Source organism: Bradyrhizobium sp. USDA 10063, from assembly GCF_054063735.1.
The window spans coordinates 1,689,969-1,796,970 of sequence record NZ_JBSSGP010000002.1; the positions used below are offsets into that span (position 1 = coordinate 1,689,969).

119 protein-coding genes, 3 tRNA genes and 2 pseudogenes (1 of these 124 running past the window's edge) are annotated in these 107,002 nt (G+C 62.8%); 44 read left to right on the forward strand and 80 right to left on the reverse strand.

What is annotated here, in order from left to right:
- Positions 1-1,316, forward strand: the 3' portion of a protein-coding gene (locus ACVJGD_RS10185) for a polysaccharide deacetylase family protein (RefSeq protein WP_456634227.1). The gene continues 16 nt to the left of window position 1, outside the view; 1,316 of the gene's 1,332 nt are visible here — the last part of the coding sequence; its start codon lies beyond the left edge, outside the window; the stop codon is at positions 1,314-1,316.
- Between the two features lie 33 nt (positions 1,317-1,349).
- On the opposite strand, the gene ACVJGD_RS10190 is transcribed toward ACVJGD_RS10185, so the two are convergent.
- From ACVJGD_RS10190 to ACVJGD_RS10200, 3 genes are all read right to left on the reverse strand, one after another.
- Positions 1,350-1,724: a hypothetical protein gene (locus ACVJGD_RS10190; protein WP_456634228.1), complete on the reverse strand. Its 375-nt coding sequence runs from the start codon at positions 1,722-1,724 to the stop codon at positions 1,350-1,352.
- 216 nt (positions 1,725-1,940) lie between these two features.
- Positions 1,941-2,025, reverse strand: a tRNA-Leu gene (locus ACVJGD_RS10195).
- A gap of 99 nt (positions 2,026-2,124) precedes the next feature.
- The gene (locus tag ACVJGD_RS10200; RefSeq protein ID WP_066505938.1) at positions 2,125-2,367 is read right to left on the reverse strand and encodes a FliM/FliN family flagellar motor switch protein; all 243 of its coding nucleotides are present in this window, start codon (positions 2,365-2,367) and stop codon (positions 2,125-2,127) included.
- A gap of 60 nt (positions 2,368-2,427) precedes the next feature.
- Here ACVJGD_RS10200 and lipB point away from each other — a divergent pair, with 60 nt between their 5' ends.
- A complete protein-coding gene (lipB, locus tag ACVJGD_RS10205; RefSeq protein ID WP_456634229.1) occupies positions 2,428-3,156 on the forward strand; it encodes a lipoyl(octanoyl) transferase LipB in 729 nt (242 codons plus the stop codon).
- A 4-nt stretch (positions 3,157-3,160) separates the two neighbouring features.
- On the opposite strand, the gene ACVJGD_RS10210 is transcribed toward lipB, so the two are convergent.
- Positions 3,161-3,589, reverse strand: coding sequence for a tautomerase family protein (locus tag ACVJGD_RS10210; protein WP_456634230.1), 429 nt, complete (start codon positions 3,587-3,589; stop codon positions 3,161-3,163).
- A 119-nt stretch (positions 3,590-3,708) separates the two neighbouring features.
- Here ACVJGD_RS10210 and ACVJGD_RS10215 point away from each other — a divergent pair, with 119 nt between their 5' ends.
- Positions 3,709-4,560, forward strand: coding sequence for a LysR family transcriptional regulator (locus tag ACVJGD_RS10215; RefSeq protein WP_456634231.1), 852 nt, complete (start codon positions 3,709-3,711; stop codon positions 4,558-4,560).
- A 42-nt stretch (positions 4,561-4,602) separates the two neighbouring features.
- Here the strand turns inward: ACVJGD_RS10215 and ACVJGD_RS10220 are convergent, their stop codons facing one another.
- The 4 genes from ACVJGD_RS10220 to ACVJGD_RS10235 all read right to left on the reverse strand — a co-directional run bounded on the left by ACVJGD_RS10220 (position 4,603) and on the right by ACVJGD_RS10235 (position 8,165).
- Complete coding sequence (locus ACVJGD_RS10220) at positions 4,603-4,902, reverse strand: acylphosphatase (protein ID WP_456634232.1); 300 nt, start codon at positions 4,900-4,902, stop codon at positions 4,603-4,605.
- Positions 4,899-5,777, reverse strand: a complete 879-nt coding sequence (locus ACVJGD_RS10225) for an isocitrate lyase/PEP mutase family protein (RefSeq protein ID WP_456634233.1) — start codon at positions 5,775-5,777, stop codon at positions 4,899-4,901. Before ACVJGD_RS10225 ends, ACVJGD_RS10220 begins: the two co-directional genes overlap by 4 nt.
- Before the next feature lie 15 nt (positions 5,778-5,792).
- Positions 5,793-7,808 carry an acetyl-CoA carboxylase biotin carboxylase subunit gene (locus tag ACVJGD_RS10230; RefSeq protein WP_456634234.1) on the reverse strand — a complete coding sequence of 672 codons (2,016 nt, stop codon included), beginning with the start codon at positions 7,806-7,808 and terminating at the stop codon, positions 5,793-5,795.
- Between the two features lie 147 nt (positions 7,809-7,955).
- On the reverse strand, positions 7,956-8,165 hold the full coding sequence (locus ACVJGD_RS10235) for a hypothetical protein (RefSeq protein ID WP_456634235.1): 210 nt from the start codon (positions 8,163-8,165) through the stop codon (positions 7,956-7,958).
- 166 nt (positions 8,166-8,331) lie between these two features.
- On the opposite strand from ACVJGD_RS10235, the gene ACVJGD_RS10240 reads away from it, so the two are divergent.
- The 3 genes from ACVJGD_RS10240 to ACVJGD_RS10250 all read left to right on the forward strand — a co-directional run bounded on the left by ACVJGD_RS10240 (position 8,332) and on the right by ACVJGD_RS10250 (position 12,160).
- Entirely contained in the window at positions 8,332-9,093 is a 762-nt protein-coding gene (locus tag ACVJGD_RS10240) for a thermonuclease family protein (protein ID WP_456634236.1), read from the forward strand.
- A gap of 56 nt (positions 9,094-9,149) precedes the next feature.
- Positions 9,150-11,615 carry a PAS domain S-box protein gene (locus tag ACVJGD_RS10245; RefSeq protein ID WP_456634237.1) on the forward strand — a complete coding sequence of 822 codons (2,466 nt, stop codon included), beginning with the start codon at positions 9,150-9,152 and terminating at the stop codon, positions 11,613-11,615.
- Between the two features lie 74 nt (positions 11,616-11,689).
- Positions 11,690-12,160, forward strand: a complete 471-nt coding sequence (locus tag ACVJGD_RS10250; protein ID WP_456634238.1) for a DUF6496 domain-containing protein — start codon at positions 11,690-11,692, stop codon at positions 12,158-12,160.
- Positions 12,161-12,184: 24 nt separating this feature from the next.
- On the opposite strand, the gene ACVJGD_RS10255 is transcribed toward ACVJGD_RS10250, so the two are convergent.
- Both ACVJGD_RS10255 and ACVJGD_RS10260 read right to left on the reverse strand, forming a co-directional pair.
- Entirely contained in the window at positions 12,185-12,631 is a 447-nt protein-coding gene (locus tag ACVJGD_RS10255; RefSeq protein ID WP_456634239.1) for a PPC domain-containing DNA-binding protein, read from the reverse strand.
- Between the two features lie 41 nt (positions 12,632-12,672).
- A pseudogene (locus ACVJGD_RS10260) lies at positions 12,673-12,840 on the reverse strand (DJ-1/PfpI family protein); the annotation flags it as partial.
- A 219-nt stretch (positions 12,841-13,059) separates the two neighbouring features.
- On the opposite strand from ACVJGD_RS10260, the gene ACVJGD_RS10265 reads away from it, so the two are divergent.
- Both ACVJGD_RS10265 and ACVJGD_RS10270 read left to right on the forward strand, forming a co-directional pair.
- Positions 13,060-13,965, forward strand: coding sequence for a DUF6328 family protein (locus ACVJGD_RS10265; RefSeq protein WP_456634240.1), 906 nt, complete (start codon positions 13,060-13,062; stop codon positions 13,963-13,965).
- A gap of 53 nt (positions 13,966-14,018) precedes the next feature.
- Positions 14,019-14,585, forward strand: a complete 567-nt coding sequence (locus ACVJGD_RS10270) for a phosphatase PAP2 family protein (protein ID WP_456634241.1) — start codon at positions 14,019-14,021, stop codon at positions 14,583-14,585.
- 10 nt (positions 14,586-14,595) lie between these two features.
- Here the strand turns inward: ACVJGD_RS10270 and ACVJGD_RS10275 are convergent, their stop codons facing one another.
- Positions 14,596-16,068, reverse strand: coding sequence for a putative bifunctional diguanylate cyclase/phosphodiesterase (locus ACVJGD_RS10275; protein ID WP_456634242.1), 1,473 nt, complete (start codon positions 16,066-16,068; stop codon positions 14,596-14,598).
- Positions 16,022-17,314 carry a PAS-domain containing protein gene (locus ACVJGD_RS10280; RefSeq protein ID WP_456634243.1) on the reverse strand — a complete coding sequence of 431 codons (1,293 nt, stop codon included), beginning with the start codon at positions 17,312-17,314 and terminating at the stop codon, positions 16,022-16,024. The genes ACVJGD_RS10275 and ACVJGD_RS10280 overlap by 47 nt, the downstream gene beginning before the upstream one ends.
- 282 nt (positions 17,315-17,596) lie before the next feature.
- On the opposite strand from ACVJGD_RS10280, the gene ACVJGD_RS10285 reads away from it, so the two are divergent.
- The gene (locus ACVJGD_RS10285; RefSeq protein WP_456634244.1) at positions 17,597-18,295 is read left to right on the forward strand and encodes an ABC transporter permease; all 699 of its coding nucleotides are present in this window, start codon (positions 17,597-17,599) and stop codon (positions 18,293-18,295) included.
- On the opposite strand, the gene ACVJGD_RS10290 is transcribed toward ACVJGD_RS10285, so the two are convergent.
- Positions 18,269-19,075 (reverse strand): substrate-binding domain-containing protein, encoded by an 807-nt coding sequence (locus ACVJGD_RS10290; RefSeq protein ID WP_456634245.1) that lies wholly within the window; start codon positions 19,073-19,075, stop codon positions 18,269-18,271. The two genes, ACVJGD_RS10285 and ACVJGD_RS10290, sit on opposite strands and share 27 nt — an antisense overlap.
- Positions 19,076-19,256: 181 nt before the next feature.
- Between ACVJGD_RS10290 and ACVJGD_RS10295 the strand changes: the two genes are divergently transcribed.
- From ACVJGD_RS10295 to ACVJGD_RS10315, 5 genes are all read left to right on the forward strand, one after another.
- Positions 19,257-19,484, forward strand: coding sequence for a hypothetical protein (locus tag ACVJGD_RS10295; RefSeq protein ID WP_456634246.1), 228 nt, complete (start codon positions 19,257-19,259; stop codon positions 19,482-19,484).
- Between the two features lie 69 nt (positions 19,485-19,553).
- Positions 19,554-19,919 (forward strand): hypothetical protein, encoded by a 366-nt coding sequence (locus ACVJGD_RS10300; protein WP_456634247.1) that lies wholly within the window; start codon positions 19,554-19,556, stop codon positions 19,917-19,919.
- A gap of 113 nt (positions 19,920-20,032) precedes the next feature.
- Positions 20,033-21,250 (forward strand): efflux RND transporter periplasmic adaptor subunit, encoded by a 1,218-nt coding sequence (locus tag ACVJGD_RS10305; RefSeq protein ID WP_456634248.1) that lies wholly within the window; start codon positions 20,033-20,035, stop codon positions 21,248-21,250.
- The gene (locus ACVJGD_RS10310) at positions 21,243-24,476 is read left to right on the forward strand and encodes an efflux RND transporter permease subunit (protein WP_456634249.1); all 3,234 of its coding nucleotides are present in this window, start codon (positions 21,243-21,245) and stop codon (positions 24,474-24,476) included. The genes ACVJGD_RS10305 and ACVJGD_RS10310 overlap by 8 nt, the downstream gene beginning before the upstream one ends.
- Before the next feature lie 52 nt (positions 24,477-24,528).
- Positions 24,529-26,367: an alkaline phosphatase family protein gene (locus ACVJGD_RS10315; protein WP_456634250.1), complete on the forward strand. Its 1,839-nt coding sequence runs from the start codon at positions 24,529-24,531 to the stop codon at positions 26,365-26,367.
- Positions 26,368-26,404: 37 nt separating this feature from the next.
- Here ACVJGD_RS10315 and ACVJGD_RS10320 read toward each other — a convergent pair whose 3' ends face one another.
- A complete protein-coding gene (locus ACVJGD_RS10320) occupies positions 26,405-26,977 on the reverse strand; it encodes a hypothetical protein (protein ID WP_456634251.1) in 573 nt (190 codons plus the stop codon).
- Between the two features lie 391 nt (positions 26,978-27,368).
- Here ACVJGD_RS10320 and ACVJGD_RS10325 point away from each other — a divergent pair, with 391 nt between their 5' ends.
- Together ACVJGD_RS10325 and ACVJGD_RS10330 are read left to right on the forward strand one after the other, a co-directional pair.
- On the forward strand, positions 27,369-28,028 hold the full coding sequence (locus ACVJGD_RS10325) for a peroxiredoxin (RefSeq protein ID WP_456634252.1): 660 nt from the start codon (positions 27,369-27,371) through the stop codon (positions 28,026-28,028).
- A gap of 240 nt (positions 28,029-28,268) precedes the next feature.
- Positions 28,269-28,538 (forward strand): hypothetical protein, encoded by a 270-nt coding sequence (locus ACVJGD_RS10330; RefSeq protein WP_456634253.1) that lies wholly within the window; start codon positions 28,269-28,271, stop codon positions 28,536-28,538.
- A gap of 871 nt (positions 28,539-29,409) precedes the next feature.
- Here ACVJGD_RS10330 and ACVJGD_RS10335 read toward each other — a convergent pair.
- On the reverse strand, positions 29,410-29,853 hold the full coding sequence (locus tag ACVJGD_RS10335; RefSeq protein WP_456634254.1) for a hypothetical protein: 444 nt from the start codon (positions 29,851-29,853) through the stop codon (positions 29,410-29,412).
- 202 nt (positions 29,854-30,055) lie between these two features.
- Between ACVJGD_RS10335 and ACVJGD_RS10340 the strand changes: the two genes are divergently transcribed.
- Positions 30,056-30,319 carry a hypothetical protein gene (locus tag ACVJGD_RS10340; protein WP_456634255.1) on the forward strand — a complete coding sequence of 88 codons (264 nt, stop codon included), beginning with the start codon at positions 30,056-30,058 and terminating at the stop codon, positions 30,317-30,319.
- Positions 30,320-30,414: 95 nt separating this feature from the next.
- A tRNA-Arg gene (locus ACVJGD_RS10345) sits at positions 30,415-30,491 on the forward strand.
- A 133-nt stretch (positions 30,492-30,624) separates the two neighbouring features.
- On the opposite strand, the gene ACVJGD_RS10350 is transcribed toward ACVJGD_RS10345, so the two are convergent.
- A complete protein-coding gene (locus ACVJGD_RS10350) occupies positions 30,625-30,897 on the reverse strand; it encodes a transcriptional regulator (protein WP_456634256.1) in 273 nt (90 codons plus the stop codon).
- Between the two features lie 148 nt (positions 30,898-31,045).
- Between ACVJGD_RS10350 and ACVJGD_RS10355 the strand changes: the two genes are divergently transcribed.
- From ACVJGD_RS10355 to ACVJGD_RS10370, 4 genes are all read left to right on the forward strand, one after another.
- Entirely contained in the window at positions 31,046-31,198 is a 153-nt protein-coding gene (locus tag ACVJGD_RS10355) for a hypothetical protein (RefSeq protein WP_456634257.1), read from the forward strand.
- A gap of 464 nt (positions 31,199-31,662) precedes the next feature.
- Positions 31,663-31,902, forward strand: coding sequence for a helix-turn-helix transcriptional regulator (locus tag ACVJGD_RS10360; RefSeq protein ID WP_456634258.1), 240 nt, complete (start codon positions 31,663-31,665; stop codon positions 31,900-31,902).
- 9 nt (positions 31,903-31,911) lie between these two features.
- Complete coding sequence (locus tag ACVJGD_RS10365; protein ID WP_456634259.1) at positions 31,912-32,169, forward strand: hypothetical protein; 258 nt, start codon at positions 31,912-31,914, stop codon at positions 32,167-32,169.
- Between the two features lie 67 nt (positions 32,170-32,236).
- Positions 32,237-32,653, forward strand: a complete 417-nt coding sequence (locus ACVJGD_RS10370) for a hypothetical protein (RefSeq protein WP_456634260.1) — start codon at positions 32,237-32,239, stop codon at positions 32,651-32,653.
- 411 nt (positions 32,654-33,064) lie between these two features.
- On the opposite strand, the gene ACVJGD_RS10375 is transcribed toward ACVJGD_RS10370, so the two are convergent.
- The 8 genes from ACVJGD_RS10375 to ACVJGD_RS10410 all read right to left on the reverse strand — a co-directional run bounded on the left by ACVJGD_RS10375 (position 33,065) and on the right by ACVJGD_RS10410 (position 39,246).
- A complete protein-coding gene (locus tag ACVJGD_RS10375) occupies positions 33,065-34,267 on the reverse strand; it encodes a pyocin knob domain-containing protein (RefSeq protein WP_456634261.1) in 1,203 nt (400 codons plus the stop codon).
- Positions 34,268-34,531: a hypothetical protein gene (locus ACVJGD_RS10380; RefSeq protein WP_456634262.1), complete on the reverse strand. Its 264-nt coding sequence runs from the start codon at positions 34,529-34,531 to the stop codon at positions 34,268-34,270. It abuts the gene before it with no gap.
- Between the two features lie 105 nt (positions 34,532-34,636).
- Positions 34,637-34,843: a cold-shock protein gene (locus ACVJGD_RS10385; RefSeq protein ID WP_456634263.1), complete on the reverse strand. Its 207-nt coding sequence runs from the start codon at positions 34,841-34,843 to the stop codon at positions 34,637-34,639.
- Between the two features lie 92 nt (positions 34,844-34,935).
- Positions 34,936-37,203 carry a phage tail length tape measure family protein gene (locus tag ACVJGD_RS10390; protein ID WP_456634264.1) on the reverse strand — a complete coding sequence of 756 codons (2,268 nt, stop codon included), beginning with the start codon at positions 37,201-37,203 and terminating at the stop codon, positions 34,936-34,938.
- A 26-nt stretch (positions 37,204-37,229) separates the two neighbouring features.
- The gene (locus ACVJGD_RS10395; protein WP_456634265.1) at positions 37,230-37,583 is read right to left on the reverse strand and encodes a hypothetical protein; all 354 of its coding nucleotides are present in this window, start codon (positions 37,581-37,583) and stop codon (positions 37,230-37,232) included.
- 67 nt (positions 37,584-37,650) lie between these two features.
- Complete coding sequence (locus ACVJGD_RS10400) at positions 37,651-38,493, reverse strand: hypothetical protein (RefSeq protein ID WP_456634266.1); 843 nt, start codon at positions 38,491-38,493, stop codon at positions 37,651-37,653.
- A 57-nt stretch (positions 38,494-38,550) separates the two neighbouring features.
- Positions 38,551-38,937: a hypothetical protein gene (locus ACVJGD_RS10405; RefSeq protein ID WP_456634267.1), complete on the reverse strand. Its 387-nt coding sequence runs from the start codon at positions 38,935-38,937 to the stop codon at positions 38,551-38,553.
- Between the two features lie 24 nt (positions 38,938-38,961).
- Positions 38,962-39,246 carry a helix-turn-helix transcriptional regulator gene (locus ACVJGD_RS10410; protein ID WP_456634268.1) on the reverse strand — a complete coding sequence of 95 codons (285 nt, stop codon included), beginning with the start codon at positions 39,244-39,246 and terminating at the stop codon, positions 38,962-38,964.
- A 184-nt stretch (positions 39,247-39,430) separates the two neighbouring features.
- Between ACVJGD_RS10410 and ACVJGD_RS10415 the strand changes: the two genes are divergently transcribed.
- The gene (locus ACVJGD_RS10415; protein ID WP_456634269.1) at positions 39,431-39,892 is read left to right on the forward strand and encodes a hypothetical protein; all 462 of its coding nucleotides are present in this window, start codon (positions 39,431-39,433) and stop codon (positions 39,890-39,892) included.
- A 29-nt stretch (positions 39,893-39,921) separates the two neighbouring features.
- On the forward strand, positions 39,922-40,227 hold the full coding sequence (locus ACVJGD_RS10420) for a hypothetical protein (RefSeq protein WP_456634270.1): 306 nt from the start codon (positions 39,922-39,924) through the stop codon (positions 40,225-40,227).
- Between the two features lie 345 nt (positions 40,228-40,572).
- Here ACVJGD_RS10420 and ACVJGD_RS10425 read toward each other — a convergent pair whose 3' ends face one another.
- The 7 genes and pseudogenes from ACVJGD_RS10425 to ACVJGD_RS10455 form a co-directional block, all read right to left on the reverse strand.
- Positions 40,573-41,832, reverse strand: coding sequence for a DNA-packaging protein (locus tag ACVJGD_RS10425; RefSeq protein ID WP_456634271.1), 1,260 nt, complete (start codon positions 41,830-41,832; stop codon positions 40,573-40,575).
- Positions 41,829-42,539: a hypothetical protein gene (locus tag ACVJGD_RS10430; RefSeq protein WP_456634272.1), complete on the reverse strand. Its 711-nt coding sequence runs from the start codon at positions 42,537-42,539 to the stop codon at positions 41,829-41,831. The genes ACVJGD_RS10425 and ACVJGD_RS10430 overlap by 4 nt, the downstream gene beginning before the upstream one ends.
- 144 nt (positions 42,540-42,683) lie before the next feature.
- On the reverse strand, positions 42,684-42,965 hold the full coding sequence (locus ACVJGD_RS10435) for a hypothetical protein (protein ID WP_456634273.1): 282 nt from the start codon (positions 42,963-42,965) through the stop codon (positions 42,684-42,686).
- A gap of 136 nt (positions 42,966-43,101) precedes the next feature.
- On the reverse strand, positions 43,102-44,217 hold the full coding sequence (locus ACVJGD_RS10440; RefSeq protein WP_456634274.1) for an AAA family ATPase: 1,116 nt from the start codon (positions 44,215-44,217) through the stop codon (positions 43,102-43,104).
- On the reverse strand, positions 44,214-44,810 hold the full coding sequence (locus ACVJGD_RS10445; RefSeq protein WP_456634275.1) for a hypothetical protein: 597 nt from the start codon (positions 44,808-44,810) through the stop codon (positions 44,214-44,216). Before ACVJGD_RS10445 ends, ACVJGD_RS10440 begins: the two co-directional genes overlap by 4 nt.
- A gap of 136 nt (positions 44,811-44,946) precedes the next feature.
- Positions 44,947-45,147 carry a DNA-binding protein gene (locus tag ACVJGD_RS10450; protein WP_456634276.1) on the reverse strand — a complete coding sequence of 67 codons (201 nt, stop codon included), beginning with the start codon at positions 45,145-45,147 and terminating at the stop codon, positions 44,947-44,949.
- Positions 45,148-45,357: 210 nt separating this feature from the next.
- Positions 45,358-46,651 (reverse strand): annotated as a pseudogene (locus ACVJGD_RS10455) (tyrosine-type recombinase/integrase).
- Between the two features lie 3 nt (positions 46,652-46,654).
- Here ACVJGD_RS10455 and ACVJGD_RS10460 point away from each other — a divergent pair.
- Positions 46,655-46,800 (forward strand) — tRNA-Ser (locus ACVJGD_RS10460).
- A 331-nt stretch (positions 46,801-47,131) separates the two neighbouring features.
- Here the strand turns inward: ACVJGD_RS10460 and pdxR are convergent.
- Complete coding sequence (gene pdxR, locus ACVJGD_RS10465) at positions 47,132-48,601, reverse strand: MocR-like pyridoxine biosynthesis transcription factor PdxR (protein WP_456634277.1); 1,470 nt, start codon at positions 48,599-48,601, stop codon at positions 47,132-47,134.
- Positions 48,602-48,809: 208 nt separating this feature from the next.
- Here pdxR and ACVJGD_RS10470 point away from each other — a divergent pair, with 208 nt between their 5' ends.
- The 3 genes from ACVJGD_RS10470 (at position 48,810) to ACVJGD_RS10480 (ending at position 50,154) form a co-directional block, all read left to right on the forward strand.
- On the forward strand, positions 48,810-49,367 hold the full coding sequence (locus tag ACVJGD_RS10470) for a pyridoxamine 5'-phosphate oxidase family protein (RefSeq protein ID WP_456634278.1): 558 nt from the start codon (positions 48,810-48,812) through the stop codon (positions 49,365-49,367).
- 125 nt (positions 49,368-49,492) lie between these two features.
- Positions 49,493-49,966 carry an N-acetyltransferase family protein gene (locus tag ACVJGD_RS10475; RefSeq protein WP_456634279.1) on the forward strand — a complete coding sequence of 158 codons (474 nt, stop codon included), beginning with the start codon at positions 49,493-49,495 and terminating at the stop codon, positions 49,964-49,966.
- A gap of 35 nt (positions 49,967-50,001) precedes the next feature.
- Positions 50,002-50,154 (forward strand): hypothetical protein, encoded by a 153-nt coding sequence (locus ACVJGD_RS10480; protein WP_456634280.1) that lies wholly within the window; start codon positions 50,002-50,004, stop codon positions 50,152-50,154.
- A 233-nt stretch (positions 50,155-50,387) separates the two neighbouring features.
- On the opposite strand, the gene ACVJGD_RS10485 is transcribed toward ACVJGD_RS10480, so the two are convergent.
- From ACVJGD_RS10485 to ACVJGD_RS10520, 8 genes are all read right to left on the reverse strand, one after another.
- Positions 50,388-50,789, reverse strand: coding sequence for a type II toxin-antitoxin system RelE/ParE family toxin (locus ACVJGD_RS10485; protein WP_456634281.1), 402 nt, complete (start codon positions 50,787-50,789; stop codon positions 50,388-50,390).
- Positions 50,749-51,036, reverse strand: coding sequence for a type II toxin-antitoxin system ParD family antitoxin (locus tag ACVJGD_RS10490; protein ID WP_456640221.1), 288 nt, complete (start codon positions 51,034-51,036; stop codon positions 50,749-50,751). The genes ACVJGD_RS10485 and ACVJGD_RS10490 overlap by 41 nt, the downstream gene beginning before the upstream one ends.
- A 169-nt stretch (positions 51,037-51,205) precedes the next feature.
- Positions 51,206-51,490 carry a GYD domain-containing protein gene (locus ACVJGD_RS10495; RefSeq protein ID WP_456634282.1) on the reverse strand — a complete coding sequence of 95 codons (285 nt, stop codon included), beginning with the start codon at positions 51,488-51,490 and terminating at the stop codon, positions 51,206-51,208.
- Positions 51,491-51,631: 141 nt separating this feature from the next.
- The gene (locus ACVJGD_RS10500; RefSeq protein ID WP_456634283.1) at positions 51,632-52,102 is read right to left on the reverse strand and encodes a methyltransferase family protein; all 471 of its coding nucleotides are present in this window, start codon (positions 52,100-52,102) and stop codon (positions 51,632-51,634) included.
- Positions 52,103-52,568: 466 nt separating this feature from the next.
- On the reverse strand, positions 52,569-53,075 hold the full coding sequence (locus ACVJGD_RS10505) for a hypothetical protein (protein ID WP_456634284.1): 507 nt from the start codon (positions 53,073-53,075) through the stop codon (positions 52,569-52,571).
- Positions 53,076-53,348: 273 nt separating this feature from the next.
- Positions 53,349-53,819, reverse strand: a complete 471-nt coding sequence (locus ACVJGD_RS10510) for a PaaI family thioesterase (RefSeq protein ID WP_456634285.1) — start codon at positions 53,817-53,819, stop codon at positions 53,349-53,351.
- An 18-nt stretch (positions 53,820-53,837) separates the two neighbouring features.
- Entirely contained in the window at positions 53,838-54,506 is a 669-nt protein-coding gene (locus ACVJGD_RS10515) for a bifunctional transcriptional activator/DNA repair enzyme AdaA (RefSeq protein ID WP_456634286.1), read from the reverse strand.
- Positions 54,507-54,600: 94 nt separating this feature from the next.
- Complete coding sequence (locus tag ACVJGD_RS10520) at positions 54,601-55,593, reverse strand: alpha/beta hydrolase (protein WP_456640222.1); 993 nt, start codon at positions 55,591-55,593, stop codon at positions 54,601-54,603.
- 165 nt (positions 55,594-55,758) lie between these two features.
- Here ACVJGD_RS10520 and ACVJGD_RS10525 point away from each other — a divergent pair, with 165 nt between their 5' ends.
- Entirely contained in the window at positions 55,759-57,015 is a 1,257-nt protein-coding gene (locus tag ACVJGD_RS10525) for an acyltransferase family protein (RefSeq protein WP_456634287.1), read from the forward strand.
- A 33-nt stretch (positions 57,016-57,048) separates the two neighbouring features.
- Positions 57,049-57,735 carry a CPBP family intramembrane glutamic endopeptidase gene (locus ACVJGD_RS10530; protein ID WP_456634288.1) on the forward strand — a complete coding sequence of 229 codons (687 nt, stop codon included), beginning with the start codon at positions 57,049-57,051 and terminating at the stop codon, positions 57,733-57,735.
- Between the two features lie 287 nt (positions 57,736-58,022).
- Here the strand turns inward: ACVJGD_RS10530 and ACVJGD_RS10535 are convergent, their stop codons facing one another.
- The 5 genes from ACVJGD_RS10535 to ACVJGD_RS10555 form a co-directional block, all read right to left on the reverse strand.
- Positions 58,023-58,394: a hypothetical protein gene (locus tag ACVJGD_RS10535; RefSeq protein WP_456634289.1), complete on the reverse strand. Its 372-nt coding sequence runs from the start codon at positions 58,392-58,394 to the stop codon at positions 58,023-58,025.
- 89 nt (positions 58,395-58,483) lie between these two features.
- A complete protein-coding gene (locus tag ACVJGD_RS10540; protein WP_456634290.1) occupies positions 58,484-58,681 on the reverse strand; it encodes a TenA/THI-4 family protein in 198 nt (65 codons plus the stop codon).
- 478 nt (positions 58,682-59,159) lie between these two features.
- Positions 59,160-59,390 carry a hypothetical protein gene (locus ACVJGD_RS10545; RefSeq protein WP_456634291.1) on the reverse strand — a complete coding sequence of 77 codons (231 nt, stop codon included), beginning with the start codon at positions 59,388-59,390 and terminating at the stop codon, positions 59,160-59,162.
- 293 nt (positions 59,391-59,683) lie between these two features.
- Positions 59,684-59,926 carry a transcriptional regulator gene (locus ACVJGD_RS10550; protein WP_456634292.1) on the reverse strand — a complete coding sequence of 81 codons (243 nt, stop codon included), beginning with the start codon at positions 59,924-59,926 and terminating at the stop codon, positions 59,684-59,686.
- 99 nt (positions 59,927-60,025) lie between these two features.
- Positions 60,026-60,235 carry a cold-shock protein gene (locus tag ACVJGD_RS10555; RefSeq protein WP_456634293.1) on the reverse strand — a complete coding sequence of 70 codons (210 nt, stop codon included), beginning with the start codon at positions 60,233-60,235 and terminating at the stop codon, positions 60,026-60,028.
- 1,357 nt (positions 60,236-61,592) lie between these two features.
- Between ACVJGD_RS10555 and ACVJGD_RS10560 the strand changes: the two genes are divergently transcribed.
- From ACVJGD_RS10560 to ACVJGD_RS10585, 6 genes are all read left to right on the forward strand, one after another.
- Positions 61,593-62,108 carry a (2Fe-2S)-binding protein gene (locus ACVJGD_RS10560; RefSeq protein WP_456634294.1) on the forward strand — a complete coding sequence of 172 codons (516 nt, stop codon included), beginning with the start codon at positions 61,593-61,595 and terminating at the stop codon, positions 62,106-62,108.
- Positions 62,105-63,121, forward strand: a complete 1,017-nt coding sequence (locus ACVJGD_RS10565) for an FAD binding domain-containing protein (RefSeq protein WP_456634295.1) — start codon at positions 62,105-62,107, stop codon at positions 63,119-63,121. Before ACVJGD_RS10560 ends, ACVJGD_RS10565 begins: the two co-directional genes overlap by 4 nt.
- Positions 63,122-63,123: 2 nt before the next feature.
- Entirely contained in the window at positions 63,124-65,358 is a 2,235-nt protein-coding gene (locus ACVJGD_RS10570) for a xanthine dehydrogenase family protein molybdopterin-binding subunit (protein WP_456634296.1), read from the forward strand.
- A 79-nt stretch (positions 65,359-65,437) separates the two neighbouring features.
- Positions 65,438-65,674 (forward strand): type II toxin-antitoxin system Phd/YefM family antitoxin, encoded by a 237-nt coding sequence (locus ACVJGD_RS10575; RefSeq protein ID WP_456634297.1) that lies wholly within the window; start codon positions 65,438-65,440, stop codon positions 65,672-65,674.
- Complete coding sequence (locus ACVJGD_RS10580; RefSeq protein WP_456634298.1) at positions 65,674-66,099, forward strand: PIN domain-containing protein; 426 nt, start codon at positions 65,674-65,676, stop codon at positions 66,097-66,099. The genes ACVJGD_RS10575 and ACVJGD_RS10580 overlap by 1 nt, the downstream gene beginning before the upstream one ends.
- A 201-nt stretch (positions 66,100-66,300) precedes the next feature.
- On the forward strand, positions 66,301-66,681 hold the full coding sequence (locus ACVJGD_RS10585; protein WP_456634299.1) for a hypothetical protein: 381 nt from the start codon (positions 66,301-66,303) through the stop codon (positions 66,679-66,681).
- A 16-nt stretch (positions 66,682-66,697) separates the two neighbouring features.
- On the opposite strand, the gene ACVJGD_RS10590 is transcribed toward ACVJGD_RS10585, so the two are convergent.
- Both ACVJGD_RS10590 and ACVJGD_RS10595 read right to left on the reverse strand, forming a co-directional pair.
- Positions 66,698-67,210: a hypothetical protein gene (locus ACVJGD_RS10590; RefSeq protein WP_456634300.1), complete on the reverse strand. Its 513-nt coding sequence runs from the start codon at positions 67,208-67,210 to the stop codon at positions 66,698-66,700.
- A 219-nt stretch (positions 67,211-67,429) separates the two neighbouring features.
- Positions 67,430-68,005, reverse strand: a complete 576-nt coding sequence (locus ACVJGD_RS10595; protein ID WP_456634301.1) for a hypothetical protein — start codon at positions 68,003-68,005, stop codon at positions 67,430-67,432.
- A gap of 301 nt (positions 68,006-68,306) precedes the next feature.
- Between ACVJGD_RS10595 and ACVJGD_RS10600 the strand changes: the two genes are divergently transcribed.
- Complete coding sequence (locus ACVJGD_RS10600) at positions 68,307-68,693, forward strand: VOC family protein (RefSeq protein WP_456634302.1); 387 nt, start codon at positions 68,307-68,309, stop codon at positions 68,691-68,693.
- A gap of 169 nt (positions 68,694-68,862) precedes the next feature.
- On the opposite strand, the gene ACVJGD_RS10605 is transcribed toward ACVJGD_RS10600, so the two are convergent.
- The gene (locus ACVJGD_RS10605) at positions 68,863-69,318 is read right to left on the reverse strand and encodes a hypothetical protein (RefSeq protein ID WP_456634303.1); all 456 of its coding nucleotides are present in this window, start codon (positions 69,316-69,318) and stop codon (positions 68,863-68,865) included.
- A gap of 250 nt (positions 69,319-69,568) precedes the next feature.
- Here ACVJGD_RS10605 and ACVJGD_RS10610 point away from each other — a divergent pair, with 250 nt between their 5' ends.
- The gene (locus tag ACVJGD_RS10610; RefSeq protein WP_456634304.1) at positions 69,569-69,919 is read left to right on the forward strand and encodes a GrlR family regulatory protein; all 351 of its coding nucleotides are present in this window, start codon (positions 69,569-69,571) and stop codon (positions 69,917-69,919) included.
- A 256-nt stretch (positions 69,920-70,175) separates the two neighbouring features.
- On the opposite strand, the gene ACVJGD_RS10615 is transcribed toward ACVJGD_RS10610, so the two are convergent.
- From ACVJGD_RS10615 to ACVJGD_RS10650, 8 genes are all read right to left on the reverse strand, one after another.
- Entirely contained in the window at positions 70,176-72,857 is a 2,682-nt protein-coding gene (locus ACVJGD_RS10615) for a PAS domain S-box protein (protein WP_456634305.1), read from the reverse strand.
- Between the two features lie 95 nt (positions 72,858-72,952).
- The gene (locus tag ACVJGD_RS10620; protein ID WP_456634306.1) at positions 72,953-73,753 is read right to left on the reverse strand and encodes an NUDIX hydrolase; all 801 of its coding nucleotides are present in this window, start codon (positions 73,751-73,753) and stop codon (positions 72,953-72,955) included.
- Positions 73,754-73,884: 131 nt separating this feature from the next.
- Positions 73,885-74,841, reverse strand: a complete 957-nt coding sequence (locus ACVJGD_RS10625; RefSeq protein WP_456634307.1) for a dihydrodipicolinate synthase family protein — start codon at positions 74,839-74,841, stop codon at positions 73,885-73,887.
- Between the two features lie 18 nt (positions 74,842-74,859).
- Positions 74,860-75,738, reverse strand: coding sequence for an SDR family oxidoreductase (locus ACVJGD_RS10630; protein ID WP_456634308.1), 879 nt, complete (start codon positions 75,736-75,738; stop codon positions 74,860-74,862).
- A gap of 32 nt (positions 75,739-75,770) precedes the next feature.
- Positions 75,771-76,631 carry a MaoC/PaaZ C-terminal domain-containing protein gene (locus ACVJGD_RS10635; RefSeq protein WP_456640223.1) on the reverse strand — a complete coding sequence of 287 codons (861 nt, stop codon included), beginning with the start codon at positions 76,629-76,631 and terminating at the stop codon, positions 75,771-75,773.
- 143 nt (positions 76,632-76,774) lie between these two features.
- On the reverse strand, positions 76,775-77,164 hold the full coding sequence (locus ACVJGD_RS10640) for a Zn-ribbon domain-containing OB-fold protein (protein WP_456634309.1): 390 nt from the start codon (positions 77,162-77,164) through the stop codon (positions 76,775-76,777).
- On the reverse strand, positions 77,164-78,312 hold the full coding sequence (locus ACVJGD_RS10645; protein WP_456634310.1) for a thiolase domain-containing protein: 1,149 nt from the start codon (positions 78,310-78,312) through the stop codon (positions 77,164-77,166). The genes ACVJGD_RS10640 and ACVJGD_RS10645 overlap by 1 nt, the downstream gene beginning before the upstream one ends.
- Positions 78,313-78,539: 227 nt before the next feature.
- Positions 78,540-82,031, reverse strand: a complete 3,492-nt coding sequence (locus ACVJGD_RS10650) for an indolepyruvate ferredoxin oxidoreductase family protein (protein WP_456634311.1) — start codon at positions 82,029-82,031, stop codon at positions 78,540-78,542.
- A 379-nt stretch (positions 82,032-82,410) separates the two neighbouring features.
- Between ACVJGD_RS10650 and ACVJGD_RS10655 the strand changes: the two genes are divergently transcribed.
- Positions 82,411-82,818 carry a hypothetical protein gene (locus ACVJGD_RS10655; protein WP_456634312.1) on the forward strand — a complete coding sequence of 136 codons (408 nt, stop codon included), beginning with the start codon at positions 82,411-82,413 and terminating at the stop codon, positions 82,816-82,818.
- 62 nt (positions 82,819-82,880) lie between these two features.
- On the opposite strand, the gene ACVJGD_RS10660 is transcribed toward ACVJGD_RS10655, so the two are convergent.
- Genes ACVJGD_RS10660 through ACVJGD_RS10670 form a run of 3 tightly spaced genes read right to left on the reverse strand, consistent with a single transcriptional unit; the run spans position 82,881 to position 84,410 of the window.
- A complete protein-coding gene (locus ACVJGD_RS10660; RefSeq protein WP_456634313.1) occupies positions 82,881-83,693 on the reverse strand; it encodes an isocitrate lyase/PEP mutase family protein in 813 nt (270 codons plus the stop codon).
- A gap of 26 nt (positions 83,694-83,719) precedes the next feature.
- On the reverse strand, positions 83,720-84,070 hold the full coding sequence (locus tag ACVJGD_RS10665) for an antibiotic biosynthesis monooxygenase family protein (RefSeq protein WP_456634314.1): 351 nt from the start codon (positions 84,068-84,070) through the stop codon (positions 83,720-83,722).
- A gap of 31 nt (positions 84,071-84,101) precedes the next feature.
- Complete coding sequence (locus tag ACVJGD_RS10670) at positions 84,102-84,410, reverse strand: NIPSNAP family protein (RefSeq protein WP_456634315.1); 309 nt, start codon at positions 84,408-84,410, stop codon at positions 84,102-84,104.
- A gap of 148 nt (positions 84,411-84,558) precedes the next feature.
- Here ACVJGD_RS10670 and ACVJGD_RS10675 point away from each other — a divergent pair, with 148 nt between their 5' ends.
- Complete coding sequence (locus ACVJGD_RS10675) at positions 84,559-85,254, forward strand: ArsR/SmtB family transcription factor (protein ID WP_456634316.1); 696 nt, start codon at positions 84,559-84,561, stop codon at positions 85,252-85,254.
- Between the two features lie 244 nt (positions 85,255-85,498).
- On the forward strand, positions 85,499-85,726 hold the full coding sequence (locus ACVJGD_RS10680; protein ID WP_456634317.1) for a GCG_CRPN prefix-to-repeats domain-containing protein: 228 nt from the start codon (positions 85,499-85,501) through the stop codon (positions 85,724-85,726).
- A 183-nt stretch (positions 85,727-85,909) separates the two neighbouring features.
- Here the strand turns inward: ACVJGD_RS10680 and ACVJGD_RS10685 are convergent, their stop codons facing one another.
- Positions 85,910-86,188 carry a twin-arginine translocation signal domain-containing protein gene (locus tag ACVJGD_RS10685; RefSeq protein ID WP_456634318.1) on the reverse strand — a complete coding sequence of 93 codons (279 nt, stop codon included), beginning with the start codon at positions 86,186-86,188 and terminating at the stop codon, positions 85,910-85,912.
- Between the two features lie 202 nt (positions 86,189-86,390).
- On the opposite strand from ACVJGD_RS10685, the gene ACVJGD_RS10690 reads away from it, so the two are divergent.
- Positions 86,391-86,852 carry a VOC family protein gene (locus ACVJGD_RS10690; RefSeq protein ID WP_456634319.1) on the forward strand — a complete coding sequence of 154 codons (462 nt, stop codon included), beginning with the start codon at positions 86,391-86,393 and terminating at the stop codon, positions 86,850-86,852.
- Positions 86,853-86,861: 9 nt separating this feature from the next.
- Here the strand turns inward: ACVJGD_RS10690 and ACVJGD_RS10695 are convergent, their stop codons facing one another.
- From ACVJGD_RS10695 to ACVJGD_RS10710, 4 genes are all read right to left on the reverse strand, one after another.
- Positions 86,862-87,176 carry a hypothetical protein gene (locus tag ACVJGD_RS10695; protein ID WP_456634320.1) on the reverse strand — a complete coding sequence of 105 codons (315 nt, stop codon included), beginning with the start codon at positions 87,174-87,176 and terminating at the stop codon, positions 86,862-86,864.
- A gap of 32 nt (positions 87,177-87,208) precedes the next feature.
- On the reverse strand, positions 87,209-87,877 hold the full coding sequence (locus ACVJGD_RS10700; protein WP_456634321.1) for a Fic family protein: 669 nt from the start codon (positions 87,875-87,877) through the stop codon (positions 87,209-87,211).
- Positions 87,874-88,050: a hypothetical protein gene (locus tag ACVJGD_RS10705; protein ID WP_456634322.1), complete on the reverse strand. Its 177-nt coding sequence runs from the start codon at positions 88,048-88,050 to the stop codon at positions 87,874-87,876. Before ACVJGD_RS10705 ends, ACVJGD_RS10700 begins: the two co-directional genes overlap by 4 nt.
- A 63-nt stretch (positions 88,051-88,113) precedes the next feature.
- Positions 88,114-89,646, reverse strand: coding sequence for an acyl-CoA carboxylase subunit beta (locus ACVJGD_RS10710; protein ID WP_456634323.1), 1,533 nt, complete (start codon positions 89,644-89,646; stop codon positions 88,114-88,116).
- 147 nt (positions 89,647-89,793) lie between these two features.
- Between ACVJGD_RS10710 and ACVJGD_RS10715 the strand changes: the two genes are divergently transcribed.
- Entirely contained in the window at positions 89,794-90,204 is a 411-nt protein-coding gene (locus tag ACVJGD_RS10715; protein WP_456634324.1) for a DUF4260 domain-containing protein, read from the forward strand.
- Between the two features lie 57 nt (positions 90,205-90,261).
- Here the strand turns inward: ACVJGD_RS10715 and ACVJGD_RS10720 are convergent, their stop codons facing one another.
- The 10 genes from ACVJGD_RS10720 to ACVJGD_RS10765 all read right to left on the reverse strand — a co-directional run bounded on the left by ACVJGD_RS10720 (position 90,262) and on the right by ACVJGD_RS10765 (position 99,507).
- Positions 90,262-90,918: a carboxymuconolactone decarboxylase family protein gene (locus tag ACVJGD_RS10720; protein WP_456634325.1), complete on the reverse strand. Its 657-nt coding sequence runs from the start codon at positions 90,916-90,918 to the stop codon at positions 90,262-90,264.
- Positions 90,919-91,005: 87 nt separating this feature from the next.
- Positions 91,006-91,824, reverse strand: coding sequence for a class D beta-lactamase (gene blaOXA, locus ACVJGD_RS10725; protein ID WP_456634326.1), 819 nt, complete (start codon positions 91,822-91,824; stop codon positions 91,006-91,008).
- A gap of 69 nt (positions 91,825-91,893) precedes the next feature.
- Positions 91,894-92,160, reverse strand: coding sequence for an EscU/YscU/HrcU family type III secretion system export apparatus switch protein (locus tag ACVJGD_RS10730; protein ID WP_456634327.1), 267 nt, complete (start codon positions 92,158-92,160; stop codon positions 91,894-91,896).
- Positions 92,157-93,692, reverse strand: coding sequence for a flagellar hook-length control protein FliK (gene fliK / locus ACVJGD_RS10735; RefSeq protein ID WP_456634328.1), 1,536 nt, complete (start codon positions 93,690-93,692; stop codon positions 92,157-92,159). The genes ACVJGD_RS10730 and fliK overlap by 4 nt, the downstream gene beginning before the upstream one ends.
- Before the next feature lie 88 nt (positions 93,693-93,780).
- Entirely contained in the window at positions 93,781-94,554 is a 774-nt protein-coding gene (locus ACVJGD_RS10740; RefSeq protein WP_456634329.1) for an ATP12 family chaperone protein, read from the reverse strand.
- Positions 94,555-94,634: 80 nt separating this feature from the next.
- Positions 94,635-94,958 carry a hypothetical protein gene (locus ACVJGD_RS10745; protein ID WP_456634330.1) on the reverse strand — a complete coding sequence of 108 codons (324 nt, stop codon included), beginning with the start codon at positions 94,956-94,958 and terminating at the stop codon, positions 94,635-94,637.
- A gap of 40 nt (positions 94,959-94,998) precedes the next feature.
- Positions 94,999-96,210, reverse strand: a complete 1,212-nt coding sequence (locus ACVJGD_RS10750) for an RluA family pseudouridine synthase (protein ID WP_456634331.1) — start codon at positions 96,208-96,210, stop codon at positions 94,999-95,001.
- Positions 96,211-96,333: 123 nt separating this feature from the next.
- Positions 96,334-97,671: a replication-associated recombination protein A gene (locus tag ACVJGD_RS10755; protein ID WP_456634332.1), complete on the reverse strand. Its 1,338-nt coding sequence runs from the start codon at positions 97,669-97,671 to the stop codon at positions 96,334-96,336.
- On the reverse strand, positions 97,668-99,059 hold the full coding sequence (locus ACVJGD_RS10760; protein ID WP_456634333.1) for a DegQ family serine endoprotease: 1,392 nt from the start codon (positions 99,057-99,059) through the stop codon (positions 97,668-97,670). The genes ACVJGD_RS10755 and ACVJGD_RS10760 overlap by 4 nt, the downstream gene beginning before the upstream one ends.
- A gap of 70 nt (positions 99,060-99,129) precedes the next feature.
- The gene (locus ACVJGD_RS10765) at positions 99,130-99,507 is read right to left on the reverse strand and encodes a winged helix-turn-helix transcriptional regulator (RefSeq protein WP_130580938.1); all 378 of its coding nucleotides are present in this window, start codon (positions 99,505-99,507) and stop codon (positions 99,130-99,132) included.
- A gap of 114 nt (positions 99,508-99,621) precedes the next feature.
- Between ACVJGD_RS10765 and ACVJGD_RS10770 the strand changes: the two genes are divergently transcribed.
- Complete coding sequence (locus ACVJGD_RS10770; protein WP_456634334.1) at positions 99,622-100,635, forward strand: zinc-binding alcohol dehydrogenase family protein; 1,014 nt, start codon at positions 99,622-99,624, stop codon at positions 100,633-100,635.
- Between the two features lie 423 nt (positions 100,636-101,058).
- Here ACVJGD_RS10770 and ACVJGD_RS10775 read toward each other — a convergent pair whose 3' ends face one another.
- From ACVJGD_RS10775 to rpsK, 6 genes are all read right to left on the reverse strand, one after another.
- Entirely contained in the window at positions 101,059-102,234 is a 1,176-nt protein-coding gene (locus ACVJGD_RS10775; protein ID WP_456632918.1) for an IS110 family RNA-guided transposase, read from the reverse strand.
- Positions 102,235-102,311: 77 nt separating this feature from the next.
- Positions 102,312-103,637: a chloride channel protein gene (locus ACVJGD_RS10780; RefSeq protein ID WP_456634335.1), complete on the reverse strand. Its 1,326-nt coding sequence runs from the start codon at positions 103,635-103,637 to the stop codon at positions 102,312-102,314.
- 90 nt (positions 103,638-103,727) lie between these two features.
- The gene (locus tag ACVJGD_RS10785; RefSeq protein ID WP_456634336.1) at positions 103,728-104,522 is read right to left on the reverse strand and encodes an SDR family NAD(P)-dependent oxidoreductase; all 795 of its coding nucleotides are present in this window, start codon (positions 104,520-104,522) and stop codon (positions 103,728-103,730) included.
- A gap of 284 nt (positions 104,523-104,806) precedes the next feature.
- A complete protein-coding gene (gene rplQ / locus ACVJGD_RS10790) occupies positions 104,807-105,223 on the reverse strand; it encodes a 50S ribosomal protein L17 (RefSeq protein WP_225706359.1) in 417 nt (138 codons plus the stop codon).
- A gap of 139 nt (positions 105,224-105,362) precedes the next feature.
- A complete protein-coding gene (locus ACVJGD_RS10795) occupies positions 105,363-106,406 on the reverse strand; it encodes a DNA-directed RNA polymerase subunit alpha (RefSeq protein WP_456640224.1) in 1,044 nt (347 codons plus the stop codon).
- Positions 106,407-106,505: 99 nt separating this feature from the next.
- Complete coding sequence (gene rpsK, locus ACVJGD_RS10800; protein ID WP_006021048.1) at positions 106,506-106,895, reverse strand: 30S ribosomal protein S11; 390 nt, start codon at positions 106,893-106,895, stop codon at positions 106,506-106,508.
- Positions 106,896-107,002 lie beyond the last annotated feature (107 nt).

A 107,002-nucleotide genomic window follows, 5' to 3' on the forward strand; every position in this document is an offset into this window, starting at 1 on the left:
GTGGGGGATTTTGGAAGCGGTCATGGACGACCCTCTCCCTGGTGGTTCTGATCGGCGCAGGCAGCCAATCCGCGATCGCGGCTGACTGTCCCGGCCATCCCGACGCGCTCGGCACCTCGCGCACGCTGGTGGTCGATCCTCGCGAGCATCCCCGGATCGGCACCATGCAATATGCCGAGACCCTGCCGCTGAACGATCACGAAGTGGTGCTGACGTTCGATGACGGTCCACTGCCGAAATACAGCAACCAGGTGCTGGACATTCTTGCCAGCCAGTGCGTGAAAGCCACCTTCTTCATCATCGGCCGCCAGGCCAACGCCAATCCGGCAGGTGTCCGCAAGCTCATCGCCGCCGGCCACACCGTGGGCACGCACAGCCAGAACCATCCGCTGACCTTCAACAAGATGTCGATCGAGCAGGCCAAGCAGGAGGTCGATGCCGGCATCGCCTCGACGGTGGCCGCGCTTGGCGACGCAAGCAAGCTTGCGCCCTTCTTCCGCATTCCGGGGCTGCTGCGCGCTGCAGCGGTCGAAAACTATCTGGCGTCACAGGGCATCCAAAGCTGGAGCGCTGATTTTCCGGCCGACGACTGGCGGCACATCCCTCCCTCGCGCGTCTACGACCTCGCGATCCAGCGGCTGGAAGCGAAGGGCAAAGGCATCCTGCTGCTGCACGACATCCAGCCGCGCACCGTGGCGGCGCTGCCGAGGATCCTGCAGGAATTGAAGGCGCGTGGCTATCGCATCGTCCATGTCGTGCCGGCGACGCCGGAGCTGCCGGCCACGCCGACCGACCCCGTACAGTGGCTGTTGCATCCGCCGTCCGAGACCGTGGCGGCTGTGCGCTGGCCGAAGATTCCGAATTTCGTGTTCGTCCAGACGGGGGCATTGCCTGCCCCAGGCCTATCGAACCTCGATTGGCGTGATCCAGGCTTGTTCGATCGACTGCGGCGCCCGCGCGCCGCGATCGCCTCGCGAACGGCATGGCCAGAACCATTGCGGGTCGCCGAGAACAGCCGCCCGGCCCTGGCGATTCCGGCCTCCTCCATCTTCCGGATGCCCGAAGGCGTGCGTGTGACGTTGCTGGCGTCGCATTCACTCGCTAAGCAGCCGAAACAGGTCGCAGTATCACCTGAAGCCGCTAACGCGATCGGGCCGATTTCGGCGAGAGCCCGCACGGTCGGCGCGCGCCAGGCAGCGCATCCCGGGGATGCCGCGCATCAGAATCCGCAACGGGGGCATGCGGGCCGTGGCGTGCCGAGGCATGCCGTGCAGGCGAAGCCGAACCGGCGCCCACTTCACGTCGCAAAGCGCTGAAGATCACAGCGCGGAGATTGCCGCGCCACGCGCTCAGTTCGTCACGATCTTGGCGATGCAGAGCAGGATGACGAGCGCCAGGAACAGCAGATCGATATAGGACTTGATCTCGCCGGCGTGACGCAGCTCGGTGACGGCGCCGACGATCTGCTTGCGCGAGGCCGCCGAACTCGGCCCCTCGACCACGGCCATCCCGAGCCGACGCGTCTCCCCTTCCAGGCGTTCGACTCGCTGGAAGAAGTAGAACGAGCGCAAGGCAGACACAGCATGCATCGTGGCATAGACCAGCACCAGGATCGCGACGAGCGCGCGATGCTGGTATTTTTCCATGAAGTTGAGGCTGAAATACACCAGCGCCAGGAACACGAAGTTGGAGGCGAAGCGATAGATGTAGCTGAGCAGGATCATCCTGTTCCCCGGATTTTCCGAATCGGGCGCGCGATCGGTGAGCGACGGCACTCGTCGGCCCGGAATCGCCGGGCCACGAGCTTTCACACCCCTAGCGTACGCGAATGGTGTTACCGGAAAGGCATCGATCGGCTTCGGTGCGGAAAATTTGCCGCTGCGCCGCTCTGGGCTGCGTGGACGTTGTTCGGCTGCCTCAGCTCAACCTGAAGGATGCTTTGGTGCGCTCGGAGGGACTCGAACCCCCACGATTTTACTCACTGCCACCTCAAGGCAGCGCGTCTACCAATTCCGCCACGAGCGCTTGGGACACCGGAGGGACCCCTTGGGACCGCCGCCGGATCGACGGCGCGGGATGTAACAAATCGGAAGGTGGGGTACAAGCCGATAAGTGGCCAATTAACTACCTAACATCCGGGGATTTCGGCAGCATTTGCTTGACCTCGACCGCGATCCGGTTGCGGTCGACCAGCACCACGCCGCTGGCGACCGGCAGATTGTTGGCGAGGATCTTGACCTCGTCGGCCTCGGTCGCATCCAGTTCGATGATGGCGCCGCGGGAAAGCCGCATGACTTGGTGGATGGGCATCGTGGTGGTGCCGAGCACCACCATGAGATCGACACTGACTTTATCGAGGGTAGCCACTTCTGAACCGCCAAACCGAGATTAGATTGTGGTTCCACCTGACCACGCCATGGTTAGCCAATGGTTAATGTCCGCCAAAACCTTGATTTGACGATTTTCGCGCACCCAGCCGGCAGCGAGGCCGTGGAATGGCGGATTTCGGATGCCCCGGTGCCCTACCCTGACGCCGTCGCCGCGATGGAATCGCGCGTCGCCGACATCGCTGCCGGGAAAGCGCCCGAAATGGTCTGGCTGCTGGAGCATCCCCCGCTCTACACGTCCGGCACCAGCGGCAAGGCCGGCGACCTGTTGGAGGCGCGATTCCCGATATTCGAGAGCGGGCGCGGCGGCCAGATCACCTATCACGGCCCCGGCCAGCGGGTGGCCTATGTGATGCTCGACCTGAAGCGGCGCCGGCCGGATGTACGCGCCTACGTCGCGTCGCTGGAGGAATGGATCATCCGCACCCTCGCCGCTTTCAACGTCCGCGGCGAACGCCGCGAGGATCGCGTCGGCGTCTGGGTCAAGCGGCCCGACAGGGGACCGGGATTCGAGGACAAGATCGCGGCGATCGGCGTGCGGCTGAAGCGCTGGGTATCCTTTCACGGCATCGCGATCAATGTCGAGCCGGATCTTTCGCATTTCTCGGCGATCGTGCCCTGCGGCGTGGTCGACCCTCGCTATGGCGTCACCTCCCTGGTCGACCTCGGCCTGCCGGTGACGCTTACGGATGTCGACGTCGCGCTTCGGCAGGCGTTTGTGGAGGTGTTCGGCGCAGCCGAAGCGCGGCTGCCGGAAGCGACGATCTAGGCGGTCATGCCGCTGCCTTCTGCGGCGGCACATCGAGCTTGCCGGCGATGTAGCGCCGCTCCTGGGAAAGACCGCCAAAGCCGTAGGCGTCGCCCTTCACCTCGTCGACATGGGCGTAGCTCTCATCGTGCAAGGGTCCGAGCAGTTCGCCCATGCGCTGGAAAATCGCGGCAAGATAAGCGGCCTTTTCATCCTTGGTGTTGGTACCTTCGCTGACATGGATATCGAGCCAATAGCTCGCGAGCTTCCGGTCGGCGAGCGACTGGCCGCCGACGAACCAATCGGCGGCGTCAACAGATCTCACGATGATCGCGGCGAGCTTGGGATCCTTGTGCAGGATTGTTGCAGTCAGCGCGGACGCTGCAGCCGCAATATCCGATTTCAAACCGGGCCTCTCGCGCGAGGTGGAGTAGGTGACGGTAATGAGCGGCATGATCATTCTCCTTTCGGGCATCTGTGCGCCTCATGTGCGCCGCTTGCAGGTAGACCTGGCGTCACCATTTTTGTACCTTATCTTTACTCATATCTGTGATAACGACCCTTGATGATAGGATGACCACGCTCGACATCCAAACCGTGCAGGCCTTCCTGCTGGTCGCGGAATTGCAGAACTTCACACGCGCCGCTGAGGCCTTGGGAACGACGCAGGCAGCAGTCAGTCTGAAGCTGCAGCGGCTCGAAGCGGTGCTGTCAAGGCGACTGGTGGAACGCTCGCCGCGTGCGGTGCGGCTGACCGGTGAAGGCTCGGCGTTTCTGCAGCATGCACGTGCCCTGGTCGAAGCCCATGACCGCGCGCTGTCGGGCGAGCAGCCGATACCGCAGCGCCTGTCGCTCGGGATCAGCGACCACGCCGCGGGGCCCGAACTGGTGCCGCTGCTCGAGCGACTCCACGCAATGTCTCCGCAACTGGCGCTCTCCGTCGTTATCGGATTCTCGCGGGAGATGCTCGACGCCCATGACGCTGGCAGGCTGGACGCCGTGATCGTGCGGCAGGAAGGCAGCCGCCGCGGTGGGGAAAAGCTCGCCTTGGACGAGTTCGGCTGGTTTGCCGTGAAGCGTTTTGTCTGGCGGAGCGGCGATGCGCTGCCGTTGGCTACCCTCGCCCCGCCCTGCGGTGTGCGCGCGCTTGTCGTCCGCACGCTCGACAAGGCCCGGATCGCTTGGCGCGAAACCTTTGTCGGCGGCGGCGCCACCGCCGTTGCCGCCGCTGCACTCGCGGGTCTTGCGGTCGCCCCCATGGCACGGCGCATCGCCCCGGCTGGGCTGATCGACATCGGACCGATGTATGGATTACCGCGGCTCGGCACGATGAAAGTGATGCTGCATTCGAAGGTCAGCGACCCCGCCAAACTGGCCGCGCTCAGGACACTGGCGGCGACGTTTCGCAGCGTCGCCGGCGCATGAGATCGTCTACAAGCTGGATTTGAAGATTGTGGGAGCGCCGCCCTACACGGTCGGCAGCACGGAAAAGCGTTCGCCCGCCTCGCGCAGGTTGAGCAGGCTTGGGGTGCCTGCATCGTTGTCGACGGCATCGACGCGCGCCGCCGATGGTCCACGCCGGCACGCGGCGATCATTTCCGACACGACGACCTCGGGCCCGGCAAACACCGCCTCGACCCTGCCGTCCCGGCGGTTGCGCACCCAGCCATCGAGCTGGCGCAGGCGCGCCTGGTGTTCGACCCAGGCACGATAGCCGACGCCCTGCACGCGGCCGCGGATCACGACATGCCGGATCGTGTCGCTCACTTCTTCAGTCCGAGGAATTCGGTCAACCTCACCTTCACCTCGGCGTCACGCATCAGCCGGGCGGTGACCTCTGCCGGTGGAAGCCCCTTCAGCTCCCTAGGTTTGGCGCCTTCGCGCAGCGCCTTCAGCGTGTCGTATACCGCCTGCGTGGCGGCCGCGAACGGCGCATGCCCCTGCAGCGCGATCTTGACGCGCTGGCTCGCGAGAAACGCCGCATCGTCGAGCTCACCCTGGGTGTTGCCAAGCACGATTGGAAGCGTCGTCACCGCTGCGATCGCCTCAAGCTCCCGCCGCGTCGTCAATCCTGTGAAGAACAGCGCATCGACGCCGGTCGCGTCGTAAGCCTTGGCCCGCGCGAGACAGTCGTCGAAATCCGCGGCCTGCGAACCACCGCCTCGCGTTCCGGTCCGTCCCATGATCACCAGGGTCGGATCGCTGCGTCCGTCGAGCGCCGCCTTCATCTTGCCGACGCCCTCTTCGAGCGGGATCAGTTGCGGGCCTGCGACGCCGAACGCCTGCGGCAATAGCGTGTCCTCGATGGTGAGACCGGCGGCGCCGGCGACCTCCAGCTCCTGCACCGTGCGGCGGACGTTGAGCGCATTGCCATAGCCGTGGTCGGCATCAACCAGGACCGGCAAGGTCGAAGCGCGCGACATCCGCCGCATCTGCTCGGCAAGCTCGGTGAGCGTGATCAGGGCAATGTCGGGATCGCCGAGAATGGCAAGCGACGCCACCGAACCACCAAACATGCCGAGCTCAAAGCCGAGATCATCGGCAATGCGGACCGAGATCGGATCGTACACTGACCCGGCTCGGACGCAGGTCGATCCGGCAAGGATTGCACGCAAGGCTTGGCGGCGCGTTCCGAAAGCCATCCCGGCCTCCCTTTCTTACGCGAATTCCAGGATCAGCGCGTCGACCGCCAGCGTTGCGCCGGGAGCGGCGTGGATCTTCTTCACCGTGCCGTCGCGCTCGGCGCGCAGCACGTTCTGCATCTTCATGGCTTCGACGACCGCAAGCGTCTCGCCGGCCTTGACCTCCTGCCCTTCGCTGACCGCGATCGACACCACAAGCCCCGGCATCGGGCACAGCAGCTTCTTGCCGGTGTCGGCGGCCGAAACCACCGGCATCAAACGCGCCGACGTCGCTTCGGTTTCGGTGAAGACGTAGATCGGAACTTCAAATCCCTGATGCGCAAGGCGGAAGCCGTTGCTGATCGCGCGCACCTGCATCGCCACGAACTGGCCGTCGATCGTGCCCTGCCAGACCGGCTCGCCCGGCACCCAGCTCGAGACCAGGTTGTGCGGATTGCCCGGCAGCCCGTCGGTGCCGATGAAGCGCACCGCGATGCCGTCGGCCTCGCGCGCGACGTCGAGCGCGATCTCCTCACGGTCGAGCCACACCGCGCGGCGCCGCTCACGCTGCACCAGGCGGCCGGTTAGCTGGCCCGAGATCTGCCGCTTGCGCTCGCCGAGCACGTGGTCGACCGCCGCGGCCACCGCCGCCAGCCGCCGCGCGATCTCGCCCTCCGGCGGCCGCGCCGAAAATCCCTTTGGATATTCCTCGGCGATGAAGCCGGTGGAAAGCTTTCCTTCGCGCCAGCGCGGATGGTTCATCAAGGCCGACAGGAACGGGATGTTGTGCCTGATGCCATCGACATAGAAGGCATCGAGTGCGGTCGACTGCGCCTCGATCGCCGCCGCCCGCGACGGCGCGTGCGTGATGAGCTTGGCGATCATCGGATCGTAATGGATCGAGATCTCGCCGCCCTCCTGCACGCCGGTATCGTTGCGGACGGTGACGCCGTCCCGGCTCTTCTCGGCCGGCGGACGATATTTCACCAGACGCCCGATCGAAGGCAGGAAATTGCGGAACGGATCTTCGGCATAGACGCGCGATTCCACCGCCCATCCCGTCAGCGTCACGTCCTTCTGCGCAAGGCTGAGCTTTTCGCCGGCGGCAACGCGGATCATCTGCTCGACGAGATCAATGCCGGTGACGAGCTCGGTGACAGGGTGCTCGACCTGTAGGCGCGTGTTCATCTCCAGGAAGTAGAAGCTCTTGTCCTGGCCGGCGACGAACTCGACCGTGCCGGCCGAGTCGTAGTTCACCGCCTTCGCCAGCGCGACCGCCTGCTCGCCCATCTTGCGGCGCGTGGTCTCGTCGAGCAGCGGCGACGGCGCCTCCTCGATGACCTTCTGGTTGCGGCGCTGGATCGAGCATTCGCGCTCGCCGAGATAGATCACATTGCCGTGCTTGTCGCCGAGCACCTGTATCTCGATATGGCGGGGATCGACGATGAACTTCTCGATGAACACGCGGTCGTCGCCGAACGATGACTTAGCTTCGGCCTTCGCAAGATTGAACCCCTCGGCGACTTCCGCTTTCGAATGCGCGATCCGCATGCCCTTGCCGCCGCCGCCGGCGGAGGCCTTGATCATCACGGGATAGCCGATCTCCTCGGCGATGCTGACCGCGTGCTTGTCGTCCTCGATGACGCCGAGATGGCCGGGAACGGTGGAGACCTTTGCCTTCGCGGCCGCCTTCTTGGATTCGATCTTGTCGCCCATCGCGGCGATGGCACCGGGATTGGGGCCGATGAAGACGATGCCGGCTTCCTTCAGCGCGCGCGGAAACGCCTCTCGTTCGGACAGGAAGCCGTAGCCGGGATGAACCGCCTCGGCGCCGGTCTTGCGGCAGGCATCGACGATTCTGTCAATCAACAAATAGCTTTCGGAGGCCGGCGGCGGGCCGATCAGCACGGCCTCATCAGCCATCTCGACATGCAGCGCATCGCGGTCGGCCTCGGAGTAGACGGCAACCGTCTCGATTCCCATGCGACGCGCAGTCTTGATGATCCGGCAGGCGATCTCGCCGCGATTTGCGATCAGGATTCGTTTGAACATGTGCTTCTTGCTTGAGCGTTTAGGCAGGATCCTCGCCCGCAATATGGCACGGGCGGCGGGCGTCTCAATTGACGTGGTACAGGAAAACTCAGGAGAGGCAACGGTCTATATCGAGGCAGCGGGCTTGCGCCCTGCGTCCCAAAGCCATCAACCCGAATAGGTATTAAATCTACCACGCACATAGGCGCGAGAGACGGCCTTCATCAGCTCGCTCACCTCGCTTTCCAAATAATCGTTGGCCACGATCAGCGCGCGGATGGTCCCCCGCATATCGCCGCCGCAGGCCGCGATCGCCTCATCCACGGCAGCCTCCAACGTGTCGATCTCCTCGGTGCTGGCACTGGGACGGGAGGACATCTGGCAAATTCCGGGATGCGGGGCGGATATCCATGTTCTATTTTTGTTCCTCTCCTGTCAACCATGGTCGACCGGTTCCGGCGGCTTTTTCCTAACGCGGAATAGCTTCGCAGGAGCTTCGTGCTAGAAGGCTCTCCCCGCACGCCATTCCCCATCGATGTGGACCATGCCATTACGCATATTGATCGCAGGGCTGATCCTGATCACCCTTCCAGCGAGCCAAGGTCTCGCCGCCAACGCTACCGTCAGGGACGGCAGCACGCTTCAGCTCGGCAACGTGACCTACCGGCTCGATGGCATCGACGCGCCGCCGATCGACCAATTGTGCATCGACGAGCATGCCGAGAGCTGGACCTGCGGCATCGAAGCCCGTGACCAGTTGGCAAAGCTGATCGGCGACCATCAGGTCCGCTGCGACGATCTCGGTCCCGACCTGACCTACAAGAAACGGCACCTCGGCGTGTGCAAGATCGAAGGCGATCCGACCAGCCTCAGCGAGCTGATGGTCCAGCAGGGCTTTGCCCTGAACGTCGAAGCTTCCGCCACCGGCCGCTTCAAGCCCGACGAGGCGCGCGCCAAGGAAGACCGCCGGGGAATGTGGAAAGGCTGTTTCGTGGCTCCGCAGGAGTTCCGCCGCGGCAAGCAGGACGGCGCGCTGCTCGGCGGATCGTGCCCTGCCGACCGCGATGACGCGATCCGCGACGCGCTCTTCCCCAACGATCTCCCCATGCCTGCAAGCTGCAACATCAAGGGTAAGTTCGCGGTGCGTGCCCGTGTCACCGGCGATATCGGCATCTATCATCTGCAGGCATGCCGCAGTTACCCTGGATTAACCAAGCCCGATCGCTGGTTCTGCTCCGAAGATGACGCGCAGGCCGCGGGGTTCCGCAGGGCCTATAATTGCCGGCCTGGGACCAAAGCCAAATGACTGTTGGCAAGCCCTCTTCCGTTGTGTGAGACTGCGCGAAGAGGTCGCCCGCCCCGATGCCGCCAGACCCTGCAAACGTTCTTCCCGAGACGGTCGCCGCCGAACGGCTGCGCCAGCATCTGGAAGAAATTGCGCGCGAACGCGACCGCGCCCATCGCGCATTGCTGGAGCGCGAGGCGGAGCTTGCCCGGATCCAGCGTATCGGCCGCGTCGGCGGCGTCGAGGTCGATTTCCGCGAGGGTTTCCGTAACCGCCGCTCGCCGGAATACCTGATCATCCATGGGCTCGGGTCGGACGCGGTGAACGAGACCCACGAGGATTGGATCGATCGCATCCACCCCGACGATCGCGAGCGCGCGATCAAGCATTTCTTCGACGCCCTGGCCGGGACGAGCGAAGACTACATGGCGGAATACCGGATCATCCGTCCGAGCGACGGCGAGACCCGGTGGATCGCCGTCATCGCGGAAATCGAGCGTGACCGCGACGGCCGCGCACTCCGTCTGGTCGGTGCCCATATCGACATCACCGAACGCATGCTCGCGCAAGAAAAACTGCGCGAAAGCGAGGAGCGCTTCCGCCTGATCGCCGACAGCGCACCGGTTCCGATCTGGGTGACGAAACTCGATCGCACCCGCTCCTTTGCCAACCGGGCTTATATCGATTTCCTTGGCCTGCCCTACGAAGAAGCCATCAAGTTCGACTGGCGCAAGCGGCTGCATCCCGACGACATGTCGCGCATCGTGCAGGAATCGATTGCGGGCGAAGCCTCGCTAAAGCCTTTCGTGCTGGAGGCGCGCTATCGGCGCGCCGACGGCGAATGGCGCTGGCTCCGGTCGGAGTCGCAACCGCGCTGGGATCCGACCGGCAACCATATCGGCTTCATCGGGGTTGCCCATGACATCACCGCAGCCAAGCAGGCCGAGATCGAGCTGCGCCAGTTGAACGAGACGCTCGAATTGCGCATCTCCGAGCGGACTGCGCAGCTCGAGTCCAGCGAAGCGCAGATGCGCGCGATCTTCGAGACCAGCCACCAATATCAACTGCTGCTCAATCAGCAGGGCGAAGTGCTCCATGCCAATCGGACGGCACTGGCCGGCGTCCGCGCCGAGGCCCGCGATGTCATCGGCGAGCGGTTCTGGGAAACGCCCTGGTTCGCCGCGACCGACGGCATGCCCAAGCTGGTTCGCAACGCCTTCATGGCAGTCATGAAGGGCGACGAAGTCAAGACCGAGATGATGCTGCGGCTTCCGGTCGGCGAGCGCTATTTCGATTTCGCGATGCGGCCGCTCCGCGACCAGCACGGCACCGTGATCGGCGCCGTGCCCGAAGCCGTCGACATCACCGAACGCCGCCAGGGCGAAGAGGTGCTGCGGCAATCGCAGAAGATGGAGGCCGTCGGCCAGCTCACCGGCGGCGTGGCCCACGACTTCAACAATCTCTTGACCATCATCCGCTCGGCGACCGACTTTCTGCGTCGCCGCGACCTGCCCGATGATCGCCGTCATCGCTACATCGACGCGATCTCCGAAACGGTGGAGCGCGCCTCCAAGCTGACTGCGCAGCTATTGGCGTTTGCCCGCCGCCAGCCGCTGAAGCCGCAGGTCTTCAATGTGGGCGCGCAGGTCGACAGCGTGACCCAGCTTATCCGGCCGCTGGTCGGCGCACGCATCCAGATCGACGTCGAGATCGACGCCCCCGATTGCTTTGCGATCGCCGACATCGCCCAGTTCGAGACCGCGCTGATCAATCTCGCGGTGAACGGCCGTGACGCCATAGAGGGCGAAGGCCGCCTCGCGATCACGGTGCGGAAGGTGCAGGGCATTCCTGCCCTGCGCGCCCAGCCGCCGCGCCGCGGTGACTTTGTCGCGATCACCATGGCCGACACCGGCACCGGCATCGCGCCCGATCATCTGCAATCGATCTTCGAGCCGTTCTTCACCACCAAGGAAGTCGGCAAGGGAACCGGGCTTGGCCTGAGCCAGGCATTTGGCTTTGCCAAGCAGTCCGACGGCGACATCGAGGTCGTCAGCACGCTCGGACGAGGCGCGACCTTCACGATCTATCTGCCGCAGGCTGCACGGCCGGCCGATTCGGCATCCGCTGCCGCCATCGCCAGCGAGCCGGCAACCACGGGCCGCGGCTATCGCGTCCTCGTCGTGGAGGACAATGACGAGGTCGGGCAGTTCTCGACCGAGCTATTGGAAGATCTCGGATACTCGGTCAAACGCGTGGCGAATGCCAATGCGGCGCTTGCCCTGTTGTCCGAAGACGAGTTTTCCGCCGACCTGGTGTTCTCCGACGTCATCATGCCCGGCATGAACGGCGTGGAGCTCGCCAGCGTGATCCGCGACCGCTATCCCGGCCTGCCCGTGGTGCTGACCAGCGGATACAGCAACGTACTCGCCGAAAACGCGCATCGCGGCTTCGAGCTGATCCAGAAACCCTACTCGGTCGAGTCGCTGTCGCGCATCTTACGAAAGGCGATCGCAGATCGCAGGTCAATCAGTTCGACCGCCTGAACCTTAACGTCCGCCCTCCGTTGGAACGACATCCGCCATCGGCGGTTCTTGCCGAAGAAACGGAGGATAACACGATGGCACCTTCATCGCGTCAACGACGCGTCACCGGCAGGGTGATGCACGAGTTCAAGCATGGCGAACTGAAGAGCGGACGTGGCGGCCGCGCAGGCAAGGTCAAGAATCGCCGGCAGGCGATCGCCATTGCGCTGCAGGAAGCCGGCGCCTCGAAGTACGACAGCGAGCGCCGCAACCGCCGTAACCTGCGCCGCACCGAGCGGAAGGAAGCGAAAGGCCGCACCGCCCAGCAGGAACGCGAAGGCAAGTCGCATGTCGGCGCATCCCGCAAGCGCGAAAGCAGCCGTGCGATGGGCGGCCGCAATGCCCGCAAGCCCACCGCCCGCGGTCGCAAGGCGGCACTCTCCCGAGCCCGCCAGCGCGACGGGCATACGCGGCAGGAACTCTACGCCCGGGCGCGGCGGCGCGGCATCGAGGGCCGCTCGAAAATGACCAGGCAGCAACTGGAGAACGCGCTCGGCATCCGCTGAGCGCGTCTCTTCTTGCTACTTGCGCTATTGGCCCGCGATATCGATGAGGGCGATGCCGAGATCCGCCCTCTTCTTGCGGCGCAGCCTTGCCGGCGTTTCCGTCAGCACCACCTCGAGCGTCGGCCGTACCAGGCCTGCGAGCAGGTGGCCGCCGCGCGTGCAGCCGTCCGACAGCCCGAGCACGATGTGAATGTGCAGGCTTGCCTTGCCGTCATCGCCAATCGCGACGTCGCCGATCGCGCTCAGCACCTCGCATTGCTCATTGACCTCGATTTTCCGGTAGGATTTCGAGCCGACATCGAACCAGCCGACGGTCGCCCTCTCGAACGCGCCGATCGCAGTCAGCGCCGCCGCCGAAATCCTCGCCGCGTTGGCGAACTTCGTCAGCGCCGCAAACGCTTCGTCGCCCGTGTCGAGAATGACGACATGGACCCGCGCACCCGGCTCGTCAGAGATCAATTTGCTTTGCATCGGCTGGCTCGCTTGCTCAGGCTGCGCTGCGCTTGATGTGGCGGCCTTCCCCAATCCTTCATGTCCCAGCCCTTGATCTCGCCGGCGGCCAGCGAAATCACGTCGACCGTTGCGCCGGCCTTCTTGAGCCGGTCGCGTGGCACTTCCAGTTCCGACTGTTCGAAACCATGCGTGGCGAGGATTGCGATCTTCTTGCCGTTCAGGTCCATCGGAAACTCCGTCGCAGTGCATGAGGGATGCCGACCAATCGGCAGTGCCGCACATCGTTCCTGCGCAACGCCGAATTCCACCTTCGCCAGGAACCACGACGGGCGCCGTTATGTCGCATCCCTGCCCGCACAGTGAACGCAAGCTGACACGCCGCGTTAACGGCCTGGCATCGGCAACAGTTTCAGCACGAAGGGAAAGCGAAAGGAGTTCGACGACTGATGTCCGAGAAGCTGGATCGTAAGGTCAAGACGGCGCTCGACGAAACCCGTCTGCTTGTCCTCGGCATCCAGGTCCTGCTCGGCTTTCAATTTCAGGCCTTCTTCCAGACCGGCTTTCCGGCGCTCTCCTCCGCATCGAAAATGCTCTGCGCCGTCGGGCTTGCGTTGCAGACGCTTTCGCTGGGGTTGCTGATCGCCCCCTCGATGGAACACCGGATCGTCGAGCAGGGTTCATCGTCGAAGCGCCTGGTCCGCGCGACATCCTTCTATACGACCGCCGGCCTGGTTCCCTTCTCGTTAAGCCTCGGCCTTGCCGCCTATATCGTGATCGAAGGACATTTCGGCTGGCTCGTGGGATTCGCAAGCGGGCTCGCGCTGATATTCGCATCAAGCTTTGCGTGGTTCGGATTCGAGATGTTTCACCGGGAGAGACCGACAATGCCCGATTCAGGCGGAACGACCCCGCTCGCGACAAAAGTCGAGCAGCTGCTGACCGAAGCGCGCGTCATCATCCCCGGTGCGCAGGCCCTGTTCGGCTTTCAATTCATCGCCATGCTCACCACGGGATTTGAAGAGCTGCCGCAAACAGCAAAGATCGTGCATGCCGTCGCGCTTGGCCTCGTCGCCATGAATGTCATCCTCCTGATGACGCCGGCGGCGCTGCACCGGCTTTCCTATGGTGGCGCGGACTCTGCGAGCTTTCTGCGTGCCGCCTCCGCGCTGGTGACAGCGGCGCCGCTGTTTCTGGCCGCCGGCATTGCCGCGGAGAGCTACGTCGTGCTCGGCAAGATCACCGACGGCGAACCCGCCGCCACTTATGCGGCGGCGAGTTTCCTCGTCCTGGTCGGATTCTGGTACGCTCTGCCGCTGATCGTGCGATGGAGGCATGATTACCGCAAGCCGTGACGCTGCGAAACCATCACGGCGGTCAGAGGTTTGTAGCTCGAAGGGAGAATCCAATGGCGCTTTTTCGGGTGCAGCCGACCCGCACCGACAAGATAATCGCCGACACCGTGTCGGAATACACGACACCGACAGCCGAACGGGTCGCCGAGGTGCTGACTTGGGGCGCGGACGAGCACGTACTCTGCGCGCTTGCGCTGGGCGGGTGGCTCTATTCTCGCAACAAGGACGCGCCGCAGCGTCGCAACAGCAACCACGTGCTCCTGACCGCGATCGTCACGACCATCCTTCCCCACGTGCTCAAGGCGATGTTCACCCAGGAGCGCCCCGATCGGCAGACAGCCAGAGGTCACCTTCACGGCGTACCGTTCTCCGGCAAGCCTAAGGACGCCTTTCCGTCCGGCCATGCGATTCACGTCGGCGCGATCGCCTCGGCCGCAACCGTGCTTCCGCCAGCAAAGCGCGATGTCGTCTGGGCGATCGGCGGAGGCCTGGTGCTGACACGCGTCATCCTGCTTGCGCACTGGATGAGCGATGTCGTTGCCGGCCTTGCGATCGGCGCGCTCAGCGAACGGCTGCTGCGCCCCATCACAGGCTACGGGGAGACCCGAGGCGAACGGTAGACGTCGCCGATCAGGCAGCATTCTCCACGCCGACCGATTCGGAGACCAGCATTGTCCGGATCTCCTGCGCCGTGCGCGCCGCGCTGAACAGATAGCCTTGCATCTGGGTGCATCCCAGCATGTGCACCGTGTCGCGCTGCTGCTCGGTCTCGACCCCTTCCGCAGTCGTAATCATGTCGCGGTCGGCCGCGATGCTGACCACCGCACGGATGATCGACGCCGACGAGCTGTTGCGGGTGACCTCCTTCACAAAACTGCGGTCGATCTTGATCTTGTCGAACGGAAAGCGCTGCAGATATTGCAGCGAGGAATAGCCGGTTCCGAAATCATCCAGGGCGATGTGGACACCGAGCGCGCGGAGCTGGTTGAGCGCGACCAGCGCCGCATCATCGTCGGCGATCAGCACCGCCTCCGTGATTTCGAGCTCGAGGCGACGCGGATCGAGCCCGCTCTCGGCCAGTGCCGCCGCAACCTTCAGCGACAACGTTTCCGATTTGAACTGAATTGGCGACACGTTGACCGCCACCCGCACATGGGCGGGCCAGGTGGCAGCTTCAGTGCAGGCGGTCCGCAGCACCCACTGCCCGATCTCCTCGATCAGTCCAGTCTCCTCCGCGACCGGAATGAATTCGGCCGGCGACACCATACCGCGCACCGGATGTCGCCAGCGCACCAGCGCTTCGCATCCGGTCACCTCGTCGCTGCGCAGATCGACCAGCGGCTGATAGTGGATTTCAAACCCGCCCTCGACCAGCGCAGTGCGCATATCGGCCTCGAGCTCGCGGCGGAGCTTTGCCTCCTTCTCCATCTCCGGCTCGAAGAAGCGGTGGGTGCGACGGCCGGCAGCCTTGGCGGCGTACATTGCAAGGTCCGCGCGCTTTAACAGACCGAGCAGATCGGTACCGTCCCGCGGCGCGACCGCGATGCCGATGCTGGCGTCGCCGGACAGGCGATGGCCATGGCAATCGAACGGCGTCCGCAGCGCCTGATAGATCCGTTCAACCAGCGCGCTGACATCGACATCGACAGTGACGCCGCGCTGCACGATGGCGAACTCGTCCCCGCCGAGACGAGCGATGAAATCCTCCGGTCCGATCGATTGCCGCAACCGCTCAGCGACACCTTTGAGGAACTCGTCGCCGATCAGATGGCCGAGCGAGTCGTTGATACGTTTGAACTCGTCGATATCGATATAAAAAATAGCGAACTGCACATGGGCTGTCTCAAGCAGCAGCCCCTCGGCGTGGCGCTGGAACAGCGTCCGGTTCGGCAGATTGGTCAGCGGGTCGTAATGGGCGAGATGCTCGATCTTCGCCTCGACCCGCCGCCGCTCGGTCACGTCTTCCATCGTCGTCGCCCAACCACCGTCAGGCGAGCGCTTGAAGATCATGCGGATCGTTCGTCCATCTTGCGTCGAGAAATAGCTCTCACCGAAATCACTCTGGTTCGGTCCGATGAAGCGCGCGCCAGTATTCGTCGACATCACCGATAAAGGATCCGATCGACTGCCGATGCAGCACGAGGTCGCGCAGGTGGCATCCGGGCTTGGCTATATCAGGCGACACGCCGAGCATATCGAGATAGCGCTGGTTGCAGATCACGAGCCGGCCCGACGCATCGAAGAGCAACAAGCCCTGGGTCATGTTGTTGACGGCGGTGTCGAGATGGAAGCTCTTTTCCGAAACCTTCCGCCGCGCGGCGTCATGCTGGCGCTGCAGTTGCCGCACGATCAGGAAGATCGTGACGCTGACGACGACAATCGCCAGGACCGCCGCGCTGAACTGCAGTTTCGTCTGTGCGCGCCAGTCGCCAAGCGCCGTCGAGGTCTTCGTCGTGGCAACGATCAGGATCGGAAAATGAGTCAGCGACCGAACGGCGCCGATCTTGTCTTCGGAATCTTCGGTGCTGAAGCGTCCCGAGATATTTCCGTCGAGCGTCAGCGCCTTTTGGAATGACGGGAGACCGGCCACGCTCTTGCCGACCGCCCCTTCATCCTTGGGATAGCGGGCGATCACCGTGCCGTCGCGATGGATCATTGAGATGGTTGTGTCGCCATTCAGCGCCAGAGAGGCGACGAATTCCTCGAACTGGCTAGGCTCGACGCCGCGGGTCGAAAAGCCGATGATCGCGCCGTTGCGGCCGACGATCTTGCGGGCGAACAGCGTCGTCCACTTGCCCGTCACGCGGCTCACTGCGGGTTCGACGATGACGTCAGGTGTCGGCTTGCCGGAGGCGAACTCCCTGAAATATCGCCGATCCCTGACGTTCAGGTCGGGCACCGGCCACATCTCGGAGGAATTGATCAGCCACCCATCCGCATTGAACAGATTGAGGCCACCAACATGCGGCAGGGCCGCAAGCCTGGTGCGCAGCATTTCGTGCGCGCTCAGGAGCGACATTGTCTTTTCGAACTGATCGGCGGTATCGACCCCGTCCGCCCGCATATAGGCGACGACATCATCGTGAACGTGCTGGAGATCGGAGAGCTGCTGATCGAAATGGCGGGACAGCAGGAGCGCCGTGTTGGAGAGTTCGCGTTCGGCAAGATCGAGTGCGCGCTCCCGGAATTGCAGCGCCAGGTACCCGGTGCCCAGCCCGATCGCGACCACGAGCGCTGCCGCGCAGAGGACGAGCCAGTGGATTGCGCTCAATCGCAATGGCGCCGCAGCGGCCAATTTCGGCCACCACCCGCTCTGCAAGATTTCGCTCTTGGCCGAGCCGTCTGACATTTCCCTGCCCCTACAAGCGCTTGTTGTAAGGGACACAACCCAAGAGGGCGTTAGCAAAATGAGTTATCGATCGGTTAATATGGAACTTTGCTTCTGAACGTTACCCGATTTCGACCGCGCAACGTCCCTTGCGCGGCATTGGACGTTAGACAGTTTATGAGAGATTCTTGCGCGGCATTGGACGTTAGACAGTTTATGAGAGATTTAAGTGTTTGCCGGATGGTGCCCGCGGGCAATCTTCATTCGAGCGATCTCACCGGGGGCGGCTAAGCGCGCAACAGGATGAACGATTTCACGCAATCGGTGGCGACGGCGCTCTCGCTGATCGCCAGCCTGGACGCTGAGCTGATCGGCATCGTCCTGCTGTCGTTGCGCGTCAGCCTGTCGGCGAGCCTGCTGGCGTTGCTGATCGGCGCCCCCCTCGGCATTCTACTCGCGATCAGCCGGTTTCGCGGCAGGCAAGCCACGATCGTGCTGGCGAATGCCATGCTCGGCCTGCCGCCGGTGGTGGTTGGGCTGGCGCTTTACCTCCTGCTGTCGCGTTCCGGGCCGCTCGGCTTTGCCGGGCTGCTGTTCACGCCGGGCGCCATGACTGTTGCACAGACGATCCTCGCCACGCCGATCGTGGTCGCACTCGTGCACCGTCCGGTCTCGCTGTTGTGGGCTGAATATTCCGACCTTATGCGCACCGATGGCCTGTCGCGCCTGCGCAGCATGGCGCTGCTGTCGGAGCTTGGCCGCGCCTCGTTCCTGACTGCGTTCCTGGCCGCCTTCGGGCGAGCCATCGCGGAAGTCGGCGCCATCATCATCGTCGGCGGCAACATCCGCGGCTACACCCGAACCATGACGACCGCGATCGCGCTGGAAACCAGCAAGGGCGAACTGCCGCTCGCGCTCGGGCTTGGCCTGATCCTGCTCGGCCTCAGCGTGACCGTGAGCACGGTCGCGTTCCTGCTAGTCGGACGCGTTGGGGAAAAATAGCTGCTGGCCGCCGACCTTGTAGTCGGCGATCACCTTCTGCCCGTCGGCAGAGATCAACCAGTCGACGAAGGCCTGCCCATCCTTGGCCTTCACGCTCGGGTGCTTGGCCGGATTGACGAGCATCACGCCATATTGGTTGAACAGGCGCCGATCTCCCTCGGTCAGGATCGCGAGGTCGCCGCGATTCTTGAACGACAGCCAGGTGCCACGATCCGAGAGCACATAGGCATTGTCGGATGCGGCCATGTTGAGCGCAGGCCCCATCCCCTGCCCGATCTCGCGATACCAGGGTCCCTTCGCCGTCGCTATATCGATGCCCGCCTCTTTCCATAGCCGCAATTCGGCCTGGTGCGTGCCGGAGCGGTCGCCGCGCGAGACGAAGATCGCCTTCGCGGCGGCGATCTTCTTCAGAGCTTCCGTGACGTCCTTGCCGCCCGCGATGTGCGCCGGATCGGTCTTCGGGCCGATCACCACGAAATCGTTGTACATGACCTCGTGGCGCTTGACGCCAAATCCTTCAGTCAGGAATTTCTCCTCCGCCGGGCGATCATGCACGAACACCACGTCGGCGTCGCCACGCCGCCCGATGTCGAGCGCCTGGCCGGTGCCGACCGCGACCACCTTGACACCGATCCCCGTCGCGGCCGTGAAACGCGGCAAAAGGAACCCGAACAGCCCGGACTGCTCGGTCGATGTCGTCGATGCCACGGTGATTGTGCGCTCCTGCGCGAACGCGCTGGAGATCGCGAGAAGCGTTGCGACCACGATTCGTGCGAGCATTTCCCTCACCTCCGTGAAGCCGGATGTCTGGAGACGTTCTACTTCATCTCAGCCGGCCCGACCATAAGCGAGGCGATCCGCCGCAGCGATCGGAGGCTTGGGGTTTACAATCAGGCCAAACTGCGCGACTCCCTCGTCGCACCGACATGTTTGGCGTTACAGGGAAAGTGGCAAGAAGCTGATGGATGCATTGACGATCTTCGGGCTGTTTGCCGTCACGATGATGCTCCTGTGCTATGCGGCCGAGGACCGCAGCCCGTGGTTCATCCTGGCTTTCGCCGTCGCCTGTGCGCTCGGCTCTGCTTACGGTTTCCTGCAGGGCGCCTGGCCGTTTGGCCTGGTCGAAGCGGTCTGGGCGGTCGTCGCATTGCGGCGCTGGATGCTCAAGCGGCTGCCCGCGAAAGCGTAACGTTATAGTATTCAATGATCTCGCGCATCGCAGCTTGAATCGGCGGCACGGCGGCGCTAACTAGCGCGGATGGACGCCCGCTTCGCCACACCGGATTCGCCGACCTGCAGGGCCACGTCGCGCCGCTGGCGCAGCCTGCTTGCCGGTTTGATTTCGCTCGCGCTGGTGCTGTCGTTCTTTCATTGTCCCTGCCTGGACTGCGAGGATCCGGTGTCGACGCTGTCGATCGTTCAACTCTCCGGTGATGGCACCAGCAAGGCTCCCAGCCATCCTGCGCCGATCCATTGCGACCACTGCCTGACTCACGTGTCGGCGGTCGCGACGCAGGAAGCTTCGGTGGCGATCGAATACATCCCGCACGCCTATCGCCTCCTCTCCATGCGTGCGCCGGAAACTGCCGAACCGACCTCCCCCTTCAAACCACCCCGCGCCTGACCTGATCCGATCGGCATGACCGATCATGCCGCGCTGCCGCCGGGCAGCGGGCACTGCTTGCAGGCATAGCAACGGCGCCGGGACAGACCTCCGCGCGCGGTGGGAAGGCGGATATGAAACGGACTCTTCTTTTCGTGGCCGGCATGATCGTCGGTGGCGGCCTGGCTATCATGACATGGTCGAATTGGCCGCTGTTGGGACCGCCTGCGCAGCAGGAGACGGCGACGACCGGAGCGGCAAAAGCCGAGAGCGAGGATCACGGGCCTGAGCACGTCGCGCTGAGCGATGAGCAGATCAGGGACGCCGGCATCACGCTGGCTCCGGTCGCAGGCGGAACGCTCAAACGCCATTTCCTGGCGCCCGGCTCGCTCATTCCCGATGCCGACCACATCGGTCGCGTTTCTGTTCGCGTGCTGGCGACAGTCGCCGAACTGCGCAAGCGCCTAGGCGACAGCGTCGAAAAAGGCGAGATCGTCGCCGTCATCGAAAGCCGCGAGGTCGCAGACGCCAAGAGCCAATACCTCGCCGCGCGGCTGACCAACGATCTGCAGCAGACGCTCTATAACAAGCAGAAAACGCTGGTCGAGAGCCGGGCCATGTCCGAAAACGAATTTCTGCGCAGCCAGCTCACCGCCAATGACGCCCGGATCAAGCTCGACGGCGCCAGGCAAAAACTGTTCGCGCTAGGGCTGTCGGAGAGCGAGATCGCCGACCTTCCAAACCAACCGCCGGAAAACCTTCGCGAACAGTATTTGCGTGCGCCGATTTCGGGCCGGGTCTCGGAGCGGCGCGTCGACCTTGGCGGGCTGATCGGCCGCGAAGGCCAGGAAAGCGAGCTGTTCGTCATCGTCAATCTCGATGACATCTGGGTCGATCTCGCGGTCTCCCCCGAAGACATCGCCGCGGTGCACGAGGGCGGGTTGGTCACGATCCGCGCCATCGGCAGCGACGATGAAGCGGTCGCGCGGGTGATCTTTGTGAGCCCCCTGCTCGATCGCGAGACCCGCAACGCCCGCGTCATCGCGACACTCCCAAACCGGGATCATCGATGGAGGCCCGGCACTTTCGTTACCGCGGAAGTGCCGCTCGGCGGTGAGCCCTCCAGGGTGATCGTCTCAAAGAAAGCGCTTCAGACCATCAGGGGCAACGCCACGATATTCGTACGTGACGCCGAAGGGTTTGAGGCGCGACAGGTGCGGACCGGTCGCGAAGATGATGACGACATCGAGATCGTGAGCGGCCTTGCGCCAGGAGAGACGATCGCGGTCGCCAATACGTTCACGCTCAAGGCCGAGCTGGAAAAGGCCGAGGCGGAGCACAGCCATGATTGAGGGTATCATCGGCTTCTCGATTCGCCGCCGCTGGGCGATCGTCGCGCTCTGCGCCATCGTCATGGCGCTCGGCGGCTTTGCGCTGACGAGGGTGCCGATCGACGCAGTGCCCGACATCACCAACAAGCAGGTGCAGATCAACACGACGGCTCACGCGCTGTCGCCGCTCGAAATCGAGAAGCAGATCACCTTTCCCGTCGAGACAGCGCTCGCCGGCGCGCCTGGCCTCGAGAGTACGCGCTCGCTGTCGCGCAACGGCTTTTCACAGGTGACTGCGGTCTTCAGCGAGGCCACCGACATCTACTTCGCGCGCCAGCAGATCATCGAACGCCTTGCCGAGGTCCGCGCACGCCTGCCGCAAGGCATCGAGCCGCGGATCGGCCCGATCTCGACCGGGCTGGGCGAAATCTACATGTGGAGCGTTCGCTTCGCCGACAAACCGGTCGAAGCCGACGGCGCGCCGGGTCTGCAGCGCGACGGCAGCTTTGTCACCAGCGACGGCGCACGGCTCAAGGGCGACATCGAGAAGAACGCCTATTTGCGCACGGTGCAGGACTGGATCATCAGGCCGCAGATCAAGACCGTTCCCGGCGTTGCCGGCGTCGATACGATCGGCGGCTATCTCAAGCAGTACCAGGTCCACCCGGATGCTGCGAAGCTGATCGCACTCGGCTTGACCTTTGCCGATGTTGCGAACGCGATTGAGACCAACAATGTCAGCCGCGGCGCGCGCTACATCGAAAGGAACGGCGAGGGTTTTGTCGTGCGCTCCGGCAGTCGCATCGTGAACATCGAGGAGCTCGGCGCCATCGTCGTCACCACGCGTGGCGGCGTTCCGGTGCGGGTCCGAGACATCGCCGCTGTCACGATCGGCGGCGAGAGCCGGACCGGCAGCGCCAGCGAGAACGGCCACGAGGTGGTGGTCGGTACGGCGCTGATGCTCATCGGCGCCAACAGTCGCACCGTGTCGTCGGCGGTCGACGCGCGACTGCGCGAGATCGCGCCGACGCTGCCGCCCGGCGTCGAGGTCAGGACCGTGCTCGACCGCACCCAGCTTGTTGATGCCACCATCGCCACCGTGGCGACGAACTTGAGCGAGGGTGCGCTCTTGGTCGTCGCCGTGTTGTTCGTGCTGCTCGGCAATTTCCGCGCGGCGCTGATCACCGCCCTCGTCATTCCCGTGGCGATGCTGATGACCGCCATCGGCATGTGGCAGGGCCGCATCAGCGCCAATCTGATGAGCCTGGGCGCGCTCGATTTCGGACTGATCGTCGATGGCGCCGTCATCATCACCGAGAACAGCCTGCGCCATCTGGCGGAGCGGCAGCGCGAGCTCGGGCGTCCCCTCTCCCGCGACGAGCGGCTGGCCACGGTGCGCGGCTCTGCGGTCGAGATGATCCGCCCGAGCCTCTACGGCCAGGCCATCATCCTCCTGGTTTACGTGCCGCTCCTCACCTTCACCGGCGTCGAAGGCAAGATGTTCACGCCGATGGCCGTGACCGTGATCCTGGCCTTGGCATCGGCATTCGTTCTGTCGCTGACGTCCGTTCCCGCGGCAATCGCCATTGCCGTCACCGGACGCGTTCAGGAGCATGAAAGCAGGCTGGTTGCTGCCTTGAAGCGCTTGTACCGGCCGCTGCTACGCTATGCGATTGCAGCCCCGCTTCCTGTGGTCGCAACGGCAGCCGTGCCGTTCGTCGCCGCCCTTGCGGGCTTCGCGCGCCTCGGGCAGGAGTTCATCCCGTCGCTTGACGAGAAGAATATCGCCATGCATGCGCTGCGGATTCCCAGCACCGCGCTGTCGCAATCGCAGGCAATGCAGCTTGCGGTCGAGAACGCCGTCAGCCGTCTGCCGCAGGTCGCCTTCGTCTTCTCCAAAACCGGCACGGCCGAGGTCGCGAGCGACCCGATGCCGCCGAACGCTTCCGACACCTTCATCATGCTCAAGCCGCGCGATCAATGGCCGGATCCTTCGCTGACGAAGGAGGAACTGGTTGAGCAGATTGCAAAGGCCGTCAATCGCGTTCCCGGAAACGTCTATGAGTTCACCCAGCCGATCCAGATGCGCTTCAACGAGCTTCTGGCCGGCGTTCGCGGTGACATCGCCATCAAGGTGTTCGGCGACGAGTTCGAGCCGATGCTGAAGGCGGCCAACGAAGTGGCTTCGGTCCTGCGCTCGGTGCATGGGGCGAGCGATGTGAAGGTGGAGCAGGCCGGCGGCCTACCCGTCCTCGACATCAGGGTCGACCGGGCTGCGATCGCGCGCCGCGGTCTGAGCGCGGCCGCGGTGCAGGATGTGATCGGCGCTGCGGTCGGAGGCCAGGAGGCGGGCGTCGTATTCGAGGGCGACCGCCGGTTCGACATTGTCGTAAGGCTGCCGGAAGGCCTGCGATCCGACCTCGAAGCGCTCGGCAACCTTCCCGTGGCGCTGCCAAAGGCGACGCCCAATGCGCCGGTCCAGAGCCTGCCGCTTAATCGATTGGCGCGATTCTCCTTCACCGAGGGACCGAACCAGATCAGCCGCGAGAACGGCAAGCGCCGCATCGTCATCACCGCCAATGTCCGCGGCCGCGACCTCGGCTCTGTCGTTGCCGAAGCCCAGGCCAAGGTCGGCCAGCAGGTCAAGCTGCCGCCCGGCTACTGGATGAACTGGGGCGGACAGTTCGAGAACCTGGCAGCGGCGCGACAGAGGCTCGGCGTCGTCGTGCCGGCCTGCTTTGCGTTGATCTTCCTGCTGCTGCTGGCGGCGACGCGTTCTGCGCGCGATGCACTGGTGGTGTTCAGCGCCGTGCCGCTCGCGCTCACCGGCGGCATCGCCGCGCTCTGGCTTCGCGGCATGCCGTTCTCGATCTCGGCGGCGGTCGGCTTCATCGCGCTGTCCGGCGTCGCCGTGCTGAACGGCCTTGTGATGCTGAGCCTGGTCCGCAAGCTCCATGAGGACGGCATGCCGCTGCGACAGGCGATCGAGAATGGCGCCCTCACCCGGCTTCGCCCGGTCGTGATGACCGCCCTCGTGGCGGCGCTCGGCTTCGTGCCGATGGCGTTCGCGACCGGCACGGGGGCGGAGGTGCAAAAGCCGCTGGCCACCGTCGTCATCGGCGGCCTAATCAGCGCCACCCTGCTGACGCTGGCCGTCCTCCCTGCGCTCTACGCACGGTTCGGGAGACGGGCTGAGCGGAGTGCACAGGCCCGTTCCTGTAACAATTCTGTCATACAGCAAAACTAAACGGGTGCGACGATCGATCGCAGGATGTTGCTTCTGACAGGGGGAAATGAAGATGCGCCGCACAATAACGTTGATATCGGCAGGCTTGATCACGCTCGCGGCCGGGGCCGCATCGGCGCAGAACAACACGCCACGTAACGTGATCCTGTTCATCCCCGACGGCCTGCGCTCCCGTATCGTCACCCCGCAGACGGCGCCGGCGATGGCCGACATCCGCGACAAGGGCGTCAACTTCAAGAACTCGCATTCACTGTTTCCGACCTTCACCATGGCCAACAGCTCGGCCCTGTCGACCGGCCATTATCTCGGCGACACCGGCACTTTCAGCAACACTATCTACACCGGCTATTCTTCGGCGCCCGCCGGCGACACCGTCGTCCCCTTCATCGAAAATGACGCGGTACTGGCCGACATCGACGACCATTTCAACGGCGACTATCTGAATGAAGAGACCATCCTGAAGATGGCGCGCGACAAGGGTTTCAGCACCGCGGCCATCGGCAAGGTCGGCCCGACGCTGCTGTTCGACCACACCGATCGCGGCAAGCACACCATCATCTTCGACGATTCCACCGGCGGCAAGAATGGCGTTCCCCTGTCCGACGAGGTGAAGGACGCCCTGACCAAAGCCAGCCTGCCGCTGACGACGCCGAGCCGCGGCGACAACGCCAAGGCCGGCGACGCCAAGACGCCCGGCACCACCGTCGCCAATGTCGCGCAGCAGGCCTATTTCGCCGACGTCGCCACCAAGGTCGTGCTGCCGATGTTCAAGGCGCGCAACAAGCCGTTCGTGCTGGTGTTCTGGTCGCGCGACCCGGATGGCAGCCAGCACAACACCGGCGACAGCCTCAACACCATCACGCCCGGCATCAACGGGCCGACCTCGATGGCCGGGATCAAAAACGCCGACGACAACCTCGCGCAGTTGCGCAAGGCGCTCGACGAACTCGGGCTTTCCGCCTCCACCAACATCATCGTCTCCGCCGACCACGGCTTCTCGACGATCTCGAAGGAGAGCAAAACCAGTCCCTCCGCCAAAATCTCCTACGACGACACGCCGAAGGATTTCCTGCCGATGGGCTTTGTCGCGATCGACCTCGCCAAGGCGATGAACCTGCCGCTGTTCGATCCCAACGACAAGAATGCCCGCGTCGCCGACAACGCCCATCCCAAGGCCGGCAATGGCGTGCTCGGCCAGGATCCCGCCAAGCCCGATGTTGTCGTGGCGACCAATGGCGGATCGGACCTGATCTATCTGCCGAACCGGGACAAGAAGCTCACTGAGCGCATCGTCAAGGCGCTGCTGGAGCAGGACTATGTCAGCGGCCTCTTCATCGATGACCGGCTCGGGCGCTTCCCCGGCACGCTGCCGATCTCCCAGCTCAATCTGCGGGGCAAGGCGGTGACGCCGACGCCGTCGATCGTGGTGAATTTCCGCTCCTGGTCGTCGGGCTGCGAGGAGCCGACCAATTGCTCGGTCCAGGTCGCCGACACGATCCTGCGTCAGGGCCAGGGCATGCACGGCAGCTTCAGCCGCGGCGACACGCTGAACTTCATGGCGGCGATCGGACCCGACTTCAAATCCGGCTACGTCGATCCCCTTCCCGTCAGCAACGCCGATGTCGGCATGACCATCGCCAGGCTGCTGGACCTGCGCACCAGCGCCAATGGCGGGTTGCAGGGCCGGGTGATGTCGGAAGCGATCCCGAACGGCATCGTCCCGAAGATGGCCGACGGCACCATCACCTCGAAGCCGGCGGCCAACGGGCTCCGCACCGTCATCAAATTCCAGCGCGTGCTGTCGACCCGCTATTTCGACGTCGCGGGTTTTCCCGGCCGGACGCTGGGGCTCGACGCTGAAACCGGCAAACAGAAAACGGCGGGGAAATAGCCCCGCCGTCGGTTACTCCTTGTCGACATCGGCTGGCTTACACCAGCCCGATATCGAACACATTCGGCAGTTGCACCAGCGGCAGCGCCGCGGCGCCAACCAGGGTGGCGACCATCGCGGCGAGCGCGTGGCTGGTGCGGCGCTTGCCACGCATCTGGCTCGCGATCCACTCCAGCACCTTGGTGTCGATATTGGCGGCGTGCGCCGGCGCCCAACTCTCGATGTCGGTATCCGGTGACAGCGCCACATTGCGCGGCGGCACCGGCAGGCCGGACATCGAGGCGGCGTGATGGGCGACCGCCTTGGCCAGCAGGTCGTCGAAACGGCCGTCGTCGCTGCGCTCAGCCGCGGCTTCGTTGATCTCGAACAGCGCCGCGACCTCCTCCCGGCTCACCGGCTGGTGCGCGACGGCGGAGGCGGTCAGGATGCGCGCGCACCAGGCGGCGTCGTCGGCATCGAGCGCTCGGGAAAAGTGGATGCGGCCCTTGGTGGTGGGGCCTTCGCCGGTGATCACGCCATCGCGTACGATGGTCAGGGCATGGGCGGCAGTCTTACGGCAGGACGGTTGCAGGGCGACCACATCGGTCGCCTCGATACTAGGGGCAGACATAGCGAGACTTCTCAGTTCCTTATTCCAATCCAGCATTTCCATGCCGGCGTAAACGAGTGGTTACCGATTCGAAACCAGCGTTCTGACATTTGTACATAGTTGCCAATTGGTCGCTGTGACGGCTCTCACGGTTCGCGCCTATTAGCAGATCGGATCCGGGACATGGGGGACCATAAAAGGCAATTCCACGGCAATCCGTGGTCTTGCGGGCGTTATGGGTTTTTTCGCCGCAGGCAATCCCATCAAAAGAAGTTGCTCGGGGTTCCGTCACAAAAGAGAATGATTTCACCTTTTGGCTACAGTGGTTCACTTAAGCCCTTGCAGCGCCTATACTCTCCTGCGCACCAGAACAACAAATTCTTTAGCCACTTCAATAGCATGAGGCAAAACCATGACACTTCCCATTGGCGCTACCGCCCCTGATTTCGAAGCCGAAACCACCGAGGGCAAAATTAAATTCCATGACTGGATCGGCAATAGCTGGGCGCTGCTGTTCTCGCACCCCAAGGACTTCACCCCGGTCTGCACCACTGAGCTCGGCGTGCTCGCCAAGCTGAAACCGGAATTCGACAAGCGCGGCGTCAAGCTGATGGGCCTCTCTGTCGATCCCGTCGACCGCCACGCCAAATGGTCGGAGGACATCAAGGAGACCCAGGGTGCCGCGCCGAACTATCCGATGATCGCCGACACCGACTTCAACGTCTCCAAGCTCTACGAGATGCTGCCCGCCTCGACCTCGGGCGATCCCCTCACCCGCACGCCGGCGGACAACCAGACCGTCCGCAACGTCTTCATCATCGGCCCGGACAAGAAGATCAAGCTGGTGCTGGTCTATCCGATGACCACCGGCCGCAACTTCCAGGAGATACTGCGCGTCATCGACTCGTTGCAGCTCACCGCCAAGCATCGCGTCGCGACGCCGGCCGACTGGAAGCAGGGCGAGGACGTCATCATCGCGGGCTCCGTCAGCGACGACGAGGCCAAGACGATCTACCCAAAGGGCTGGAAGGCACCGAAGCCCTATATCCGCATTGTCGAGCAGCCGAAGTAAGACGTCGCGCCATCGATATTCGACCATCATGCCCCGGCCTTGTGCCGGGCATGATGGAGCTGTCCCGGGCTGCATTTCTCCCACCCGATTGCCCTCCCCGCGCAAGCCAGCGCCGCCGCTTCCGCGCGAGCGCGCCTTTGCCACCTACGCCGAAGTGCGCATGTGCAAATGACGACATCGATTTGACGCTTTCAAGAATCCCGCTATCGTTGTGCTCTCGTTCAACTGTTGGGGGATGACATGGACGACGACAAGCCCGCAATCAATCAGGTGACCGACACGCTCGGCGCCGCCGCAACCGCCACCGCCGAAGCCGCCACGACGGCCGTGAAGAAGGTGCGAAGGGCCGCCAAGAAGGTGGCGAAGAAGGTAGCACCGGCCAAGAAGAAGAAAGCAACGAAGACCAAGAAGGCTGGCAAGAAGGCCGCCAAGAAGTCGGCAAAGAAAGCCAAGAAGGCGCCGACGAAAACCGCCAAGAAAAAGAAGAAAGCCAAGAAAGCGAAGCGCTGAGCCTGCGCACGTTGCACCGCTGTCGTCCCGTCGAAAGACGGGACCCATAACCACAGGGAGTTGTTGTGGCGCGAGCAAGTGGTTGCAGCGGAGCGCATCACAAAGGCCTGTGGTTATGGGTCCCGGGTCAAGCCCGGGACGACGCGGGGAAAGACCACGATTCAAATTTCAAACAGCGTGAGGACGTGAACTCGCGTTCTCGCGACGCGTTGCGCCCGAGCTTTGCGTCTCGTTTCACCCTCTCATCGAACAGAGGGCGCAGGGAAAGCCGGGTGCCGGTTGCACCCGTGGGCCCCGTGCAACAAAAAGCACGGGGGTAGGACCACAGGTCAACCGAAGCAACTCCGGCTTTCCCTGCGCGATGGTTTACGGCTTACTTCGTGCTCTCCCCGGTGACCGGGCTTTCTTGCCACCGTCGCCTCACGGATCATCTCCGCAAGACTTAGCGCCAGCGTCGGGGCGCCAGAACCACACGACTTCGCCGTCCGCAGATGTCACGCTCGTCAGTCGTGATATCAGCGTCCACCGCATCTCACCGCAACGTTCGTGACGATCGCGAGCCGCCCCTCATTTGGGTGAGACGCGCGGATTAATAGTGCTGATTTGCCCGACGACGGAAGCGGAATGTTTTTCGCGCGAGGACTGGACAGGGCAAATCACTTTGGAATCACTAGCGAATTTTTCTCCGCCGTCATTCCGGGGCGCGCCTAGCGCGAGCCCGGAATCCATCGAGCCGCAGGCGCGAACGGTGAAATGGATTCCGGGCTCGCCGCTTCGCGCCGCCGCGGAATGACGGCGGCAGTGCGGCTGAGACGCGCCGCGGAATGACGACTGAGGCTGGGGTGAGACGAACGGCCGAAACCCAGCGGCCCTACCACTCTTCCGGACAGGGATCGACGATCTTCCAGAGTTCGATGCCGTTCTTGATCTTCTTCATTTCGGTCGTCAGCCCGCCGTTGCGGCGGATCCAGTCCTTCACCGTCTGCGGGTAATAGGACATCAGGTCGGAGGTGCCATCGAGGCTCGTGACCTTGATGCCGAAGGTGAAGGCCTTGTCGTAATAGGCCTGGTGAAAACCGACGCTCGCCCTGGGCGTGACGCAGATCTTGTTCATCGGCACGATGCCGAACACCAAGGTACAGGCGGAATTGCAGATGCCGTCGATGATGACGCGCTCGCCGCGGTCGCGGATGCGCTTGTACTTGGCCTTGTACTCGTCGACATAGCCGCCATGGTCACGCGTGATATGCAGGACGGCGCGCGCCGGCGCCACGGCGAGAGCAAGGAAAAACAGGGCAAGAAGCGTGATGCGCATGAACAATGTGCGGGTAGCCTTGGTGGCCTCAAACGGAGCCGGCTGTAGCCCAGACCAGACCCCAAGACTCTGGCCGGACTGTGTTGGGAAACTGTTAAGCATCCACATGGGCCAAAAATTGACGTGATGTTTTTCCCTCCAAACCGCGCTAAAAGAAGGGCCGGATCGGCCAGAATCGCCCGGCTGACCCTGGAGACATACAATGCCCAGACTGAAGTTTTTCGCCGCCGCGGCGGTGCTTGTCGCCATGGCCGCCGCCCCAAGCGTGGCCGACGCCCGCCACTACCGCCATCATCACCGGCAGCACACCTGGCACCTGCCCTATCAGATCAGCTACCTCCACAATTACGGCCCCGGCGCGACACCCGGTACCTTCGCCTATTACGATGGCCCGGCGACCGTAAAATGCCGCCAGAGCGCCTCCGCCTATATCGGCCAGGACGGCCGCCGGCATCCCTGCTTCTGAAGCCGAACCGGGCGGGACGACGTGCGCAGAGCACCCTTCCCGCTCTCCCCCGCTGGCCGTTCCGCCTCAACTCTGATAATCGACGCGGACGGCACGCGCTCGTAGCTCAGCTGGATAGAGCATCGGATTTCGATTCCGAGGGTCGGGAGTTCGAATCTCTCCGAGCGCGCCAGTGATTTCAGATACTTAGCTGAACTAATCGATCTTTACCGTATTGCGCCTACTGCGCCCAATTCGACTGTAATTTCAATGGCTCAACTCGACTCGTCGCGTCTCGGCGCAACACGGGGCGCAAGATGTACTGACTACTTGATCGGACCGCGAATTCCGATTTGCGTGCTCGTGGACGTAAAGGTGATCCCGGCATTGGTGAACGCGCGTCGGACTTTTTCAAGCGCTTCTTCGCGAGCACTGACGCGCCAATGACCCGACACTGCGCGCGGCTCGACCTTCTCAATTTCCTGAACGGTGGAAATGCCGACGTCCGCGGCCTCCGCCAGATCGGCAATCGTCCATTTCAGAAAGGCTCGCGCTGCTCGAACCTGAGCACCGGTTATTTGCATCTCTACGCACTCCATTACTGGCCCGCATTGAACTTTCGTCCAAACATATCGTCAACGGAAAAAGTTGACGTATAGCCAACAAATATCGTTGACGATGGTAAATATTGCCGTAAACTCAATCGCGATCGGACGAGATTGAGTCCGCTTAGCAAAGGAAAACGCGATGAAGACGGATAAGGAATTCACGACGCGGGCGCTCACGGCGATGGCGCAAGAGATGGTCAACGCAAAAAGCGCTTTTGAGCGCTCGTTCACCATTTTCGAGACGCTCGCCAAGGAACACGGCATCAAAATGCCGGAGCCGTCGGCTGATTGATCGTGCAAAATCTAGACTCCGGGCGTGCGAGGCTACCTGCGGGCAGCCTTGCGAGCCTCGCGCTCGGCTTCCCATTCTTTCCACGCTTTCTCCGCAAGGTCTTCCGGAGATTCCTTATGTGGGTAACGTGACGCCGCAATACGCGGCCGCTTCCTTGCCGGAGATGAGGCGAGGTTCGATCGTCATCGTCGCTGTCTCGCCTTTGGCTCGACGCGGGAAGCTTGAATCATTGCCCACATATCGGCCTGCGTCGAAAGGAAAACCTTGCCCGGCCTGTAGACCTTCAGCTTTCCCTTCCTCGCCAGGCGCTTGAGTGACTCAGCGGTCATTCCGCATCCGACGAGTTGAGCGAGTTCATCGAGCGTTTTGAACGTCTCGTCCGACCAGTCTATTGCATTCGAATCAGCCATGAGCTTAAGATAGCAGAGTCGAAAATTTCTCGCTTAAGTTGACTGTCAACATAAATGTTGCGAGCGGATCCCATCGCCTATCCTCCGCGCGGCATGCGTCGCGAAGAAGCAGCTCGCTACGTTGGCGTGGGTGTGAGCAAGTTTGATGAGATGGTGGCTGATGGTCGCATGCCGCGTCCGAAGCGTGTGGATGGTCGGGTGATCTGGGACCGTTTGCGGCTCGACGCAGCGTTCACCGACTTAGGCGAGGAAAAGACGAACCCGCTTGATCGGATGTTCGCTGGAGAAAAGTGAGCGATACCCATGGATCCGATGCCGCTTTATCCAGGCGAAGCACAGATCGCCGTTGCCGTGCTCGGACCGAAGCGAGCCAAGCAGTGGCGTTCGATCGCGAAATTCCTTGAGGAAAAGGACGGGCTACCCCGCATCGATAAGCAAATGGGCGGGTCGGTACTGGCCGGCTGTCGAATTCTATTTCCGACAGCGCAACAGCATGCACTTGTTGCCCCAAAGGCCCGTCGCCAGTCACATAACGATCGTGCCAACGCCGGACGTCCTTAATCGGGACGGTAGCCGGCGCTGACGAACTCACGCATTTGGACCACATCGATTTCAGGGGGCACAATCAATGCGGTATTTTCTGCTCTTGCTGACACTGTCGGCGGCACCTGCATCAGCATGGACCGTCACTCACGAGCGCGACCGGATGACCGACAAGCAATTGACATGGGCGAGCGCGATCAGTGGCGACGCTACGTTGCTGGTGGGTTGTTTAAATGGCGAAGTGCAGCCGCGACTGACATGGAATCAACGGATCGGATGGGGCGACGTCAGCGTAACTTATCGCTTCGACGACGGTCCGGTGAACTCACATTTCGCCATGGTCAGCCAAGACGGCCGAGCGCTGTACATCTGGTTGAACACCTACAATGAAGCGATGGCGAAGCTGCGCAGGGGGAAACGCCTGCGCGTGCAGCTCGGGCAAGCGTTTTATGATTTCGACTTGGCGAAAGGTGACTCGATACCAACAATCAAGTGCGGGTAGTCCAAAATGTGAATTGCAGCCGCCGGAGCGCGCAGTGGCGCAACACTCCGGCGATGGTTCACGCGTCGCTACCCAATCCTAACCGCTGTGATCGTGCAGTCTTTACCGTTGCCGCTGCTGTTCGCGCTGATTGCGGTGCTGGAGGTAATGGTGGGGTTTCGAGCCTGAATGCGAATATTCCCTGCGGGGTTGGCAATCACCGCGCTGAGCGAGAGAGACGAACGATAGAAATTGTTGTTCAGGCCCAGAGTGGATATGACTCCGCTGGCATAGGTGGTCGTTCCGTCCGTTAAGCGAACATGCATGTCCGCAGCAGTACTCGAAACTGATTGTACGGTGATGGTCCCGGTAGCCAACCATGTCCCAACGGTCCCGACATTCACGCTCGGGCCATCGAAATAATTCGAAGCGTTATTGAGGGCTACATCCGACGCCAAAGAATTGCTGAACGAGATTGTACCGCCGTCTCCAATTCGAAGCGTTATTGAGGGCTACATCCGACGCCAAAGAATTGCTGAACGAGATTGTACCGCCGATCAGTCTCCACGCGCTCCATGCGCCACCCTGACAAACGCGTGTGAACGTATAACCTGTCGTGAGACCAGTTGCTCTTTGCGCGAAGTCCCCAGCGACGAAGGCGGCCATGCTTTGGACTTCGATCATCCAATAGTCGTCAACGCCCGGACCATTGATGGACGAAGTATCGACTGTAAAATACGTACCCGGATCGGTTAGCAAATTGAGGTTCTGAGATCCGGCGCACTGAATTGCCTGCCGAATGCCGAGATTGAGACGCGCGTCATTCGCAACAGACGTATACTCTGAAAGCTTGTTCGCCGCCGTTACGTCGCCAGTGCCGGTGTTTCCGCGAGGGATTGTGAAATCGAAAACCGCGGCCGATGACGTGCCCGAATTGGTGACTGATGCACTGGATCCCGGCGCACCAGTCGTCACGGTGCCGACCGAAACGGTTGCAGCCGCACCATCGGTGCCGTCTGTACCGGGGTCACCCTTCGCCGCGAGCACCTGCCAATAAGTCGCGTTGGGAGGCGCGTGCCCCGACGCTGGCGTCTCGTTGATCCACACATAGGACGAGCCGCCCGCACTGGCGACGTCGCCGACGCTATAAGTTCGATCGTTGTCGTATGGGCCCGTGATATTGAAGCCCTTGTAGATACCCTGAAACACCCACACGCCACCGGTCTTGAGCCACAGCTTTTTCGTGGACGCCTGAAAAGCGAATTGGTCCTCGCGACCGAGTGACGGATCCGGTGCGGTCGCGTCAGGGTCGACGAAGACGTAAAGCCCCTTGGTCCGCAGACCGGAGAAAACAGCAGCCGTGTCGACCATGGCATCGCCGCCGGCGGAGCGCCGCACGGACGTTTGGAGAATGGCGTACGTGCCGGCCGCCACATTGGCGAATGGCCAGGGCAGGACGGTAAGATGCGTCGCGTTGACCACGTCAATGATCGTGACCGTATTGCCGGCGATGACGATCGAGTCGCCGGGCTTCGCATTCGGATTTGACCAGTTCGCTCCGCCGGCGCCGACGATCTCGGTGTCACCGTTGGCGACGGAAACGGTACCAGTGGAATAGATATCAACAGCAGCCATTTACGCAAAATTCCTATGTTCGGGCCATGTCTGTTCGAAAGCGTCGACGTAGGCCAGATATTGCCGGCCTATTCGGCGCCAGAGAGGATCGTTGTCGGCGATCATGCTTCGCGCCGACATTCGCATCGCTTCCGGATCTTTGGGCCAAAAGGCGACGATGCTGTTTAGGTCGCGCCCGTCCGCAGCAGCCATCTTAAATTCTTCGGCGGCGCGCCGACCGTTTTCGCGGCCGATTTCTTCGCTCTTGGTGTCCACGTCGGTCATGCTGCGTCGCCTTTTTCAAAACTGTTACAGGGGCGGGACTCATAGGATCCAAATCCCGCCCCTGCTCTCGGAGCGTGGGAAGACCACTCCGAGACTCCCGTACCCCTACGGGATCACGCGAACATCGACGGCTTTGTACTTGCCGCGGTCGGCTTGGTAGACCGATTCGAATTCGACGCGCTGCGATACCTGCAGCATGCTCACACCGACCAATCCCGTAGCGTGCACGAAGATGTCAGGTCCATTGCCATCGGGACGAATGAATCCATAGCCCTTCACGTCGTCGTAAAAGTTAACTTTTCCGGTAGCCACGTTCGTTCCTCTCGTGTTGGGCCAACGCCAATTGCAAAATTCTTCCGCGCTCACGTCTTCGGCGTATCGACGGCGCCAGGTCGTAACGGTAGTCACAGCGAGCGCCCCGCTCTGGCTTTCTTGACCGCCGCAACCACTTGACCAGGGAGCGCAGCGTCGCGCGCCGCCAATTCCTGACGCAGCATGGCGATCGTCCGCTCGTCAGCGTTGCCTTGAATGACGATGCTCGTGTCACCGGTGCGGACCGTCATGCCGTCCCCGCCGTCCGCTCGCGGCGAGAACCTTGCGCCACCGTCGACCAGGCCACCGTCGGCATAGCCGCGCATGCGATCGAGGTTGCGCACACCGATGCGGCGCGTGCTCACGGCATCCATCACATATTCGCCCTTGTGGACGACGCCGGCCGGCTCGTACTTGCCACCGAAACCGGTGAAGCCACCGCTGGCGAATCCCGGTCCGAAGAACGCGCCGCCTGTGTTGTTTGCCAGGGTGCTTGCCGATGCCGCCTGTGCGGATACACCGCTGCCACCGAATAGCCCCGACAAGAGCCCGCCGCCCGAGCCGCCGAAGGCAGCGCCCCAGAGGTTTTGCGACGCCATGTCCGCGAGCCTACTGGCGATCGAGCTAAGGGCGCTCACTCCGGCTTGTTTGAACGCGTCCCACGCCTTTGAGCCGTTGGCGATGGCTCCCGTGAACGTTTGAATTGGGCCTTGGACCAGGGCGCCGTAGGCAAAGCGCAGATTGTCCGCGTTCTGCGCGGCCTGCCCGAGCGCGCCCGCTTCCTTCTGAATTGCGGCGAGTTGGTCCGGGCGAAGTGTATTGCCTTTGGCCAGCTCGGTGTTAATGCGTTGCTGCACGGCCGCATATTCGGCTGCGGCGCCGACGGACATTCCGACCGTGGCAGCGTCGACACGAAAGGCGTCGGCTTGCTGGCGGATCGCGAGAGTACCGAGCGCGGTCTGCTTGGCGTAATCCGAAACACGCTTGACGTCGGCATCGGTTATCAGACTGCCGGGTTGCAGCCGCGCGGCCTTGATGGAAAGTTCGCTGCCGCGAATCTGTTCGTCGATTGTGACCACTTGCCCGAGCACACCGAGTCGCTGCTGCTCCAGTTGAATCTGGCGCTGCAGCGCGTCCTTGTCGATGGTGCCGCCGTTCGGTTTCGGCGCGGTCGTCCCGCCGTTGATCATGACGCGCGTAGGCGCTTGACCTTGGCCACTAAGGTTTGCACCGGTCCCATACAAGCCGACGCCGATGCCGGCGGCACCGCCGGCGATCATACCTACAGGGCCGGCAAGCGCACCACCGAGGGCGCCAGCGCCGCCGAGCGCGAGCACCGCTAACCATGGTGGAACCGTCATGTTGGCGAGCGAGTCGGCGGAGTTCAGGGCAAACGCCTTGATGTAATTCGTGGCCTTCGTCGTCGCCTTGTTCCACTCGTCGTCGAATTTGCGGGCAGACGCGACGAGCTTGCCTTCAGCCGATGCGTTGAATTTGACCGCCTCTTCGGTCGCCGCGCGAATGCCGTCCTTGCCCTGCGACAAGAGCCGCACCCAATCCATCGTTGCGGGCAAGCCCATCTGTTGCAGCAACACAAGACGTTGCTGGTCGCTTCTGGCGTTTTTGATCAGATCCGCGGCGGCTTCGAGATATCCGTTGGTGTCCTTGGCCGATTTGCCATTGGCCGCCATGACTTCGGCAAGGCCGCCCATTGCGTGTTGGGCCTCGTAGACCTGCGCGCCGAACTGCTGCATGCCCTTGAAAAAATCATTCTGGCCAATACCCTTGAATGCGGCCGCCTGTTGCAAGGCGTGCAGTCGATCCGTGGTGACACCGATCGAGCGGGACACGTCGTCGAATTGCTTGCCGCTGTCCGCAAGGCTCTTGATCGCGAGCCCGCCGCCGATGGCCAGGGCGCCGAGCCCGCCCACGAGCAAGCGCGCTGGCGTCAACACACTGGCGATGCCGCCGGCGATCTGCTTGAGCGAACCGCCGACGGTCCCGGTCTTGCTCGAACCGTAAATGTCGGCAATCTGCGCGCCCTGTTGCGCGAAAACAGTGAAAAGCGATTGACCACCGGCGAGCGACACGCCGACATCCTGCAATTGCCTGCTCAAATTTATGAGTTCGTGACGCGCCAAGCCGCCGGACTTGGTGATCTTGTCCAGGCCTGCGGCGGCATCGCTCGCCGGCTTGTTGAATGAGCGGCCGCTTTCTTGCCCGTACTGTTTTACAGCTTGACTGAGCTTGTCGACGCCGGCAGCGGCGGGCTTTGCAGCGGCGGCCAGATCGTCGAGTGCCTTCACCCCGGCCACAATGGGCCGGGAGTCCAGGGCCAAACCTAACGTCGCAATATCCACCGGCGCGCTCCCTCTGCGTATTACCGTTACGCTTCGTCGTCGGTTTTCGGCGGGCGGCCGCCATTGGCCAACAGATTGAGATAGTCGCGCAGTGGTTCGGCCAGATCGACGACGCCAGCTTCGTAAAGCTGCTGTTCGACCTCATTCGTCGATTTGGCCGCACCCGCCAGTGCTGCCAATGAGATTTCCATTTGGCTTTTGCCAAGGCCGATCGAGACGATTTGCGCCATCGACGTCAAATCGATTGCGGTCACCCGCTGATGTGCCGCGGACAAACCGCCGAAAATGTTGCTCACGGTTTTCGCCGCGACAGTGGAAACGTTCAACTCGATCGACTTGGAGCCAAGGGCGAGAGAAAATTTGGTAACGGGTTCGGACACGTGATTTCCTTTTGTGTGGTGGAGAATATTCGCTCTGCCGACGTAGACGGAGCGAAAGCGGATCGTTTCAGGTCATGCTTTTTTTGATGAACTCAATGTCCCCGCGGTGACGAGCTGCTTCGATTTGCGCGATGTCATCGCGAATTTTGTCGAGCTTTTCCGCCGATACCTCGGATCGCAGGTGATCCATCAGCTTCTCAACCGAGAGGTCGGGATCTTCCTTCCTGCGCTTCTCCTGTTCGCGCAGGATTTCCTCTTTGTGCTCGATTTCTACTGGCTCTACCGCGCTTGCGCGCCACCCGGCGAAATCGACACGATCCAGCACGCCAATTTCGCTTGCGAACTGCGCTTCGACGAAATTCAAATCCTGTTCCGCCTTATCCAGTACCGTGGACGCCTCGCGGATTTCTTTCATCGTCTCGGGTACGGCCTCATTGATCAATCGCTCTCGCAACGTCCTCTGTTGCAACTCTGAAACGCCGCTCAAGATGGCCGGAGCACGAACGATCGCCGCGACGATTGACGACGGGAGTTCTGCGAAATTGATTTTGTTCCCCATCTGCCGAACGAAGGCTCGCGCCTCAACGTCCAACGCAGCGCCAACGGCGTCGTTCTTGTCCAGGGGCGGCAACGACAGCACCTGCTTTTGCAGGTTGTCTCGGATGCTGCGCAGATTGAGCCGCTCCCGATGAATCACGCGAAAAGGGCCGACTTGAAAATCGTTCAATCCCGCATTGATCGTCTGTAGTTGCTTGGTCTTGCCGACTTCGGTCAGGTCCGTGTTTTTCCTCACTGCGTCCGCGTTTTTCTTCACCTCGGCAATTTTGCCTTTTGAGGTTTCGATCGAGGCGCGCGCGACTGCAAGAGAATCGCTCACTTTTTTACGGATGTCGTCTGCTTTCTTCTTCACGGTTCGACTCTCTGCTTTCGGCTGATTTCTCTTTTGTGGATGCTACGGCGCGAGATTTTACGAAGCGGTCGCGGTGGCAGGCGGCGCCACGACCTCACCCGCTGCAACCGCTGCGTCGATGACGGCCTGCGCCTTCGATAGATCGATCGCGCTCACGTCCACGCCGGTCGCCGCCAGGTTGGTCTTTTTCTGCGCGTACTTGTCGAGGATCCTGTAAACGTCGGCCGCGAAGCCCGGCACCTGACCTTCATTGCTGCGGGCCGTAATTTCCCATTTCAATTGCGCACTGACCAATTCGTGATTGAAGCCGCGATTGATACGTTCGACGTCAGTCATGAGTTCTCCGTAAATTGCGACATCCCGCATGGGGACGACGGCACGTTTTGGTGCCGGCGGATCCGCATAGCGAGCGTCAGGTTTTCCGAAGTAATATTTGCCGCCCATGGCGCGATTTCCTCGTTGCTGTGATCAAGCCGCAACCGTTTGCTGACGCGCGGCAATACGCGCAGCGATCCATTGATCGATTTCGGATTCGATCCAGGCGATGCGAGCGTGTGAGATTGTGACGCGCGACGGAAACTTGCCTGCGCGCTCTAGGCGCAAAAGCTGCGCCTTCGAAAGATCGATGCCCTTAGATGCGAGGGCTTCAAAGGAAATGAGAGTCTGCGACATGGCGGTCTCATTCGAAGCTCGCCGCAAATAAAAAAGGCCGGGCGAGCGCTTGTTGCGTTCGTTCCCGACCGTCCCGGTCAAGTGTCGGCCATCCCGGCCCCAATGGCCACATTCGGCCACGGTCGCAATGATTAGATCAAAGATATTAATAGAAAACTAATGCGCGTCAGTGTTGCGAGCTAGCGCTCATTGGGGATCAGATATCCACAAGATCGCGACGGCGGCGGGGTTCCGTACCTCGCACAACCGGCGATAGTATCGACGCATGGAATACGTCCGTTTTGCGGTAAAATTTGCAGCCTTGGCGCTGATCTGCACGCTTGTCGGCGGGTACATTTTCCTCGTCTACAGCGGCGATCTTCCTAAGCCTGACGTTGACGCCTTTCTAAGGCAAGTCGCGCCACCGCTCGCAAGCGGTGGATCGGCGATCGTCGCGGTGGCCATATTACTCTGCTTCTTTTTGACTGCTATTGCACCGCTCATTTACGCCGCCCGGTCCGGCGATTTCTTCACCGTCATCGTCAGCCTCGTTGCACTGGTCGTGTGCTTCGCCATGCTGGTCTACAGTCGGACCGTGATCGATATGGTGCTTGCCGCGATTGTCTATTTCACGAGTGCGTTCATATCGGTGATCATGTACTCGACCAATCGAATATCAGAGGCGATTTCGAAGGCTGATAGCGACGAATTATTGCAGCGCCCAATCGCTGAACGTCAATTTCGGTAGTCACCACCGCCGGTCGGGAAAGTGAACAAGTGAGCGACGAGGCAAAGGGATTTTGGGGCGGCATTTTCCGCCTCGCTCATGATTTAAAGCACCCGGTGGTCGACACTTTCGTGCTCGCATTCTTCACCGTGGGAACGATGATACTCATGTTTTCAATAATGCCCATCTTGGGCGGGGTGATGCGCATGGCGACGGGATTTATGTCGGGCGATCTCGCGATCCAGTCCATCTGGCGAGATTGCCTGGACATCAAGCAAGTCGGAAATCGCGCTTACAAGATCAATCAATGTAAGGGCACAATCGAGCCCCTGAACAAAGACGACGATGAGGATTGAACTCAAACTTGGGGTCGCAACGGCGGTCATGTTTTTCCTATCAACCGCCGCAACATTGGCGGACGAGGGGCAATGCATCTACGCCGGCAAGGTCTACACGGCCGGGGGCACCGTTTGTGAATGCCCGAGCATGACTGGCGATGGGTACCAGGGAGACGCCAAAATCACGAGTCGCCGCTTGGTCTGCAACAAAACAGGTTGGCAACCAGACAACACGATGTGCCTTGAACTCAACTACAAAGGAACATCGTCGTTCGCCGAAGGGGATTTGCCGAAGTACCACAAACTCTACTGCCGGGTGCGATCCAGTTCGACTCCTTCCCCTTAAGGGCGCTGCGGACCCCTCTAAATCCGCAACTCCCAACTGCTGCTCGTGCGCTGCGGCCCGCTCAGCTCAGTCAATGCCCATACGAGCGAATCGACGCGATCCGGTGAATAGCCAACGCGCGCCCGGTCAAAGTCGCTCGTGAACGCGCACATCTGATCTTCCAACACCGGGAAGCTGCCGACATGATGGACCTTGCGTTGCTCGTACAGCGCAGCGATCGGCTCGGCACGGACCACCTTTCCACGGCTCGCGTGCACTGATTTGAAGCTCACCAGTGGATCCAGCGCCCGAATGGTGGCCTCGACCATGGCGCCGCCGTTGTTCACCTCCGCGATGATGCGGTCAGCCTTGTGCCGCCTGTATGCCTTGATCGCCTTGGCGGCCCACTCGTGCGGCGCGTATCGGCCCGACAGATCCTCAAGCACATAAGCGTGCTGATCTTTGGTGACGCCGGCAACTATGATTCCGGTTTCGTCAGATCCCTCGTTGTTCGAAACAGCGGGGTCGATCGCCACGACGATGCGCCGCAGTTCCGGCACGGCCGCCACGCGATCACGATCGAGCCAATCCAATTGCCAGAGGGCGCCTGGCATGTCGCTCAGTAACTCGGCGTTCAATTCCTGCCGGCCGAGCCGTGTCCCCTCGTAGCGTTGCCGCACGGCGGCCAGGAACGTCGGCGCCAGATTCGCTTCGTTCTCAAAGGTCGACCCACGCGTGACCACCACGTCCCGACCTTCGCGCGCCAGGATCTCTTTCAGCAGTTTGACCGGCCGCGGCGTCGTCGTGACGAGCCAGCGCGGATGCTTGCCGAGTCGCAGGCCGAACATCAGCATGTCCCAGGTCGCTTGCGGTTCGTTCCAGGCGGCCAACTCGTCCGCCCACGCCGCATCATGCTCGGGGCCGCGGAGGCGGTCAGCTTCCTCGCTGGAAAAGGTGGTCGCGATGGCGCCGTTCGGCCACGTCAGCCGGCGCTTGGACGGCTCGTATTGGGGGCGGTTCCATGGCGGCGCCATCCGCAACAAGCCGCTCTGTCCCTCCACCATCGTGTCGCGCGCGTCGGCGGCGGTGGGCGCCACCAGGGCGATCCGGCCGGCGGTCCTAGTATCGACCAGCTCGTTGACCCATCCGGCGCCGGAGAACGTCTTCCCGAACCCGCGGCCTGCCATGAGCAGCCAGCCGAGCCAGTCGCCTTCCGGCGGTAGCTGGCTGGGTCGAGCCTTGGCACGCCATCCGCCGTCGGCCAGAGTGTTCGCGAGAGCGGCGGCTATGCTGGTCACTGGATGCACTCCGGTAGTGGGATGGGACAGGGTGGCAGCAGCGGCACGGCATCGATCACGGTGGACGCCCTGCCCTGCCTGACGACCTCCCCCGCCGTCTCCGCGTCGAGTTCGCGCAGCGCTTCCACAACGGCCGCGCGCGCCGCGCTATGGGGCGCCAGGGCGCGCAGGATAGCCGCCTGCACCTTGGCGAACTGCGGGCTGTTCACGATCGCCACGTTGTTCTGAATATTGATGGTGCCCTGCGCGATCGTGGCAATCTCGCCAGTGACCTTGCCGATCTTTTCCAGCACGCCGACGAGCTGGCCGGCCACGATGGCCGCGCCGCGGGCGTCACCGGCTTCTGTGGTGGCCGCCAGTTGGCTCATGAGCATGGTGCGGACGGCGCGGAAGTGATCGAGCACCGACGCGCCTTCGTCGGCCGCCTTGGCCGCCAGGTCGGCGAGCTGCGCCGGGCCGACCAGATAGGACGCCTTCATCTCGGCACTGACGTGGTTGTGCCAGTGGCGGCCGATCGCGTCTTTCGACAGCTTGAACTTTTCGGCTAGCGAATCCAGGCTCGCGCCACCGGCGCGCAGGAGTTCGATCCGCCAACGCTCATCATGAGCGCAGACGGTGCATTTGGGACCACGTTTCACTGAAAACAAAACTCGCAAATTGATGGCGCGATTTTGTACCATACCGCATAAAATAAATTTGCGCAACATAGGCGCGACATGAATCAATAACTAGTTGATACTCTTACATATTTCCATAGACCCACAGATTGTAAATCCGTAGTTCGAACCGAAACGATGCGCGATCGACCGCAAAAGCCGGCGCGAATCGAAAGGCGCATCGCTTTGCTTCTGTCAGAGCAGATTCATTTCGAAGTCTGTTGCGCGACGTTTCAACACCGTCATCTTTACCAAGCACGGCGCTCCATCAAGCGTCGGGAAGAAATAACGACCCTTCACCTCGTGTGCGTGGAATTTGCTGGGATCACGCGGCAGTCCAAAATCTTTCTTCGACTCTGGTATGAACACGATATCTCCGACCGTCGGCATCGATCCACCGAAGTGTGAAGATTCACCAGCGGATCCAATTAATGCACCGCTGTTTGCGTCATAGAATTCCACAATGAATGCGCTCATAACGTCTACTTTCTCCACTTCACTTACGCGTTGAACGTCACACCGTCACATCACCGTCACACCGCGTCACATGTGACGGTCCATTGCCGTCCGTCACGTCACACCACCCTATAGGGTGTGACGGACGTGACGCGGACTAGCGAATTGGAATAGGTGGCATGGTCAAAGAAGAATTTCCGCCCGCCGCCGGCACAATGGAAGAACTGGCGATCGACGGAATTGCGTTCGTGCTGGTAAACCGCACCATGCCGTTATTCTCCTCAATGCGCCCTGTCTTGATCAAGGCAGCTTTTAGACGCCTGAAGGGCTCCCGCGGGTTCGGTGCATCCCGATCCAGCACGCCGCGCCGGAACAACTCCTCTTTCCATGTGTGGACCTCGACCGCGCCTTTTTGACCTTGTTCCTTGATGGCGGACTTGAGCGTGTCCAACGCGTTCACCTGATTGTCGCTCAGCCGTGACGCTCGCTCGGGCGGCGCCTGAACGGGCGTAGCCGAGACGATAAACGCCGTCAGGGCGTCGCCGTCCTCATCTTCGCCGATCACAACTTCCTCGCCCATGAACGACGTCAGCACGCCTTCCGCCTGATCGTTGGCTTTCGTGATCGTTGCGGTCTTGACCTTGTCACCGGATATCTGCACTCCGAGATCGATGTGGCCGGTCTTGGCGCTGCTACCGCGCTCGCCTTTCGTCTCATCCTTTCCGGTGTGCCCGATCGTTGCAAGGTGGACCGGATGACCGAGCCGGTCGTGGATCCGTTTCAAATTGGCCGCAACCAGGTTGACGTGCTGCGCCTTGTCCTCATCGCCACCGCCGGCCGCGACGGCCTTGGCGTACGTGTCGAATATGACCAGCCCGACAAGAATGCCGAATCGTTCTTCGGCCGCCTTGATCGTCTCGACGACGGTTTGCACACAAGCCTCGTCTGTCAGGTCGATAATCTGATCGGCGACCGCGATCGGCAAGCCGGCGTGACCGTCGCGCTTGGCATATGCCGCCAGCCGTCGCCGCTGTAGGCCGGCCCTTTCGAGTGCAAAGTAAACCGTGCCGAATTTCATTTTGGCCTTGAAGCCGCGCCAATTCCGGCCCGCCGCCCCATGCACGGCAATGTCGGTCAGCAGGGAAGATTTCAGCCCGCCCGCCGGCCCATACCACGATGAATCCTCATCGAGCGCGAGCACGCCTTTGATCAGCCATGGCTTTGCCGGCTCGTTGCTGCATTCATCGAAAAACTTGAGAGGCAACGCGGTCACTTACGAATTCCTTTCCCGAAACGCTTCATGCCCAGGTTGGGCTTGAGGTTGGGCTTGAGTTGTGCGCGAACGTTGGCCTCGTACTGGCAGCGCAACTTCTCCAGCTTTTTCCAGAAATAAATCGTGTTCTGCACAGCGATGCGGCGCAGGCTTTTCAGCTCTGGATTGCAGTAAATTAGCCACGTCAGCTCGTTACGCTCTTCAGGCGTGAAGCCGTGGCCGATCCGTTCCCATCCGTTTTCCCAAGCGTGTTTCAGCATAGGAATTACCACCGTCCTCAAGTGCTCATGCGCCGCGTCGCGCTTGGGCTTTGTCGCGGTGACGTCGGCCTCAGCCGCATCGAGGAATGCGCGTGCCACAACCATGTGCTTGGCCGCGTACAACTCATCGCGCTCGTTGAGATCGTCCAACCGCTCGCGCAGTTCGTCGGATGGTTTCCAGCCCTCGCGAGCAGCGTCGCGCAGCGCATCCATGCGCTCGCGGACCTCGGTTAGATCATCAATCCAAAGGCAGTAGCCAATGTGCAGGCGGTCGAGAATTTCGTCGGTGACGGCCACCCACTTGGTGGTGGGCGGCGATTGATGGATGTTCATTGGGGACTCCAACATGGTGGGGTGGAGCCCGACGAAAAATTTCCTTGAAGTTTAAAACGAACTGCGCTATTCAAAAGTCAGCCACGACATCGAATGCGCCGCTCGCCGGATCCTCTCCGTCGGGCGGTTTTTCGTTTTAGGCGGTTTCAAAGCTGGTGAAAAAGATCTTGGGATTGAACGCCCAACGCCGTCCTACTTTACGAGCGCCAGGGAGCTTTCCCCGTTCCAGCATCGCGAAAGTCGCGGTCTCGGTGTGACCGATCACCTTGGCGATTGCGGCCGCACCCCATACGATCTGCTCGCCGGCGGTCGGGATTTCACTCTGTTGAACTGACATCGCGAGTACTCCATTTGAGCGCTCGCCTACCGGCAATAAAAAAGGCCGAGAAGCGAGCACGAAATTTGTGCCAAACGCTCTCGACCATCCCGGTCGTTCGGTTTTCGCGATATCGCTAGGGCATCACGCCCATCGCAGCCATTCCGGCAGACGAAATCACTACTAGCCTAGAAACAACCCTACTCTACTACACTCGACCTTAAATTTCAACTAACCGTGCGCTCCCTCTGCGGCGGCCAGCTCTGCAGCGTCGTCACCGCGCGGAAATAGATGGCCGTAGCGATCGGCCGTCATCGTAATGCTGGAATGTCCCATGCGTCCCTGCACTTCTTTAAGGTTCAATCCCAAGCCCACCGGGGCGCGGTTGATGCACCAGCTTGCGAAATAATGGCGCAGTGCGTGCGTTCCTGAATACTTCGACGTGAGCACCGGCTTTCCATCATCGTCGTGGAGCGGCTTGCCTGCCTCGTCCAGAACCGGTGCCGTCACGCCGGCGGCAATCATTGTCGGGATGACACCGCGCTTCACGATGTTCGAGTGGTTCTCGATGTTGCCGGACCCATTGGGAAAGACGTACAGCAGTTCTCGGATCGACTCGCCGCGCGTGTCTTTCCGGCCGGTGTCATGGCGTGGACACGTCAGTTTCCATTCCCGAAGCGCATGCAGCGTCTTTGGCGGGACGGGGATTGTCCGCTCGCCTGCTTCCGATTTCGGTCGACCGATCTCATTAAATGCATCTGCCCGCTGGCGAACGTGTAGTTCGCCTTTCTTGAAATCGATGTCTTCCCAACGGAGGCCACGCAGTTCTGATGCGCGCAAGCCGCAGCGAATGGTCACGAGCAGCAAGGGCCGCCAGCGGCCATCGGCGGCTTTAAAGATCAGGTCGATTTCCTCCGGCGTCGGAATGTCCACCCCGATCTTTAGCTTACCCTTCGCCCGCCGCTCCGCCTGGCGCTGCTTGCCACGCTTGCGGCCCCGCCCTAAGGCTGCGGACCACGTTCTGACCCACCTGCCCGCGCTCTTGGGCATCGGCGAGCAGCGCGCCAAGATCGCCGGTGACACGCTTGACCATGTCGGCCGATCGCGGTTCCGCTTCGCTCTGCCCTAGCGCCGGCACGCCCTTGCGGAGTTTGTCCTGCCAATCCCGCACCATCGCGACTGTCATTGCAGAAAGCTTTACGGCACCAAGATACGGGTTGATGTGGTCCCGAAGGTGCTGCTCGTACCCGTCGCGGGTTGTGCGTTCCAGATCCCCGCAGGCGTCCAACCAGTGTTGGCCGGCTTCCGCGACCGTGATGCTTTTCGAATGGGGTACGTGCACGCCCTTGGCCACGTCGACCCGGACCTGTGCATGAAAGGCGTGCGCGTCCTTCTTTCGCTGGAAGAATTTCACATGTCGGCGCCGCTTGCCCCGGCTGTCCAGCTCAGGTGTCGAGTATTGGACCAGATAGCTCTGGCGCTTCTCGCCGCTTTTGGTGGTCCAGGTGTGAGTTCGAACCGACATGTGGCGCCCCGTAGAGTTCAGTAGAGGCAGATAGAATACATCAGGCGCAACAAAGGCGCAATATGCGAGATAATTATTCAATAAAATCAATACTTACTATCGGATTTCGATTCCGAGGGTCGGGAGTTCGAATCTCTCCGAGCGCGCCATTTCGGTACAAAACTGGGCACTCCAAAACCTGCCGTTTTTCCGCTTGATGCGGCGACGAGCGTGCGAAGCAGCACGCTTTTCGAGCCCATGATGCGAAGGCGTTTTGCACGGTGCCGTTACGGTGCCATTCAAAACAATGTGCAAACAGACACTTATGACCCCGACGGCCCGGAGCGACACCGTCGCTTTTATCTTGCCTTCCTAATCGGTCGAGATCCGCGCCCCAGCTCTCGGTCGGGAAGGTCGGGTATTGTCGATAGCGAACGACAGGGCGGACTTGTCAATATCGACGCGAATGACCCGATGGAGACATGATGGCGCGACGAATGCCTATCGTTCAAATGCCCGAGCCAGCCGGGCAATCGCTGGCGCAATGATCTGCTGCGGATAACCGCTGAAACCCAGCATCAGCGCCGATTTTGGCTGTGCCTCAAGATACAGCCGGCTCATGGCACGAACCACGACGCCATGTTCTCTCGCGCGCCGCTCGATCGCAACGTCCGACAACCCTGGTCGAGTGTAGGCCACCAGATGCATGCCCTGGTCCGGCGCCTCCACCGTCAAATGGTCGCCCAGCCGCCGACTGAGCGCGGCGACCAGCGCGTCCCGCTGGTTGCGGTATGCCTCTCGCATTCTGCGGATATGAGCGGCGAAGTGTCCTTCTTCCATGAAGGCGGCGACGATCGCCTGGCAAAGGCTCGACGGTTGGCGGTCCATCAGATAGCGCGTGGTGACGAAGGCGCGCAGCAGCGAACGAGGCGCCACGGCGTAACCGAGCCGAAGTCCTGGAAAGAGCGCCTTGTTGAGGGTCCCAACATAAATGACACTCCCGGCCTCATCGAGGCCCTGAAGCGAAGCGAGTGGCCGGCCGCTGTACCGGAATTCACTGGCGTAGTCGTCTTCGACGATCCAGGCTCCCGACTCTCGCGCCCAGGCAAGAAGTTCGAGGCGGCGCGCCATCGATAAGGGAACACCTGTCGGAAACTGGTGCGAGGACGTTATGAAAACGGCGCGCGCTTTTGCAGCGCGACGGATGCCTTCGGTAACGTTGATACCATGCCGGTCGACCGGTATCGGACAAACCTTCGCCCCTGCCGCGACCAGTGCAAGACGGGTCAATGAGTAACCCGGATCTTCAACCCAGACTTCCTTGCCCGGACCTTGCATGACACGGGCAACGATATCGACAGCCTGCTGGGTGCCCGCCGTGATTACGACCTGGTCGGGCTCGCATCGCACGCCACGTGCGGCCTGAAGATAGTCGCAGACGGATTTGCGCAACTCCGGCATGCCCTGCGGGTCACCATAGCCGAGGTGGTGCCGCCCAAAGAACCGCAGCGTGCGCGCGCTGAGCTTACGCCACACTTCGGCCGTTCGTGCATCCACCAATGTGCGCCCCAGATTGAAGGGGCGTTCGTCGCGTTGCGCCGTCACGTCAACGAAGCCGCCGTGATCTCCAAAAGAAGCCGCCGGTTTGGCGGCCGCCGCCGGCCGCTTCCGGCGGCCATGAGTGCGCTTGAAAGGTTCAGGAAGCTCGGAAGCCACGAAGGTCCCTGCGCCCTTCTTGCCGAACGCATAGCCCTCGGCAAGAAGCTGTTCGAAGGCCGAGACCACCGCCGACCGCGAAACACCGAGCCGCGTCGCCAGTTCGCGCGTCGAGGGCAGCCTGGTTGCGGGACGAAGCGCTCCTGACAGGATGGCCGATCGAAACTGAAGATATATCTGGTGGAACAGCGGCACGTCTGTCGCGCGGTCCACGTCGAACGAATAAAGCTCCGACCAGCTTTGTCTGCTCTTCACTGTATCCTCGAAAACTGCTGCCGCCCGATTCGGATCAAGAGAAAGTAAGTGGTATGCCTCATGGAGGCGAAGTGGGTCTTTGTATCAGACCACTATGTCCTATTCTGTTTCGGACAACAAGGAAACCTAAACGGCTCGTTCTTTCGAGCCGCAGCGCGGAGCGCCCCAAATCATGAGCTCACCGCAAATCCGTCGCGCAGACCGGGCCATGTCCGATGAACGTGCGCTTCAGACGCTGGCACAGGGCTATAGCGGCCATCTCGCAACGGTGAGCGAGGATGGCTTCCCATATTGCATCCCGCTCCTGTACGTCTGGATCGACAACGAAGTGTATTTGCACACCACGAGCGCAAGAGGACATTTGCGCTCGAACATCGAAAGGGACGGCCGCGTTTGCTTTGAGATCGATGAACGGGAAGGTGTCTTTGACTATGGCAGGTTCGAATGCGACTCTGGCCTCGCCTATCGAAGCGTATGCATGTTCGGCCGGGCACGGATCGTCGACGACAGGGAAACCAAGCAACGATTCTGCGAGGCCTTGATGCAAAAATACGGCAAGCCGGAGACGAGGCGACCCAAGGGGTTTTTTCCGCGGATCGATGCCATCACCGTCTATGCGATCGCTGTCGGGCGCATGACCGGCAAGGAACAGCCGCTGCCGCCGCTTTCCGAACAATGGCCCGCAAAAGACCGGACGAAGACGCCAATTGCAGACCCTCACGCCCAATCGGAAGCGGCCGGGCCAGGACCACGGCGCCGAGACTGATCCGGAGCGGAGATGCTTCCTCCCGGCAGAGAAAATCACGTCCCAATTGACTCCGCCATGGATTGCCATCAATCCAGTTCCGCAGACCCGATAGGGGTAAAAGAGACTCCTGGAGTCTGACTCTCATGATACTCGACGGCGACTTTTCCTTCAGAGCGGCTCGCCGCGACGACGCTGCAACGGTTTTCAACATCACTCAGGCATCGATCCGCGGCCTTGCAGGGGCCTCTTATTCGCGGGCGCAACTGGAGAACTGGATGGGTGAGCGCACGCCAGCGTTTTATGAGGAACTCATCGCCAGGGGACGAATGACCATATGCCTGCGAAGCGGCGTTGCGGTCGGATTTGTCGACGCCGAACCCGGCGAAGTAACCAGGCTGTTTGTCCTGCCCGAAACCGCGGGGTCTGGAATCGGCCGGCGCCTGCTCGAAATCGGTATCGCCCAGGCGCGGTTGGGCCACAACGGACCGATAAGACTCGAAGCGACGATCAATGCCGAAGGCTTCTACCGAAAGTGCGGCTTCCGAAGCATCGGAAGAGGCTATTTCTCCCACGGTCTTGGTGGCGAGCCTATAGAGATCGTGCACATGGAATTATAAACCCGACATTTCCAACCCGCTTCGGAGCCGGCGTCATGGCGAACTTCATAGAGAAGGCGTCTAAGGCCAATCTGGCGTTTGTCATGGTGATCGAGCGGACCGAAGGGTACGAAACTTTGGTGGGCCGATGGCATGAGGCACTGCATCTGTCGGCGATCGATGACGATCGCTGCGAGCGCCTTCTTTAGCGGCATCTACCGCGACGAGTTGATCATGGCATGGCGATCCTTCAGACCGAATGGGCGCGGCAAGCGCCAAATTGGCATCGGAGATCACCCCAACGGGAGTTCGAATCTCTCCGAGCGCGCCACTTCGGTACGGTACCGGGCACTCCAAAAACGGCCGGCTTTCCGCTCGAAGCGGCAGCGAACGTGCGCAGCAGTACGTTTTTGGCCCCCATGGTGGGAAGTCGCCTGGCGCTCTATTTGTCCTCGTCGGGGGCAAATGGAACGTGGCGCTGAAGGTCCATCCTGTCGTGGAGAATGCGTACGATTTCGATCGTGCTCTTTGGCCCCACCCGGTACATGAGGAAGTGGCTTCCGCGACGACCGCGTCGCGCAACGTGGAGCGTGCGAAGACCCGGCATGATCTCGTCTCGGGCTTGGGAGCCTGCAACATCAGGGCCGTCGGCAAGTTCACCAATCGCCTGAACGAGCGTGTCCCGATAGACGCGCGATTGTCGCGCGCCAAAATTCTCAGTGGTCCATTTCAGGATGTTCGCAAAGTCGACTTCGGCAGTGGCGCCGAGATGGACGCGCCATCTGTGCTCGGCCATAAGGGCTCTATTCGCCTGTTCCGGAGATGACCTTCTCCGAGAGGTCATTCAGATAGGCTTGCAGATCTTCGATACTCCTAAATTCTTTGAATTCGCCTCGATCCAGTGCGCCAACGCCGAGACGAGCCGCGGCCCGGAGGGCCTTCAGCTTGCCGGCGTCCTCCGCCTCACGTTGCTCCACCAACCGCAACCCGTCACGCAGCACTTCGCTGGCGTTCTGGTAGCGACCGGACTTGACGAGAGCGTCAATGAGTTCTTCCTGGCGCTCCGTCAGCACCACATTTCTCGTTGGCATTGGCGTCCTTTCGATCGTTCGAGAAACCGGGCGGAATGGCATAATATGCCATCGCCGTTCGGTCGCCTCAACCCCGATTTCGGCGCGTGCCTTGTTCTGTGCTCGGTGCTGCTGCGCTCTCGAAGAATGCCGCACCTCGCGCAGGAATGCGTGAGCCACCACCCGGCGCTTAGCTCGCCGCGTCCTTGAGCGCGGCTTCGAAGCTCTTTGCGTCGAAGGCCGGCATGCTCTGGATCCGTCCCAGGCCCTGAGTGGCGTACCAGACGGAGAACGCGAGCATCGCTCCCTCATTCGGGGCATCGACGATATCGACGAAATCGTAATAGCCCTGCGTGTAGTGGATCGACTCGACCTTGATGCCCAGCTTGTCGAGTTTTGCCTTGGCCTTGCCGATCCGCTCCGATTGCTTGCTTGCCCACTCCGGGCTCAGATTACCAAGCAGCACATATTTCATGGCTACCTCCACATGATGTCGATCATGATGCGCGAAGGAACCGCGCAATTATACGCCTTCCAGGGACCGGTGCCATGTCGCTGTGCGTAGCGGGAACGGCAAGAAACGGCCTCCCCGGCCCGGCATTTTGCCCGACCAGCCCTACAGCCAGCGCCGCACCCGCGCGCGGTAGCGGCGATAGACGTTCCCGAACTTGCGCTCGAGATAGGCTTCCTCCCGGGTGATCACACCGTAGCGGATGACAAGCGCGAAGGGCACCAGCGTCATCAACAGCCAGAGGTCATTGAAGGCAATGGCCAAGCCGATGAGCCCCAGTACCATGCCGAGATAGATGGGGTTGCGCGTGAAGCGGTAGGGGCCAGTCTCCACGATGGTCGTGGACGGCAAGTTGGTGGGCACATTCGAGCCGGCCCGGGTCATGGTAGTGATCGCCCACGCGACCAGCGCCACCGCAAGGACAAACACCATCGCGCCGAGCCAGCCTGCAGCAACCACGCCCGGCAAGAACGGCAAAGGCATGAGCCAGTTGAGCGCGAGCCCGGCAATCACCGCGAGCGCCCACGCGATCGGGGGCCGGACAATGACATTCGCAGTGTCTGCCGTGTCAGCCATGGCGGGTCCGGTGAACCTGGACTCCTTTTGATGTGGCCAGCCGAAGACCATTTGCAAGCGTAAACGGTCGTTACGTCAATGGCGCTGCATTTTTTCCGAATCGGAGAAGCGTCCTATGTGGCTTCGGATGCATCATGCAGTTCAGCCGCATCATCGGTCCGATGGAAGCCTTCCAAATTTGGAGCGCGAAAAGCCACGCTTCCCGTTCGTGATCAGCAACGAGAGTCGGAGCGGCCCCGGCCTTCACGGACAGCCCGGCTTTGTTGCCCTCGTGGCGTCCCATCGATCTGAACAGGCCTGCGATCAGAGTGGGCGGGTCGCCGTTCAAGACCTTCGCTGAAGCCGAGAATGCATCTGAGGCGATGCTGAAGCACCTGACCGATGGCAGGGTGGAATAGCCGGACGGCTCCCCCTGCGTCGCCATGGGTCCGCGACTGTGGCAACGTTAGCCTGGGTTGAACCTCGTTCAGGATGCTAGCGCGACCTTCGCTCGCCTCTTCAAGCGTTTGAGCAAGCCGTTCCAAGCATTGTCGCCGCTGCTGATATTTCCGCGCAGCTTCGCCTTTTCGAGGGTGACGAGATCGCCGCAGCCCTCGCAGGCAAATTGCGGTTCCTCCTGAAGCCATGGCATCGCTTCCCTATCGTCGCCGCCGAAAGGAGGAAGGGAAGGATTGACGTCAGCATCGTCACAAATTGCCGGCGCGACGCCCGGCACGACGCAGTGGGGACAATGACGGTCAGCGGCCTTGCCGAGTTGGTATGCAAACTCTCGCCGAAGAACGTCTCCATCCCACGTCGTGCCATCGCTCTTGATGAGCTTCCTGGCACGCGCAACAGCATGGCTTTCAGCCGCGTCGTCACCGATACGGATCGTCACGTCCAAGTGGAAGGGGCATACCGCTATCGCGTGGGTCGTTTCCAGCGCGTAGTGCACGGCGGAACCCAGATCATCGGCGTAGCTGTTTGCTGACATGGGAGCCTCCTTGCTCAGACCAGGCGGGGCTCGGGGTGCCTAGGAGGCCGGGCCCCATAACCTCAACAGCCTCGGCAAACTGGTTGTCCGGCTACGATGCTTTCTTACCGCAATAACCCAAACGCGTTTTTGATGTAGCGCAAAGGAACTCCCGGCTGATCTCGCTGGCTGTTGCGGAGATGACCTTGTCCGGAGAACTCATCCAGGTCTTCGATAGTCCAAATTCCTTTGAACTCCCGGTTCTACGATCCGGGTACGCCGGGCATCCGTGGTTCAACTCGGAAAGATGAGGCACGTCGTTGTGCCATGAGCAAGCAATCGGCCCTTGCCGTCCGTGACGCGCCCCTCGGCGGTGCCGATGCGGCGCCCACAATTCAAGACCATTCCTTCGGCCCTGATCCGGCCTGTTTCCGGCGTGATTGGGCGCACGAGCGAAATCTTGAATTCGAGCGTTGTCTGAGCCACGCCCTTGTCCAGCATCGATTGGACGGCGAGCCCCATACAGCTATCAAGCAGCGTCGCCGTGAGGCCGCCATGGACGGTGCCGGCCGGGTTCAGGTGGGCATCAGTTGGAATGAGCGTCACGACAACGCGACCGCGTGTAGCTTCGGCCACGTCGTATCCCAACGTTTGCGCCAAGGTGTTGAGAGGAATCGTGCCGCTGGCAAGGCCCTGCACAAACTCCAGCCCACTCATCGTCTTCTGTGTCTCGGCATCCACCGTCCCAAAGGTCTTGGTAAGCATCGTATCGCTCCGTCTCGCTCAGTTCGCTATCGTCTTTGGCGATGCTTTCTTCCGGAAAGCTGATGGTGACCGGCCATAGATCCGGTTGAAAGATGCTCTCATGCGCCTTGCACTCGAAAACCCGGCACGCTTGGCTATGAGAGGGATTGGAAGATCGCTTTCATCGAGGAGACGCTTTGCACGTTGAACACGACGTGAAAGCGCGACTTGCAGGGGCGATGCGTCGAGGTGCTCGGCAAACAGCCGCGCAAGGTGCCGGGCCCCTACTCCGAGACGATCGGCCAATGCTGCGATATTGCTCCGATCAAGCGCACCATTTTCGATGAGCGCCAGCGCACGCTCGACCGTCGTCCTGGTCCCCTTCCACGCCGGGCAGAATGGAGCCGCCTCAGGACGACAGCGGAGGCAAGGTCGAAAACCCGCATGTTCAGCGGCAGCGGCGCTCCGATAAAACCTCACATTCCGAGAGAGCGGCGTTCGCACCGGGCAGACCGGCCGGCAATACACTCCTGTTGTCTTGACCGCCACAAACACCTGCCCGTCCCACGCCGGATCGCGGCGCCGAAATGCCTCATATTGTGCGGCGAAGTCGAGCATGCGATTGCTATAGCGACCATTGCCGCATGTAGCGAGCCATTGCCGAAGATCAGGTCCGAAAACGACCGCGGCCAGGCGGCGAGCGGTCATAGCTCAGCGGGATAGAGCATCGGATTTCGAAGACCGACGAGTTGGCGGCCCGCGGCCGCAATGCGCTCGCGTTGCGGCTAGGCGAAAGCCGCGTTCACACCGCCGAGGCGTCGATCTGGCGACGGATCACCCGCCGCACTTCCGCATTCGACAGGAACAGATCGTGGTTGATGATGCCCCAGCCCGAGTCGGACGCATCGACCACGCGCACGCCGAGCTTCTCGATGACGGCTTTCTCGGCCGCTCCCACCCGTGTCATCCCGCCGGCGAGTTGCCCGGAGAGTGCGAGCGCACGGTCGTTCGTTGCGGTGATGACCGTGATCTTGCGGGCGAGCGGCCCGATGCGATTGATCGCCGACGAGAACACATCCATGTCGATGTCAGGCGAGGCGAACACCACGGCGCCGATCCTGCCGTCAACGGTGTCGCCATATCGGTCATGGAGCTGGCGCAGGCTTTCAAGCGCCAGCATGGTTCCCATGCTGTGCGCGACGATGTGGACGCGGCCGACGCCCGGAGGCGTCACGACGGCCTGAAGCACGCGCTCGAAGTCATCGCGGGACCACATGGCGCTGTCGCGGTCGTAGGCGTAGTCGAACAATCCCGCCTTGGAGGGCCAGGAGAACACCATCGTCTGGCCGCGGAACTTGATGCCATCGGAAAGGTGGGCGGCATCGAGCGCTGCCGTCTGGAACGTCTGTTTGAAGCCGTGCACGTAGATCAGGACGTCTGAACCGCCGCCACCGGGCTGCCCGAGAAGATCGCTGACGTCTCCCGAAACCGGCTCGACCTGATCAATACGCCAATCGCCGAGCCCGGCTGCCGCCAGAGAGAAGCGGCTCTCGTCCGGTGGCACCAGCTTCGCCCTTGCGACGGTCATCGTGGAGGCCCGGTCCGGCCCGAACCAGGGCTTCGCGCGCCCACCGTTCACGCGCTTGCGCGTGGTCGCGACAAGCAGCGTGGGGTCCACCGACAGCGACGACGCGTCGTAGGGCGTGCCGGTCGCGCCCAGGCTGGCGCATCCGCCGAGCGCGAGCACGCCGGCCGACGACGCAAGCCCGCGCAGCAACGCGCGGCGGGACGTCATCACTTCATGTTGCTGCAAATGTCGGACGATCACGCAGGACCTTCAGAAACTGCCTCGCAAGGCGGGCCCCCTCAAGTTTCCTGGATCATGATGGCGGCGAGAAAAGGGCGGCCAAGCCAAGACGTAGACTGCGGTTCCACGTCGCGCGTGTTCCAGGAGAAGCGAGTGATCCTGGAACGCGAAGCCGAGTCGGACGACGACATCTGGAACGGCTGGCAACGGTCCCACCGGTGCGTTACACAAGGGTTGCGTTCGAGGGGGCGCACCGGAACGATGTCGGGGAAAATCGTATTCGCAGACCGTCTGAGGGGCATCGCCGCGCTATGCGTGGTGGTTAGCCACTATCTCAGCACTTTCTGGACCAAACAGGAGTACATTCCACCCGTCACCGGCCTCCCGGAACTGCACGCTGCCATTCCAATCTACGTTCAATGGCTGCAAATCCCGTACTTCAATTGGGGCGGGTTCGGCGTTGCCGTGTTCTTTCTGATCAGCGGCTTCGTCATTCCATTTTCGTTTGCCAACTACCGCAGAGCCGACTTCCTGATCGCGCGCGTGTTGCGCCTCTATCCGACCTATCTCATCGGCCTATCGATCACGCTCGCGACCGTCGCGGCCGCGAACTGGATCATCGGAACGCCATTCCCGCACGCCGCGGGAGAAGTCCTAATCGCGTACCTTCTCGGCGTGCGGGATTTCCTCTGGGTCAAGAATCTGGACGGCATCGTCTGGACGCTGGAGATCGAACTGAAGTTTTATGTTGTCTGCGCAGTCATCGGCCCTTGGCTTCGGGATGGATCCCTGAAGGTGTTTGCTGTCCCGGTTCTTCTGTTCGCGATCGCTCTCTTTCTAGGAAACTACCTGCCGATCTCGCCAAGCATTCACCTGAACACCGTAGCGCTGAGCTCACCCTTCCTGGCGTTCATGTTCATCGGGGTCGCGTTCAACTATTACCATCGGAACCTGCTCGACGCGCGTAACACGCTGACCCTTGTTCTGGCCTTGTTGACGGCGTTCGCCGTCGCCGAATTCTACGGGATGTTCAAGCTACGCGAGCACATACCCAGCTATTGCCTGGCAGTATTCCTGTTTGCTCTGGCAATGAAGCACTCGAAACTCATTGCCCGCGTACCTACACTGCCGTTCTGGTCGAGGATCAGCTATCCTTTGTACGTCGTCCACGGCGTAGCGGGATATGCTCTCATGACTGTCATGCTCGCTTACGGGATCAGAGCATGGCTCTGCATCATTGTCGCATTTTCCGCGGCGACGCTGTGCTCCTTGGCGCTGCACTATCTCATCGAGGCTCCGACACATAAACTCGGCAAGACGTTCGCCGCGAGGATCCGTGGCAGGCCCTTTGCCGAAGACGCTTCGCTCGCCAATGGAGACACGATTCAGGTCGAGCAAGCACGCGTCTAGGTGCGCACGTCCAAGCGCAAAGGCTAGTAATTCATGATCGAGCCGGGCGTCGTCCCCACTCTCGCAGGCCTTTCGCTCGCGCTCGGAGGACCGGCGTTGCTTGCCAGCCCAGCGCATCGGCTGCTCGGGGACGAGGATGCGCTGATTACCCGTGTGGTCGACCAACTCTGCTTGCTCGCCATGGTCGGCGGCGTGATCGCCGTCGTCCTGTTCTGGGAGGCGCGGCCGCTTGCTTCGATCGGCTGGCGCGGCTTTGGGCCGGCGTCGCTCGCCTGGGGCGCGGCCCTCACCCTGTTCTTCGTGTGGGTGCTCCTTCCGGCCGAGGTCCACGTGCTGGCGCGGCTGCAGCTCGGCGGATTTGAAACCGGATTGGCAAGGCTGTCACGCTTGCCTGCGTGGTTCCTGATCCTCGCCGCGATCACCGCGGGCATTGCTGAGGAAACGCTGTTTCGTGGCTATGCCCTTGAGCGCATCGCGGAACTGACCGGCAGTTACACGGTCGCCGGCCTCGCCACAGTCGCGCTGTTCGCGCTCGTGCACTTGCGGCTGTGGGGCTGGGGACCGGTCGTTGCATTTGTCGTGAGCGGCGCAGTGCTGACGCTGTTCTTCATCTGGCGGCAGGATCTCCTCGCCAATATCGTCGCTCACGCGGCTACCGATACTATCGGGCTGCTCCGCACCGCGGCACACGGTCGCAAATCACGGGATCGCAGCCCATGATGCGTCCGATTGGGTTCCGGGGGTGCTCACAGCGGGGAGCACCCCCCACCAGAGGTGTTCACAACGGGGCCACCGTGATTCTCCGGAATCCAATTGGGACTACGATACCGCTAAGGTTGCTGTCGCCGGGGCCAATTTCATTCCGAAGCGATTTGTTAGCCGGCAAGGGCCGCTGAGAAATCAGCGGCCCTTTCGTCTTAGGGGTGGCGCCTTCCGCGCCAGCAGCGGTCCTCATGGACTATTGTGGATGCTTCCACTGCATCAGCCTGCAGCCCCGCCGCCATTGCTCAGGCGGCCGATAGTCCATTCGGCACCTTTGTTGTATCGGCAAGCCACGCGAGCATATCGTTTCCTCCGCGCAGCGAGCCCTCGACGAAGCGCGGGTCCTCCTGCTTGTTGAGCGCCTGTCGCATCATGTCGGCGCCTTTGGCGTCGTCGGACATCAGGAGGAAGAAGCCGACAGCAACGAGCGCCAGCCTCTCGACCGATTCCTGTAGCTGCGCGCGCTGCCCGACAGCATCAAGAACTCCGAAACAATAACCAAGAACCCAGAGGCGATCGATAGACTGGGTCACGTCGCCCGGCGTGAGCCTGAACTGCAGACTGATGAAGTCGCGGCCGATTCTCGCAAATTCTTCCAGCTTCTTGAAATCGACCATGTCTTGTTTCCTGTCGGAGCACAAAGTCTCCGTGTCGGCTGGCGGCTTCCTGGACTTGATTGCCCCTTGCCTTTTGGGAACGTTTGCCTTCAGGAGCGCGCGGCGGCGGCTCTCCCGCGTTCGGTCACCTGATAGGACACATGGCCGAGGTCATAAGAAAATACCTTCAGCCAGCCCAACTCGACGAGGCGCTGATATCTGGTCTGATCAAGGTGTTCGATCACCGCCCTGGGGCGGCCGGCCGCAACGATCTCCCGGATTAATCTGAAGTCATCGAGCTGCGCCATGATCAGTGCTCCTCGTTACGTTCCGCACAATTAGTTCGCCTTGAGCGAGAGGTTTCAAACCTCATCCGGTCCTTGCATCAGCGCGTTGCAAGCCGCCGTCGGGGCGTCAGCAACAAGCAGTTGCTGTCTTCCTTCACGAGCGCATATTTGCCGTGGTCGTCCTCGTCGATCGAACGTGAACGCGACTTACGGATCGCGTATCCGAGGATGTGCCCGCGCTCGCAGGGCACCCTCCTTCCTCAAGCGCATGGCAATGCCATTGTGGCTGAACGCCGGACGAAGGTTGCATTGCAATCGATTCACCCGCCGGCCCGGGATCACGTCGATACGCTTGCTTTGGACGTTGTTTCCGCACCGGCTCGAACGAGCATATCACGCGCGCAGTGGCGGCGATAGACGGCTACTCCTGGACTCGGGAACCAACCGTTCAGGTAAAAAGATTGTCAGCGCCGATCTCTAGCCCACGGACCAGCGAAGCTTAGAGCATCACGAGTTGGACCACGCCGTCTTCGATCTCGCCGCGAGCAAGCCTCGCGCGGGCGATATTCTCGAACTCGGTTCGATGTCTGTGCAGGTAGCTGAGAGCCTGGTTCTGGGTCCGAAACGTCGTCTGGAGTCGGCACGCTTGCCTGAGCGGCCCGACCGCCAGCGAAAATGTAATGGTTTGCCCTGCCTCGTTGGTGGGTGCAGTCCGCGTGCTCTTCGCCATGTGTCCGCCTACTCCATAGGAAATGAGCGTCAGATGAGTTTCGCACTGTGCCCCTGAGCGCTGGAAGTCAATGGCTTGACACTCATCTGCGCACGCTCGCGCAGTGAGGCCACATTGCTGTCACATGTTGCGGTCCCACCGCTAGGGACCTACTCCGCTTCGTGCACGAGCCATAGCGACGACGCGGCTCGGCCGCCGATTGCAGAAAAGAGGTGTCATGACAACGAAGAGCGCAGCGCTTGGCGATCGGTTCCTTACGTAGGCCGGATCAAAGCTAGAGCCGAACGTAAGCGCTACTTGGAGAGCGCCTTCTTGCGCTTCTTGTTCGAGACGTCCGGACGAGCCGTTTGAGCTGTCGCTTCCTCGGCTTCCCTGGCCTCTCTCAGGGCGCGAAGACGCTCCATGTTCTTACGCACCGCAATGGCCTGTTGCTGGATGTCCGCCATCGCTCGCGCACCTTCTTCCGATGCAAGACGTTGCCGGTTAGCGCGCGCGATGCTTTCCGGGGATGCTTCAGCGGATTTCCTGTCGGCCATCTTGTCTTCTCAATCCGCAACAACGCAAAGCCCGCTCAATCCCGGGATCGAGCGGGCAATACCGCCATTTCAGTACATCCGTGAAATGGCGCGAACGGTTCAAGCCAGCGACAGATTCTCCGCGCTTACCTTGCCCCGCATTTTGTCCGTCTTGATTTCAAAGGCCACCTTCTGGCCTTCGGCAAGGCCGGAAAGACCCGCCCGTTCAACGGCACTGATGTGAACGAACACATCGTTCCCGCCATCGTTGGGCTGAATAAAACCAAAGCCCTTCTGACCGTTGAACCACTTCACAGTACCTATCGGCATTCTCTCTTCTCCAAAGCATATTCGCGTGACCGTCACGCGATCCATTCAACTGGTCGATGTCTTTGGGAAAGAGCCCGCGGGCACATTCAGAAAGGCACAGCGGCTAATCGAACCGACACAACCTACAGGCCTTGGCACTCCATTACAAGCGCCGCAGGCAAAATAGGCCTGACGGAAGGAACTTCTCCATTCGATGCAGCATCGCTGGCTGCAAATGAGGACAAGCTGCTCAGTCGAAGTTCTTGCAAAAAGAGGCTGGCTATTTCCGCCCGTTGCGCAAGCTGGCACGCAAGCAGGCTGTTCGAGACGGACTGATCGCGGCTCCGGTCAGAAAGCCAGCCGACAACAACAAGCGCGGGACAGCACCACGTGCCGACATCATCGCCAGAACAGGACAGAACTAGCTGACTCCCGCCCAGGGGGTCGTGCAAACGAAACGCGCGACTGCAGCGTACACTTTTTGACATACGCGGGGCTTGTCTGCGTGTATACTACGATCATCACCGCTCAATGTTCGGCGTCCATCGGTGACTGAGAGTGTTGTGCTCCCGCCGCAAAACAGGGAGTGCCGTATGCCCGATGCGCAACTCATCAACAAGCTTTCGCCCCGCGAAACAGTGCGGCCCCGCTGCCCGATGTGTCAGGCCCGAATGGAGGTACTCCATGTCGTGCCGGGAAGACCAGGCTTCGAGCACTGGACCTTGAGGTGTCGGAAATGCGGGCTCGTCAATGAAGCTCAGGCCGCTGCAGATCCAATCGGTTCCGAAGTGCTAGGCTGGTTCGGTGGCGAACTGAAGCCGCCGCAATAGAGGCTCGGGCAAGCAGCGGGATCCACAAAAGTGGCGCTGAGATCGGCCCACAATGCGCCATGGAACGATGGCTGCTCTCGCTGATTATATCGGATAATCAGTCCGTCGAGGGCGACGATCGTGATTTACGCACTCAGCATGATCCTGATTCTGATGGGGGCAGCCGCTGGCGCTGGCGTCCTGATTGTTGCGGGACTCGACGCTGAGATGGGATCGCGCAGACGCACCGATTGACCGGCGCTGTCTCGACGCGGAACAGGACACTCCTGAACAGGATACTCCTGAACAGGCCGTCCGCGACCTCACGAAATACATTCATAGCAAGCGCGAGCTGCAAACGAGACGAGGCCAAGTGGCAGCGGGCACGTTCCCGCGTCGCCATGTCGCTCCTGCGCCGAATGCGTTCACAAAATCCGCGTGCAATTTCGAAAGAACCGGAACAGCGGCTTCGACATGCTGTGCCGACTTTGGAACCAATCTAAACGGCCGGTATTCTCCGCTGCAGTCCCCCGCGGATGGCAGCCACCTGCAAAACGGAGTCGCTGACGATGCAAGATGGAGCCGTGCAATCGGGCGCCAGCCCGCAGCCGCTGCCGGAAAAGGTATCGGTGACACTGACCGTCAACGGGGTCGAGAGGCGCTTTTCGGTCCTGCCCTGGGTCTCGCTTCTGGACGCACTCAGGGATCATCTCGATCTCACCGGCACCAAGAAGGGATGCGACCACGGCCAATGCGGCGCATGCACCGTGCTGGTCGACGGTCGTCGCATCAATTCATGCCTGACGCTTGCGGTGATGCGGGACGGCTCGCGCGTCACCACGATCGAGGGACTGGCCACCGACGGCGCGCTGGATCCGCTGCAGCAGGCCTTCATCGACCATGACGCCTTCCAGTGCGGCTATTGCACGCCCGGGCAGATCTGCTCCGGCGTCGGGCTGATCGCCGAGGGACGGGCCAGGAGCGCAGATGAGATCAGGGAGTTCATGAGCGGCAACATCTGCCGTTGCGGCGCCTATCCCAATATCGTCGCAGCGATCCAGCAGGCGATGGGGGCCAAGCCGTGATCCCGTTCCAATATACAAAAGCGAACGACGTCGCCGACGCGGTGCGGCTGATCGCGGCCAATAGCGGCGCAAAGTTCATCGCCGGCGGCACCAACCTGCTCGATCTCATGAAGGACAATGTCGAGCGGCCGACGACGCTGATCGACATCTCCCGCCTGCCGCTGACCTCCGTCGAAGAGACCGCCTCAGGTGGCTTACGGATCGGCGCGCTGGTGCCGAACGCCGACCTTGCCTGGCATCCGCTGATCGAAAAGCGCTATCCGCTCGTGGCAAGCGCGATTCTGGCCGGCGCCTCGCAGCAATTGCGCAACATGGCCTCCACCGGCGGCAACCTGGTGCAGCGGACGCGATGCGCCTATTTCTATGACACCGCGACGCCCTGCAACAAGCGGCAGCCGGGCTCCGGCTGCTCGGCCATCAATGGCATCAACCGCGGTCACGCCATCCTCGGAGCAAGCACGTCCTGCATTGCGACGCATCCGTCCGACATGTGCGTGGCGCTCGCCGCGCTCGATGCCACCGTGCACGTGACGGGCCCGAAGGGCGCACGCGCCATTCCGCTCACGGACTTCCACCGTCTGCCCGGCGATACCCCGCATATCGACACCAATCTCGGCCCGGACGAGATCATCACCGCGATCGAGGTGCCGGCCAAGGGCTTCGCGTCAAACTACTCCTATCTGAAGATCCGCGACCGGATGTCCTACGCCTTCGCACTGATCTCGGTGGCGGCGGCGCTCGAGCTGAAGGACGGCACGATCCAGGAGGCGCGGCTCGCCCTCGGCGGCGTCGCCCACAAGCCGTGGCGCGATGTGGCGGCCGAGGCGGCGCTGCGCGGACAGCCCGCTGAGGAAGCGAGCTTTGCCCGCGCGGCCGAGCTGCTGCTTCGCGACGCCAGGCCCCAGGCGCATAACGGTTTCAAGGTCGATCTCGCGCGGCGAGCGATCATCCGCACGCTGTCGCAGGCCGCGCACGGCACGCCGCAATCGCAATCGAACAAGACGATCCAATGAGCATGGTCAACAACACAGCGAAAACCTATACCGGCACCGCCACCTCGCGCGTCGATGGCCGCGCCAAGGTCACCGGCGCCGCCAAATATGCCGGCGACTTCAACGCAGGCGGCCTCGCTTATGGCGCGGTCGTGGAAGCCACCATCGCCAGGGGCCGCATTGCATGGATCGACGCAAGCGAGGCGTTGCGCGTGCCGGGTGTGATCGACGTGATCACCCATGAGAACAGGCCGCGCGTCGCCGACAGCGATGAGGCGTGGAAGGACGATGTCGCGCCGGAGCAAGGTTCGCCGTTCCGCCCGCTCTATGATGACACAGTGAAGTTCAACCAGCAGCCGATCGCGCTGGTGCTGGCGGAAGAATGGGAAATCGCGCGCTACGCGGCGTCGCTCGTCCGCGTCGACTACGAGAAGCAGCCATTCGTCACCGACGTCTATCGCAAGCGCGATGATGCCATCATGGTCGAGAAGCCCGACAAGCAGCGCGGCGATACGGTGAAGGCGCTGGCGGCGGCCGAGGTGCGGCACGAGGCCGACTATTTCATCCCGACCGAGCATCACAACCCGATGGAATTGTTTGCGACCACGGCGATGTGGGAGGCCGGCGGACCGCTCACCGTCTATGACAAGACCCAGGGCGTGCAGAACGTGCAGCAGTTCCTCTGCAACGTGTTCGAGAAGAAGCCGGACGAGATCCGCGTGATCTCGCCCTATGTCGGCGGCGCCTTTGGTTCCGGCTTGCGGCCGCAATATCAGGTGGTGCTGGCGGTGATGGGCGCCTTGAAGCTTCAGCGCTCCGTCCGGCTGGTGCTGACGCGCCAGCAGATGTATGGGCTGGGCTATCGTCCGGCCACCATCGAACGGCTTGCGCTTGGCGCGCGGCGCGACGGCACGCTCGATGCGATCAGGCATGAAGCGATCGCCGTGACCTCGCAGTTCGAGGAATTCTCCCGCAACGATACCGGCTGGTCGGCCCTGCTCTACACCTCGCCGAATGCCCGATATGAGCACCGCGTGGCGCCGCTGGACGTGCCGACGTCCTGCGACATGCGTGCGCCGGGTGCGGCGACGGGCGTCTATGCGCTGGAGAGCGCGATGGACGAGCTCGCGGTCGCGCTGAAGATGGATCCGGTGGAATTGCGGCTACGCTGCTATTCGGAGCGCGACCAGAACGAGGGCCTGCCCTACACCAGCAAGCGCCTGCGCGAATGCTATCGCGAGGGCGCCGCGGCCTTCGGCTGGGAGAAGCGCAAGGCGGAACCGCGTTCGATGCGTGACGGCAAGACTCTTGTAGGCTGGGGCATGGCCTCCGGCGTCTGGGAGGCGCTGCAGATGCCGGTCGCGGTGCGCATCGTGATGACTGCCAACGGCCACGCCGCGGTCTCCTGCGCGGCTTCCGACATCGGCACTGGCACCTATACGATCATGGCGCAGGTCGCGGCCGATAGTCTCGGGCTTCCGATCGAGAACATCACGATCCACCTCGCGGATTCCATGCTGCCGAAGGCGCCGGTCGAGGGCGGATCATGGATGGCGGCCTCCGCCTGCCACGCCGTGATCGCGACGGCGAGCGAGGTTCGCAAAGAGTTGCTGCGGCTGGCAAAGCTGATGAAGGCATCGCCGCTTGCCGATGCGGTCGAAGAAGACGTCACCCTTTCCGACGGCAAGCTGGTCAGCCGGACGCAAGCCGCGCGCGGGGTTTCGATCTCCGACATCATGCAACATGGCGCGATGGAGCGGATCGAGAAGGAAAAGACCAACGAATTTGCCGAGGACAAGGCGCACGCCAGGAACACGCACTCAGCCGTGTTCGCCGAGGTCAAGGTCGACGAACAGCTCGGCGTCATCAGGGTCACGCGCGTCGTCAGCGCGGTCGCCGCTGGCCGCGTGCTCAACCTGAAGACGGGACGCAGCCAGGTGATGGGCGCCGTCGTCGGCGGCATCGGCATGGCCCTGCATGAGGAGACGATCTACGACCATGGCCTCGGCCGGATCGTCAACCACGACATCGCCGAGTACCATGTGCCCGTCAACGCCGACATCCACGACATCGAGGTGATCTTCATCGACGAGCCAGATGAACTGATCAATCCGCTCGGGATCAAAGGGCTCGGCGAGATCGGGATCGTCGGGGTCGCGGCGGCGGTCGCCAATGCTGTCTACCACGCCACCGGCGTGCGGGTGCGCGACCTGCCGATCACCCTCGACAAGGTACTGGCGGGCCGCCGGGCGGCTTGACGACATCAGCCGGCATCCCTATTTTCTAGCTAGAAAATCTAGCCAGAAAGTTCGTGTGATGACCCGGCGAAATTGGTCGGTGCAGGACGCCAAAAACCGCTTCAGCGAGGTCGTGGAGGCAGCGCGGCGGGCACCGCAAACCGTCACCAAGCACGGCAGGCCCGCTGTCGTAGTCGTCGATATCGAGGAATACGACCGGCTCCGGCGCCTCGAACGCGCCAGCGCACCGTCATTTGCGGAGGTCCTGCTGGCCATGCCGCAGGATGACGTGGAGTTTGAGCACCGCGATGTTCGCGTGCGCGACCTCGACCTCTGATGTTCCTGATCGACACCGTGACGCTCTCGGAGCTGCGCAAGCGGGAGCGCGATCCGCTGGTCGTGGCATGGTTCGAGCGGCAGCGAACGGCCGATCTGTTCCTCAGCGTCATCAGTATTGGGGAGATCGAACGCGGCATTGCCCGACAGCGTGAGACCAACCCGGATTTTGCGGGCGCGCTGGCGGCCTGGCTTGATCGCGTGCTGACGCTGTACGGCGAAAGGATCGTACCGTTCGACCTGCGCGTAGCCCGGCGTTGGGGCGCGCTGAGCGCCAGCCTTGGCAATGATAGCGCCGACCTCATGATTGCGGCGACGGCCCTGGAATACGGGCTGACGGTTGTGACCCGCAATGCCTCCGATTTCAAACCTACGGGGGCCGCTGTACTCGCCCCCTTCAGCCGCAAGCCGGGCCGAAAGGCATAGAAATAGCTTCGACTTTCTGCCATCTCCGACCCCAGACCCCGGTCCCATCGAGTTGAATCCTTTCGGAAAAAACCGGTGTCCACATTCCGGCCCGCGCTCCAGAAGGGTTGCCGCCACGCCGAGAGATCAGCTAAATCGGCAGTCTTTAGGGATTTGGCTGGGCGCAACTAGTTTGCGAGCGCCAGAACGAAGGCACCTCATATGAGAAAGATCATCCTCGCGCTGGCGCTGCTGTATCCGGCCGCCGCGCTCGCCCAAGGGACTACCCCGCCTGCCGATCCGGCCAATCCCCCCATGGTCGGCGATAAGCCGCTGATGCAGGTCGGCACCAAGAAGCCGGCGGCAAAGAAGGGTGAGAAGGCCAAGCAGCAATCGGCCGCGCAAAAGCTCCAGGCATGCCAGGAGATCGATGACGGCACCAAGGAGCGGCTCAATTGCTATGACGAGATCTTCACGCCGCAGCCCAAGCCAAAGCCCGCCGCGGCCAAGGCCGTCAGCGAGTGCCGGTTCGTGAAGGAAGAGGACGAGCGGCTGACCTGCTACAACGGCTTCGCCGACAAGATTCCCAGGCTCCCGCAGTAGTCCGGCCGCAATCCGGTTACCAGGTGCTGTTCCAGAACGGCCCACCGCCGAAGAAGCCGAAACGCGACTGCTGCGCCACCCGCATCGGCCGCTGGCCCATGAACATCGGCTGCTGGCCCGCATACATCGGCTGACCCGCGTACATTGGCTGCGGCTGGTAGCTGCGGGCCCGGGCGACCTTGTGCTTCTTGGGCGCCTGCGGCTCATGCTTCTTGGCCTCGGCTGGGACGTACTGGGCGAAGGTCTCGCGCGCGCTGGCCTGGGCTGACGACTCGGCGGCCGGCGCCGGTGGAAGCGGCGCAGCAGCCATCTGGGTGGCCGGGGCTGGCGGCACGATGGTCGGGAGGCTGGTGTCGAAAACCACCCGCTCGGGCAGCTTCTGGGCCGAGTGGATGCGGACGGTCGACTTGTCGATGCCGGGGGCGCTATGGGTTGCCGTGGCCGTATCCTGCGGGACAAGAGCGTCGACTGCGTACAACAGCGCGAGCAACGCTCCGCCGACGTACAGGAAATAACGCGTCACCAACATCAGAACTGCTCCCCCGCGCGATGACGCGGTTTACTCGCCTAATGGCGATATAGGGAGTTAGTTCCTAGCCACACCCTGCAGGTTCAACCAAAGCGTTCACTTTTTCGGGACGCCTGCGCTAGATCATGATCCGGAAACGTGGAAACCGGTCTTGCGAAAAGATCATGCTCAAACAAAGAGATGAGATTGTGATCCCATTCCGTCGAATCGGATCATGATCTAGGCGCGGCTGGCCGTGACCAGGGAACACTTTGCCTTATTTGCATTAATGTTCACGAACCCGACCAGCACGCCGGCGTAGGTCTTGCGGCTCTTCATGTTGATGGTGTCACTGATCACGCGCCGGCGGTCGGTGAGATGCGTGCCGTCGGCGCGGGCAAAGGCGCAGGCGATCTCGATATCCTTGACCGGATAGCGGTTGGCGTTGCGCAGCGTCAGCGTGACCAGCGCTTTCGAGCCAAGGCCGCCGCGGCGCCAGAACTGGCGCGAGATCTTCAGCCCGTCGATTGGAGACCGCTCGACCGTGAAGGGCTCGTTCGTGCTGGCGGCCGGCGCCTCATCGTCCACCGCATCGTCCGCCGGCGCGGCCGCCTGCTCGGTAGGCACAGTCGCCTTCTGGATCCAGACGACATCTTGCGGAGGAGTCGAAGGCGGCGACGCCATGGCGACCGATTTGTTGTCGGCATCGCTGGGATTGGGGAGCATCAGCCATCCGGCAAATCCGGCGACGGGAAGAACGGCGAGCAGAACAAGCTTGGCGCCAAAGCCTTGAAACGACCACCTGCCGATGCCCATGGCCCTGTCCTCACCCGCGTGACAGCGCTTCCTGCCTGTACGCAAAGCCGCTGCGGCGCACCACCGTACGGCTTGAAGGGACACACCGCTGCACGGGGACCGCCACCTGTCGATCAACCATCCACTGGCGCTACGGTTCCAAGCCTCCCCGGCAAAATTGCGGCGCGCTGCCTGCGACAGGATGGCCTTGTGGATTCCGAGCCAGTAGATTGCCGCAACAATGGATCGCGCGATCACGCGGCTCCAGAGCATGATCCGGAAGATCATGCTCAGACAATGATCGAGCAAGATGGGAAATGAAATGCCGATAGAGGTTACCTGGGACCATATCCACCTGCGCACCCCCGATCCCGAAGCGACCGCGGCGTGGCTTCGAGACGTGCTGGGCGGCGAGATCATCCGCAACCCCGGCCGCATCGACGTGCAGCTTGGCGGCGCCAAGGTGTTCATCGCGCCGGTCGCGCCAGGCGACCGCGTCAATGCGCCGCCGGTGACGCCCTATCAGGGCCTCGACCATTTCGGACTCGCCGTGAAAGACATCGACGCCGTCGCCGCCGAGATCAAGGCGAAGGGCGTCGAGTTCACGACGGAGCCGACCACGATCCGCCCCGGCGTGCGCATCTGCTTCATCCGCGGGCCGCAGGGCATCTCGATCGAGCTCCTGGAGCGCGACAAGAAATATGCCTGACCGCGCGGCGCGTGCGCGTCGAGCGGTCAGAGCGTTTTCGAGCGAAGTGGACACCGGTTCGCATAGCAATCAAGTTTACGCAGATTGCGTAGACTTATCTGCGCGGAAAAACGCGTCAAAACTGGAATCTAGAGCTTCGGTTCTGATTCCATCAGAACCGAAAAAGGCTCTAGGTCATGCTGCCGGGCATGAAGCAGCGGATCTGCAGTCCGAGATAACCGCGGATCGGCCACACCATGGTGCGGCCGTAGCGGTTTGGCTCGGTGATCACGGCGTCATCAGGCACGTCGATCCATTCGCCCTCGATGCGCACGCGATAATGTCCGTCCTTGGATTCCCAATCGGCGTCGCTCACCGCGCTGCCGTCGGCGTCCGAGCAGCACGGCCCCTTCCCGCTCCTCAAACTGTCGAACCATTGCTTGAGCGGCGAATTGGCGTAGCGGCCATCGGGATCGCGCGCATGTCCGAGAGTTGCGGCAGTCACCGACAACATCGCTACGAGACTCAATGTGAGTGGGACTCTGAGGCGGACCGCTCGATGATGGTCCGTGATTCTACGGATGGAACCTGTTAGCTCTGCACGTAGGCGCGCGAAAATGCGGCCGGAATCGATCCAGTTCGTCACCTGTCTCTCGCTCCTGCACCCACCGGCCGGTGCCAACACCTATTATGCATTTCGCGGGCCAACTTGATTCGCCCAGCGCCACCGACACAACGTCGTCATCGAGACGTCGTTCACCAGTGGAACCATTTCGGCTTCGCACGACAGCGACGTCGCGCGCGGTCAACCTGCCGCGTTGCGCCGGACGTCGTGCTTTGGCATAAATTCTTGACCGGTTGCCATGGGCGCGAAAGGCGACCGGCCGCGGGGCGCTATGAGAAACGGCCTCTATTCCATCCACGTCACCTTGCTCGACGGACGCGTCGGCAAGGGCAGCGGGGTGATTGTGTTCCGCGACGGCCAGATTGTTGGCGGCGACGCTTATCTTTACTACACCGGCACCTACACCGTGAAAGGCAACACCTTCAAAGGCGAAGTGCTGGTGCAGCGACACACCACGCCGCGCGACAGCGAGAACCCGCTGTTCGGCGGGCCTGCGCCGGTCGGCATCGGCGTCACCGGAACCTTCACCGACACGCAGGCGACCATGAGTGGAACCGCGCTGGTCGGCAAAGCGAGCCAGATCTTCGGCGCGACGCTGCGCAAGCTCGTGGATATCGATTAGCGGATCACGTCGTCAGATTGATCGGTCCGACCGCGGGTTCACTTCACCTCTCCCGCTTGCGGGGGAGGCATAGGCCGCCTTGGCGGCCGTTCTTACAGAACGCCGAAGCGGAGCTTCGGCTATGGCGTCAGCGCCGGGTGGGGGCTCTCTCCCCACGATGAACAGTGTGAATCGCGGAGATACCCCCACCCCAACCCTCCCCCGCAAGCGGGAGAGGGAGCACACGCTGCGGCGTTCTCATCCGCCGCAAAGACAACTACTCCGCCGCCAGTTCGACCGGCGCGATGCGTGGCAGGATCATCTGGATCCGCGTGCCACCGCCGGGCTCGGAGTCGAGGTCGAGACGGCCACCGAGACGCGTCGTGACGATGCTGTAGACGATGTGAAGCCCGAGGCCGGTGCCGCCCTGGTCGCGTCGCGTGGTGAAGAACGGATCGAAGGCGCGGCGGCGCACGTCGAGCGACATGCCGCAGCCATTGTCGGAGAAGATGATCTCGACATTGTCCTTGCCCGAGGCGCGCACCTGGATGTCGACCTCGCCCGCCTTGCCGTCGGGAAAAGCGTGCGCGACGGAATTGAGGAAAAGATTGGTGAGCACCTGACCATACGGTCCGGGATAGGAGTTCATGACCAGGTTCGGCTGGCAATCGACGTTGAGCGTCAGATTGTGTTTGCGCAGGCCCGGCCGCAGACTCATTATCACCTGCTCGGTGAGATCGCCGAGATCGAAGGTGCGCTGGTCGGAATAGTTGCGGTCGGCGGCAACCTGCTTGAACGACTGGATCAGCTCGGCGGCGCGGTTGAGGTTGGCGACGAGTTGCGAGGACGCATCGCTCGTCGTGGCAAGGAAATCGTTCAGGCTCGAGCGCCGCAGTTCGCCGCGCTCGACCTGCGCGGCAAAGGTCGCCGCCTTGCGCTCGAGCGCGGAGGCGACGGTGAGGCTGATGCCGACGGGATTGTTGACCTCATGCGCGACGCCCGCGACCAGCCGTCCGAGGGCTGCGAGCTTTTCCGCCTCGATCAGCGAATTCTGCGTCTCGCGCAGATTGCGCAGCGCCGCCTCCGCAGCATCGCGCGCTTTGCGCATCTCGTGCTCGCTGCGCTTGCGCTCACCGATGTCGAGCGCCACCGTGACGATGTTCTCGATCTCGCCATTGACGTCGAGGATCGGCAGCTTGTTGACCAGCCATTGCCGCATGTTGCCGGCGGCGTCCTTGTACTCCTCCTCGTAGAAGCCGAGCTCCCTTCGGCCCGACAGCACCCGCTTGTCGTTCTCGTCGGTTTTCGCCGCGCCGTAGCGCGCCATCAGCTCGGCGGTGGTCTGGCCGATCGCCTCGTCCGGCTCGATGCCGAAAATGCCGGCCATGTAGCGGTTCATCAAGACGTAGCGGAGATTGCGGTCCTTGACGTTGATCACCGCCGGAACGGTGTCGATCACCATCTGCAGCAGGCGGCGGCCTTCGGCAATCGCGTCTTCGGCGCGTTTCTGGTCGGTGATGTCGCGCACCGTACCTTCGTAACGGATCACCTCGCCGTTCTCGTCGCGCACCGCGCCCGCGCTGTCGGACAGCCACAGCACCGCGCCGCTGCGGGAACGAACCTGATATTCGTAGTCGCGCACCATGCCGTCGCGGTCCATCAGCCGCTGATATTCGGTGCGCGCGGCCGGATCGACATAGACATTGGACGCGACATCATCGATGCCGTCGATCAGGTCCTGCGGCGTGGCGTAGCCCATCATCCGCGCCAGCGCCGGATTGGCGTTGAGCAGCGCGCCGCCCGGCGTCGTCACATAAATTCCATCGATGGAGGATTCGAACAGCTTTCGATAGCTTTCTTCGGCAAGCCGCTGCTCGGCGAGCGCGCGCACCGCCGCCTCGCGCGCGGCATCCGCGTCGACCAGCGTCTTACGGAACACCTCGGCGGCGCGGGCGATCTCGCCGATCTCGTTGTCGACGTCGGTCGCCGGGATCGAGGCGCTCTTCTCGCCGGCCGCGACCGCGCGGATCGACTTGGTGATCGAGGCGAGCGGCCGCACGGTGCGCCGGACCACGAGCAGCGCGGCAAAGATCCCGATCAGCACGCCGGCCGAGCCGAGCACGATGCTCTGCCATTTCGCCTCGGTGAGCGTGCGCGCAAAGTCGCGCGACAGGATATGGCCGCGGCGCGAGCTGAGCTCGCGCAACAGCTCGGTCACCCGCTGGATCAGGCGCCCTTCGGTGCCCAGGACCTCGCGGTCGATGTCGGCGATCTGGCGCTCCCGGATCGATATCGCGACGACCGCGTCGGCGTAATTGTTCACAGCGGTGCGCAGCGCCGGCTCGGTGATGGTCATCGACCGCATGCTCTGCGCCGCCTGCTCGGCCGCGGACGGGTTGTGGGCGAGCAGCCCAGTGGCGATGCGGCTCTGCGCCTGCAACAGCTCGGACGCGGTGGCGGCATCGGAACTTTCCGCCACCGCCTTGTCGAAGGCGTCGCGCAGCGGCGGCAGGCCGATGATCAGCTCGGCGCGGCGGTTGATCAGCGCCGAGATGCGCTCGATGCCGCCGCGGTAGGTGGCGAGGCGCTCGGTCACGCCGTCGATCATGTCCTGCTGCTCGGGGGCGAGCTCGATCCTGGTCTTCGTCAGCACCTCGCTGAGCGCACTGGCGGCCTCGCCGACCTGGATCGATTGCGTGCCGGGATCGGTGACGAAGTCGCGCGCCGCAAGCCGCAGCTCGTTCATCCGGCGGTCGATATCCTCAGCCAGGTCGCCGACGCTCTGCAGCCGCTGCAGTTCGGCGAAGGTGGCGTCGATATGACGGATCGCGATCACGCTGGCGGTCGAGGTGATGATGATGACCGCCAGCACCAGCAGGAAGCTGCCGAAGGTAAGCTGACCGATCGACAGCGCGAACGGTCGCTTCTGGGGCGGATTCGGCGGCAATTCGGAGGTCATGCTAAGGGGGGCCGGGCTGAAATCGACCCCCAATATACGACGTAATCTGGCTCCGGGGGAACCGGGGCTGAGCCGTAAAGCTGCTGTCGGAGGCCTCAGCCGGCGGCGTCGACCTCGAAGACGTCGCCGTCATAGCCGGCCTCAAGGGGGATGCGGAGCTGGCGGCCGGTGGCGGTTTTGGTCATGACGGGCATCACGGTCACAATGGATTTCCCGCGGCTGTCCTCCAGCGCCTGACTGACGCTGGCCTGCTTGCCGAGCCGGATCAGGTTCCGGGTGGTCGGGAACGGCAGCTTGAAGCGGCCGCGCTCCCCGCCCTCCAGCGCCTCGCGCGGAGACACCCAGATCGAATCGGTGGATTCCCTGCCGTCATGGGCGCCGAGCTGCTCCGGAGGCGCCGCGGCGAGGAAGAACCAGGTGTCGAACCGCTTCGGCATGCCTTCCGGCGTGATCCAGTGCGCGTAGGGGATCAGTTCGTCGAGCGCCAGCACCATGCCGGTCTCGGCCAGCACGTTCAGGAAGCTGGTCTTGCTTTCGCAGAGTGCGCTCCGATGGGCGAGCTCGATCTCGCGGGCGCGGGGCGCATCGACCAGCTCGCTCGATCCCTTCGGCCGCGCCAGCAGGATGCCGCTCTCCTCGAAGGTTTCACGGATAGCGCCGATGCGGAAACTGAGCGCGCTCTCGTCGAGCCCCTCGCCGGCGGAATAGAGCGCGGGGTTGGCGATGATCTCCTTGTCGCCCTTGTCGACGCTGCCGCCGGGAAACACCAGCGCGCCCGAGGAGAAATCGATCTCGTAATGGCGGACCATCATGAAGACTTCGATTTCTTGACGTGCCGCCGCGTCGCGCAGCAGCAGGATGGTGGACGCAGCGCGCGGCGTGACGATCTCGGCCATGGCGGCTCACTCCTCGGGACCTCATCCTGAGGAGCGGCCCTCGGCCGCGTCTCGAAGGATGATTTGGACGCATCGGGGGCCTCATGGTTCGAGACGCCGCTGCGCGGCTCCTCACCATGAGGGGTAAGAATTCAGCCCGCGGCGCTGGACCGCGGCTGCAGGTTGGCGCGGCGGTCGACGCGGGCCACGCGCGACAGGAGATAATCGACCTCCGCCCTCGCCTGCGGGGTGATCACGGCGCCCGGCTTGCGCTGGGCGCTGGAGGCGATGATGCCGCGCTTCTGCAGCACATATTTGCGCACGGTCAGCCCGACGCCCGGCTGCTGCTCGTAGCGGATCAACGGCAGATGCGCGTCGAACAGATCATGCGCGGCGTCGCGATCGCCGGCTTTTGACAGTTTGACGACATCGATGAGGAGTTCCGGAAATGCATAGCCCGTCATTGCGCCGTCGGCGCCGCGCTCCATCTCGAAATCGAGGAACAGGCCGCCATTGCCGACCAGGATGGAGAGAGGCCGCAGCGAGCCGTCCTTCTGGAAATTGCGCAGCGTCGTAATCTTCTCCAGACCCGGCCAGTCCTCGTGCTTGAGCATCACGCAGGACGGGCAGTCCATCACGATCTTGCGGATCACCGCCGGCGTGAACACCACCGTGAGCGTCAGCGGGTAATCCTGCAGCACCCAGGGGATGTCGTCGCCGATCGCGTCCTGCGCCTGCTTGAAATAGCCGATGATCTGGTCGTCGGTGCGAAGATGCGGCGGCGGCGCGATCATGACGCCGGCAGCGCCCGCATCCATCGACGCCTTGGCCAGCGAACGCATCGAGGCGAAGCCCGGCGCGGAGACGCCGACGATCACCTGCAGATCCTTGGCGCGCTTGATGAAGCGGACCGCGACCTGCTCGGCCTCGCCCGCATCCAGCTTCGGCGCCTCGCCCAGGATGCCGAGCACGGTGACGCCGTCGCAGCCGACCTCGGTGTAGAAGTCGCTGAGCCGGTCGATCGAACGCTCGTCGATGCGGCCGTCGTCATGGAACGGCGTCGGCGCGATCGCAAAGGTGCCGGCGGCCTGGGCGGTGAGCTTCGTCATTCGTGCCTCTATCCTCTTTCAAAACCGCCGCGCACCCATCTTGATCTGCTCCTCGGAGAAGAAGATCTCGTTGGCGTGGGCGACGATATCCTCGGCCTTCCAGCCGCTGAACGGCGGCTTCCAGCCTTCCATTTCCATCATCCGCATCTCCCTGACCCCACGCGGGCCGGAAACGCCGAGCACCTTGCCGGTCTGGTCGCCCGACAAATCGCTGACCATGTATAGCACGGCCGGCGCGATGCCGTCCGGGCCGAGCGCGGCACCGGGGTTTTCTTTATAGCGGGGCAGGTCTGCGGTCATGCGGGTCAGCGCGCCCGGGGCGAGCGTCCAGATCCGGATGTTGTATTTGCGGCCCTCGATCGCCAGCACGTTGGAAAAGCCCCAGATGCCGCCCTTGGCCGCGCCGTAGTTGCTCTGGCCGAAATTGCCGATCAGACCCGAGGTCGAGGAGGTGTTGACGATAACGCCGCCGCCGTTCTCCCGCATCCATCGGAACACCGGCAGCGTGCAGCAGAAGGTGCCTTTGAGATGCACCTTGATCACCTTGTCCCAGTCGGCCTCGCTCGATTTGGCAAAGGTCTGGTCGCGCAGGATGCCGGCATTGTTGACGAGGATGTCGGCGCGGCCGAAATTCTTGATGGCGTCGTCGAACACCGACTGGCCGCCTTCCAGGGTCGAGATGTCGGCGCCATTGGCAACTGCGCGGCCGCCTTCGGCCTTGACCGCATCCACCACCTGCTGCGCCATCGACTTGTCGGCGCCCGAGCCGTCACGCGGGCCGCCGAGGTCGTTGACCACCACCGCCGCGCCCTCGCGCGCGAACAGCTTTGCGTAGGCCTCACCGAGCCCGCCGCCCGCGCCGGTGATAATCGCCACCTTGCCGTCGAGTAATCCCATGGTTTCTTCTCCCTCGCTTTTTTGACGGTGAATTACGCCAACACCGTCTTGCCGTTGCGGATCACGGTGACGCCGCGCGATTTCACCTTGGCCTCGAACGAGACCACGTTGCCGTCCTTCCAGAGATCCATCGTCACGGTCTCGCCAGGAAACACCGGCGAGGAGAAGCGCGCGACGTGCTGCTTGAAGGCGGACGGATCGTAATCGGCGTAGGTCTGCAGCACGCCGCGGCAGGTGATGCCGTAGGTGCACATGCCGTGCAGGATCGGGCGCGGGAAGCCCGCTTTCTTCGCGAATTCCGGGTCGGAGTGCAGCGGGTTGCGGTCCCCGCAGAGGCGGTAGATCACCGCCTGGTCCGGACGGGTGGAGATGTCGACGGTCTTATCGGGCGCGCGCTCCGGCACCTTGTGCGGCTCGGGCTGGCCTTCGGACGGCCCACCAAAGCCGCCATCGCCGCGGGCGAAGCGCGAGGCGACCAGCGTCACGAGCTTCTCGCCTTTCTCATCCTTCAGGACGGTCTGGTGACGGATCACCGCGCCCTTGTCCCTGCCCTTGTCGAAGACGTCGAGCACGGACGAATCCGCCGTGATGTGCGCGGCGGTCGCCAGCGGCTTGTGAAAGGTGATGTCGCGCTCGCCGTCGACCACCAGCACGCGATTGAGGTTCATCTCGCCGGGGCCGGCGCCCCAGGCCGCAACGGATGCGAACGTCGGCACCACCTTCAGCGGTCGCGGCGTCAATGTCGCTTCATTGACGAAGGCGAGCTCGCGCTCGTCCATGGGATCGGCGCCGAGCCCGATGCCATAGGCATAGAGCATCACCTCGCGATCGCCGTAGCTGTATTTCTGGCCGAGATTTTTCAGGGCCATGAGCTGCTCGTAATTGATCGGCATTTCCTTGCTTCCTCCCCGGATTTCCTTCTCCGTCATGCCCGCGAAGGCGGGCATCCAGTAATCACCGACAATCGTATGGTACTGGATCCCCGCCTTCGCGGGGATGACCACCTGTTGCTTGGCGCGCGCCGTGCGCTATCTCGTTAGGCCACCGTAAAGAATGGCAACGGGGCGCCGTCGGTCGGCTTCCACACCACCTTCACCTTCTGGCCGATCCTGATCTTGTCCAGGTCGCAGTCGACGATATTGGTTTGCAGCGACGGGCCTTCCTTCAGCGTGACATAGGCGATCGCATACGGGCCGGTCGGCGACTTCCGCATCAGGCTGTAGGTATAGACCGTCGCCTCGCCCGAACTCTCTTCCCACACCGTCTTGTCGGAGAAGCAGAACGGGCAGATCGAGCGCGGAAAGTAGTGCGGCTCGCCGCAGGCGGTGCAACGCTTGATCAGGAACTTGCCCTGCTTGGCCGCTTCCCAGAACGGCGCGGTCTCCGGGTTGGTCACCGGCGCATTGTATTTCTTCGCTTCAGTCATCACACGCGCTCCAGAATGCAGGTCGAGGCGGCGTGGCGGACGCCAAGGAGACCGCCGGTGCCATGCGCGATCGCGAGATCGCAATTCGGCACCTGCACCTTCGGATGCGCTTCGCCGCGGAGTTGCCTGACGGCCTCGAGGATCTTGGTCATGCCGCCGCGGTTGACAGGATGGTTGCTGCAGAGCCCGCCGCCATCGGTGTTAAACGGCAATTTGCCGACGCCGGAAATCAGGTTGCCGTCGGCGACGAACTTGCCGCCCTCGCCTTTCCTGCAGAAGCCCAGGTCTTCGAGCTGCATCAGCACGGTGATGGTGAAGCTGTCGTAGATCGAGGCGTATTTGATGTCCTTTGGCGTCACGCCCGCTTCCTCGAAGGCGCGCGGGCCGGACCAGACGCCGGCGGAATAAGTGAGATCGAGATCCTTGCCGCCGCGCGGGCCCTTCATCGCCTCACCATGACCGATCAATCGCACCAGCGGCTTCTTCAGGCTCTTGGCGATCTCCTCCGTCGTGACGATCATCGCGCCGCCGCCGTCGGTGACGACGCAGCAATCCATCCGATGCAGCGGATCGGAGATCATCGGCGAGTTCAGCACGTCCTCGACGGTGACGACCTCCTTCAGCATCGCATGCGGGTTGTATTGCGCATGGTGTGAGGCTGCGACCTTGATCCAGGCGAGCTGCTCGCTGGTGGTGCCGTAATCGTGCATGTGGCGCATGGCACACATGCCATAGGCGTTATGCGTGGTAGCCCCGTAGGCGGATTCGAAATCGACCTCGGCGCCCGCAGCGCGCGGCGGCATCACCCCGGTGCGCGGCTTGCCGGCCAGCGTCACAAGCGCGATCGAGCATTTGCCGGCGGCGATGGCCTGCGCGGCATGGCCAAGATGGATCAGATAGGAACAGCCACCGGTCTCAGTGGAATCGACGTGACGCACCTTGAGGCCGAGATAATCGACCATCGGCCAGAGCCCGCCGGGCGCGTCGCCGGCCAGGAAATAGCCGTCGATATCATCCTTGGTCAGCCCCGCATCCTCGATCGCGCCTTTGGCGACCTCGGCATGGAGCTGCGCTGTGGATTTGTCGGGAGCGTGCCGGGTGGGATGCTCGTAGATGCCGGCAATGTAAGCCTTGCCTTTGATGGTCAACTCGTTCTCCGCTGGCGTTTCTTGCGCGAGCTTTTTTCTGGACCGTCAGGCAAGCCTTGGCAAGCGCGGAAATATTCCGCGCGGCGAGAGGGGCTGGTCGTCGCCACACGTACAGACCTCATCCTGAGGAGACCGCGAAGCGGTCGTCTCGAAGGATGGCCGCGGGTGCGATCCGGGCCTCATGGTTCGAGACGCGCTACGCGCTCCTCACCATGAGGGTCTGATAGTTACTCCGCTGCCATCTGGCGTGGGGCCGGCGGCGGGTTGGCTAGGTCGGCGGCGAGCTGGGCGTAGCGGGCTTTTGCGTCCTGCACGGCCTTTTCCTTCACCGGGCCGTAGCCGCGGATGCGGTCGGGCAGCGAGAGCAATTCGACTGCGGTATCGACTGTAGCCGGCGACAGGAGACCAAGCACCGTCGCGACGTCCTTCTCGTAGCCTGCGATCAGATCGCGCTCGAGCTTGCGGTCGGCGCTGTAGCCGAAGATGTCGAGCGGCGTGCCGCGCAGGAAGCGCAGCCTGGCGAGCACGCGGAAGACGTTCAGCATCCACGGACCGAAGGCGCGTTTCTTCGGGCGGCCCTGGGCGTCGACACCCTTCGCCAAAATCGGCGGCGCGAGGTTGAAGTTGAACTTGAAGTCGCCTTCGAACTGCTCGCGGAGCTGATGCTCGAACCGGCCGTCGGTAAAGAGCCGCGCGACCTCGTACTCGTCCTTGTAGGCGAGCAGCTTGGCGTAGTTGATCGCAACCGCACGCGGCAGCGCTTCGCCATAGCCGCCCTTGGTGGCGGCATCGCGCACCTGGTCGACCAGCTTGCGATAGCGTTTCGCCAACCTGCCGTTCTGATAGGCGGTGAGATGGGCGCTGCGATGAGCGATGATCTCGTCCAGCGTCATGGCATCGAGCGTCTTCGGCGCCGCAGGCTCGTCCTGGTCCTTCATCATGTCGGCCAGCCGCGCCGGATCGGCGGCGGCAAGACGGCCGAGCTGGAAGGCTTCCTTGTTCATCTTGATCGAGACACCATTGACCTCGATCGCCTGCTCGATCGACGCCGCCGACAGCGGCAACAAGCCCTTCTGATAGGCGTAGCCCATCATCATGATGTTGGTGGCGATGCTGTCGCCAAGCAGGGCCTCGGCCGGCCTGGTGAAATCGAAGAACGCGGAGTCCTGGCGCAGTGCGTTCTCCAGCACCGAGTTGACCTTGCGGACCTGGAAGTTGAAGTCGCGGTTGAGAATGAAGTCCGCGGTCGGGATCACATGGCTGTTGATGATGCCGGCCGTGCGGCTGGATTCGCAGAGCGTGATCGTGTCCTTCGACGCCGCGACCACCTCGTCCGCGGCCAGCACGAGATCGGCGGTGCCGGTGACGATGCGCGAACAGGTGACGTCGGCCGGGTGATCGGAGAGGCGGACGTGGCTGAGCACCGCCCCGCCCTTCTGCGCAAGGCCTGACATGTCGAGGATCATGCTGGCCTTGCCCTCGATATGGGCGGCCATGCCGAGCAGCGCGCCGATCGTGAGCACGCCGGTGCCGCCGACGCCGCCGACCGCGATGTTATAGGGACGCTCCAGCGACGGCCGCGTGGCGGGCTCCGGCAACTCACCGATGGCGCCGAGATCCGGCGGCGCGCGGCGGCGTAGCTTGCCGCCATCGACGGTGACGAAGGACGGGCAGAAGCCCTTGAGGCACGAATAGTCCTTGTTGCAGGTCGACTGGTTGATGGTGCGCTTGCGGCCGAACTCGGTCTCCAGCGGCTCGACCGAGATGCAGTTCGACTGCACCGAGCAGTCGCCGCAGCCCTCGCAGACGGCGGGGTTGATCAGCACGCGGCGCTGCGGATCCTCCATCAGGCCGCGCTTGCGACGGCGCCGCTTCTCGGCGGCGCAGGTCTGCACGAACACGATCGCGGACGTGCCCTTGAACTCGCGGCAGGCCTTCATGACGTTCTCGAGCTCGTCGCGATGGGCGAGCTTCACGCCGGGCGCGATCGTATCGGCCGGATAGGCATCGGGATTTTCAGAGACGAGGTAGATCTCGCGGATGCCTTCGGAGTGGAGCTGGAAGGTGATCTGCTGCGGCGACAGGTCGCCGTCATGACGCTGGCCGCCGGTCATCGCGACCGCGTCGTTGTAGAGGATCTTGTAGGTGATGTTGGCCTTGGAAGCGACCGCCTGCCGGATCGCGAGAATGCCAGAGTGGAAATAGGTGCCGTCGCCGAGATTGGCGAAGATGTGGTTCTCGTTGGTGAACGGCGCGATGCCGACCCACGGCACGCCCTCACCGCCCATATGGGTGAAGGTCTCGGTGTTGCGGTTCATCCACAGCGCCATGAAGTGGCAGCCGATGCCGGCCATGGCGCGGCTGCCTTCCGGCACCTTGGTCGAGGTGTTGTGCGGGCAGCCTGAGCAGAAATACGGGACACGTGCGATCGGAGCTGTGGCCTGCATCTGGGTCGCCTGTCGGCCATTGAACCAGTCGGCCTTGGCGCGCAGCATCTCGGCGATTTCAGGATTGAGATTGAGCCGAAGCAGGCGCTCGGTCAGCGAGCTTGCCAGCGAGGCGACGCTGAGCTCGGCGGCGAAAGTGAGGAAACGCTTGTCGTGCTCGTCCATCTTGCCGACGATGCGCGGACGGACATCGTCGCGCCAGTTGAACAGCTCCTGCTTGACCTGGTTCTCGACGATCTCGCGCCGCTCCTCGACGATGAAGATCTCCTCCAGACCGACGGCAAAGTTGCGGACGCCTTCCGGCTCCAGCGGCCAGGGCATGCCGATCTTGTAGAGCCGGATGCCGATCTTGGCCGCGATCTCCGGCGTGATGCCGAGTTCGCGCAGTGCCTGGCGGATGTCCTCATAGCTCTTGCCGGACGCCATGATGCCGTACCGCGCGTTCGGCGAATCCATGGTGATGCGATTGACCTTGTTGGCGCGGGCGAAGGCGATGGCGGCGAAGCCCTTGTAGTCCTGCAGGCGCCGGTCCTGGTCGAAGCGATCGTCCGGCCAGCGGATGTTCAGCCCGCCCGGCGGCAGCTCGAAATCCGTCGGGATCACGAACGGCGTCATCTCGTCGGTGAGGTCGATCTCGGCCGTGGTCTCGACGGTTTCCGTGATCACCTTCATGCCGACCCAGCAGCCGGAGTAGCGCGACATCGCGATGCCCAGGAGGCCCATCTCGATCATCTCGTGGATGCTGGACGGATAGAGGTAGGGCATCAGCGCCGAGATGAAGGCATGGTCGGACTGGTGCGGGACGGTCGAGGATTTGGCGCCATGATCGTCGCCGGCGAGACACAGCACGCCGCCATGCTTGGCGGAGCCCGCCGCATTGCCGTGACGGAACACGTCGCCACAGCGGTCGACGCCGGGGCCCTTGCCGTACCAGATGCCGACGACGCCGTCGTAATTGGCGCCGGGCGAGAGGTGGAGCTGCTGCGAGCCCCAGATCGCGGTGGCAGCCAGGTCCTCGTTCACGCCGGGCTGGAACTTGATGTTGTACTGCTCAAGATGACGCTTGGCCGCGAAGAGCTGCTGGTCGTAGCCGCCAAGCGGCGAGCCGCGATAGCCGGAGATGAAGCCCGCGGTCTTGAGGCCGGCGGCGCGGTCGCGGCGGATCTGGGCCATCGGCAGCCGGACCAAGGCCTGGATGCCGGTCAGGAACACATGGCCTGTGCCCTGAGTGTATTTCTGGTCGAGACTGATCGGACCCTGGTTGATTCCCATTTAAGCCCTCGTAATTCTTGGTCGCGACGACTGATTTTAGCTAGTCATCCAAGCGCTTTAGAACCAGTCTATGTCGGTTTTCGAAGGCCGCGCAGCACAATTCTGTGCTCCGGCACCCCGCGCTCGAAGTTCGCAATTTCGTGCCCGGAATGATCCGGTTTGTTTTCGCTTCGTGCGTCGCAGAGCGGTTGCGCGAAACGCCGTGAGGTGCCCCGGAAGGCCGGCAGCAGGCCTATGGGTGCCGGGACGGCGTCAGGCGTGAGGCGCGATTCTCGCTCGAGGGTTTTTGTGCAGTGCGTTCGGCAGCGCGGGCGGGAAGGATCACGGGAACATGAGGGAGCGCTGGCGAGTTGTTGTTTGGGCTAACGGAGGAAACCTAATGGCACACCAACCGAATGACCCTGACCGCAGCAATATGACCGAGGAAGAGATCCGCCATCAGGCGCGTCTCAACAGCCTGGACAACGAGTTGCAACCCGATCCGGAGCTTGCCGAGGGCCCGGCCAGCGGAGCCAAGATCGCAATGTTTGCGATTGCGATCGCGGTGGTGCTCGGCGCGGTGTTCTATGGCCTGAACAACACGTCCGTTAACAATGCCGGCACGACGCCGCCATCGCAGAGCGCGCAGAACCAGCCGGCCAACCCCGCATCTCCACCGGGCATGCCGAAGGCCAACACCGAACCCGGCACGACGACGGGCGCGGCGACCAACCGCCCGACCCCGCCGCAGCAAAATCCGACCGGCCAGGAGGTCGACCGCTCGGCCAAGCCCGATAGCAACAAGTAAGAAGTACAGACCTTCTCGCACGGCGGGCTGCGATTTGCCCGCCGTGTTTTTCGCTTGAATCGCTACTTGAACATCTTGTTGAGCTCACCACCCGGAAAGCCGTGGGCGAGTTCGTTGAAGGTCCCCTGCTCCGCCATCTCGCGTGCGGCTTTCATGAAGCCGGCCCAGGCGGCGCGTGCCAGCGAACCGCCGACGCTGATGCGGCGCACGCCGAGATCGGCGGCTTCCTGCAGCGACAGGCCGGACGCGTTCAGGAGATTGACCGGTTTGGGATGCACGGCCTTCACGACTGCGGCGATCTCTTCCCTCGTCTTGATGCCGGGCGCATAGAGGCAATCGGCGCCGGCCGCGGAATAGGCCTGCAGCCGCTCGATCACGAGATTCAGATCGTTCCGTCCCCACAGGAAGGCTTCGCAGCGACCGGTGAGCAGGACGCCGCTATCCTCGGCGTCGATCGCCTTGCGCGCGGCCCTGATGCGCTCGACCGCGAGGTCGAAATCGTAGAGCGGCTTTGCTGCATCGCCGGTCGAGTCCTCGATCGAGAGCCCCGCGACGCCCGTCCTGACGCCGCGGGTGACGTTGGTGGCGACCTTGTCCGGCTCGACGGCAAAGCCGCCTTCGAAATCGGCGTTGACGGGCAGATCGACGGCGGCGCAGAGCGCCGTCAAATGATTGACGACATCGTCGACCGTGACGCGGTTGTCGGCCTTGCCGATGGTCCAGGCAAAGCCTGCGCTGGTGGAGGCGAGCGCCTTGAAGCCGAGCTGCTGCAGCGCGCGGGCGCTACCGACGTCAAAGGGATTGGGCAGGATGAAGCAGCCGCTCTCGTGCAGCTTCTTGAACGCGGCGCGCTTCTCGGCAATCGTGACCGGCATGGTTCCTCTCCTTTGCGATGATTTAGCTAGTGCGGCTCGTGCACGACCCGGCTGTCCTTCGGCGCCTGCGCGCGATCGTTCATGCCGTAATCTCGCACCACGCTGGCGATCCGGATCCGGTAGTCCTCAAAGATGACCGCGCGGCCTTTGGCCTGCGACCTGCGGTGTTCCACCACATTACGCCAGGCCTCGACGGCGGCTTCATTGCGGAAGAACGATATCGACAGGAACTTTCCCTTCTCGGTCAGGCTCTCGAAGCGCTCCACGGAAATGAAGCCGTCAATGGTCTCCAGGATCGGCCGCAACTCGGCGGCGAGATCGAAATATTGCTGCCGAAGTTCCGGCTTCGGCCAGACCTCGAAGATCACGGCGATCATTGGCACCTCCCTCGTTGCACGAAGCGACAGCCTACAACGTAACGGGGCGCAAAAAAGTCCGCTCTTCGGCGAGGATGAACTTCTCTTCCTCGGCGAAATTGAAGTTGGCCATGCCTTCGGCGTCCGCGCGCAGCCGCGCGCGATAGGCCTCATAAGCGGCAAGGCTTTCGAACGAGATCAGCGCAAAGGCGATGTTGTTGGTACCCTCATGCGGCATGAAGTAGCCGATCAGATCGCCCCCGCATTTCGGAATGATGGTGAGCCAGCGCCTGGAATAGTCCTCGAATTGCGCGCGCTTGAACGGGTCGAGCTGGTAGCGAATGAAAACGGTGATGGTCATGACGGCCTCCTGTTGCCGTCATCGCGCGTGCCTGCGGAGAGATCCATCTCCGCGCACGCGGATGATGGACGCTGCGTCGCAAGTCTCGCAATGACGGTTCGGAGAATACCGCCTTGTCCGACACCGATGCTTCGGTTATGATCGAATTATGAAAGCAGGTCCCGACATCGCCATGGTCGCCTCCCTGGTCGGCGACCCCGCGCGCGCCAACATGCTCACCGCGCTTCTGAGCGGCCGTGCGCTTACCGCAAGCGAGCTGGCGCAGGAAGCGGGCATTACGCCGCAGACCGCGAGTTCGCATCTGGCCAAGCTCGAAACCGGCGGGCTGATCGAGCCGGAAAAACAGGGACGGCACCGCTACTACCGCCTCACCGGCTCCGACGTCGCAGGCGTGCTGGAGGGGCTTGCGGGACTGGCCGCGCGCGCCGGCCACATGCGTGTGCGCACCGGGCCGAAGGACCCCGCGCTCCGGCGCGCGCGGGTCTGCTACGACCATCTCGCCGGCGATCTCGGCGTTCAGATGCTCGACAGCATGAAGAAGCAGCGGCTGATCCGGCAGAGCAAGGACGCGATGGAGCTGACCGGAGAAGGCAAGCGCTTCATCTCGAAGGCGCTGCAGATCGATGCCGAGGCGCTCATCCATCCGCGCCGTCCCGTGTGCAAGGCCTGCCTCGACTGGAGCGAGCGGCGGCATCATCTGGCGGGTACGCTAGGCGCTGCGATCATGGAGCGATTCACCGAGCTGAAATGGGCGGCGCGCGATCCGACCCCGGGCAGCCGGGTGGTGAATTTCTCGCGAAATGGCGAAAAGCGATTTGCGGCGCTATTCGGGACCGGCGAATAACGGCGCGCTAAAGTTGCGCTGACCGGTGCCGGCATCACCATGTCACTTGCACTGGCAAGTGTCGCCGAACACGAGTTCTGGTGCCGGGATTCCTCGCTTCACGGTAATAAGTAACCGCATCGTTCACATCGCGTTCAGCCCCGGAAATTATGCTCCGCGACAAGTGATGCGGCGTTTGCGACACTCCAGCGCGGCGAATCACTGTCGCATTCGAGTGCGGCGAGAACTCAATGGGAGAAAAAGAATGAAGTATCTTCTGGCGGCGGCTGTCGTGGCTGCCGGCATGGTCGCGAGCTTCAGCTCTGCGAACGCAGCGGGCGGTTGCGGTCCCGGCTTCCACCGCGGTCCGTATGGCGGTTGCCGGCCAAACGGCCGCGTCGTCGTGGTGCGGCCTGCCCCGAGGGTCGTGGTGGCGCCTCGCGTCTGCCCCCGCGGTTTCGCCTGGCGGGCCGGCCGTTGCCGGCCTTTCTAAACTTTCGTTAGAGCGCAATCGAATGAAGCTCGGCCAACCAGATTGGCCGGGCAGAGCGGGTCAGACTGCTCAACCATGGTGGCCAAACAGTAGTGGGCAGGGACGGCGATTCGCGGTCCCTGCCCTTTTTGCGGCTACGGCTCTGAACTTACGGGCGCTTTGTGGCGGCCGCGCAAATCGGCCTCACCAACGACGCCAGTGCCGGCGGCGCCAATGATGACGGCGGTGCCAGCCCCAGTGGCGACGACGATGCCAATGGCGGCGATGCCATTGCACCTGTTCCGGCTTGAGGTGATCGACCTCGTCGCCCGTGGTGACAGCAGGATGAGCATCCGGGCTGGAAGGCCGCCGCGCGTCCTCGCTCAATGGCACCATCGGCGCGGCCTGCGCCGCGGTTGCGGCAAAGGTTGCCGCACCGGCGGCAGCGCCGAATGCAATCTTCAAAAAGTGGCGGCGTTCCATGAACATTGTCCTTTTCTTGGTTAGCACGTGATGCGGGAACAGTGTTGCCGCCGTGAGATGAATGCGCGCTGAACTGCGCGCTTGAGCTGGGCGCGACAAAAAGCGCTGAGGGCACCTTCTGTCGATTTTCCTCCACGACGATGCGACCAAAACGAATTCTCCGCGTTAACTCGAGTCGCCTCCAACTCCGCAGGAGATCGCCATGGCCGCAAAGGCACGACCGACCCCGGACGGGTTTCATACCGTGACGCCCTATCTCATCGTCGACGGCGCCGGGAAGATCATCAGCTTCCTGGAGGAGGCGCTCGGCGCCCGAAAGCATCACGAGCCGACCCTGCGGCCGGACGGCAAGATCATGCACGCGACGCTCAGGATCGGCGATTCCATGGTGATGATCGCCGATGCCTCCGAGCATGCCAAGGCGATGCCTGCCATGCTCTACCTCTACGTACCCGACGTCGATACTGCCTACCGGAACGCCATCAAGGCCGGCGCGACCTCGATCATGGAGCCGGCGGACCAGTTCTACGGCGACCGCACCGGCGGCGTGAAGGATGTCGCCGGCAATAGCTGGTTCTTCGGCACCCACATCGAGGACGTCGCGCCTGACGAACTGAAGAAGCGCGCGGCGGAGATGTTCAAGAACCAGGGCAAGGCGGCGTAAGCGCGGGCGTTACGCCGCGACCTCCTCCGCCAACACCAGCACCTCCCGCGTGCGGGTAACATCAGGCCAATCGCGGTTGAAGTCGGCAATCAGCCGCTTCATCTCCTCGCCATTAACCGCGCGCTCGAGCGAGGCCTCGTCGGCAAATTGATAAGTCGCCAGATGCTGTGACGGATCGGTCGCGCTCCAATGCCGCCATGCCTTCTGCGCCCGGAACGATTTGAGCGCATCCGGCAGATGCTCGCGCGAATACCAGGCGTCGAACGCGGCGCGTTTCGCGGGATCGGTGACGGTGGCGCGGACGATGAAGTGGGCAATGGGCATATGATCCTCTCCTGCAGCTTCTTGTGAATGGACTAGCCGGGAAGCTTTCCACCCATCGCTTTATAAAACTGGGTTAGCTGGTGTGCGAGCAACGCAGCTAGCAGATCTTCCATCTTAGAGACATCAATCCTCCCCTCACGAAAAGCCACATCTGCTGCATCGAGGGCATCAAAATACGGCTTACGATTGTCCACGATCTGGTCGGGAATCGTGGGGGTGCCAGGCAAGATCGAACCAGCGCGAACGGAAAGCACGACATACGACACGATGCGTGATGTTCGCCCATTGCCGTCTGCAAAGGGATGGATCCAATTCAGCCGCCACATGACGTAGGACGCCAAGTGAATGGGCGAACTCTCGCTCCAGTGATCGTTGACATGGTCGCACATGTCCTCGATCAATTCGGGGACCAGATGTGCACCGACGGGTTCATGCTTGCTGCCTTCTATGGCTACTCCGCCTGGACGATAGTTGCCCGCGTAGGAGCTAATTCCTGTTAGCGCCTCTCGGTGCAAACCCAGGATGAGCGAAGGCCGCAGCCGGAACGACCCACGCTCGAGAGCAGTCTGTATTGCGGCAATAGCTGCGTCATACTGGCGGAAGCCATTTCTGGTTTCCGCCGCAGCCTTTTCCTGGGGATCGCTGATTAGTTCGGGCTCGAGCGCGCGACTGTCCCGCCGATCGCGCTCTTCACCCGTCATCTCTCGTCCTTGGCCAACTTCTCAGCTTCGCGATCAACCATCTCGCGCGTAATGAGCTCATTCTCAAAATGAGTGTTGCCGTAGACGAAGCTACGCCGCTGCTCCTCCCGATGCGCAGGAGTCGGGTTGGCCGTCTTGGCCGCTTCAAGAAGCTTGTTGAGAGTCTCGGTCATGGTCGGAAATATAATCGAATCGGCCTCTCGATGCCACGTGATTTTGGATCGCCCTTGAGTGCTTCACAACGGCAAATTGTCGTGTTTCTTGACGGGGATCTCGACCTTCTTCTCCTTGAGCATCGCAAGTGCCCTTGCGATCCGCCGCCTTGTCGAATGCGGCATGATAACGTCGTCGATGTAGCCGCGCTCGGCGGCGATGAAGGGGGAGAGGAAGCGGTCTTCGTATTCCTTCGTGCGCTTGGCGATCGCGTCGGGATCGTTCATGTCGGCGCGGAAGATGATCTCGACCGCGCCCTTGGCGCCCATCACGGCGATCTGCGCGGTCGGCCAGGCATAGTTCATATCGGCGCCGATCTCCTTGGACGCCATGACGTCGAAGGCGCCGCCATAGGCCTTGCGGGTGATGATGGTGACGAGCGGCACCGTGCATTGCGAATAGGCGAACAACAGCTTCGCGCCGTGCTTGATCAGGCCGCCATATTCCTGCGCGGTGCCGGGCAGGAAGCCGGGCACGTCGACGAAGGTGACGATCGGGATGTTGAAGGCGTCACAAAAACGAACAAAGCGCGCGGCCTTGCGCGAAGCGTCGCTGTCGAGCACGCCGGCGAGCACCATCGGCTGGTTGGCGACAAAGCCCACGGTGCGGCCGGCGATGCGGCCGAAGCCGGTGACGATGTTCTTGGCGAAGGTCTCGGAGATCTCGAAGAAGTCGCCCTCGTCCACGACCTTCAGGATCAGTTCCTTCATGTCATAGGGCTTGTTCGGATTGTCCGGGATCAGCGTGTCCAGGGACATGTCGACCCGGCCGATATCGTCGAAGCTCGGCCATTCCGGCACGCCGTCGGTGTTGTTCGAGGGCAGGAAGTCGATCAGCCGGCGCATCTGCAATAGCGCGTCGACGTCGTTCTCGAACGCGCCGTCGGCGATCGAGGAGCGCGTCGCATGCACCGAGGCGCCGCCGAGTTCTTCGGCCGTGACCACCTCGTTGGTCACGGTCTTCACCACGTCCGGACCGGTCACGAACATGTAGCTCGTATTCTTCACCATGAAGATGAAGTCGGTCATGGCAGGCGAATAGACGTCACCGCCGGCGCAGGGGCCCATGATGACTGATATCTGCGGGATCACGCCGGAGGCGATGACGTTGCGGCGGAACACGTAGGAATAGCCCGCCAGCGCCGCGACGCCCTCCTGGATGCGCGCCCCGCCGGCGTCATAGAGGCCGATGATCGGCGCCCTCGCCTTCATCGCCATGTCCTGCAGCTTGGTGATCTTCAGCGCATGGGTTTCCGACAGCGAGCCGCCGAACACCGTGAAATCCTTGGCGAAGACGAAAGTCTTGCGGCCGTTGACGGTGCCCCAGCCGGTGACGACGCCGTCGCCGGGAACCTTGGTCTTCTCCATGCCGAATTCGGTCGAGCGGTGCTCGACGAACATGTCGAATTCCTCGAACGAGCCCTTGTCCAGGAGCAGCTCGATGCGCTCCCGCGCCGTCAGCTTGCCGCGGGCATGCTGCGCCTCGATGCGCTTGACGCCGCCGCCCAACTTGGCGCCGGCGCGCCGCTCTTCGAGGGTGTCGAGGATATCTTTCATTTGCTTCCGCCCGCATTAGCTAGTGATTGGCTGCTGGAACCCGCGCGGGGTTCTAACACGGCATTTTCTGAACCGGAAACCACCTTCTTGCCTCGAATCCCGGGCACGGGCGGTACTCGGATCAGCGCAGATTTGGGGAGGAAAACCATGGATAACACGACAGCCGAGCCCGGCTCGGTCACCGGCGGCGTGCGCCTATTGCTCAGGCTGGAGGGCCTGACGCTGTTTGTGGGCATGACGCTGCTGTACGGGGTCTGGGGCGGCTCGTGGTGGGTCTACGCGATCCTGTTCCTGGCGCCCGATTTGAGCTTTGCCGGTTATGCGTTCGGTCCCAAGGAGGGCGCGGTGATCTACAATGCCGCCCACAGCTACATGGCGCCCGTGTCCCTGATGACCGCCGGCTTTGCCACCGCCGAGCCGCTGGTGCTCTCGATCGCAATGATCTGGCTTGCCCATATCGGCATCGACCGCGCGCTCGGCTACGGATTGAAATACCAGGCGGGGTTCGGCTTCACCCATATGGGACGCATCGGAAAGGCGAAAGCGCCTCAGACTTGATGATCTGACGGCCGGGACGATCCCGGCCGTTCACCGTCTTCGTTCGCCGCAGCTCCCTTACTTCTCTCCCACCTTGAACGGCTCTTCCTTGCCGGGCGGCACAGTCTCTTCCGCCATGGCGAGCATCATCGCGACCATGACGTAGTTGCCGGCGACCGCGGTCAAATCGACGATCTGCTGATCGTTGAACACCTTCTTTGTCCGCGCATAGGTTTCGTCGGAGACCTTCTTGGTGGTGGTGAGCTCAGTGACGAAATCGTATACCGCGGCCTCATCCTCGGCCATGTTCGACGGTCGCTTGTTGGCTTTCAGCTCGGCGATGATGTCGCCCGACAGGCCGGCCTTGGCCGCGAGCGGTGCATGCGCGAACCATTCGACCTGCGAGCGCCATTGCCGGCCAATGATCAGGATTGCGAATTCGTTGAGTTTGGTCGGGACCGAGGTCTGCCAGCGCAGGTAATAGAACAGGTCGAACAGCCGCTGGCCGAGCACGGGGCTGCGGATCATCGGGTTGTACGGGCCGCCGATGCCGACGCTCGAGACCTTCATGATCTGCTCGCCGAGCGGGCGCTGCTTTTCGTCGAGCTGGTCCATGGTGAGCTGCGGGAAGCGCGGCTCCTTGCTGGTCGCCGGCGCTGCAAACATCGTAGCCGCGAACCAGCCGCCAGCGACGGCAAGTGTGAGCGACGAGAGCCAGACTGAAGCAGAATGCATGGTTTCCTCCGTACGATTTTTCATTGTACGGAGATGCTACGCTGGCATTGCCTAGCGCACCAGTCGGCGCGGACGCGCGTCAGCCCATCAATACGCGACGATGTCGGCGAGGCATTGCTGCGTCACGGTCATGCGCGCGGCGATGTGGCTCTCGTCCTTGCAGTCCATATTCATTGCAAACACGGTGACGGAGGACCCCTTCTCGACCCAGCCAACCAGCCAGCCGAGCGAGGGCTTGCCGTTCTCGGCGCCGAGGAGGCCGCTCTTGGCGCGGATGATGGCGTCTCCCACCTTCGTCACCGGCAGGATGTCGCGCGTCAGCTCCTGGGCGCGCTTGGAGACCGGCAACGTGCCGCGCCGCAGGCGATCCACGAAATCGATCTGCTGCACCGGATCGATGCGCAGATTTCCGGTCAGCCAGAACTGGTCGATGCCGCCGCCGATGTCGCGGTTGCCGTATTCGAGCAGGTCGAGATATTTCTTCATCCGCTCTTCGCCGATGCGCCGCGCGATCTCCTGATAGACCGGCACTGCGGAAACGGCGATCGCCGAACGCAGCGTATGGTCCTTGTTCCAGGCCTCGATGCTGCGCGTCACGCCGTCCCACTTGAACACGTCCTTGTCGGGATCCTCGACCACGCCAGTGTCCAGCGCGATGATCGAATTCGGGATCTTGAAGGTCGAGGCCGGCAATTTGCTCTCGCTCGACCTCCGCTTGTCGCTGGCGATGATCAGGTAGTCGTCGACCTTGTAGGCGACGAAGGTGCCCTCGGTGCCGAGCTCGAAGAATCGCCGCGCCAGGCCGTCGCGAAACTCGTTGCGCTGGTAGGACACGTTGGCGAAGCTACGTGTTGGCAAGACGGACGCGGCGGTGAAGAGACCGAGCGCTTGGCGGCGATTGATCACGACAGATCCTGGATGGGTTGAGGAGCACGCCATGATGGATGCCATCGTGATGAAACGATGGCAAGAACCTTACCGTGCGCGACCCGACAGGCGGAGCACGAAGACCAGCACTTCCGCCACCGCCTTGTAGAGCTCGACCGGGATTTCGTCGCCGAGCTCGACATTGGACAGCGCGCCCGCCAGGACCTCGTTTTCCTCGATCGGGATGTCGTGGGCTTTGGCGAGCTCGATGATCCTGGCGCCGATTGCGCCCCTGCCCTTGGCAACCACCGTCGGCGCGCCGCTGTGGTCGTAATGCAGGGCGACCGCGAGCTGGCTCTTGGTATCGACGCTCATAGCGCGCGGTCCAGGAAATGGCCGGCGCGAGCCGGCGTCGCCTGCGGCGGCGCGCCGTCCTGGATCACGATGTCGCCGGGCAGAAGCTCGGCCCGGCTCAGCGCCTGACTCAACTGCGGGGCGCCGGCGCGAAGCTGCGCGGCGGTCGCCGGACGTTCCGCCCACATCCGCACCGACGTCTTGTCGCCGATGAGCGAGACCAGCGCATGGACCGGGCCCGCCGGTTCGACATCGAGCGAGAAACGCGCCCGCCAGACGCGCTTGGCCGCCTCGGTTTCAACGCCGCCGCCGTCGCGGGAAATCTCGAACTGCGCCATCGCCGTGCCCTGCGGGGTCGCGAACGGGATTTCGAAATGCCAGCGCGGCGACGAGGTGTCGATCTGCGGGGTCGCGCTATCAATGCGGTCCGGCAGCGACGCCACCTGCAACAGCGTCTGCCGCGCCAGCGCGGCGTCGGTGTCGCCAAGCAGATGATGCGCGGCAGTGGCGAGCGGCATATCCGGCGCGACCGATGGCGAGGCGACGGGCTGGGCGGCGGGAAGGGAACCACGGAACGGCGGTGGCGGCGTGTTGGTATGGACGGTGACGTCGGCGGCGATGTCATTAGGGCGCGCTGAATTGCCGAGCTCCTGCAGCAGATTCAGCGTTGCGCCGGCGGAGGGGCCGGTATTTGACGCGCCGCGAGCGATACCGCCTAATGTTACGAGATCGTCGGCAACCGGAACGCGCGCCTGCGGCAACAGGATTTCCTCGACCTCGATACCTGATGGCGCGAGGCTTTGCGTCAGCACGGGATGCGCCGCGACCTGTCCCGTTGCGGTGGAGGCCGGCGGCGGGGCATCCGCCCTGCCAAGCGACGACTGCAGGGTCTGCCGCAGCACGATCAGCGCAGCCTTCAGATCGGGAGCGCCCGCGGCCGACGGTGCGGTGCCGGCGGCCAGCGACGCCTCCAAGAACAGGCCGGAGCGTTCGAACGCATTCTTGATGTCGCCGCCGTCAAGATTCTGGTCGACCCGGGTCTGCTGCGCCAGCACTTGCGCAATCGCCTGCTGCAACCTCGGCGGCAGGTTGCCAGCGGCGGCCAGTGCGCCGAGATTGGCAAACAGCGGCGCCAGGCTCTGCTGCAGCGTCGCCGCATTCTGCGCGGCATTGTCGACGGCCAAGCGCTCCACCGGCGTGAGCACGTTCCTGGATTGGGCTGTCGTCGAGGGATTGGCAGCGGCGTCAAGCAGCGCGTCGGGCGACAGCGTCACCGCGTCGGCGGTGACATCGCCCTGCCCGACCATCGCGAGACGGATCCCGTCCCTGGTCTGGGACACCGCGAGTTGCAGCGCCTGGCCTTCCTTCAGGGGAACCTCCGAAAGCACGTCGATCGACAGGCTCGAGATCGCGATCCGCACCAGATCGGCGGAGAGCACCTTCAGCACCTGCGCATTGATCACGCTGCCCGGCTGCAGCACGAGATCGGGTGCGACGCTGCCCGCCTCCTTGGCGGAAAGCACCGGCAGCACGGGATTGATGGTCAGGGCCATGTCGGAGGTCTCGGCTGGAAAGCCGAAGGCTAGCTCCGCGCCGTAAACCCCCCGTTAACTTTGCAGGTGGCGGTTGCGGCAAACGAATTCAGTTCAGCGTCTTCAGGATGCTGGCGGCCGCATTGAAATCGACCAGCCGTGCGGCGCGGCGTGCGGCGACCTCCTCGTCCACGCCCCACTGCTCGATGTTCCAGTCCTCGTCGACATGGGCGGCGGCCCAGATCTGAGCGGCGTCCCGAAAGCGGTGGGTCAAGGCCAGCGCAAGCAGTGCCGAGCCGGTGAGCGTCGTCACCACGTGCAGCGCCGCCACCGACCATGGATCGTTCGGAAACGCCTCGCGCGCGGCTTTGATCGCGCTTTCCGGCTGGGCGACGTGCAAGATGCCTTCCGCGAGGATGAAATGCGCGCCGAGCGTATCCGCAGCCCAGAACAGGATCGGATCCCAATGCTCTGCCTCGCGTGCGACCAGCGCCTCCGGATGGCCGGCGCGATAGAACAACAGATCCGAGCCGAGATATTTCGCAGCGTCGTCAGCGACCACGTCGACGCGATCAACCACGCCTTCGATCACGCTGTTGGCGAAGCGCGTCAGCGGCATGGTCAGCGGATCGATCGTCTCTCCTTGCGCGTTCCACTCGGCAGCGACGGCGTCCGCGATCGCGCGCGAGGGCACCGTCACCTTCTTTCCGGATGGCGTACGGATCGGCCGGCCGTCGAGCGTCACGGCAAAACCGCCATCCTCCTCAGCGACATCGGCGCCGCCGTAGAACCGCTTGCGCTGCGGCGCGCGCGTGTTCCGACGCGCCGCCTCCTGCGGATCCAGCGGGGACTGTCCCGCTGCTTCATCGAACAATTCGCGCATGTGTTCGCAGGCTTCCGTTGGGCTTCATCTGCCCGCAGGATAAGTCAGGCGTCGCGGCAAATAAAGCCAGTGTTCAGGCGTCAGTCGCGTGCGGCGCAACTGCGCGAATAGGCGGCGCGATCGGCGGGATCGAGGCCGGCAGCGGCTCCCTCGTCGAGGCAGCCGCGGATACGGTCACCGAACGATCGGCGGGTCGACGCGCGGGGAGTTGGCAGTGACGGCAACTGAGCTTCGGATTCGCCGCGCATCATGGGCGTCGTCGGCGCCACGATCTTCGGTGGCGGCGGCGGCGCAGGAGGGGGCGGCAAAAGGTTCGGGTTGGTGCCAGGCGTAATGAACTGTGCCGACGCAGCGGGCGCTCCGATCAGCAAGGCGAGAGTAAGTAGAAGCGCTGAACATCTCATAGAGGATATGTCGGGATGCCCCTTTGAAACCGCAAATAAATTATTCTTCAGGGGCGTTCTCGATCGGATCGAACCGGCTGGTGTCGAGCCCAAGCAGGTTCCAGGATTGCTGCATATGCGGCGGCAGCGGCGCGGTGGCGTCGATCACCCCGCCGCGCGGATGCGGGATCACGATGCGCCGTGCGAGCAGATGCAGCCTGTTCTGCAACCCGCCCGGAAGTTCCCAATTCTCGCGATTGAAATATTTGGGATCGCCCACGATCGCGTGATCGATATGCGCCATATGCGCGCGCAATTGATGGGTGCGGCCCGTGACCGGCTTCAGCGATACCCACGCCAGCTTCTGCGCCGCGGTTTCGACCACCGCGTAATAGGTCACGGCGTGGCTTGCACCCTCGTCGCCATGGGCGGCGATCCGCATGATCGTATCGTCCTCGCCCTCCTCCTTCGCCAGATAGGTCGAGATACGGCCCTGCTTCGGTTTCGGCACGCCGGCCACCAGCGCCCAATAGATCTTGCGCGCCGAGCGCGAACGAAACGCGCCGGTGAGATGCGTCGCCGCAAACCGCGTCTTCGCGACCAAAAGGCAGCCCGAGGTTTCCTTGTCGAGCCGATGCACAAGGCGCGGCTTCTGGCCCTTGGCGTCGCGCATCACTTCCAACATCTGATCGACATGGCGCGTGGTGCCGGAGCCGCCCTGCACGGCAAGCCCGGCAGGCTTGTTGAGCACCAGCACGTCGGCGTCCTCGAACAGCGTCATCTCCTTCAGTGCGACGAGCGTCTTGCTCTGCGCTTCCGACAGCACGCCGAGCGCCTTAGGCGCGTCCAGCCGCAACGGCGGAATCCGCACGCTCTGCCCTGCCGTGAGCCGATCCTTGCTGTCGGCCCGCTTGCCGTTGACCCGCAGCTCGCCTTTGCGGACGATGCGCTGGATGTGGGAGAACGACAGCCCCGGAAACCGCGCTTCGAGGAAGCGGTCGACACGCATATTGTCCTCGTCCGCAGTCACGGTGACGGTCTGGACTTTGGTCGGCAGCGGCAATTCCGCGGCAGCCTTGACCGGCTCGGCCGGCGGCGGCCTGTCTCGTCGCGGCTCGGCAAAGCGCGGCGGCTTGCCATGCGGGCGATGCGAGGACGGTCGCTCGCTCTGCACGCGATCCTTGTCCTGCCGGCTGCGGTCATGACGTGCGTTCTTCGGACGCTCGGCGCGGGCACCCGATTTCGATTCAGTTCTTTTGATACGACGGCTCATGCCGTTTTTCCAAACTCTCGAGACATCGATCAACGGGTGCCGTACGGCACCAGCGCAGTGTAGAGGACACGAAGCAAGGCAGTTCTCCTTGGGCGATAGTACATGACCAGACAGCAGCGAGCCCTACGTCCCGCCCCGCTCCTTCCTGAGCCTTGCCCAATAGTCCAGCCGCTTGCGGATTTCGCGCTCGAAGCCGCGGTCGGGCGGATCGTAAAAGGTCTGGCGGCCCAGGGCTTCCGGGAAGTAGTCCTGGCCGGAGAAGGCGTCGGGCGCATCGTGGTCGTATTGGTAGCCGGAGCCATAGCCCTCGGACTTCATGAGCTTGGTCGGCGAGTTCAGGATGTGCTTGGGCGGCAGCAGCGAGCCGCCCTCCTTCGCGACCTGCTTCGCCGCGCCGAATGCGGTGTAGACCGCGTTCGATTTCGGCGCTGTGGCGACATAGACCACGGCCTGCGCGATCGCGAGCTCACCCTCGGGCGAGCCGAGAAAATCGTAGGCGTCCTTGGCGGCGTTGGCGATCACCAGCGCCTGCGGATCGGCAAGGCCGATGTCCTCCACCGCCATGCGCACCACGCGCCGCGCCAGGAACAGCGGGTCTTCGCCGGCATCGAGCATGCGCGCGAAATAATAGAGCGCCGCGTCCGGATCGGAGCCACGCACCGACTTATGCAGCGCCGAGATCAGGTTGTAATGGCCGTCGGCTGACTTGTCGTAGATCGGCGCACGGCGCTGCAGGATGTCCTGCAACTGGGCCGAGTTGAAAACCTCATCCTTGCGCGCAGAGCGCCAGACCTCTTCGGCGAGCGTCAACGCGGCGCGGCCGTCACCATCGGCCATCCGCACCAGCACGGCGCGTGCTTCCGCATCCAGAGGCAGCTTCCTGCCCTCGACCTGTTCGGCATGGGAGTAAAGCTTTTCGATCGCTTCCGCGTCGAGCGAATGGAACACCAGTACGCGCGCCCGTGACAGGAGCGCGGCGTTGAGTTCGAAGGATGGATTTTCGGTGGTGGCGCCGACCAGCACCACCGTGCCGTCTTCCATCACAGGCAGGAAGGAATCCTGCTGCGCGCGGTTGAAGCGATGGACCTCGTCGACGAACAACAGCGTGCCCTTGCCGGTCTCGCGCCGCGCACGTGCCGCGTCGAACGCCTTCTTCAAGTCGGCAACGCCGGAAAACACCGCGGAAATCTGCTCGAAATGCAGCTCGGTCGCGTCGGCCAGAAGCCGTGCCACTGTGGTCTTGCCGGTGCCCGGCGGGCCCCAGAAGATCAGCGAACCAAGCGTGCGCGTCTCCAGCATGCGCGTCAGCGCGCCGTCGGGCCCGAGGATGTGGTCCTGGCCGACGACGTCGGACAGCTTTCGCGGACGCAACCGGTCGGGGAGCGGATGCGGCGCATCCTGCTCCATCCCTGCCGCGGCAAAGAGATTGGTGGAGGGTTCGTGCTGGCGCTTCGCGCTCATCCGCCGAGTGTCACGTTGATCTGCTGGCCGCCCCGCACCAGCGTGATGCGCCAGATCCGCGACGCCGCTTTCGAAGCCTTGTCGAGATCGCCAGTGCGCGCGATCTTCTGGTTGTTGACGGCAAGGATGATGTCGCCCTTCTGGAAGCCGACATTAGCAGCCGTGCCGTCATCGGCGAGATCGGTGACCACGACGCCTTCGGCCCCGGCATCGAGATGCAACTCATCCGCGAGCGCCGGCGAAATGTTTGCAACCTTGGCGCCCTGGAACGGCGAGCGCGCGGTCAGCACGATCTCGTCACGTCCGGTATCGGGCGCGGTTTCCAGTGGCACCGTGAGCTTGATGGTCTTGCCGCCACGCTGGACGTCGATCTGAGCGGTGCCGCCGAGCGGACGGGTTGCAAAACGGTAGTCGAAGGCGTTGGGATCATCGATGGTCTGGCCATCGATCGCAACGATCAGGTCCGACAGTTTCAGCCCTGCGTGCGCCGCCGGGCTGTTCGGCGCGACGTTGGCGACCAGCGCACCGTTGGGCAGCTTCAGCCCCAGCGTCTCAGCGATGTCAGGCGTCACCGCCTGCAGCCGCGCGCCAAGCCATGGCCGCTTAACCGCCTTGCCGCCGCTCTTGGCGGAGGCCACCACCACGCGCACCATGTTGGCGGGAATCGCAAAGCCGATGCCCTGCGAACCGCCGGAGCGCGAGAATATCGCGGTGTTGATGCCGGCGAGCCGCCCGGTCATGTCGACCAGCGCGCCGCCGGAATTGCCGGGATTGATGGCGGCATCGGTCTGGATGAAGAACTGGTAGTCGGTGATGCCGACTTGCGTGCGCGCGAGCGCCGAGATGATGCCATGTGTCACGGTCTGGCCGACGCCGAAGGGATTGCCGATCGCAAGCACGACATCGCCGACCAGGAGTTCGTCGGAATTGGCGAAGTCGAGCGTCGCGAATTTTTCCTTGCCGTCCTTCACGCGCAGCACCGCGAGGTCGGTGCGGCTGTCCTTGAGCACGATCTCGGCCTCGAACTCGCGCTTGTCGGCGAGCGATATCTTCACCTGGTCGGCGCCCTCGATGACGTGGTTGTTGGTGACGACGAGACCGGAAGGATCGACCATCACGCCGGAGCCGAGCGAGCGCTGCATCTGCTCGGGCTGGCCGGGCACGCCGAAGAAGCGGCGGAAGATCGGGTCATCCAGGAACGGGTTGCGGTTCTGGACCGTCTTGGCGGCGTAGACATTGACGACCGCGGGCTGCACGCGCTGCACGATCGGCGCGTAAGACAGTTTCAGCTCGGCCTGCGAGGACGGCACGCGGCGGTCCTGCGCCAGCGCCGGTGTCGCGACAGCGGCTGAAATCAACAACACGGCGGCTAAGCGAATCAGCGTCATGCAAGAATCCCGGGAATTTGTCGTTGTGATATAGGCGCGAGCCGGCGGCGAGAGAAGCGATTGCTTTACTTCAGGCGGCGGTCTGCGCCGCTTCGATGGGGTCAGGCGCGGGCGCACAGGAGAGCCGCGCCCGGTGGGTTTCGCCCCATTGCTTCAGGATCTCGATCACCGGCCGCAGGCTCTCACCGATTTCGGACACGGTGTACTCGACCCGCGGCGGCACCTCGGCATAGACCTTGCGGATGATGAGCTTGTCTTCCTCAAGCGCACGGAGCTGCTTGGTCAGCATGCGCTGGGTGATGCCGGGCATCCGCCGCCGCAACTCGCCGAACCGCTGGGTGCCGGACAACAGATGGAACAGGATGACACCCTTCCATTTGCCATCGATCAGGTCGAGCGTCGCCTCGACTGCGCAGCCCGGTCGATGGGCAAAATTCCGCCGTTTCATGAGGCTTTTTTCCAATAGTATCCGAACAGGGACTAGTTCCCTGAATTTACCGTACTTGCCAACTTGGCGCCAGCGCGACAGTTAGATCGCAATGCCAGACAAGGGAGAAGGCAAATGAAGGCCGTCGGATACAAGGAATCCCTGCCGATCGAGGACTCTGAATCGCTGTTCGATTTCGATGCCGCCAAACCGGAACCCAAGGGGCGCGACATCCGGGTCGCCGTCAAGGCGATCTCGGCCAACCCGGTCGATTACAAGGTGCGCAAGCGCGCTGCGCCGCCCGAGGGCGAGGTCAAGATTTTGGGATTTGACGCGGCCGGCGTGGTCGACGCCGTCGGCCCGGACGTCAGCCTGTTCAAGCCCGGCGACGAAGTATTTTATGCCGGCTCGATCCTGCGCCAGGGCACCAATTCGGAATTCCATCTGGTCGATGAGCGGATCGTCGGCGCCAAGCCAAAGACGCTCTCATTCGCGCAGGCCGCCGCCCTGCCCCTGACCTCGATCACAGCCTGGGAATTGCTGTTCGACCGGCTTGGCGCCGTGCCCGGCAAGAGCCTCGATCCGCGTACGCTCCTGATCGTCGGCGGCGCCGGCGGCGTCGGCTCGATCCTGATCCAGCTTGCGCGGCGGCTGACCGGCCTGACGGTGGTCGCGACCGCGACGCGGCCGGAGTCGCAGAAGTGGTGTCTCGAACTTGGCGCGCATGCGGTGGTCGATCACGGCAAGCCGATGAAGGAGCAGATCGAGAAATTGAAGCTGCCGCCGGTCGGCCTCGTCGCCAGCCTCACCTACACCGACCAGCACTACAAGGCGATCGCCGATTTCATGGCGCCGCAGGGCAAGTTCGGCCTGATCGACGATCCGCCGGAATTCAACGTCAGTGCGTTCAAGGGCAAGGCGATCTCGGTGCACTGGGAATCGATGTTCACGCGCTCCTCGTTCCAGACGCCGGACATGATCGCGCAGCATCATCTGCTGAACGACGTCGCCGACCTCATCGACAAGGGCGTGTTGCGCACGACCCTCGCCGAGACGTTCGGCACGATCAACGCGGCCAATCTGAAGCGCGCCCATGCCTTGCTCGAAAGCGGCAAGTCGCGCGGCAAGATCGTGCTGGAGGGGTGGTAGCCACAGTCGCGTAGGGTGGGCAAAGCGTAGCGTGCCCACCTTCTCGCGGCGCACTTGTGATGGTGGGCACGCTTCGCTTTGCCCACCCTCATATGGGGCTTTGTGAGTCAAGGCTCTTGAACCGGTGCGGGTTGGGTTTTTGCAGTGAGAGGGCGGCGCGCGGAGCCATGCGTAGCGCAGCGCGACGACCGGGCCCCGGGCGAGGATTGGCTTCCGAAGATTTCTGCAGCTCACTGCATCACCTCATATCCGGTCGGATCGGCTGATCCGTACCCACATTCCGCATGCTTGCGGCGAGGAAGCCAAGAGGATGAGACCCATCTACAAAGCGGCCTGGTTGGGCCCCTGGGTGGCACGGTCATCATCCATCCTGTACGGGGCGCGCGGCGCGGAGCCGCCTCGCCCTGGTGGCGTGGTCCGGTGCTAGGCCTTCATCACGGCCTGCTCCGGAACAAGGCCGGTGGTGAGATAGCGCCACAGCGCCACGATCAGCTTGCGCGCCAGCGCGACGATGGCGATGCGCTTGGCGCGCTTGCCGGCGTTTTCGGTGCGGGTGCGGAACCAGCGGCTGAGCGCGCTGTCCGGCTGATGGCGCAGCCAGAGCCAGGCCAGTTCGATCGTCTTGTGGCGGGCGCGCCGGTTGCCGGCCTTGCTGATCCCCTGCTCGCGATCGATGCTGCCGCTTTGCCAGGGACTGGGCGCCAATCCGCAATAGCTGGCGACCTCGCGCCGGTTGCGGAAGTCCTTGTAGAACACCTCGTTCACCAGCGTCGCGGCAAACGCCGGGCCGAGCGCCTTGAGCTGCTGCAACTGATCCCGTCGCTTCGCCATCGGCGCCGGCGCCGCGGCGGCTTCCGCCGCGACTTCTGCCGCGACTTCTGTAGCGACTTGGGCCTGCTCCAGCGCCTTGAGCTGGTCGCGCACCAGCATCAGCCGGGCATGCTCGCGCTTCACTTCGGCCAGAAGCTGCGGCGGCAGCGGCTGCCCTTGCCAGTCCCGCTGCTGCTCCAGCCAGGCGAGCCAGGTCCGTCGTCGCAAGGTGCCGGCCGCCATGCCCAACAGGCGCAGCAGCGCCTTGATCCGGTTGGTGTGCCCCGTCTGCTCCTTCACCAGTCGTTCGCGTTCGCGGCTGGCGCGCCGGGCGTCCTCCTCGGCCACGCTCGGCACCCGGACGATCCGCACCACCCGCGGCTCGCCTCGCAAATGAGCCATCAAGGTGCGCAGCAGAAGCTCGCCATCGATCCGGTCTGTCTTCGCCCGCCGCGCCCGTTGCTCCACCGCGATGCTCGCCGGGTCGAAGATGAAGTTGGTGATCCCAGCCGCCGCGAGCAGCCGGTGCAGCCAGAAGCCGTCATAGCCAGCCTCGTAGCAGCTCACCACCCGCGGCGCCGCTCCAAGCTTCGCAGTCGCCCGGGCCTTGACCTGCTCGATCAGCGCCAGCAGCCCGGCGTGATCGCCGCCTTCCAGCTTGTGGCGCGATATCCGGTCCCGATCCGGACTGTGCAGCGTCACCAGCCACGTCTTCTGACTCAGTTCGATCGCAACGAAAATCGTGCCACAATGCCCGGCGGTGGGCGTGTTCTTGGTCAATGCTTGCATCAGACTCTCCGATGGTTCGAGTGTGGAAACCCAAACCTACCGGAAAGGGCGCGCTCACCGCCCCATGGAATCTACAACTACAACCGTACTGACGGACGCGTCGCTTCGGCAGGCGTTGACCGCTCGATGAAGCCCTTGGCGAGCGCGTGGTAAATTCCTTCCTCGCAAACCAGTCGCGAGGTGCCGTAGGCAATCAATGCGGCGGTCATCAGTGGCACCACCATGGTATGCTCGCCGGTCATCTCGGTCACGATGACGAACGCTGTGATGGGAGCTTGCACGACACCGGCGAAATACGAGACCATGCCGAGCAGCATGATCGCCGCCACGGGCGTCGCGTGAAAGAAGGATGCGACGTTAGAGCCCAATCCGGCGCCCACCGCCAACGAAGGCGAAAAGATGCCGCCGGGAATGCCACTGATGGCTGCCAGGGCGGTGGCCAGGAGCTTCAGCAAACCAAAGCTGTCAGGCAACGGTGCGCCGCTCTCGAGTGCAGTCTTCACCTCTGAGTAGCCCGTGCCATAGATCATGTCGCCGGACGCCAGTCCACAGAGTGCGACCGCCAAGCCGCACAGCGCAGCAAACGGCACTGAATGACGTCGAATGGCGCGTCCGAGGAGGCCAGGAAGCCCGCGCGCCACGGTAATGACGATGCGGCTGAACAGGCCGCCCATCAAACCGCCGACGACTCCGCAAACGGGAATAGCGAGCCAGTCGATGCCGCGGCTGAGTGTCACCGCGCTCGTGCCGAAATAATCATAGTTGCCCATCAGGGCGAGCGACGTCAGGCCCGCTGCAATGACAGCCGCGATGATCAGGCTGCTGGTGCGCGTTTCGAAGGCACGGCTCATCTCCTCGATGCCAAACACGATGCCCGCGAGCGGCGTGTTGAAGGCGGCGGCAACGCCGGCCGCGGCCCCGGCCAGGATCAATCCCGGCTGCCGGCGTGGCGACACGCGCCCGATTGCGAACATGATGGACGCACCGACCTGGACCGTCGGTCCTTCGCGGCCGATCGAAGCACCGCATAGCAGGCCAAAGAGGGTCAGGATGATCTTTCCGACCGCGATACGGATGGATACGAGCCGTTCCCTCGCCTGCCGGCTGGTGAGATGACGCGCGGCAATCGCCTGCGGAATGCCGCTGCCCTGGGCGTTCGGAAACAGTCTGGCCGTGAGCAACGAGGACAGGCCGAAACCGATCGGCGTGACGAAAAGCGGTGCATAGCGTGATTTCGACAGCAGCATCGCGAAGGCCTGCTGGGCCAGGTCGGAGATCTGAGCCAGCAGCACCGCAGCTCCGCCAACAACGATGCCGCCGAGCAGAAAAATCGCACGTCGCTGCCAGCGCGCCGAGGTGATCTTAACCAGCCGCTGATGGCGGGTAGACAAGGTCAGTTTCATGAAACGGTTCTACGCAATCCGAGCCTCCGGCAAAAGCGCGGATCACGGCGTCCCGTTCGGAGACCACATATCGGCGCTATCGCATCCGCCTCAGGCGATGGTCTGGACGATCCCGCCTTCGACGCGGAGTGCCGCGCCGTTGGTGGCGGAGGCTTCCTTCGAGGACACATACACCACCATGTTGGCGATCTCGTCGACGCTGGCGAAGCGCTGCAATAGCGAGGTCGGTCGGTGCTGCTTGACGAAGTTCGCCACCGCCTCGTCGACCGGTTCCCCGTTCTGCCTGGCGAGATCCTTGACAAAGGTGTCCACGCCTTCCGACAGCGTCGGACCCGGCAGCACCGAATTGACCGTCACCGCCGTGCCGCGGGTCAATTCGGCGAGCCCGCGCGAGATCGAAAGCTGCGCGGTCTTGGTCATGCCGTACTGGATCATTTCCTTCGGAATATTGAGCGCCGATTCAGAGGCGATGAAGACGATGCGGCCCCAGTTGCGCTTCAGCATGCCCTGCATGTAGCCGCGCGACAGGCGCACGCCCGACATCACGTTGACTTCGAAGAATCGGGTCCAGTCCTCGTCCGGAATCTCGAAGAAGTCCTTGGGCTCGAAGATGCCGGCATTGTTGATGAGGATATCGACATCGGGCTGCGCCGATAGCAGCGCCTTGCATCCCGCAGCGGTGGAGACATCGGCGGCGATGCCGCGAACCTTGGCGCCGGCAACCGCCTTCTGGACCGCGGCGACTGCAGCGTCGATCTTGGGCTGGCTACGGCCATTGACGATCACCTCCGCACCGATGGCCGCAAGACCGCGGGCAATGGCGAGGCCAATGCCAGCGGTCGAGCCGGTCACGAGCGCTGTCTTTCCTGAAAGGTCGATCTTCATGTTCTATCTCCGTGAATTCGATGAAGAAGATATCGGGAGCGCGAGATAGGGACGCAATTGCCCGATGCAGCATGGCTGACACCGCGCCGAAGTCATGCGTGCGACCGTGCAAAAATGAAAAGAATCGTAGGGTGGGCAAAGGCGCGTCAGCGCCGTGCCCACCATCTAACAATCTACTCGTGAGGGGTGGGCACGCTGCGCTTTGCCCACCCTACGGACTACTGTCGGAAATGAAAAAGCGGCGCTCGATGGCGCCGCTTTTTTAAAATCAGATTGGAGAAGGCTTACGCCGCCTCGGCTTCCTTTTCCTGCACCGGGCCGGAGTCCTGGCCCTTGGCGTCGACGTCGCGGTCGACAAACTCGATAACGGCCATCGCGGCATTGTCGCCATAGCGGAAGCCGGCCTTGATGATGCGGGTGTAGCCGCCCTGGCGGTCCTTGTAGCGGGGCGCCAGCGTGTCGAACAGCTTCTTGACCATGTCGACGTCGCGCAGCTCCGAGATGGCCTGGCGGCGCAGCGCCAGCCCGCCCTTCTTGCCGAGCGTGACGAGCTTCTCGACGATCGGACGCAGCTCCTTGGCCTTCGGCAGCGTGGTGACGATCTGCTCGTGCTTGATCAGAGCAGCAGCCATATTGGCGAACATCGCGCGCCGATGTTCGGCCGTGCGATTGAGCTTCCGATGAACCCTTCCGTGACGCATGATCTATTCCTTTTCGATTGTCGCGACGGTTCGTCGGACATGTTTCTCAGGTGGGCTTCCTGCGTTCGCCCAGAATAGCGAGTAGCGAATGGTGAATAGTGAGTAGTTTTCTATTCGCTATTCGCCACTCCCCATTCGCTCAGTAATGATCCTCGAAGCGCTTGGCGAGCTCGTCGATGTTCTCCGGCGGCCAGCCCGGCACTTCCATGCCGAGATGCAGACCCATCTGGGCCAGCACTTCCTTGATCTCGTTCAGCGACTTGCGGCCGAAGTTCGGGGTGCGGAGCATTTCCGCTTCCGACTTCTGCACGAGGTCGCCGATATAGACGATGTTGTCGTTCTTCAGGCAGTTGGCCGAACGCACCGACAGCTCGAGCTCGTCGACCTTCTTGAGGAACGCCGGGTTGAAGGCGAGATCGGGGATGATCTCCTGCGCGACTTCCTTGCGCGGCTCCTCGAAGTTGACGAACACGTTGAGCTGGTCCTGCAGGATGCGCGCGGCGTAGGCCACGGCATCCTCCGGCGTGATCGCGCCGTTGGTCTCGATCGTCATGGTCAGCTTGTCGTAGTCGAGGATCTGGCCCTCGCGGGTGTTCTCGACCTTGTAGGAGACCTTGCGGACCGGCGAGAACAGGCTGTCGACCGGGATCAGGCCGATCGGCGCGTCCTCGGGACGGTTGCGCTCGGCGGGCACATAACCCTTGCCGGTCGAGACGGTGAACTCCATGCGGATCTCGGCGCCGTCGTCCAAGGTGCAGAGCACGAGATCCGGATTGAGCACCACGACGTCGCCGACGGTCTGGATGTCGCCGGCGGTGACGACGCCCGGGCCCTGCTTCTTCACGACCATGCGCTTGGGGCCTTCGCCCTGCATCTTGATCGAGATGTCCTTGATGTTGAGGACGATGTCGGTGACGTCCTCACGAACGCCCGCAATCGAGGAGAACTCGTGCAGCACGCCGTCGATATGCACCGACTGCACCGCGGCGCCCTGCAGCGAGGACAACAGGATGCGGCGCAGCGCGTTGCCGAGCGTCTGGCCGAAGCCACGCTCGAGCGGCTCGGCGACGATGGTCGCAAAGCGGGTCGCATCGCCGCCTGCCGTCACCTGCAGCTTGTTCGGTCGAATAAGTTCCTGCCAATTCTTCTGGATCGTCACTGTGTCACCCGTGGTGAGGTCGATTTGGGCCAGTCGACATCAACTTACTGGCGTCGCGGATTAGCCCGCGCGGTCAATTCCAAAAACAATCGCGAGACGGCAAGGCCGCCCCGCGACCAACCATCAGACGCGCCGGCGCTTGCGCGGACGGCAGCCATTGTGCGGGATCGTCGTCACGTCGCGGATCGAGGTGACGGTGAAGCCCGCGGCCTGCAACGCGCGGAGCGCCGACTCGCGGCCCGAGCCGGGACCGGCGACCTCGACTTCCAGCGTGCGCATGCCATGCTCTTGCGCCTTCTTGGAAACGTCCTCCGCCGCGACCTGCGCAGCATAGGGGGTCGACTTGCGCGACCCCTTGAAACCCATCGTGCCGGCGGACGACCAGGCAATGGTGTTGCCCTGCGCGTCGGTGATGGTGATCGTGGTGTTGTTGAACGACGAATTCACATGCGCGATGCCGGAGGCGATGTTCTTGCGTTCGCGGCGGCGTACGCGGGTGGCTTCCTTGCCCATTCCAAACCTTTCCTATGATCTCAACGCCGCCGTAATGCCAGCGGCTACACCGATGAAAAGCGAATAGTGAGTAGCGAATGGCGAATGGTTGGTCCCTATTCGCCATC

What these genes read in the sequence shown, in the direction of transcription:
- ACVJGD_RS10190 (WP_456634228.1), bottom strand. Translation starts at nt 1,724, where the DNA reads ATGATCCTGCTCAGCTACATCTATCGCTTCGCCTCCAACTTCGTGTTC.
- lipB (WP_456634229.1), top strand. Translation starts at nt 2,428, where the DNA reads ATGGTTAATGTCCGCCAAAACCTTGATTTGACGATTTTCGCGCACCCA.
- ACVJGD_RS10210 (WP_456634230.1), bottom strand. Translation starts at nt 3,589, where the DNA reads ATGCCGCTCATTACCGTCACCTACTCCACCTCGCGCGAGAGGCCCGGT.
- ACVJGD_RS10215 (WP_456634231.1), top strand. Translation starts at nt 3,709, where the DNA reads ATGACCACGCTCGACATCCAAACCGTGCAGGCCTTCCTGCTGGTCGCG.
- ACVJGD_RS10225 (WP_456634233.1), bottom strand. Translation starts at nt 5,777, where the DNA reads ATGGCTTTCGGAACGCGCCGCCAAGCCTTGCGTGCAATCCTTGCCGGA.
- ACVJGD_RS10230 (WP_456634234.1), bottom strand. Translation starts at nt 7,808, where the DNA reads ATGTTCAAACGAATCCTGATCGCAAATCGCGGCGAGATCGCCTGCCGG.
- ACVJGD_RS10235 (WP_456634235.1), bottom strand. Translation starts at nt 8,165, where the DNA reads ATGTCCTCCCGTCCCAGTGCCAGCACCGAGGAGATCGACACGTTGGAG.
- ACVJGD_RS10240 (WP_456634236.1), top strand. Translation starts at nt 8,332, where the DNA reads ATGCCATTACGCATATTGATCGCAGGGCTGATCCTGATCACCCTTCCA.
- ACVJGD_RS10245 (WP_456634237.1), top strand. Translation starts at nt 9,150, where the DNA reads ATGCCGCCAGACCCTGCAAACGTTCTTCCCGAGACGGTCGCCGCCGAA.
- ACVJGD_RS10250 (WP_456634238.1), top strand. Translation starts at nt 11,690, where the DNA reads ATGGCACCTTCATCGCGTCAACGACGCGTCACCGGCAGGGTGATGCAC.
- ACVJGD_RS10255 (WP_456634239.1), bottom strand. Translation starts at nt 12,631, where the DNA reads ATGCAAAGCAAATTGATCTCTGACGAGCCGGGTGCGCGGGTCCATGTC.
- ACVJGD_RS10265 (WP_456634240.1), top strand. Translation starts at nt 13,060, where the DNA reads ATGTCCGAGAAGCTGGATCGTAAGGTCAAGACGGCGCTCGACGAAACC.
- ACVJGD_RS10270 (WP_456634241.1), top strand. Translation starts at nt 14,019, where the DNA reads ATGGCGCTTTTTCGGGTGCAGCCGACCCGCACCGACAAGATAATCGCC.
- ACVJGD_RS10275 (WP_456634242.1), bottom strand. Translation starts at nt 16,068, where the DNA reads ATGTCGACGAATACTGGCGCGCGCTTCATCGGACCGAACCAGAGTGAT.
- ACVJGD_RS10280 (WP_456634243.1), bottom strand. Translation starts at nt 17,314, where the DNA reads ATGTCAGACGGCTCGGCCAAGAGCGAAATCTTGCAGAGCGGGTGGTGG.
- ACVJGD_RS10285 (WP_456634244.1), top strand. Translation starts at nt 17,597, where the DNA reads ATGAACGATTTCACGCAATCGGTGGCGACGGCGCTCTCGCTGATCGCC.
- ACVJGD_RS10290 (WP_456634245.1), bottom strand. Translation starts at nt 19,075, where the DNA reads ATGCTCGCACGAATCGTGGTCGCAACGCTTCTCGCGATCTCCAGCGCG.
- ACVJGD_RS10295 (WP_456634246.1), top strand. Translation starts at nt 19,257, where the DNA reads ATGGATGCATTGACGATCTTCGGGCTGTTTGCCGTCACGATGATGCTC.
- ACVJGD_RS10300 (WP_456634247.1), top strand. Translation starts at nt 19,554, where the DNA reads ATGGACGCCCGCTTCGCCACACCGGATTCGCCGACCTGCAGGGCCACG.
- ACVJGD_RS10305 (WP_456634248.1), top strand. Translation starts at nt 20,033, where the DNA reads ATGAAACGGACTCTTCTTTTCGTGGCCGGCATGATCGTCGGTGGCGGC.
- ACVJGD_RS10310 (WP_456634249.1), top strand. Translation starts at nt 21,243, where the DNA reads ATGATTGAGGGTATCATCGGCTTCTCGATTCGCCGCCGCTGGGCGATC.
- ACVJGD_RS10315 (WP_456634250.1), top strand. Translation starts at nt 24,529, where the DNA reads ATGCGCCGCACAATAACGTTGATATCGGCAGGCTTGATCACGCTCGCG.
- ACVJGD_RS10320 (WP_456634251.1), bottom strand. Translation starts at nt 26,977, where the DNA reads ATGTCTGCCCCTAGTATCGAGGCGACCGATGTGGTCGCCCTGCAACCG.
- ACVJGD_RS10325 (WP_456634252.1), top strand. Translation starts at nt 27,369, where the DNA reads ATGACACTTCCCATTGGCGCTACCGCCCCTGATTTCGAAGCCGAAACC.
- ACVJGD_RS10330 (WP_456634253.1), top strand. Translation starts at nt 28,269, where the DNA reads ATGGACGACGACAAGCCCGCAATCAATCAGGTGACCGACACGCTCGGC.
- ACVJGD_RS10335 (WP_456634254.1), bottom strand. Translation starts at nt 29,853, where the DNA reads ATGCGCATCACGCTTCTTGCCCTGTTTTTCCTTGCTCTCGCCGTGGCG.
- ACVJGD_RS10340 (WP_456634255.1), top strand. Translation starts at nt 30,056, where the DNA reads ATGCCCAGACTGAAGTTTTTCGCCGCCGCGGCGGTGCTTGTCGCCATG.
- ACVJGD_RS10350 (WP_456634256.1), bottom strand. Translation starts at nt 30,897, where the DNA reads ATGGAGTGCGTAGAGATGCAAATAACCGGTGCTCAGGTTCGAGCAGCG.
- ACVJGD_RS10355 (WP_456634257.1), top strand. Translation starts at nt 31,046, where the DNA reads ATGAAGACGGATAAGGAATTCACGACGCGGGCGCTCACGGCGATGGCG.
- ACVJGD_RS10360 (WP_456634258.1), top strand. Translation starts at nt 31,663, where the DNA reads ATGTTGCGAGCGGATCCCATCGCCTATCCTCCGCGCGGCATGCGTCGC.
- ACVJGD_RS10365 (WP_456634259.1), top strand. Translation starts at nt 31,912, where the DNA reads ATGGATCCGATGCCGCTTTATCCAGGCGAAGCACAGATCGCCGTTGCC.
- ACVJGD_RS10370 (WP_456634260.1), top strand. Translation starts at nt 32,237, where the DNA reads ATGCGGTATTTTCTGCTCTTGCTGACACTGTCGGCGGCACCTGCATCA.
- ACVJGD_RS10375 (WP_456634261.1), bottom strand. Translation starts at nt 34,267, where the DNA reads ATGGCTGCTGTTGATATCTATTCCACTGGTACCGTTTCCGTCGCCAAC.
- ACVJGD_RS10380 (WP_456634262.1), bottom strand. Translation starts at nt 34,531, where the DNA reads ATGACCGACGTGGACACCAAGAGCGAAGAAATCGGCCGCGAAAACGGT.
- ACVJGD_RS10405 (WP_456634267.1), bottom strand. Translation starts at nt 38,937, where the DNA reads ATGGGCGGCAAATATTACTTCGGAAAACCTGACGCTCGCTATGCGGAT.
- ACVJGD_RS10415 (WP_456634269.1), top strand. Translation starts at nt 39,431, where the DNA reads ATGGAATACGTCCGTTTTGCGGTAAAATTTGCAGCCTTGGCGCTGATC.
- ACVJGD_RS10430 (WP_456634272.1), bottom strand. Translation starts at nt 42,539, where the DNA reads ATGTTGCGCAAATTTATTTTATGCGGTATGGTACAAAATCGCGCCATC.
- ACVJGD_RS10435 (WP_456634273.1), bottom strand. Translation starts at nt 42,965, where the DNA reads ATGAGCGCATTCATTGTGGAATTCTATGACGCAAACAGCGGTGCATTA.
- ACVJGD_RS10445 (WP_456634275.1), bottom strand. Translation starts at nt 44,810, where the DNA reads ATGAACATCCATCAATCGCCGCCCACCACCAAGTGGGTGGCCGTCACC.
- ACVJGD_RS10450 (WP_456634276.1), bottom strand. Translation starts at nt 45,147, where the DNA reads ATGTCAGTTCAACAGAGTGAAATCCCGACCGCCGGCGAGCAGATCGTA.
- ACVJGD_RS10470 (WP_456634278.1), top strand. Translation starts at nt 48,810, where the DNA reads ATGTCCGATGAACGTGCGCTTCAGACGCTGGCACAGGGCTATAGCGGC.
- ACVJGD_RS10475 (WP_456634279.1), top strand. Translation starts at nt 49,493, where the DNA reads ATGATACTCGACGGCGACTTTTCCTTCAGAGCGGCTCGCCGCGACGAC.
- ACVJGD_RS10480 (WP_456634280.1), top strand. Translation starts at nt 50,002, where the DNA reads ATGGCGAACTTCATAGAGAAGGCGTCTAAGGCCAATCTGGCGTTTGTC.
- ACVJGD_RS10485 (WP_456634281.1), bottom strand. Translation starts at nt 50,789, where the DNA reads ATGACCTCTCGGAGAAGGTCATCTCCGGAACAGGCGAATAGAGCCCTT.
- ACVJGD_RS10490 (WP_456640221.1), bottom strand. Translation starts at nt 51,036, where the DNA reads ATGCCAACGAGAAATGTGGTGCTGACGGAGCGCCAGGAAGAACTCATT.
- ACVJGD_RS10495 (WP_456634282.1), bottom strand. Translation starts at nt 51,490, where the DNA reads ATGAAATATGTGCTGCTTGGTAATCTGAGCCCGGAGTGGGCAAGCAAG.
- ACVJGD_RS10500 (WP_456634283.1), bottom strand. Translation starts at nt 52,102, where the DNA reads ATGGCTGACACGGCAGACACTGCGAATGTCATTGTCCGGCCCCCGATC.
- ACVJGD_RS10505 (WP_456634284.1), bottom strand. Translation starts at nt 53,075, where the DNA reads ATGTCAGCAAACAGCTACGCCGATGATCTGGGTTCCGCCGTGCACTAC.
- ACVJGD_RS10510 (WP_456634285.1), bottom strand. Translation starts at nt 53,819, where the DNA reads ATGCTTACCAAGACCTTTGGGACGGTGGATGCCGAGACACAGAAGACG.
- ACVJGD_RS10515 (WP_456634286.1), bottom strand. Translation starts at nt 54,506, where the DNA reads ATGACCGCTCGCCGCCTGGCCGCGGTCGTTTTCGGACCTGATCTTCGG.
- ACVJGD_RS10520 (WP_456640222.1), bottom strand. Translation starts at nt 55,593, where the DNA reads ATGACGTCCCGCCGCGCGTTGCTGCGCGGGCTTGCGTCGTCGGCCGGC.
- ACVJGD_RS10530 (WP_456634288.1), top strand. Translation starts at nt 57,049, where the DNA reads ATGATCGAGCCGGGCGTCGTCCCCACTCTCGCAGGCCTTTCGCTCGCG.
- ACVJGD_RS10535 (WP_456634289.1), bottom strand. Translation starts at nt 58,394, where the DNA reads ATGGTCGATTTCAAGAAGCTGGAAGAATTTGCGAGAATCGGCCGCGAC.
- ACVJGD_RS10540 (WP_456634290.1), bottom strand. Translation starts at nt 58,681, where the DNA reads ATGGCGCAGCTCGATGACTTCAGATTAATCCGGGAGATCGTTGCGGCC.
- ACVJGD_RS10545 (WP_456634291.1), bottom strand. Translation starts at nt 59,390, where the DNA reads ATGGCGAAGAGCACGCGGACTGCACCCACCAACGAGGCAGGGCAAACC.
- ACVJGD_RS10550 (WP_456634292.1), bottom strand. Translation starts at nt 59,926, where the DNA reads ATGGCCGACAGGAAATCCGCTGAAGCATCCCCGGAAAGCATCGCGCGC.
- ACVJGD_RS10555 (WP_456634293.1), bottom strand. Translation starts at nt 60,235, where the DNA reads ATGCCGATAGGTACTGTGAAGTGGTTCAACGGTCAGAAGGGCTTTGGT.
- ACVJGD_RS10560 (WP_456634294.1), top strand. Translation starts at nt 61,593, where the DNA reads ATGCAAGATGGAGCCGTGCAATCGGGCGCCAGCCCGCAGCCGCTGCCG.
- ACVJGD_RS10570 (WP_456634296.1), top strand. Translation starts at nt 63,124, where the DNA reads ATGGTCAACAACACAGCGAAAACCTATACCGGCACCGCCACCTCGCGC.
- ACVJGD_RS10580 (WP_456634298.1), top strand. Translation starts at nt 65,674, where the DNA reads ATGTTCCTGATCGACACCGTGACGCTCTCGGAGCTGCGCAAGCGGGAG.
- ACVJGD_RS10585 (WP_456634299.1), top strand. Translation starts at nt 66,301, where the DNA reads ATGAGAAAGATCATCCTCGCGCTGGCGCTGCTGTATCCGGCCGCCGCG.
- ACVJGD_RS10590 (WP_456634300.1), bottom strand. Translation starts at nt 67,210, where the DNA reads ATGTTGGTGACGCGTTATTTCCTGTACGTCGGCGGAGCGTTGCTCGCG.
- ACVJGD_RS10595 (WP_456634301.1), bottom strand. Translation starts at nt 68,005, where the DNA reads ATGGGCATCGGCAGGTGGTCGTTTCAAGGCTTTGGCGCCAAGCTTGTT.
- ACVJGD_RS10600 (WP_456634302.1), top strand. Translation starts at nt 68,307, where the DNA reads ATGCCGATAGAGGTTACCTGGGACCATATCCACCTGCGCACCCCCGAT.
- ACVJGD_RS10610 (WP_456634304.1), top strand. Translation starts at nt 69,569, where the DNA reads ATGAGAAACGGCCTCTATTCCATCCACGTCACCTTGCTCGACGGACGC.
- ACVJGD_RS10615 (WP_456634305.1), bottom strand. Translation starts at nt 72,857, where the DNA reads ATGACCTCCGAATTGCCGCCGAATCCGCCCCAGAAGCGACCGTTCGCG.
- ACVJGD_RS10620 (WP_456634306.1), bottom strand. Translation starts at nt 73,753, where the DNA reads ATGGCCGAGATCGTCACGCCGCGCGCTGCGTCCACCATCCTGCTGCTG.
- ACVJGD_RS10625 (WP_456634307.1), bottom strand. Translation starts at nt 74,841, where the DNA reads ATGACGAAGCTCACCGCCCAGGCCGCCGGCACCTTTGCGATCGCGCCG.
- ACVJGD_RS10630 (WP_456634308.1), bottom strand. Translation starts at nt 75,738, where the DNA reads ATGGGATTACTCGACGGCAAGGTGGCGATTATCACCGGCGCGGGCGGC.
- ACVJGD_RS10635 (WP_456640223.1), bottom strand. Translation starts at nt 76,631, where the DNA reads ATGCCGATCAATTACGAGCAGCTCATGGCCCTGAAAAATCTCGGCCAG.
- ACVJGD_RS10640 (WP_456634309.1), bottom strand. Translation starts at nt 77,164, where the DNA reads ATGACTGAAGCGAAGAAATACAATGCGCCGGTGACCAACCCGGAGACC.
- ACVJGD_RS10650 (WP_456634311.1), bottom strand. Translation starts at nt 82,031, where the DNA reads ATGGGAATCAACCAGGGTCCGATCAGTCTCGACCAGAAATACACTCAG.
- ACVJGD_RS10655 (WP_456634312.1), top strand. Translation starts at nt 82,411, where the DNA reads ATGGCACACCAACCGAATGACCCTGACCGCAGCAATATGACCGAGGAA.
- ACVJGD_RS10660 (WP_456634313.1), bottom strand. Translation starts at nt 83,693, where the DNA reads ATGCCGGTCACGATTGCCGAGAAGCGCGCCGCGTTCAAGAAGCTGCAC.
- ACVJGD_RS10665 (WP_456634314.1), bottom strand. Translation starts at nt 84,070, where the DNA reads ATGATCGCCGTGATCTTCGAGGTCTGGCCGAAGCCGGAACTTCGGCAG.
- ACVJGD_RS10670 (WP_456634315.1), bottom strand. Translation starts at nt 84,410, where the DNA reads ATGACCATCACCGTTTTCATTCGCTACCAGCTCGACCCGTTCAAGCGC.
- ACVJGD_RS10675 (WP_456634316.1), top strand. Translation starts at nt 84,559, where the DNA reads ATGAAAGCAGGTCCCGACATCGCCATGGTCGCCTCCCTGGTCGGCGAC.
- ACVJGD_RS10680 (WP_456634317.1), top strand. Translation starts at nt 85,499, where the DNA reads ATGAAGTATCTTCTGGCGGCGGCTGTCGTGGCTGCCGGCATGGTCGCG.
- ACVJGD_RS10685 (WP_456634318.1), bottom strand. Translation starts at nt 86,188, where the DNA reads ATGGAACGCCGCCACTTTTTGAAGATTGCATTCGGCGCTGCCGCCGGT.
- ACVJGD_RS10690 (WP_456634319.1), top strand. Translation starts at nt 86,391, where the DNA reads ATGGCCGCAAAGGCACGACCGACCCCGGACGGGTTTCATACCGTGACG.
- ACVJGD_RS10695 (WP_456634320.1), bottom strand. Translation starts at nt 87,176, where the DNA reads ATGCCCATTGCCCACTTCATCGTCCGCGCCACCGTCACCGATCCCGCG.
- ACVJGD_RS10700 (WP_456634321.1), bottom strand. Translation starts at nt 87,877, where the DNA reads ATGACGGGTGAAGAGCGCGATCGGCGGGACAGTCGCGCGCTCGAGCCC.
- ACVJGD_RS10705 (WP_456634322.1), bottom strand. Translation starts at nt 88,050, where the DNA reads ATGACCGAGACTCTCAACAAGCTTCTTGAAGCGGCCAAGACGGCCAAC.
- ACVJGD_RS10710 (WP_456634323.1), bottom strand. Translation starts at nt 89,646, where the DNA reads ATGAAAGATATCCTCGACACCCTCGAAGAGCGGCGCGCCGGCGCCAAG.
- ACVJGD_RS10715 (WP_456634324.1), top strand. Translation starts at nt 89,794, where the DNA reads ATGGATAACACGACAGCCGAGCCCGGCTCGGTCACCGGCGGCGTGCGC.
- ACVJGD_RS10720 (WP_456634325.1), bottom strand. Translation starts at nt 90,918, where the DNA reads ATGCATTCTGCTTCAGTCTGGCTCTCGTCGCTCACACTTGCCGTCGCT.
- ACVJGD_RS10730 (WP_456634327.1), bottom strand. Translation starts at nt 92,160, where the DNA reads ATGAGCGTCGATACCAAGAGCCAGCTCGCGGTCGCCCTGCATTACGAC.
- fliK (WP_456634328.1), bottom strand. Translation starts at nt 93,692, where the DNA reads ATGGCCCTGACCATCAATCCCGTGCTGCCGGTGCTTTCCGCCAAGGAG.
- ACVJGD_RS10740 (WP_456634329.1), bottom strand. Translation starts at nt 94,554, where the DNA reads ATGCGCGAATTGTTCGATGAAGCAGCGGGACAGTCCCCGCTGGATCCG.
- ACVJGD_RS10745 (WP_456634330.1), bottom strand. Translation starts at nt 94,958, where the DNA reads ATGAGATGTTCAGCGCTTCTACTTACTCTCGCCTTGCTGATCGGAGCG.
- ACVJGD_RS10750 (WP_456634331.1), bottom strand. Translation starts at nt 96,210, where the DNA reads ATGAGCCGTCGTATCAAAAGAACTGAATCGAAATCGGGTGCCCGCGCC.
- ACVJGD_RS10755 (WP_456634332.1), bottom strand. Translation starts at nt 97,671, where the DNA reads ATGAGCGCGAAGCGCCAGCACGAACCCTCCACCAATCTCTTTGCCGCG.
- ACVJGD_RS10760 (WP_456634333.1), bottom strand. Translation starts at nt 99,059, where the DNA reads ATGACGCTGATTCGCTTAGCCGCCGTGTTGTTGATTTCAGCCGCTGTC.
- ACVJGD_RS10765 (WP_130580938.1), bottom strand. Translation starts at nt 99,507, where the DNA reads ATGAAACGGCGGAATTTTGCCCATCGACCGGGCTGCGCAGTCGAGGCG.
- ACVJGD_RS10770 (WP_456634334.1), top strand. Translation starts at nt 99,622, where the DNA reads ATGAAGGCCGTCGGATACAAGGAATCCCTGCCGATCGAGGACTCTGAA.
- ACVJGD_RS10775 (WP_456632918.1), bottom strand. Translation starts at nt 102,234, where the DNA reads ATGCAAGCATTGACCAAGAACACGCCCACCGCCGGGCATTGTGGCACG.
- ACVJGD_RS10780 (WP_456634335.1), bottom strand. Translation starts at nt 103,637, where the DNA reads ATGAAACTGACCTTGTCTACCCGCCATCAGCGGCTGGTTAAGATCACC.
- ACVJGD_RS10785 (WP_456634336.1), bottom strand. Translation starts at nt 104,522, where the DNA reads ATGAAGATCGACCTTTCAGGAAAGACAGCGCTCGTGACCGGCTCGACC.
- rplQ (WP_225706359.1), bottom strand. Translation starts at nt 105,223, where the DNA reads ATGCGTCACGGAAGGGTTCATCGGAAGCTCAATCGCACGGCCGAACAT.
- rpsK (WP_006021048.1), bottom strand. Translation starts at nt 106,895, where the DNA reads ATGGGCAAGGAAGCCACCCGCGTACGCCGCCGCGAACGCAAGAACATC.